General features: G+C 61.5%; 118 protein-coding genes, 1 tRNA gene and 5 pseudogenes (2 of these 124 only partly in view). 61 read left to right on the top strand and 63 right to left on the bottom strand.

What is annotated here, in order from left to right:
- The 4 genes from QM694_RS07325 to QM694_RS07310 form a co-directional block, all read left to right on the top strand.
- Positions 1-772, top strand: partial view of a cytochrome b gene (locus QM694_RS07325; protein ID WP_415006289.1) — the 3' portion only. Its footprint begins 545 nt before the window's first position; 772 of the gene's 1,317 nt are visible here — the last part of the coding sequence; its start codon lies beyond the left edge, outside the window; the stop codon is at positions 770-772.
- A 16-nt stretch (positions 773-788) separates the two neighbouring features.
- Positions 789-1,610 (top strand): cytochrome c1, encoded by an 822-nt coding sequence (locus QM694_RS07320; RefSeq protein WP_415006288.1) that lies wholly within the window; start codon positions 789-791, stop codon positions 1,608-1,610.
- 114 nt (positions 1,611-1,724) lie between these two features.
- On the top strand, positions 1,725-2,123 hold the full coding sequence (locus tag QM694_RS07315) for a lysozyme inhibitor LprI family protein (protein WP_415006287.1): 399 nt from the start codon (positions 1,725-1,727) through the stop codon (positions 2,121-2,123).
- Positions 2,120-2,992, top strand: a complete 873-nt coding sequence (locus QM694_RS07310; RefSeq protein ID WP_415006286.1) for an S-methyl-5'-thioadenosine phosphorylase — start codon at positions 2,120-2,122, stop codon at positions 2,990-2,992. Before QM694_RS07315 ends, QM694_RS07310 begins: the two co-directional genes overlap by 4 nt.
- Here the strand turns inward: QM694_RS07310 and QM694_RS07305 are convergent.
- On the bottom strand, positions 2,989-3,600 hold the full coding sequence (locus QM694_RS07305) for a DUF922 domain-containing protein (protein ID WP_415006285.1): 612 nt from the start codon (positions 3,598-3,600) through the stop codon (positions 2,989-2,991). The two genes, QM694_RS07310 and QM694_RS07305, sit on opposite strands and share 4 nt — an antisense overlap.
- 322 nt (positions 3,601-3,922) lie before the next feature.
- Between QM694_RS07305 and QM694_RS07300 the strand changes: the two genes are divergently transcribed.
- Entirely contained in the window at positions 3,923-4,135 is a 213-nt protein-coding gene (locus QM694_RS07300) for a cold-shock protein (RefSeq protein WP_415006284.1), read from the top strand.
- Between the two features lie 334 nt (positions 4,136-4,469).
- Positions 4,470-5,195, top strand: a complete 726-nt coding sequence (locus tag QM694_RS07295) for a type 1 glutamine amidotransferase (RefSeq protein WP_415006283.1) — start codon at positions 4,470-4,472, stop codon at positions 5,193-5,195.
- Here the strand turns inward: QM694_RS07295 and prmB are convergent.
- From prmB to QM694_RS07280, 3 genes are read right to left on the bottom strand one after another with little or no spacing between them, the layout of a single operon-like run.
- Positions 5,185-6,096, bottom strand: coding sequence for a 50S ribosomal protein L3 N(5)-glutamine methyltransferase (gene prmB / locus QM694_RS07290; protein ID WP_415006282.1), 912 nt, complete (start codon positions 6,094-6,096; stop codon positions 5,185-5,187). The two genes, QM694_RS07295 and prmB, sit on opposite strands and share 11 nt — an antisense overlap.
- Positions 6,097-6,106: 10 nt before the next feature.
- Positions 6,107-7,270: an MFS transporter gene (locus tag QM694_RS07285; RefSeq protein ID WP_415006281.1), complete on the bottom strand. Its 1,164-nt coding sequence runs from the start codon at positions 7,268-7,270 to the stop codon at positions 6,107-6,109.
- Complete coding sequence (locus QM694_RS07280) at positions 7,263-8,423, bottom strand: MFS transporter (protein ID WP_415006280.1); 1,161 nt, start codon at positions 8,421-8,423, stop codon at positions 7,263-7,265. The genes QM694_RS07285 and QM694_RS07280 overlap by 8 nt, the downstream gene beginning before the upstream one ends.
- A gap of 94 nt (positions 8,424-8,517) precedes the next feature.
- On the opposite strand from QM694_RS07280, the pseudogene QM694_RS07275 reads away from it, so the two are divergent.
- Both QM694_RS07275 and QM694_RS07270 read left to right on the top strand, forming a co-directional pair.
- Positions 8,518-9,160, top strand: a pseudogene (locus QM694_RS07275) (MBL fold metallo-hydrolase).
- Positions 9,161-9,171: 11 nt separating this feature from the next.
- Entirely contained in the window at positions 9,172-10,254 is a 1,083-nt protein-coding gene (locus QM694_RS07270) for a hypothetical protein (RefSeq protein WP_415006279.1), read from the top strand.
- Between the two features lie 3 nt (positions 10,255-10,257).
- Here the strand turns inward: QM694_RS07270 and QM694_RS07265 are convergent, their stop codons facing one another.
- The 4 genes and pseudogenes from QM694_RS07265 to QM694_RS07250 form a co-directional block, all read right to left on the bottom strand.
- Complete coding sequence (locus tag QM694_RS07265) at positions 10,258-10,629, bottom strand: hypothetical protein (protein WP_415006278.1); 372 nt, start codon at positions 10,627-10,629, stop codon at positions 10,258-10,260.
- A gap of 81 nt (positions 10,630-10,710) precedes the next feature.
- Positions 10,711-11,412, bottom strand: coding sequence for an HAD family hydrolase (locus QM694_RS07260; RefSeq protein WP_415006277.1), 702 nt, complete (start codon positions 11,410-11,412; stop codon positions 10,711-10,713).
- A 113-nt stretch (positions 11,413-11,525) separates the two neighbouring features.
- Positions 11,526-12,203 (bottom strand): annotated as a pseudogene (locus QM694_RS07255) (L,D-transpeptidase); the annotation flags it as partial.
- Positions 12,204-12,353: 150 nt separating this feature from the next.
- On the bottom strand, positions 12,354-12,761 hold the full coding sequence (locus QM694_RS07250) for a hypothetical protein (protein WP_415006276.1): 408 nt from the start codon (positions 12,759-12,761) through the stop codon (positions 12,354-12,356).
- Positions 12,762-12,895: 134 nt separating this feature from the next.
- On the opposite strand from QM694_RS07250, the gene QM694_RS07245 reads away from it, so the two are divergent.
- Both QM694_RS07245 and QM694_RS07240 read left to right on the top strand, forming a co-directional pair.
- Positions 12,896-13,594 (top strand): DUF2207 domain-containing protein, encoded by a 699-nt coding sequence (locus tag QM694_RS07245; RefSeq protein ID WP_415006275.1) that lies wholly within the window; start codon positions 12,896-12,898, stop codon positions 13,592-13,594.
- Positions 13,500-14,780, top strand: coding sequence for a DUF2207 family protein (locus QM694_RS07240; RefSeq protein ID WP_415006274.1), 1,281 nt, complete (start codon positions 13,500-13,502; stop codon positions 14,778-14,780). The genes QM694_RS07245 and QM694_RS07240 overlap by 95 nt, the downstream gene beginning before the upstream one ends.
- Here the strand turns inward: QM694_RS07240 and QM694_RS07235 are convergent, their stop codons facing one another.
- Both QM694_RS07235 and QM694_RS07230 read right to left on the bottom strand, forming a co-directional pair.
- A complete protein-coding gene (locus QM694_RS07235) occupies positions 14,781-15,710 on the bottom strand; it encodes a lysophospholipid acyltransferase family protein (protein WP_415006273.1) in 930 nt (309 codons plus the stop codon). It abuts the gene before it with no gap.
- A 62-nt stretch (positions 15,711-15,772) separates the two neighbouring features.
- A pseudogene (locus tag QM694_RS07230) lies at positions 15,773-15,940 on the bottom strand (plasmid stabilization protein); the annotation flags it as partial.
- 136 nt (positions 15,941-16,076) lie between these two features.
- On the opposite strand from QM694_RS07230, the gene QM694_RS07225 reads away from it, so the two are divergent.
- Positions 16,077-16,274 (top strand): type II toxin-antitoxin system VapB family antitoxin, encoded by a 198-nt coding sequence (locus QM694_RS07225; protein WP_415006272.1) that lies wholly within the window; start codon positions 16,077-16,079, stop codon positions 16,272-16,274.
- Positions 16,271-16,630, top strand: a complete 360-nt coding sequence (locus QM694_RS07220) for a type II toxin-antitoxin system VapC family toxin (RefSeq protein ID WP_415006271.1) — start codon at positions 16,271-16,273, stop codon at positions 16,628-16,630. The genes QM694_RS07225 and QM694_RS07220 overlap by 4 nt, the downstream gene beginning before the upstream one ends.
- A gap of 14 nt (positions 16,631-16,644) precedes the next feature.
- Here QM694_RS07220 and QM694_RS07215 read toward each other — a convergent pair whose 3' ends face one another.
- Both QM694_RS07215 and uvrB read right to left on the bottom strand, forming a co-directional pair.
- Positions 16,645-17,607, bottom strand: coding sequence for a cobaltochelatase CobT-related protein (locus QM694_RS07215; protein WP_415006270.1), 963 nt, complete (start codon positions 17,605-17,607; stop codon positions 16,645-16,647).
- Between the two features lie 52 nt (positions 17,608-17,659).
- Positions 17,660-19,954 (bottom strand): excinuclease ABC subunit UvrB, encoded by a 2,295-nt coding sequence (gene uvrB / locus QM694_RS07210; RefSeq protein WP_415006269.1) that lies wholly within the window; start codon positions 19,952-19,954, stop codon positions 17,660-17,662.
- A 134-nt stretch (positions 19,955-20,088) separates the two neighbouring features.
- On the opposite strand from uvrB, the gene QM694_RS07205 reads away from it, so the two are divergent.
- Positions 20,089-20,271, top strand: coding sequence for a hypothetical protein (locus QM694_RS07205; protein ID WP_415006268.1), 183 nt, complete (start codon positions 20,089-20,091; stop codon positions 20,269-20,271).
- Between the two features lie 55 nt (positions 20,272-20,326).
- Here QM694_RS07205 and QM694_RS07200 read toward each other — a convergent pair whose 3' ends face one another.
- The 3 genes from QM694_RS07200 to QM694_RS07190 form a co-directional block, all read right to left on the bottom strand.
- Positions 20,327-20,761, bottom strand: a complete 435-nt coding sequence (locus tag QM694_RS07200; protein WP_415006267.1) for a CBS domain-containing protein — start codon at positions 20,759-20,761, stop codon at positions 20,327-20,329.
- Positions 20,762-20,907: 146 nt separating this feature from the next.
- Positions 20,908-21,558, bottom strand: a complete 651-nt coding sequence (locus QM694_RS07195; protein WP_415006266.1) for a VPLPA-CTERM sorting domain-containing protein — start codon at positions 21,556-21,558, stop codon at positions 20,908-20,910.
- A 122-nt stretch (positions 21,559-21,680) separates the two neighbouring features.
- Entirely contained in the window at positions 21,681-22,412 is a 732-nt protein-coding gene (locus tag QM694_RS07190) for a hypothetical protein (protein ID WP_415006265.1), read from the bottom strand.
- Between the two features lie 258 nt (positions 22,413-22,670).
- Here QM694_RS07190 and QM694_RS07185 point away from each other — a divergent pair, with 258 nt between their 5' ends.
- Positions 22,671-23,555 carry a hypothetical protein gene (locus QM694_RS07185; RefSeq protein ID WP_415006264.1) on the top strand — a complete coding sequence of 295 codons (885 nt, stop codon included), beginning with the start codon at positions 22,671-22,673 and terminating at the stop codon, positions 23,553-23,555.
- An 18-nt stretch (positions 23,556-23,573) separates the two neighbouring features.
- Positions 23,574-24,422 carry a 23S rRNA (adenine(2030)-N(6))-methyltransferase RlmJ gene (locus tag QM694_RS07180; RefSeq protein ID WP_415006263.1) on the top strand — a complete coding sequence of 283 codons (849 nt, stop codon included), beginning with the start codon at positions 23,574-23,576 and terminating at the stop codon, positions 24,420-24,422.
- Here the strand turns inward: QM694_RS07180 and QM694_RS07175 are convergent, their stop codons facing one another.
- Positions 24,423-24,974, bottom strand: coding sequence for a tetratricopeptide repeat protein (locus tag QM694_RS07175; RefSeq protein ID WP_415006262.1), 552 nt, complete (start codon positions 24,972-24,974; stop codon positions 24,423-24,425). It lies immediately after the preceding gene.
- Positions 24,975-25,149: 175 nt separating this feature from the next.
- Here QM694_RS07175 and QM694_RS07170 point away from each other — a divergent pair, with 175 nt between their 5' ends.
- Positions 25,150-25,452 carry a hypothetical protein gene (locus QM694_RS07170; RefSeq protein ID WP_415006261.1) on the top strand — a complete coding sequence of 101 codons (303 nt, stop codon included), beginning with the start codon at positions 25,150-25,152 and terminating at the stop codon, positions 25,450-25,452.
- On the opposite strand, the gene QM694_RS07165 is transcribed toward QM694_RS07170, so the two are convergent.
- Entirely contained in the window at positions 25,449-26,621 is a 1,173-nt protein-coding gene (locus QM694_RS07165) for an FAD-dependent monooxygenase (protein ID WP_415006260.1), read from the bottom strand. The two genes, QM694_RS07170 and QM694_RS07165, sit on opposite strands and share 4 nt — an antisense overlap.
- A gap of 114 nt (positions 26,622-26,735) precedes the next feature.
- Here QM694_RS07165 and QM694_RS07160 point away from each other — a divergent pair, with 114 nt between their 5' ends.
- Together QM694_RS07160 and QM694_RS07155 are read left to right on the top strand one after the other, a co-directional pair.
- On the top strand, positions 26,736-27,938 hold the full coding sequence (locus tag QM694_RS07160) for a pyridoxal phosphate-dependent aminotransferase (RefSeq protein WP_415006259.1): 1,203 nt from the start codon (positions 26,736-26,738) through the stop codon (positions 27,936-27,938).
- A gap of 24 nt (positions 27,939-27,962) precedes the next feature.
- On the top strand, positions 27,963-28,457 hold the full coding sequence (locus QM694_RS07155) for a DUF1993 domain-containing protein (RefSeq protein WP_415006258.1): 495 nt from the start codon (positions 27,963-27,965) through the stop codon (positions 28,455-28,457).
- Between the two features lie 2 nt (positions 28,458-28,459).
- Here the strand turns inward: QM694_RS07155 and QM694_RS07150 are convergent, their stop codons facing one another.
- Positions 28,460-29,134: a TerC family protein gene (locus tag QM694_RS07150; RefSeq protein WP_415006257.1), complete on the bottom strand. Its 675-nt coding sequence runs from the start codon at positions 29,132-29,134 to the stop codon at positions 28,460-28,462.
- A gap of 163 nt (positions 29,135-29,297) precedes the next feature.
- Here QM694_RS07150 and QM694_RS07145 point away from each other — a divergent pair, with 163 nt between their 5' ends.
- The 3 genes from QM694_RS07145 (at position 29,298) to QM694_RS07135 (ending at position 33,358) form a co-directional block, all read left to right on the top strand.
- Complete coding sequence (locus tag QM694_RS07145) at positions 29,298-29,768, top strand: DUF992 domain-containing protein (RefSeq protein WP_415006256.1); 471 nt, start codon at positions 29,298-29,300, stop codon at positions 29,766-29,768.
- 175 nt (positions 29,769-29,943) lie between these two features.
- Complete coding sequence (locus tag QM694_RS07140) at positions 29,944-31,998, top strand: elongation factor G (protein ID WP_415006255.1); 2,055 nt, start codon at positions 29,944-29,946, stop codon at positions 31,996-31,998.
- Between the two features lie 370 nt (positions 31,999-32,368).
- Entirely contained in the window at positions 32,369-33,358 is a 990-nt protein-coding gene (locus tag QM694_RS07135) for a hypothetical protein (protein ID WP_415006254.1), read from the top strand.
- On the opposite strand, the gene QM694_RS07130 is transcribed toward QM694_RS07135, so the two are convergent.
- The 3 genes from QM694_RS07130 to trxB all read right to left on the bottom strand — a co-directional run bounded on the left by QM694_RS07130 (position 33,359) and on the right by trxB (position 36,942).
- Entirely contained in the window at positions 33,359-34,738 is a 1,380-nt protein-coding gene (locus tag QM694_RS07130; RefSeq protein ID WP_415006253.1) for an aminopeptidase P family N-terminal domain-containing protein, read from the bottom strand.
- A gap of 349 nt (positions 34,739-35,087) precedes the next feature.
- A complete protein-coding gene (locus QM694_RS07125; protein WP_415006252.1) occupies positions 35,088-35,993 on the bottom strand; it encodes a LysR family transcriptional regulator in 906 nt (301 codons plus the stop codon).
- Positions 35,980-36,942 carry a thioredoxin-disulfide reductase gene (gene trxB, locus QM694_RS07120; protein ID WP_415006251.1) on the bottom strand — a complete coding sequence of 321 codons (963 nt, stop codon included), beginning with the start codon at positions 36,940-36,942 and terminating at the stop codon, positions 35,980-35,982. The genes QM694_RS07125 and trxB overlap by 14 nt, the downstream gene beginning before the upstream one ends.
- A 123-nt stretch (positions 36,943-37,065) precedes the next feature.
- Between trxB and QM694_RS07115 the strand changes: the two genes are divergently transcribed.
- Positions 37,066-37,539, top strand: a complete 474-nt coding sequence (locus QM694_RS07115; protein ID WP_415006250.1) for an Lrp/AsnC family transcriptional regulator — start codon at positions 37,066-37,068, stop codon at positions 37,537-37,539.
- 66 nt (positions 37,540-37,605) lie between these two features.
- Positions 37,606-38,724 carry a benzoate/H(+) symporter BenE family transporter gene (locus tag QM694_RS07110; protein WP_415006249.1) on the top strand — a complete coding sequence of 373 codons (1,119 nt, stop codon included), beginning with the start codon at positions 37,606-37,608 and terminating at the stop codon, positions 38,722-38,724.
- Here QM694_RS07110 and QM694_RS07105 read toward each other — a convergent pair.
- Positions 38,702-38,938 (bottom strand): hypothetical protein, encoded by a 237-nt coding sequence (locus tag QM694_RS07105; protein WP_415006248.1) that lies wholly within the window; start codon positions 38,936-38,938, stop codon positions 38,702-38,704. The two genes, QM694_RS07110 and QM694_RS07105, sit on opposite strands and share 23 nt — an antisense overlap.
- Before the next feature lie 104 nt (positions 38,939-39,042).
- Here QM694_RS07105 and QM694_RS07100 point away from each other — a divergent pair, with 104 nt between their 5' ends.
- From QM694_RS07100 to QM694_RS07080, 5 genes are all read left to right on the top strand, one after another.
- Entirely contained in the window at positions 39,043-39,528 is a 486-nt protein-coding gene (locus QM694_RS07100) for a glutathione peroxidase (RefSeq protein ID WP_415006247.1), read from the top strand.
- On the top strand, positions 39,525-39,959 hold the full coding sequence (locus QM694_RS07095; protein ID WP_415006246.1) for an MgtC/SapB family protein: 435 nt from the start codon (positions 39,525-39,527) through the stop codon (positions 39,957-39,959). The genes QM694_RS07100 and QM694_RS07095 overlap by 4 nt, the downstream gene beginning before the upstream one ends.
- Positions 39,960-40,015: 56 nt before the next feature.
- Positions 40,016-40,258 (top strand): hypothetical protein, encoded by a 243-nt coding sequence (locus tag QM694_RS07090; RefSeq protein WP_415006245.1) that lies wholly within the window; start codon positions 40,016-40,018, stop codon positions 40,256-40,258.
- Between the two features lie 77 nt (positions 40,259-40,335).
- A complete protein-coding gene (locus QM694_RS07085; RefSeq protein WP_415006244.1) occupies positions 40,336-40,950 on the top strand; it encodes a ParB-like protein in 615 nt (204 codons plus the stop codon).
- 41 nt (positions 40,951-40,991) lie between these two features.
- A complete protein-coding gene (locus QM694_RS07080) occupies positions 40,992-41,474 on the top strand; it encodes a pyridoxamine 5'-phosphate oxidase family protein (protein ID WP_415006243.1) in 483 nt (160 codons plus the stop codon).
- An 8-nt stretch (positions 41,475-41,482) separates the two neighbouring features.
- Here the strand turns inward: QM694_RS07080 and greA are convergent, their stop codons facing one another.
- Together greA and QM694_RS07070 are read right to left on the bottom strand one after the other, a co-directional pair.
- Entirely contained in the window at positions 41,483-41,956 is a 474-nt protein-coding gene (gene greA / locus QM694_RS07075) for a transcription elongation factor GreA (protein ID WP_415006242.1), read from the bottom strand.
- Positions 41,957-42,224: 268 nt separating this feature from the next.
- Positions 42,225-43,115: a pirin family protein gene (locus QM694_RS07070; protein WP_415006241.1), complete on the bottom strand. Its 891-nt coding sequence runs from the start codon at positions 43,113-43,115 to the stop codon at positions 42,225-42,227.
- 108 nt (positions 43,116-43,223) lie between these two features.
- On the opposite strand from QM694_RS07070, the gene QM694_RS07065 reads away from it, so the two are divergent.
- Complete coding sequence (locus QM694_RS07065) at positions 43,224-43,568, top strand: winged helix-turn-helix transcriptional regulator (RefSeq protein ID WP_415006240.1); 345 nt, start codon at positions 43,224-43,226, stop codon at positions 43,566-43,568.
- Positions 43,569-43,855: 287 nt separating this feature from the next.
- Here the strand turns inward: QM694_RS07065 and QM694_RS07060 are convergent, their stop codons facing one another.
- From QM694_RS07060 to QM694_RS07045, 4 genes are all read right to left on the bottom strand, one after another.
- Positions 43,856-44,092, bottom strand: a complete 237-nt coding sequence (locus QM694_RS07060) for a hypothetical protein (protein WP_415006239.1) — start codon at positions 44,090-44,092, stop codon at positions 43,856-43,858.
- Between the two features lie 70 nt (positions 44,093-44,162).
- Positions 44,163-47,528, bottom strand: a complete 3,366-nt coding sequence (gene carB, locus QM694_RS07055) for a carbamoyl-phosphate synthase large subunit (protein WP_415006238.1) — start codon at positions 47,526-47,528, stop codon at positions 44,163-44,165.
- A gap of 146 nt (positions 47,529-47,674) precedes the next feature.
- Positions 47,675-47,863 (bottom strand): hypothetical protein, encoded by a 189-nt coding sequence (locus QM694_RS07050; RefSeq protein WP_415006237.1) that lies wholly within the window; start codon positions 47,861-47,863, stop codon positions 47,675-47,677.
- A 588-nt stretch (positions 47,864-48,451) separates the two neighbouring features.
- Positions 48,452-48,643, bottom strand: coding sequence for a hypothetical protein (locus QM694_RS07045; protein WP_415006236.1), 192 nt, complete (start codon positions 48,641-48,643; stop codon positions 48,452-48,454).
- Positions 48,644-48,788: 145 nt separating this feature from the next.
- On the opposite strand from QM694_RS07045, the gene QM694_RS07040 reads away from it, so the two are divergent.
- Both QM694_RS07040 and QM694_RS07035 read left to right on the top strand, forming a co-directional pair.
- Positions 48,789-49,340: a sigma-70 family RNA polymerase sigma factor gene (locus QM694_RS07040; RefSeq protein WP_415006235.1), complete on the top strand. Its 552-nt coding sequence runs from the start codon at positions 48,789-48,791 to the stop codon at positions 49,338-49,340.
- Positions 49,330-50,028 carry an anti-sigma factor domain-containing protein gene (locus QM694_RS07035; RefSeq protein WP_415006234.1) on the top strand — a complete coding sequence of 233 codons (699 nt, stop codon included), beginning with the start codon at positions 49,330-49,332 and terminating at the stop codon, positions 50,026-50,028. The genes QM694_RS07040 and QM694_RS07035 overlap by 11 nt, the downstream gene beginning before the upstream one ends.
- A gap of 2 nt (positions 50,029-50,030) precedes the next feature.
- On the opposite strand, the gene QM694_RS07030 is transcribed toward QM694_RS07035, so the two are convergent.
- The 5 genes from QM694_RS07030 to QM694_RS07010 form a co-directional block, all read right to left on the bottom strand.
- A complete protein-coding gene (locus QM694_RS07030; RefSeq protein ID WP_415006233.1) occupies positions 50,031-51,218 on the bottom strand; it encodes a right-handed parallel beta-helix repeat-containing protein in 1,188 nt (395 codons plus the stop codon).
- Positions 51,219-51,303: 85 nt separating this feature from the next.
- On the bottom strand, positions 51,304-51,561 hold the full coding sequence (rpsU, locus tag QM694_RS07025; protein ID WP_415006232.1) for a 30S ribosomal protein S21: 258 nt from the start codon (positions 51,559-51,561) through the stop codon (positions 51,304-51,306).
- A gap of 78 nt (positions 51,562-51,639) precedes the next feature.
- The gene (locus QM694_RS07020) at positions 51,640-52,725 is read right to left on the bottom strand and encodes a 5-(carboxyamino)imidazole ribonucleotide synthase (RefSeq protein ID WP_415006231.1); all 1,086 of its coding nucleotides are present in this window, start codon (positions 52,723-52,725) and stop codon (positions 51,640-51,642) included.
- The gene (purE, locus tag QM694_RS07015; protein ID WP_415008585.1) at positions 52,725-53,189 is read right to left on the bottom strand and encodes a 5-(carboxyamino)imidazole ribonucleotide mutase; all 465 of its coding nucleotides are present in this window, start codon (positions 53,187-53,189) and stop codon (positions 52,725-52,727) included. The genes QM694_RS07020 and purE overlap by 1 nt, the downstream gene beginning before the upstream one ends.
- Positions 53,190-53,233: 44 nt before the next feature.
- On the bottom strand, positions 53,234-53,449 hold the full coding sequence (locus QM694_RS07010; protein WP_415006230.1) for a YdcH family protein: 216 nt from the start codon (positions 53,447-53,449) through the stop codon (positions 53,234-53,236).
- Between the two features lie 109 nt (positions 53,450-53,558).
- On the opposite strand from QM694_RS07010, the gene QM694_RS07005 reads away from it, so the two are divergent.
- Positions 53,559-53,735, top strand: coding sequence for a YdcH family protein (locus QM694_RS07005; protein ID WP_415006229.1), 177 nt, complete (start codon positions 53,559-53,561; stop codon positions 53,733-53,735).
- Here the strand turns inward: QM694_RS07005 and QM694_RS07000 are convergent.
- A complete protein-coding gene (locus tag QM694_RS07000; RefSeq protein ID WP_415006228.1) occupies positions 53,732-55,138 on the bottom strand; it encodes an amidase in 1,407 nt (468 codons plus the stop codon). The genes QM694_RS07005 and QM694_RS07000 overlap by 4 nt on opposite strands.
- Positions 55,139-55,319: 181 nt before the next feature.
- Between QM694_RS07000 and QM694_RS06995 the strand changes: the two genes are divergently transcribed.
- Positions 55,320-55,727 carry a hypothetical protein gene (locus tag QM694_RS06995; protein WP_415006227.1) on the top strand — a complete coding sequence of 136 codons (408 nt, stop codon included), beginning with the start codon at positions 55,320-55,322 and terminating at the stop codon, positions 55,725-55,727.
- A 25-nt stretch (positions 55,728-55,752) separates the two neighbouring features.
- On the opposite strand, the gene QM694_RS06990 is transcribed toward QM694_RS06995, so the two are convergent.
- Entirely contained in the window at positions 55,753-56,550 is a 798-nt protein-coding gene (locus QM694_RS06990) for an inositol monophosphatase family protein (RefSeq protein WP_415006226.1), read from the bottom strand.
- Positions 56,551-56,690: 140 nt separating this feature from the next.
- Between QM694_RS06990 and QM694_RS06985 the strand changes: the two genes are divergently transcribed.
- Positions 56,691-57,194, top strand: a complete 504-nt coding sequence (locus tag QM694_RS06985) for a hypothetical protein (RefSeq protein ID WP_415006225.1) — start codon at positions 56,691-56,693, stop codon at positions 57,192-57,194.
- Positions 57,195-57,285: 91 nt separating this feature from the next.
- Here QM694_RS06985 and QM694_RS06980 read toward each other — a convergent pair whose 3' ends face one another.
- The 7 genes from QM694_RS06980 to QM694_RS06950 all read right to left on the bottom strand — a co-directional run bounded on the left by QM694_RS06980 (position 57,286) and on the right by QM694_RS06950 (position 63,083).
- Entirely contained in the window at positions 57,286-57,942 is a 657-nt protein-coding gene (locus tag QM694_RS06980) for an outer membrane protein (protein WP_415006224.1), read from the bottom strand.
- Between the two features lie 114 nt (positions 57,943-58,056).
- A complete protein-coding gene (locus QM694_RS06975) occupies positions 58,057-58,605 on the bottom strand; it encodes a DUF6790 family protein (protein WP_415006223.1) in 549 nt (182 codons plus the stop codon).
- A gap of 34 nt (positions 58,606-58,639) precedes the next feature.
- Positions 58,640-59,191, bottom strand: coding sequence for a hypothetical protein (locus QM694_RS06970; RefSeq protein WP_415006222.1), 552 nt, complete (start codon positions 59,189-59,191; stop codon positions 58,640-58,642).
- Between the two features lie 57 nt (positions 59,192-59,248).
- Positions 59,249-59,322 (bottom strand) — tRNA-Gln (locus QM694_RS06965).
- Positions 59,323-59,387: 65 nt separating this feature from the next.
- On the bottom strand, positions 59,388-60,509 hold the full coding sequence (locus QM694_RS06960; protein ID WP_415006221.1) for a glycosyltransferase: 1,122 nt from the start codon (positions 60,507-60,509) through the stop codon (positions 59,388-59,390).
- A 59-nt stretch (positions 60,510-60,568) separates the two neighbouring features.
- Positions 60,569-62,062 (bottom strand): phosphomannomutase/phosphoglucomutase, encoded by a 1,494-nt coding sequence (locus QM694_RS06955; RefSeq protein WP_415006220.1) that lies wholly within the window; start codon positions 62,060-62,062, stop codon positions 60,569-60,571.
- A gap of 34 nt (positions 62,063-62,096) precedes the next feature.
- Positions 62,097-63,083 carry a WecB/TagA/CpsF family glycosyltransferase gene (locus QM694_RS06950; RefSeq protein WP_415006219.1) on the bottom strand — a complete coding sequence of 329 codons (987 nt, stop codon included), beginning with the start codon at positions 63,081-63,083 and terminating at the stop codon, positions 62,097-62,099.
- Between the two features lie 52 nt (positions 63,084-63,135).
- On the opposite strand from QM694_RS06950, the gene QM694_RS06945 reads away from it, so the two are divergent.
- Entirely contained in the window at positions 63,136-64,086 is a 951-nt protein-coding gene (locus QM694_RS06945; RefSeq protein ID WP_415006218.1) for a glycosyltransferase, read from the top strand.
- A gap of 3 nt (positions 64,087-64,089) precedes the next feature.
- Here QM694_RS06945 and QM694_RS06940 read toward each other — a convergent pair whose 3' ends face one another.
- Positions 64,090-65,475, bottom strand: a complete 1,386-nt coding sequence (locus QM694_RS06940; protein ID WP_415006217.1) for an oligosaccharide flippase family protein — start codon at positions 65,473-65,475, stop codon at positions 64,090-64,092.
- Positions 65,476-65,632: 157 nt separating this feature from the next.
- Here QM694_RS06940 and QM694_RS06935 point away from each other — a divergent pair, with 157 nt between their 5' ends.
- The gene (locus QM694_RS06935; RefSeq protein WP_415006216.1) at positions 65,633-67,249 is read left to right on the top strand and encodes an O-antigen ligase family protein; all 1,617 of its coding nucleotides are present in this window, start codon (positions 65,633-65,635) and stop codon (positions 67,247-67,249) included.
- Positions 67,250-67,255: 6 nt separating this feature from the next.
- Here the strand turns inward: QM694_RS06935 and QM694_RS06930 are convergent, their stop codons facing one another.
- Positions 67,256-69,688: a tetratricopeptide repeat protein gene (locus tag QM694_RS06930; RefSeq protein WP_415006215.1), complete on the bottom strand. Its 2,433-nt coding sequence runs from the start codon at positions 69,686-69,688 to the stop codon at positions 67,256-67,258.
- Between the two features lie 54 nt (positions 69,689-69,742).
- Positions 69,743-71,260 (bottom strand): VPLPA-CTERM-specific exosortase XrtD, encoded by a 1,518-nt coding sequence (gene xrtD, locus QM694_RS06925; protein ID WP_415006214.1) that lies wholly within the window; start codon positions 71,258-71,260, stop codon positions 69,743-69,745.
- A gap of 287 nt (positions 71,261-71,547) precedes the next feature.
- Here xrtD and QM694_RS06920 point away from each other — a divergent pair, with 287 nt between their 5' ends.
- Complete coding sequence (locus QM694_RS06920; RefSeq protein WP_415006213.1) at positions 71,548-72,975, top strand: undecaprenyl-phosphate glucose phosphotransferase; 1,428 nt, start codon at positions 71,548-71,550, stop codon at positions 72,973-72,975.
- Between the two features lie 14 nt (positions 72,976-72,989).
- On the opposite strand, the gene QM694_RS06915 is transcribed toward QM694_RS06920, so the two are convergent.
- Positions 72,990-73,856: a CpsD/CapB family tyrosine-protein kinase gene (locus QM694_RS06915; RefSeq protein WP_415006212.1), complete on the bottom strand. Its 867-nt coding sequence runs from the start codon at positions 73,854-73,856 to the stop codon at positions 72,990-72,992.
- 7 nt (positions 73,857-73,863) lie between these two features.
- Entirely contained in the window at positions 73,864-75,480 is a 1,617-nt protein-coding gene (locus tag QM694_RS06910) for a GumC family protein (RefSeq protein WP_415006211.1), read from the bottom strand.
- Between the two features lie 261 nt (positions 75,481-75,741).
- Here QM694_RS06910 and QM694_RS06905 point away from each other — a divergent pair, with 261 nt between their 5' ends.
- The 6 genes from QM694_RS06905 (at position 75,742) to QM694_RS06880 (ending at position 81,612) form a co-directional block, all read left to right on the top strand.
- Positions 75,742-76,602, top strand: a complete 861-nt coding sequence (locus tag QM694_RS06905) for an ExeA family protein (protein ID WP_415006210.1) — start codon at positions 75,742-75,744, stop codon at positions 76,600-76,602.
- 27 nt (positions 76,603-76,629) lie between these two features.
- Positions 76,630-77,853 carry a glycosyltransferase gene (locus QM694_RS06900; RefSeq protein ID WP_415006209.1) on the top strand — a complete coding sequence of 408 codons (1,224 nt, stop codon included), beginning with the start codon at positions 76,630-76,632 and terminating at the stop codon, positions 77,851-77,853.
- Entirely contained in the window at positions 77,850-79,016 is a 1,167-nt protein-coding gene (locus tag QM694_RS06895; protein ID WP_415006208.1) for a glycosyltransferase family 2 protein, read from the top strand. The genes QM694_RS06900 and QM694_RS06895 overlap by 4 nt, the downstream gene beginning before the upstream one ends.
- 114 nt (positions 79,017-79,130) lie before the next feature.
- Positions 79,131-79,733: a polysaccharide biosynthesis/export family protein gene (locus QM694_RS06890; protein WP_415006207.1), complete on the top strand. Its 603-nt coding sequence runs from the start codon at positions 79,131-79,133 to the stop codon at positions 79,731-79,733.
- A complete protein-coding gene (locus QM694_RS06885) occupies positions 79,730-80,914 on the top strand; it encodes a hypothetical protein (protein ID WP_415006206.1) in 1,185 nt (394 codons plus the stop codon). Before QM694_RS06890 ends, QM694_RS06885 begins: the two co-directional genes overlap by 4 nt.
- An 86-nt stretch (positions 80,915-81,000) precedes the next feature.
- On the top strand, positions 81,001-81,612 hold the full coding sequence (locus QM694_RS06880) for a hypothetical protein (RefSeq protein ID WP_415006205.1): 612 nt from the start codon (positions 81,001-81,003) through the stop codon (positions 81,610-81,612).
- A gap of 11 nt (positions 81,613-81,623) precedes the next feature.
- On the opposite strand, the gene QM694_RS06875 is transcribed toward QM694_RS06880, so the two are convergent.
- Together QM694_RS06875 and QM694_RS06870 are read right to left on the bottom strand one after the other, a co-directional pair.
- Positions 81,624-83,573, bottom strand: coding sequence for an ATP-binding protein (locus tag QM694_RS06875; RefSeq protein WP_415006204.1), 1,950 nt, complete (start codon positions 83,571-83,573; stop codon positions 81,624-81,626).
- Positions 83,570-84,424 carry a sensor histidine kinase gene (locus QM694_RS06870; protein ID WP_415006203.1) on the bottom strand — a complete coding sequence of 285 codons (855 nt, stop codon included), beginning with the start codon at positions 84,422-84,424 and terminating at the stop codon, positions 83,570-83,572. The genes QM694_RS06875 and QM694_RS06870 overlap by 4 nt, the downstream gene beginning before the upstream one ends.
- A gap of 209 nt (positions 84,425-84,633) precedes the next feature.
- Here QM694_RS06870 and QM694_RS06865 point away from each other — a divergent pair, with 209 nt between their 5' ends.
- The 8 genes from QM694_RS06865 (at position 84,634) to QM694_RS06830 (ending at position 91,186) form a co-directional block, all read left to right on the top strand.
- Positions 84,634-85,713, top strand: coding sequence for a Ppx/GppA phosphatase family protein (locus QM694_RS06865; protein WP_415006202.1), 1,080 nt, complete (start codon positions 84,634-84,636; stop codon positions 85,711-85,713).
- Positions 85,710-86,420, top strand: coding sequence for an RlmE family RNA methyltransferase (locus QM694_RS06860; protein WP_415006201.1), 711 nt, complete (start codon positions 85,710-85,712; stop codon positions 86,418-86,420). The genes QM694_RS06865 and QM694_RS06860 overlap by 4 nt, the downstream gene beginning before the upstream one ends.
- Before the next feature lie 105 nt (positions 86,421-86,525).
- A complete protein-coding gene (locus QM694_RS06855) occupies positions 86,526-87,155 on the top strand; it encodes a glutathione S-transferase family protein (protein WP_415006200.1) in 630 nt (209 codons plus the stop codon).
- A gap of 4 nt (positions 87,156-87,159) precedes the next feature.
- Positions 87,160-87,579: an EVE domain-containing protein gene (locus tag QM694_RS06850; RefSeq protein ID WP_415006199.1), complete on the top strand. Its 420-nt coding sequence runs from the start codon at positions 87,160-87,162 to the stop codon at positions 87,577-87,579.
- Entirely contained in the window at positions 87,579-87,917 is a 339-nt protein-coding gene (locus QM694_RS06845; RefSeq protein WP_415006198.1) for an MmcQ/YjbR family DNA-binding protein, read from the top strand. Before QM694_RS06850 ends, QM694_RS06845 begins: the two co-directional genes overlap by 1 nt.
- Positions 87,918-88,000: 83 nt before the next feature.
- On the top strand, positions 88,001-89,470 hold the full coding sequence (gene guaB / locus QM694_RS06840; RefSeq protein ID WP_415006197.1) for an IMP dehydrogenase: 1,470 nt from the start codon (positions 88,001-88,003) through the stop codon (positions 89,468-89,470).
- Positions 89,471-89,473: 3 nt separating this feature from the next.
- Positions 89,474-89,899, top strand: a complete 426-nt coding sequence (locus QM694_RS06835; protein ID WP_415006196.1) for an MAPEG family protein — start codon at positions 89,474-89,476, stop codon at positions 89,897-89,899.
- A 3-nt stretch (positions 89,900-89,902) separates the two neighbouring features.
- Entirely contained in the window at positions 89,903-91,186 is a 1,284-nt protein-coding gene (locus tag QM694_RS06830; protein ID WP_415006195.1) for an RsmB/NOP family class I SAM-dependent RNA methyltransferase, read from the top strand.
- A gap of 137 nt (positions 91,187-91,323) precedes the next feature.
- On the opposite strand, the gene der is transcribed toward QM694_RS06830, so the two are convergent.
- The 8 genes from der to QM694_RS06790 form a co-directional block, all read right to left on the bottom strand.
- Entirely contained in the window at positions 91,324-92,673 is a 1,350-nt protein-coding gene (der, locus tag QM694_RS06825) for a ribosome biogenesis GTPase Der (RefSeq protein WP_415006194.1), read from the bottom strand.
- Positions 92,670-92,951: a hypothetical protein gene (locus tag QM694_RS06820; protein WP_415006193.1), complete on the bottom strand. Its 282-nt coding sequence runs from the start codon at positions 92,949-92,951 to the stop codon at positions 92,670-92,672. Before QM694_RS06820 ends, der begins: the two co-directional genes overlap by 4 nt.
- Position 92,952: 1 nt before the next feature.
- Positions 92,953-93,609: a tetratricopeptide repeat protein gene (locus tag QM694_RS06815; protein ID WP_415006192.1), complete on the bottom strand. Its 657-nt coding sequence runs from the start codon at positions 93,607-93,609 to the stop codon at positions 92,953-92,955.
- 51 nt (positions 93,610-93,660) lie between these two features.
- Positions 93,661-93,822 (bottom strand): hypothetical protein, encoded by a 162-nt coding sequence (locus QM694_RS06810; RefSeq protein ID WP_415006191.1) that lies wholly within the window; start codon positions 93,820-93,822, stop codon positions 93,661-93,663.
- 63 nt (positions 93,823-93,885) lie between these two features.
- Positions 93,886-95,247, bottom strand: coding sequence for a multicopper oxidase family protein (locus QM694_RS06805; protein ID WP_415006190.1), 1,362 nt, complete (start codon positions 95,245-95,247; stop codon positions 93,886-93,888).
- Between the two features lie 41 nt (positions 95,248-95,288).
- Complete coding sequence (gene panB / locus QM694_RS06800; protein WP_415006189.1) at positions 95,289-96,107, bottom strand: 3-methyl-2-oxobutanoate hydroxymethyltransferase; 819 nt, start codon at positions 96,105-96,107, stop codon at positions 95,289-95,291.
- 8 nt (positions 96,108-96,115) lie between these two features.
- Positions 96,116-96,673 (bottom strand): NnrU family protein, encoded by a 558-nt coding sequence (locus QM694_RS06795; RefSeq protein ID WP_415006188.1) that lies wholly within the window; start codon positions 96,671-96,673, stop codon positions 96,116-96,118.
- Positions 96,673-97,245, bottom strand: a complete 573-nt coding sequence (locus QM694_RS06790) for an NnrU family protein (RefSeq protein WP_415006187.1) — start codon at positions 97,243-97,245, stop codon at positions 96,673-96,675. Before QM694_RS06790 ends, QM694_RS06795 begins: the two co-directional genes overlap by 1 nt.
- 122 nt (positions 97,246-97,367) lie before the next feature.
- Between QM694_RS06790 and QM694_RS06785 the strand changes: the two genes are divergently transcribed.
- The 3 genes from QM694_RS06785 to cydB all read left to right on the top strand — a co-directional run bounded on the left by QM694_RS06785 (position 97,368) and on the right by cydB (position 100,281).
- The gene (locus QM694_RS06785) at positions 97,368-97,760 is read left to right on the top strand and encodes a hypothetical protein (RefSeq protein WP_415006186.1); all 393 of its coding nucleotides are present in this window, start codon (positions 97,368-97,370) and stop codon (positions 97,758-97,760) included.
- A 101-nt stretch (positions 97,761-97,861) separates the two neighbouring features.
- Positions 97,862-99,286 carry a cytochrome ubiquinol oxidase subunit I gene (locus QM694_RS06780; protein ID WP_415006185.1) on the top strand — a complete coding sequence of 475 codons (1,425 nt, stop codon included), beginning with the start codon at positions 97,862-97,864 and terminating at the stop codon, positions 99,284-99,286.
- Positions 99,283-100,281: a cytochrome d ubiquinol oxidase subunit II gene (gene cydB, locus QM694_RS06775; RefSeq protein ID WP_415006184.1), complete on the top strand. Its 999-nt coding sequence runs from the start codon at positions 99,283-99,285 to the stop codon at positions 100,279-100,281. Before QM694_RS06780 ends, cydB begins: the two co-directional genes overlap by 4 nt.
- Before the next feature lie 87 nt (positions 100,282-100,368).
- Here cydB and QM694_RS06770 read toward each other — a convergent pair whose 3' ends face one another.
- Positions 100,369-101,133, bottom strand: a complete 765-nt coding sequence (locus tag QM694_RS06770) for an SDR family oxidoreductase (protein WP_415006183.1) — start codon at positions 101,131-101,133, stop codon at positions 100,369-100,371.
- A 98-nt stretch (positions 101,134-101,231) separates the two neighbouring features.
- Here QM694_RS06770 and QM694_RS06765 point away from each other — a divergent pair, with 98 nt between their 5' ends.
- The 6 genes and pseudogenes from QM694_RS06765 (at position 101,232) to QM694_RS06740 (ending at position 104,408) form a co-directional block, all read left to right on the top strand.
- Positions 101,232-101,615, top strand: a complete 384-nt coding sequence (locus tag QM694_RS06765; protein WP_415006182.1) for a winged helix-turn-helix transcriptional regulator — start codon at positions 101,232-101,234, stop codon at positions 101,613-101,615.
- A gap of 25 nt (positions 101,616-101,640) precedes the next feature.
- Positions 101,641-101,943: a putative quinol monooxygenase gene (locus QM694_RS06760; protein ID WP_415006181.1), complete on the top strand. Its 303-nt coding sequence runs from the start codon at positions 101,641-101,643 to the stop codon at positions 101,941-101,943.
- Positions 101,944-101,946: 3 nt separating this feature from the next.
- Positions 101,947-102,681 (top strand): NAD-dependent epimerase/dehydratase family protein, encoded by a 735-nt coding sequence (locus tag QM694_RS06755; protein WP_415006180.1) that lies wholly within the window; start codon positions 101,947-101,949, stop codon positions 102,679-102,681.
- Positions 102,681-103,665, top strand: a pseudogene (locus QM694_RS06750) (zinc-dependent alcohol dehydrogenase family protein). Before QM694_RS06755 ends, QM694_RS06750 begins: the two are co-directional and overlap by 1 nt.
- 75 nt (positions 103,666-103,740) lie before the next feature.
- Positions 103,741-103,983: a type II toxin-antitoxin system Phd/YefM family antitoxin gene (locus QM694_RS06745; RefSeq protein ID WP_415006179.1), complete on the top strand. Its 243-nt coding sequence runs from the start codon at positions 103,741-103,743 to the stop codon at positions 103,981-103,983.
- Positions 103,983-104,408 carry a type II toxin-antitoxin system VapC family toxin gene (locus tag QM694_RS06740; RefSeq protein WP_415006178.1) on the top strand — a complete coding sequence of 142 codons (426 nt, stop codon included), beginning with the start codon at positions 103,983-103,985 and terminating at the stop codon, positions 104,406-104,408. The genes QM694_RS06745 and QM694_RS06740 overlap by 1 nt, the downstream gene beginning before the upstream one ends.
- A 12-nt stretch (positions 104,409-104,420) precedes the next feature.
- Here the strand turns inward: QM694_RS06740 and QM694_RS06735 are convergent, their stop codons facing one another.
- The 4 genes and pseudogenes from QM694_RS06735 to guaA form a co-directional block, all read right to left on the bottom strand.
- On the bottom strand, positions 104,421-104,840 hold the full coding sequence (locus QM694_RS06735) for a hypothetical protein (RefSeq protein WP_415006177.1): 420 nt from the start codon (positions 104,838-104,840) through the stop codon (positions 104,421-104,423).
- A 2-nt stretch (positions 104,841-104,842) separates the two neighbouring features.
- Positions 104,843-104,980: pseudogene (locus tag QM694_RS06730) on the bottom strand (hypothetical protein); the annotation flags it as partial.
- Positions 104,981-105,133: 153 nt separating this feature from the next.
- The gene (locus QM694_RS06725) at positions 105,134-106,063 is read right to left on the bottom strand and encodes a DUF4253 domain-containing protein (protein WP_415006176.1); all 930 of its coding nucleotides are present in this window, start codon (positions 106,061-106,063) and stop codon (positions 105,134-105,136) included.
- 15 nt (positions 106,064-106,078) lie between these two features.
- A complete protein-coding gene (gene guaA, locus QM694_RS06720) occupies positions 106,079-107,629 on the bottom strand; it encodes a glutamine-hydrolyzing GMP synthase (protein ID WP_415006175.1) in 1,551 nt (516 codons plus the stop codon).
- A gap of 111 nt (positions 107,630-107,740) precedes the next feature.
- On the opposite strand from guaA, the gene QM694_RS06715 reads away from it, so the two are divergent.
- On the top strand, positions 107,741-108,229 hold the full coding sequence (locus QM694_RS06715; RefSeq protein WP_415006174.1) for an SMI1/KNR4 family protein: 489 nt from the start codon (positions 107,741-107,743) through the stop codon (positions 108,227-108,229).
- Positions 108,230-108,306: 77 nt separating this feature from the next.
- Here the strand turns inward: QM694_RS06715 and QM694_RS06710 are convergent, their stop codons facing one another.
- A protein-coding gene (locus QM694_RS06710; protein ID WP_415006173.1) for an Nramp family divalent metal transporter crosses the window boundary here: on the bottom strand, positions 108,307-109,227 show its 3' portion. 411 nt of this gene lie beyond the right edge of the window; 921 of the gene's 1,332 nt are visible here — the last part of the coding sequence; its start codon lies beyond the right edge, outside the window; it ends in the stop codon at positions 108,307-108,309.

Raw genomic sequence — 109,227 nt, 5'->3', positions numbered from 1 at the left:
CTTCGCGGTGGACAATCCGACGCTCAACCGCTTCTTCTCGCTGCACTACCTGCTGCCCTTCGTGCTGGCGGGCGTGGTGGGCCTGCACATCTGGGCGCTGCATATTCCCGGCAACAACAACCCGACCGGCGTTTCGGTAAAGGGCGCGCAGGATACGGTGCCGTTCCATCCTTATTACACGATGAAGGATGGCTTCGCGATCGTGGTGTTCCTGCTGTTCTATGCGGGCTGGGTGTTCTTCGCGCCCAACTTCCTGGGCCACGCCATCAACTATGCGGAAGCCAACCCGCTTTCGACGCCGGCGCATATCGTGCCGGAATGGTATTACCTGCCATTCTACGCCATCCTGCGCGCCATCACCTTCAACATCGGGCCGCTGGATGCGAAGCTGCTGGGCGTGATCGCCATGTTCGGGTCGATCATCATTCTGTTCTTCCTGCCCTGGCTTGATACGTCGAAGGTGCGGTCCGGCACCTACCGTCCGATCTTCAAGCAGTTTTTCTGGCTGTTCGTGATCAACTGCGTGCTCCTTGGTTTTGCGGGATCGGGCGCGCCCGACAATTACTTCCTCAGCCATGAGGCGGCTGATCCTACAAAATGGGCGTTGACCTACAATGTGGTCGGCAAGATCTGCACTGCCTTTTACTTCCTGTATTTCCTGGTGATCCTGCCGGTGGTGGGCCTTCTGGAAAGCCCGAAGCCGCTGCCGCCATCAATCTCCGATGCCGTGCTTGCCAAAAATAACAAAGCCTCTGCCGTGCCTGCCGAGTGATCTGGGGGAAATGAGAATGAAACTCTTCACAACACTCGGCACGGCGGTACTCGGTCTTGCCATGCTTGCTGGCGGCGCAGCCGCCGAAGGCCAGCGTGACGCCAAGAATATCTCCTTCTCCTTCGAAGGGCCGTTCGGCCATTTCGACAAGGCGCAGCTGCAGCGGGGCTATAAGGTTTACAAGCAGGTCTGTTCCAACTGCCATTCCATGCGCTTCGTCGCCTTCCGTAACCTCGCCGATCCCGGCGGGCCCGGCTTCACGGAAGAGGAAGTGAAGGCGCTGGCCGCCACTTTCCAGGTGCAGGATGGACCGGGCTCGGACGGCCAGATGTTCGAGCGCCCGGGCCTGCCGTCCGACCATTTTCCGTCACCGTTCCCCAATGAAGAGGCGGCCAAGAACGCCAATGGCGGCGCGCTGCCGCCAGACCTCTCGCTCATCACCAAGGCGCGCGCCGGCTGGTATGGCACCATCAACCAGTTCCTGTTCGGCATTGGCGGCCCGCAATATGTCTATTCCGTCCTGACGGGCTATGAGGACAAGCCGGCGGACGTCTCAATCCCCGAAGGCAAATATTACAATCCCTATTTTGCTTCCGGTCCCGCCATCGGCATGCCGCCGCATGGCACGCTGGCGGATGGCGCGGTGGAATTCGACGACGGCTCGCCCAACACCATTAACGATATGGCGCGCGATGTGTCGGCCTTCCTCGCCTGGACGGCCGAACCCAAGATGGAAGAACGCAAGAGCACCGGCTTCGCGGTGATGATCTACCTCGCCATCCTCGCCGGGCTTCTCTATCTGGTGAAGAAGAAGATCTGGTCCGACGTTCCGCATTGAGGAAATCAATCTGATTGAAAAGGCCCGGCAATTTTTCCGGGCCTTTTTGTTTGCGGCAAGTAGTTGGTGCTTTGCTATGTTGCAATCTCTGGACATGGAATGAGAGGATTCCCGATGCAGCGTGCATTGCCGTTCGTCTTGTTTATAACGCTGCTCTTGCCTGCTTCATCCTCCACCGCGAGCTGTCTCGCTACAGCCCAAACACAAGCTGCCATGAATGAATGTGCAAATTCCGATTTCGAGAGCGCCGACAGACAGCTTAATCTCGACTACAAGAAGATTATTGGACGGTTGGATGCTCCGGGCCAGACGTCTTTTCGCAAAGCGCAAGAAGCCTGGATCAAATTTCGCGATAGCGAATGCGAGTTCCGAAGTTCGGGCGTCCAAGGGGGATCGGTTTATCCGATGGTGTACGGCGAATGCCTCGCGGAGCTCACCACAAAGCGCCTTGCCGACTTCAAATATTACCTCACATGCGAGGAAGGCGACTTATCCTGCGTGACACATCCGTGACTCGCTCCGTTCTCGGCATCATCGGCGGCTCGGGCGTTTATGACATTGAGATGGACCATCCCCGGTGGGAGACGGTTGCGTCTCCTTGGGGAGCGCCTTCCGATCAGGTCAGGCGCGGCGAGATCAACGGGCTTCCTGTCGTGTTCCTGCCGCGCCATGGGCGCGGGCATGTGCAATCGCCCACTTCCATCAATTACCGCGCCAATATCGATGTGATGAAGCGGGCCGGGGTGACGGACCTCATCTCGCTTTCCGCTGTCGGCTCATTGAAAGAAGAATTGCCGCCCGGCACCTTCGTGCTGGTGGACCAGTTCATCGACCGCACCTTCGCGCGCGAGAAAAGTTTCTTTGGCGCCGGTTGCGTGGGGCATGTGCCCTTTGCACACCCCGTTTCCCCCGGCCTGCAGGCGATTGCGGCCAAGGCGCTCTCGGACGAACATATCGCCCATGCGGTGGGCGGTACCTATATGGTGATGGAAGGCCCGCAGTTTTCGACGCTGGCGGAATCCCGGCTTTACCGTTCATGGGGTGCATCGGTCATCGGCATGACGAACATGCCCGAGGCCAAGCTGGCGCGCGAGGCGGAGCTTTGTTACTGCACCGTTGCGATGGTGACGGACTATGACTCATGGCACGAAGACCATGGCGAAGTGGATGTTGCCAAGGTGATCGCGGTGATGAAGGCCAACGCAGGCAATGCCAAGCGTCTCGTTCACCGCCTTGCCGCGGATTTTCCGCGCGAGCATCAGCCGTGCCCGGCAGGGTCAGACCGCGCGCTGGAACATGCACTGATGACAGCGCCTGAGAAACGCGATCCGGCCCTGATCGCCAAGCTCGATGCCGTGGCGGGACGCGTGCTCAACCGTTAGGGCACGCGCGCCGCGCTGACCACCCTGGATTTGCGGCTGAAGACATATTGCACGAAAGGATTTTTCAGCAGGCGGCGCGCTTCGGCTGCATCGAAGGCATCATGTTTGGCGGAGCATTGGGCGCGCATCTGGTTCCAGAGCTGCTCCGCCCGCCTGTCGGCTTCGCCACAGGTCTTGGCGTGAATGGCGCGGATCTGCGCTTCCAGCCGGCTGGCGCAGCCCATCCAGATCGATCGATGGGTTTCCTCGTGGCGGCGCACGAAGCCTTCGAACTGCCGCCAGCGCGCCAGATCGGTTTGGGGAATGCCCGCCGTGCTTTGCAGCTTCGGCAGCTTGATGGTGAAATTGATCTTGAGGCGGTAATTCTGGATTTGGCACGATTTGCCCTGGATCAGCCTGCCGTCCTGTGCGGTGGTGGCGGTGGTGGCCGCGTAAGCCTTCTCACCCTTCACATGCGGACCCGAGCGGATCATGGCGCTGTAAATCTCCGCTGCGCTTTTCCCGCGCACCGGGTAATAGACGTATTTCGTGGTGATGATCGGCCGCGCTGCGGCGGAGGTCGCGAGCAGCGCACAACAGAGCAGTCCGAAAACCGGGCGGCGGATCATTCAGCAGGTCCCCTTGTTTGGCTGGTCAACTATTCGCGAGGAGCATGGCACGGTCAAGTTAAAGCGGGGGAAAGAGGCCAAGCACAAGCCGAATCGGGGCCTCTTGATCCCGTTCGCCGACTGGATCATAGTTCATCTTCGTGCAGGGCAGCCATGTCCTGTGCGCAGGCAGAGCTATTCGAACCCGGTCACGACCGGGAATGGCGCCCAGCCGTCCCCGCCGTGCTTTTTCCGCCGTTTTGAAATCCGCTGTGCCGACCCCGCATTTCCGGTGCTGGAACCGCCGGGAAGCGGACAACACACTGGAGGAGGGGCGTTCTCCATGCGCCAGAACGGCACGGTCAAGTTTTTCAATCAGGCGAAGGGCTATGGCTTTGTTTCGCCGGAAGACGGGGGCAAGGATGTGTTCGTGCATGTCACGGCCGTGCAGCGGTCCGGCATTCCCGAACTCAACGAGGGCATGCGCATCAGCTTTGAAGTGCAGCCAGACAAGCGGGGCCGGGGCCCTCAAGCCGTCGAACTGCAATTGCTCTAGCCGTGTCACGGCAGGAATGGCCGTGCATTGGAGGCACGCATGAGGCCAGTGTGGCTTAGAATGAGTGCGGCGGTCTTCTTGGGCTGCACAGTTTTCATCACGACGGGCCGGGCTGATAGCAATTGCTCCTGCCGGGTTGACGGAGCAAAATTTGAAGTCGGCGTTCTTCGCTGCGTGCGTGGCAAGCTGTCCCGCTGCATCATGTTCCTCAACAATCCTTCCTGGAAGGTCATTGACGATCAATGCCCAGAGGCGAGCCTCCCGCCGGAGAAAGCAGGGCTTCCTTTCTGCCGGGCATAGCTCAATCCGCTAAAGCCGTGCTAAGCACAGCGCCATGAAGCGCGCCCTTGTCCTGCAGCATATGGATCATGATTTTCCAGGCCGCTTTCTCGATTTTTTTGCTGAAGACAGCATCATTCCCGAATTCGTGCGTATCTGGGAAGGCGCAGAAATTCCCGCGCTCAAGGATTACGACTTCATGTTCGTGCTGGGCGGCAAGCAGGACACATGGGAAGAGGCTGAATATCCGTGGCTGGTGGGAGAGAAGCAGGCGATCCGCGAGTGGGTGAGTGATCGCGCCAAACCCTATTTCGGCGTGTGCCTGGGGCATCAATTGCTTTGCAGCGCGTTGGGTGGCGAGGTGGCGCCCGCAGAGGCCGGAGAAGTGGGCGTTCATGACGTGACTCTTACGGAGGAGGGGAAGCGCCACCGTCTGTTCAAGGGCCTTCCAGAGAGCAGCAAGGTGATGCAGTGGCACTTCGCCGAGGTGAAGCGGCCCCCGGACGGATCTGCCGTTCTGGCCTCTTCCGGCCGTGCCGCCGTGCAGGCGGTCGCCATTGGCGATCATGCCGTTGGCACGCAGTTCCATTGCGAATTCACCCCGCAATCCATGGCAGCGTGGTCATCGTTGCCCGATTACATTTCGGTTCTTGAGAAAAGCAAGGGAGAGGGAGCTTATCCGCGCCTTCTCGCGGAGGCCTATCCGCTGATGCCGGACATGCATGCGCAGACGCGCATCATCTATGAGAATCTGGCGCGGGCCAACGGCCTCAGGCGATAAGCTGCTCGCGGGTGAGCCAGAACACTTCGCCCTCGCTTTCCTCCGTATCAAGCCAGAAGAAATCGAGCTGCGGATATTGCTCCTCCAGAATATCCCGCCCCGTGCCGATCTCGCAGATGAGCCCGCCGCCGGGATTGAGATAATCGGCGGCCTCCTCGATGATACGCCGGACGATGTCCAGCCCGTCCTCGCCGCCCAGATGCGCCATGATGGGCTCATGGCCATATTCATGCGGAAAGGCGTTGACTTCCGCACCCGCCACATAGGGCGGGTTGGTGATGATCAGATCATAGGTCTGGCCTTCAACCGGATCGAAAAGATCACCGTGCAAGAGGTTGATCCGGTTCTCCAAATCATGTTCCGAGACATTGATCTTCGCAACTTCGAGGGCGGCTTCGGAGAGGTCCACGGCGTCGATGTCGGCATTGGGAAAAATGCCAGCGGCCAGAATGGCGAGGCAGCCCGAGCCGGTGCAGAGATCGAGCACCGTGCCAACGCCTTCGGTGTTTTCGATGAGGTTGAAACCCTCTCCGCCGAACAGGCCGCTGAACATCAGTTCGCCGATGAAGGAGCGCGGCACAATCACCCGCTCATCGACATAGAAGGGCACGCCATGAATGTAGCTGCGCTTCACCAGATAGGCGGCAGGCTTGCGCGTCTCGATCCGTGTACGGATGATGTCCGATACCGCCTTGCGTTCACTGTCGAGAAGGCGCGCGTCGAGCCAGGGATTGATGTCATCCACCGGCAGATGCAGCGTTTCGAGGATCAGGAAGGCCGCTTCATCAAGCGGCGTCGAGGCTCCATGGCCATGGGCGAGCTTGGCGGCGGAGAAGGCGCTTACCGCATGGCGCAGAAAATCGCGGATGGTCAGCAGTTCGGTAGCGGGATCATCGGACATGGCCCAACCATCACCGCTTGGGCGCGGAAAGTCCAGATGGGCGCGCCAGAAGGCCTACGCCCAGCACCATCAGCAGGACCACGGCGAAGATCGCCGCCAGCGTATAGGGCAGGCCATCCGGCCCGAAGGCGCTGATCGACCATCCCGCCGTCAATGCCCCCATCAGGGCCCCAACGCCCCATGTGGTGGAGAAGGAAGCGGTGCCGGTCACCAGTTCGTGGCCGGAAAAGCGGTCCCCCAGTTCCGAAAGCGCGACGGTGTAGATGCCCGCCGAGGCCGCTCCGGCGACGGTGAGCACGGGCCAGAGCCAGACTGTTCCGAAGGTAAGCGGTATCAGCGCGCAGGCGGCCATAGTTGTTACGGCGCAGCCCGCCATCACCAGCCGTTTCGGCATGTGATCGGCCAGCCAGCCAACGGGAAATTGCAGGAACGTGTTGCCGAGCACGAAGGCGGTGAGCGCCAGCGCCGCGCCATCCTGGTCCATGCCTTTCTTCACGGCGTAGACAGGCAGGAAGCCGAGATTGGCGGCATCCATGATGGCGAACAGCCCCACGGCCAGCAGAAGGATGGGAGCCTTGCGGATGAAACCGAGCACCGAGAGCGGGTCTTCGTCTTCGCTATCCACCGCCTCGTCATGCACGAAGAAAATGGGAATGGTGGCGATCAGCAGGATGATGGCGCCGATCACGAAGGGCGCATGGCCCTCAATTCCGGTCAGGGTAATCAGAACGGGCCCTCCGCCGAAACTCGCGGCGAGAATGCTGGCATAGAGCGCCAGAAGCCGCGAACGGTATTGGCCTTCTGCAAAGCGCACGACCCAAGCTTCGCTGATAGCAAAAATGGTTGAAACGAAGAAGCCGTGCAGAATGCGGATGCCGAACCACCACCAGAACACCGGAAAGAACGGATAGGCGACGATGACGGTGGCCGTCGCAAAGGCCGCGCCGATCACCGTGGCCTTGGCGCCCAGGCGGCGCACAACGGGCGGGATGGCGAAGATCGACAGCACGATCCCCAAAGGCTGCATCGCCGCGTTGTAGCCGATCACATCGGCGCTGATGCCCTGCGCTTCCATGATGAGCGACAGCAACGGGAACATCAACCCCAGCGTGAAGCCGAAGACTGTGATGGCCGAAATCGCGGCGAACAGGTTTACGGCGTTGCGCCTATCCATCGCGGCGCACCAGTTTTCCGCCGTTGAGCGCAAGGCCGAGAAGCAGGATCGCGTAAAACACCGCAAGCGTCACCGGCATGGCGTTGATGCCGAACATGTCGATGGCGGTGCCGGCAATGGGCGGCCCGATCAGCCCGCCAATGCCCCACATGGCGGCGAAGGCCGCAGAGGCCGCGATCACATCAGGCCCCTTGAACGTGTCGCCGACAATGGCGAGTGACACGACATAGACACCGAAGGCGCAGGCCGAAAGCAGCAGGGTGATCGGCCAGATTGACCAGTGGGTGATGAGTGGAATCATCAGCAGGCTAAGAACCACGGTGGCGGCGGCGGTGAGGATCACCACGCCATTGCGTGACCAGTGATCGGCCAGCCAGCCGATGGGCACGAACAGGAAGACGTTGCCGATGATCCCTAGCCCCAGAATGCGGCTCGCCACATCAAGTTCAAGGCCGTGGCGCAGTCCGAAAATGGTGAAGAAGGAGATGAACACATTGTCGAACAGTGTCGCGGCACAGACGGCGAACAGCAGCAACGGCGCGCGCTTCATGAAACGGAAGAAACCACGCTTGTCTTCCTGCCTGAAGGCGTCATCGCTCACTTTTACGAAGGCGAGCGGCAGAATGCTGGCGCTGATGCAGGCCATGCAGATCAGCCACGGCGTCCAGCCGTCGATGCCGACAATGGGAATAATGAGTGGGCCAATGGAAAAGGTCACAGCCATTACGCTGGTGTAGAAGCCCATGATGCGCCCGCGGTTCTTCTCGCCGCCGAAGGTCATCACCCAGGCTTCGCTGATGGCAAAGAGGGTGCCGGTGGCGATGCCGAAGATGAAGCGGATGGGAAACCACCACCAGATCGACGGCGACAGCTTGAAGCCGATCAGCCCGGCAATGAGGATCGCCACCACGATCATGACCACGCGGCGCGATCCCAGATGGCCAATCACCCATGGCAGCAGCGGCCCCGCCAGAAGTATGCCGATGGGGCCCATGGCGGCGACTGCCCCCATGATCCGCGCGTGGATATGCTGGCGCTCCATCAACAGGGGCAAGAGCTGCAAGGTCAGCCCCATGGCAATGTCGCAGCAGGCGACGGTCGCAATGGCGGCGACAAGATTCCCATAGCGCGGGCCCTGCGCGCTGTCCGCCATCACGGTTTGCATGGGCGTCCGTGTAGCTGCTGGCTAAATTTTCAGCAAGAGACGCCGGGTTGCGGGCGGGGGCAGGGGCGGCTAATCACCGGTCATGCCGCAGCTCAAAGTCATGATCGTTCCCGTCACGCCGTTCCAGCAGAACTGCTCCATTGTCTATGATGATGAGACAAAGGTGGGAGCGGTGGTCGATCCGGGCGGCGACGTGCCGCGCATCCTGTCGGCAATCAAGCAGAGTGGCGTCAAGGTCGAGAAGATTCTCATCACCCATGGCCATATCGATCATGCCGGGGGTGCGGCAGAGCTTGCCGAGGCGCTGAAGGTGCCCATCGAAGGCCCGAACGCGGAAGACCAGTTCCTGCTCGACAATCTCCCCGCCAGCGGCCTCCGCTTCGGCATCACCGATGCGCGGGTGGTAACGCCCGGGCGCTGGCTGAAAGAGGGCGATGAGGTTCAGGTGGGCGGCCTCACCTTCAAGGTGCTGGAAGCGCCAGGCCATTCACCGGGTTCGGTGGTGCTGTTCAACGATGAAAACCGTTTCGCGCTGATGGGGGATGTCCTGTTCAAGGGCTCGGTTGGCCGCACCGACCTGCCGCGCGCCAGCCATGAAGTCGCTGATTTCGTCGATCCGAAACAAGGTGCTGCCGCTGGGCGACGACGTGATGTTCCTGCCCGGCCATGGCGAGCCCAGTTCCATCGGCCAAGAACGCGAGACCAATCCGTTCCTGAACGAATAGGGAGTTGACCCATGCGCCTTGCCTGTTCCGCCGCTGCCTTGCTGATCATCCTGGGCGCGCAAGCGAGGGCAGATTCGGGTGATGCGTGTTCCTGCAAGAACCTCACGAGCCTTCAGCAGGAAGTGGAGAATGCCGATTATGAAAAGCAGTTCTTCACAACTCTCTCCGAACGGCTGAAGGCCATCGAGGCCAAGCAGGTTGAGGTCAACAAGGATCCAACAAATCCCGACAGCGGGCGTTCGGTTCTCGCGGTGTCGGGCAATGCGCGGAAGGAGATCATGGCGAAGGAATTCCGCCTACCGCATGATCCGCCGGATGGCTATACCGGCCCCAAGAGTGTCGACCTCGATGCGCCGGCTTGCGAACAGGATCCGGAACAGTTGAAGGCCATGCGGAACGGATCGGCCTGCAAGGCCATCGCCGACATCACCCTGTCGCATGAGGCGGCGCATACGGCCAAATGCAAGGCCGATACGCCCGCCGTCTATTGGGACCGCCTGCCCAGCGCGCTCGCGGCAGAAGAAGCCGAACGCTACACCGAACAGGCAAAAGCCATGCGGGCGGAATTGAAGCGCGTGGTGGATGGCAGCACGGTGCGCGTCTCCGCCATCATGGAGCCGCACATGACGGGGCCGCGCTTCGACGTAACCTATTCCTATGTGATGTATCCGTTTGAACTCTCATCGGCTGGAAGCGGGGGCGGCGGCCTTTCCATCTTCAAGGGGGATGGCAAGCAGGCAGGTACCATCAAGCGGGTGAAGCTTGCCGGGATGAGCTGCACGCCAAGCGGCCAGTTGAACGACGATATTTCCATGACGATGGAAACCGACGGCTTCACCATGGGGATGAAACAATCAAGCCATGCGCGGCCCGGCGATGTGCGGCTCAAATGCAAGCATGGCAGCGGCATGTCGCTGCGGCCGCAATCCGATTCCGGCAGCGGGCCGGTGTTTCAGGGCGAGCCGCTGCAACTCAGCAGCACCATCACGCGGAACGTGGCGGATATGTCTTTTGCAAAGCTACTGCGCCAGGGAGGCTTTTCCGTAGATGGAAAGCAAGTGGTGACGGTCGATCTGGTTTGCCCGGGGCAGTAAGCGTCAGGTCTTCATTTCCACGAGGCGGGACTTGGCGGCGAAATAGGCATCGCCTGTGGACTTGAACTCGCCGCAGGTCATCGGCGCGCCGTTGTAGCTTTCGCAGAACTGGTTGCCGGAGGCGGACCACGTGCCCTTGCCCGCACCCTTGGTATCGTCCGTGAAATTGAAGGTGCCGTCGGCATTGTAGGTGATGAAGCCGTTGCCATCGGGACGGGTATACTGGAACGTCTTGCCGACAATGGCCGACTTCATATCGGCATCACCCAGATCATGGATGGCCTGCGGCTGCGGCTTGCTGGAGCCGCTGGTGATGCGGATGCCCTGTGGCCCGTGGCTGCAGGCAGTGAGGGTGAGGAGGGCGGCTGCCGCCATGAGCGCCGCCAAATTCGAGTGCCGGATCAACGTCTTCGTCCTTATTGTCAAACGCGCATGTGCCACAGGTGCCGGGCCGCTTCAAGAGATTTGCCCCAGCAGCCGACTGAGCTCTCCTAGATGGGGAATGCGGCGGAAGCGCGGATTTTCCTCTGGTGCGTCAGCATGTTCCAGCGCCCATGTGAGTTCGTGCGGGATATGCACCGCGAAACTTCCCGCCTTCAGCGCCGGGAGGATGTCGGATTTGAGCGAATTGCCCACCATCAGCGCCTCCGCCGCGTTTCCGGCATGGGCCTTGAAGATGCGGGTATAGGTGGCGGGCGTCTTGTCGCTGACGATCTCGATGCCGTTGAAAAATTCTCCAAGACCGGAAGCGGCAAGTTTCCGCTCCTGATCGAAGAGATCGCCCTTGGTGATGAGGACGAGGCGGTAACGGCCCGCCAGTTCCTCCAGAGTGTCCCGCGCGTGGGGCAGGGTTTCCACGGGGTGCCGCAGCATTTCGCGCCCGAAGTCCAGAATGCGGCTGATCGCGCCTTCGGGGGGCTTGCCGTTCGTCACTTCCACCGCCGTCTCGATCATCGACAGCATGAAACCCTTGATGCCGAAGCCGTAGAAGGAAAGATTTCGGCGCTCCGCTTCGAGCAGGCGGGCGGACACGTGCGCGGCTTCCCCATGGTCGGCCATCAATTCGGCGAAGCGCTGTTCTGTGAATTTGAAATGGGTTTCGTTCTGCCACAGCGTATCGTCGGCATCGAAGCCGATAACTTTCACGGTGGCAGGCATGGCGGCTCTCCGGATTATTGCGGCGTGCCGATGTCTTGCCCCTGACCTGCGGAAGAATCAATCTTGGCTGAGGATGAATCGATCAGCGAGATCGCGCTGCCATCGGATGGACGCACCACCACCTGCGTTCCCTTGGGCACCTGCAGGTAAAGCTCGGCGATGTCCTGGTTCAGCATGCGGATACAGCCTGAGGACATGGATTTGCCGATCGAGTCCGGCGCGTTGGTGCCGTGGATGCGATAGAATGTGTCCTGACCGTTGGCATAAAGATAAAGCGCGCGGGCGCCCAGAGGATTATCCGGGCCGCCGGGCTGGCCGTTGATCCACTTCCGCGCATTGGGGTCGCGCTCCACCATTTCCTTGGGCGGCAGCCAGCGCGGCCAGCGGCGTTTCAGTCCCACCTTGGCAAGGCCAGCCCATGCGAAACCGGCGCGGCCAACACCCACGCCATAGCGGATGGCCTGATGGCCTTCCTGCACGTGATACAAAAAATGGTTTGCCGGATCGACGACGATGGTGCCCGGCCATTCCGGCCCGCTGTAATTGACGAGCTGGCGGTGAAACTGCGCGGGTATCTTGTTGAGGTTTACCTGCGGGATGGGAAAGTCTTCGGGCGACTCCGCAGGCGGCAACTGCGCCGGATCATACCACAGGCCACCCGTGCCATCATTGGTGCCTGAATCCATTGCGCCGCCATAAAGGTCATTGGTCTGCGCAAAGGCACGCGTGGCGGTCAGGGCTGCGGCGGCAGATCCCAAAAGAAAGATGCGGCGTGAAAAGCGGTCAGACATCCCAATCCCCAATTTGTTTTCCGCAGTCTCAGCCCGTGCAGGGGCGAGACTTTGGAAACGCTGTGGCGGGATTGTGGTTGCGTCAGCGCATCGTCACCCCGCGCATGGCGGAGTCTCAAAAACGCATGATTGTCGGGGAAGTTCCGAAGCTCAGGCGGGTGTGAACGTGGCCTTGCCCACCTGATAGCTATTGGGCGCTGTTCCCGGCGCGAAGGGATAGCAGCTCATCGGCACGCCCTGCGGCAGGAAGGGGGCAGGGTCGAAGCTCTCGCAAAGCTGTCCGTCCTGTGTTTGCCAATGGCCGCGCGTCTTGCCCTTGCCATCCACCTCGACGAGTGACGAGCCATCCGCTGCATAAAGCGTGGTGCCGGTGTTGTTCGGCCCCGTGAAACGCCAGCTGCGGCCTGAAAGTATACTTTTGATCTCAGCCGAGGCCATGGGCTTGGGGCCGGTATTGACGTCCACCGGGCCATTGTCCGACGAGGCACAGGCAGCCAGTGCGAGCGCGGTGAACGCGAGTGCGGCGGCCTTGTGGCTGGTTTTCGGACGAATCGGCATGGATCGGCTACTCCCCTGTTGCGCCGGTTTGCTTAGCACAGGCTGATTCGCGGCTAAAGGGCTGAAACATCCGGGGCTTGCGCGGGGAACACAAGCTGGCCAACTTGGCCAATTCAAGGCGGCGGGAGATGGGCATGGTGCGTTGGCTGGCGGCTTTGGCCGCAATGATCGTCCTGGCGCTGCCGGCATGGGCTGCGGAGGAGATCACCCGCTTCGGCAGCGAGATCGCTACCAACCGCGATTCCAGCCTTGATGTCATCGAGCATATCACCGTGAATGTTGAAGGCATGATGATCCAGCGCGGCATCTTCCGCGATTTCCCAACCCGCTACAAAGACCGCATGGGCAATCCCGTGCGCATCAATTTCGATGTGACCTCGGTGAAGCGCGACGGGAAGCCGGAAAACTATGCGCTGGAGAGCATCGCCAACGGCACGCGCATCCGCATCGGCAACCGTGATGTGATGTTGCGGCCCGGAGTCCACGTCTACGACATCGCCTATCATGTGGATCAGGAGCTGGGCTTCTTCGGCCAGTTCGATGAACTCTACTGGAATGTCACCGGCAATAGCTGGAACTCTGCCCATCGCCGCTGCGTCGGTGACCATCAAGCTGCCAGCCGGCGCAACAATTGTTCAGCATGCGGAATATACCGGGCCGCAAGGCGCCCGGGGCAGGGATTTCCGCGTCACCTCCGGCAGCGGGTCTACCTATGCGGCGGAAACCACGCGGCGGCTGATGCCGGGCGAAGGCTTCACCGTGGCGGTGGCCTTTCCCAAAGGGGCCGTCACGCCGCCGCCTCCGCCGCCCGATACGCGGCTCGAAAGTTATGAATGGCTGGGCGGCGGGCTTCTTGCCCTCTTCGCATACTATCTGACGGCGTGGTTCCGCGTGGGCCGCGATCCCAAGCGCGGCGCGATCATTCCGCTTTACGATGCGCCTGCGGGGCTGGGGCCCGCCGGCGTGCGCTTCATCTGGAAGCGGGTGTTCGATGCCAAATCCTTCGCGGCCGGGGTGATCGGGCTTGCCGCCAAGGGCCGTCTCACCATTGCGCAGAAAGATGGTACCTATTCGCTCACCCGCCTCAAGGCCAGCACGCCGCCCCTCACCGTCAGCGAGCAGGCCATGTATGGCGCGCTTCCGGCCGAGGTTGATGTGGAGCGCGGCAATGCCGCGTCGCTCTCTTCCATGCGGCAGAAGCTGGAGAGTTCGCTGGAGCGCGATTATGAAGAGCGCACCTACCGGCGCAATCGCGGCTGGTTCTGGGGCGGGCTGGCGCTTTCGGCCTTCCTTGCCGTGCCGCTGCTGATGTTCGTCGATGCTGATGATTTCGCCACGGCATTGCTACTCACGGTGGTGTGCGGCGGCATCTGGATTGCGGTGCTGCTGCTTGGCCGCCTCAATGCGCGGTTTTTCCTCAAGACGGGGTTTATCGGCAAGCTGGCGTCACTGGCAGGGTTTGCCGCGCTGGCGATATTGGCGCTGTTTGGATTTGCCATCGCGCTGGGTTTCGTGGGCGATGGCGCCGGCGAGGCCGTCTGGTTTTACACGGCCGGACTTGCCGCCTTCGCGCTGCTGCACATCACCTTCTTCCGGCTACTGCCCGCCGAAACGTCACTGGGGCGGAAGCTGATGGATCAGGTGGAAGGCTTGCGGCTCTACATGACCACGGCGGGAGAGAAGCGCCTCGACGCGCTGAACCCGCCGGAAAAGACGCCTGCCCTGTTCGAGAAGCTGCTGCCCTATGCGATCGCACTCGATTGCGAGAATGCGTGGAGCGAAAAATTCGCCGATGTGCTGAAGGCCGCAAGCTATGTGGCGCCTGCCTGGTATGCCGCCAGCATGAGTGATGGCTTCGGAAATTTCACCTCGAACCTCAACCGCAGCAGCTATGCCCCGCCCAGCCCGTCAAATTATTCCACGTCTTCTTCCTCATGGTCGCCGGGATCATTCTCAGGCTCCGGCGGCGGCGGCTCTTCGGGAGGCGGCGGCGGAGGGGGCGGCGGAGGCGGCTGGTGATCAGTCCCAGTTGATGTGGCGCGGCCATGTGAAGGCCTGATCGGGATTGGGCGCAGCCGAACCGCCCAGTGACAATGTGCGCCGCCGCAATTCGCGGAGGAGATCGTCGCGGTTCGCGGCATCGTTCAGATCGTCTGACGTGATCGGACTGCCCACCGACACCTTCATGACCGTTCGCGCGCGCCGTGCCGTTTCGCGGAACAACAGGGCGATCCGAAGCGCGTAATGCGTGTGGCTCATGATCTGAAACAGGCGCGAATTCTGCCCATGAAAATAAACCGGCACGATGGTCACACCCGGTATGCGCGCCAGCTTGGCGACGAAAGGATGCCAGGCGCAATCGAGGGCCGGGCCGGTAAACGGGCTTTGTGCGGTCGAGACGCTGCCTGCCGGAAACACCGCCACGGCATGGCCTGATTTCAGCCAGTCGATGGTGCGGCGGCGCGTGAGGAGGGACGTGGCCTGTGCTTCCGGTGTACCGCCAAAATCAACAGGCAGCAGATAGTCGCGTGCCTCTGGCGGCTGGCACAGCAGGCTGTGAGTCATGATCTTGGTGTCCGGCCTGATGCGCGTGGTGAGGTGGCCCATCATCAGGCCATCGACAACGCCGAAAGGATGATTGGCGATGAACAGCACCGGCCCTTCTGCCGGCACGCGCGCCCATGCGATTTCATCCGTCTCGACTGTGATGCCCAGCAGCCGAAGGCCGGCGGTGAAGATGTTTTCATGCGGACGCGGCGCTGCGGACCACGTACGATAGAGGCGCTCCAGCTTCTTCTGGCCGCTCAGCCGCTCGATCAGGCGGATCACCGCGCGGTTCAGCGCCCTCTGTTCGGGCCTTGAATAGCTGAAGCGGATATCCTCCGTTTCAGTCTGCTGGCCCTCGCCATGAAGGCGTTCGGCGATATCAATCATACAAAGACCCGTCATGTTTCATCACGTGACGGGTGTGTGGGAGTTCTGTGACGCGCTGATGAAGGGCGCTATGCCTTGCGGCCGCTGCCGGATTTCTTGCCGCCGCCGTCCTGCTTGTTCACGGTGGCCCACGCCCGCGCCTCGGCTTCCTTCTGCGGCACGCCACGCTCCTCGTAGCTGTCCTCGATGTGCTTCGCTTCCCGCTTCTGCTTGTCCGTATAGGCCGATTTATCTCCGCGCGGCATGATGGGCCTCTTTTGATGCCTGTTCAGGCCAATCAACGCCGAAGAAGATGCGCGGTTCCGATGCTCGATGCTGCCGGGGAAGGCATTGAAGTTGGCATCATTCGATGCTAAGCTTATGCCGAGAACAGGAATTGCCATGCGCACAACCCTTGCCCTTGACGATGATCTTCTGGCCGAAGCCCAGAAACTGACCGGCGTTCGGGAGCGCGCGCCGCTGATCCGCGAGGCGCTCAAGGCGCTGATCGCGCGGGAGAGCGCAAGGCGGCTCGCCCGCCTCGGCGGTAGCGAAGCTGGCGCCAAGGCACCCCCTCGGCGGCGGCCGCGCGTGGCATGATTCTCGCCGACACGTCGGTCTGGATCGATCATTTCCGGAAAGGCGACGCACGGCTCGCAAGCCTGCTATTGGCGTCCGAGGTTCTCGTCCATCCCCTTATCATTGGCGAAATCGCACTTGGACAACTCAAAGCGAGAACCACCATCCTTGCCAGCTTGGGAAACCTGCAAAGCGCCACCGTGGCGACGGACCGGGAAGTACTGGACTTTATCTCCAGCGCCAGTCTCGGCGGCTCAGGCATCGGCTATCTCGATGCCCATCTTCTAGCTTCAGTCGTTCTCACTTCCGGCGCAAAATTCTGGACCCGTGACCGAAAGTTGGCCAGCGCGGCGGCAAGGCTGGGGTTGGCGGCGTAAACGTGCGTTTCCTTTCAAGAAGGCTTCGCAGAGGTTTGTGACAAACATTTATTTATTACTTTGGCGATTTCTACAGGAAAATCGGCGAATTGTTCCGCAAGGCCGTGAATTTTGTAGAATCGGTCAATGCCGTGAAGAAGGCCTACGCCCCCAATCACTGTGCCACTTTCCGACTCCAGTGACGCAACAACGTCTACGAGATGCGCCGTCAAGATCGAGTCTTCCCCTGCCGTGGGATTCGCCTGCAATGTTGAATCATCAACGGGTGCTCCATCACTTACGACCACACACACCCAGTTCTCATACTTGCGGGCCCGTGCCTGTGCCCAGAGAACTGCCTCGCCATCGACATTTTCCTTGAGGATCGCATTTGCGGTCATCAGGGGGAGTGTAACCTTTAATTCCGAGGTGGGCTCATCGAAGGACTTGTAGACAATATGGCGGAGATCGCACAGCCTTCCCGGAGCGTTCGGGCGTCCCTGCTTGATCCAGTCTTGCCGGGATCGCCCTCCTTTCCAGCTTACCGTTGTAAAGCCCAGCATCTCGTACCTTATGCGCGCAGCTTCCAGTTTGCTGCCCACAATCAGAAGCGCTGAAGCCAATTCCTTCGCGGCGCCATTGTCACGCAACGATCCGGACTGATCCACAAGAAGCGTCAAATACGGATCGCTTGCTGCATGAATTTGAAGATCATCCAGACGGTCGGCATTGGAGCGACGCCATTGTTCCGCATGCTCGAAAACGATAGTTTGGCTTTTTATCGGTGATGCTTCGTAATGTGCGACAAGGTCCCGTGCGTGAACTTCTTCGTCATGTCTTGTGGTGAAAACCCGATAGGGCCGCGGCGGTGCGGGTGCGGGCTTTTTTATAGTAACCGGATTGGGTATCGAGCGGTATGCAACATAAACTGCTATTGCAATGAAGGCCGCCCAAATCGCCACAACAATGATCGCCCAGAAGTGTTGTCCGCCCGTCATCGCGGAAGGATGACCAATTTTGTAACTCCATTCAAGTACGCTGGAAGTGCTTCTACCCCTTCCTCCCCCTATACGTCCTCGTCCCCGGCTTGCCACCTTTTGAACCGGCGCGGCGATTGGGTTTGGGATTTGGCCAACTGGCGGTGGCGTCCTCGATGGCGCTCTGGCGCGCCGTTGGGTCTTCCATGACGGCGAGTTCGACGCTTTTGAGGCGCTTCACCTCGTCGCGCAACCGCGCGGCTTCCTCGAACTCGAGATTGGCGGCGGCTTCGCGCATGCGTTTCTCCATGTCGGCCAGAACCTTTTCGAGGTTGTGGCCCACCAGCGGCGCATCCTCGCCGAAGCCCGCATCCGCCGTCACATGGTCCTGCTCATAGACGCTCTTCAGAATGTCGTTGATGTTCTTCTTCACGCTCTGCGGCGTGATGCCGTTGGCCTCGTTCCACGCCACCTGCTTTTCGCGGCGGCGGTTGGTTTCTGCGATGGCGCGCTCCATCGAGCCGGTCATGTGATCCGCATACAGAATAACCTTGCCGTCGACATTGCGGGCGGCGCGGCCGATGGTCTGGATCAGCGAGGTTTCGGAGCGCAGGAACCCCTCCTTGTCGGCATCGAGAATGGCGACCAGCGCGCATTCGGGAATGTCCAGCCCCTCGCGCAGCAGGTTGATGCCGATCAGCACGTCGAAGGCGCCGAGCCGCAAATCGCGGATGATCTCGATCCTCTCCAGCGTGTCGATGTCGGAATGCATGTAGCGCACGCGGATGCCCTGTTCGTGCATGTATTCCGTCAGGTCTTCCGCCATGCGCTTGGTGAGCACGGTGACGAGCGTGCGGTACCCGGCCTTGGCTACCTCGCGGCATTCGGCGATCAGATCATCAACTTGAGTTCTAACCGGGCGGATGATCACCGGCGGATCAATGAGGCCCGTGGGGCGGATCACCTGTTCGGCGAACACGCCGCCGGTCTGGTTCATCTCCCATGAGCCGGGGGTGGCGGAGACGCACACCGTCTGCGGCCGCATCGCGTTCCATTCCTCGAAGCGCAACGGCCTGTTGTCGATGGCCGAGGGCAGACGGAAGCCATATTCGGCCAGCGTCGCCTTGCGGTTGAAGTCGCCGCGGAACATGCCGCCGATCTGCGGAATGGTGACGTGGCTTTCGTCGATGAACACCAGCGCATTGTCGGGCAGATATTCAAAAAGCGTCGGCGGCGGCTCGCCGGGTTTGCGGCCGGTGAGATAGCGCGAATAGTTCTCGATGCCGGCGCAGCTTCCCGTCGCCATCATCATCTCGATGTCGAACAGCGTGCGCTGCTCCAGCCGCTGCGCCTCCAAAAGGCGGCCCGCCGCATTGAATTCTGCGAGGCGGATGCGCAGATCGTTCTTGATGCGGCTCACCGCCTGTTCCAGCGTCGGCTTGGGCGTCACATAGTGCGAGTTGGAATAGACCTTCACCTGGTCCAACTCGGCCATCTTCTGCCCGGTGAGCGGATCGAATTCAGCGATGCTTTCGATTTCGTCGCCGAACAGCGAGATACGCCAGGCGCGATCCTCGAAATGCGAGGGGAAAAGTTCGATCACGTCGCCGCGCACGCGGAAGGAGCCGCGGGTGAAGTTCTGGTCGTTGCGGCGGTAATGCAGCGCCACCAGATCGGCGATAAGCTGGCGCTGCGGCACGCGCGTGCCGCGCTTTATGGCAAAGGCCATGGCGGAATAGGTCTCGACGTCGCCAATGCCATAGATGCAGGAGACCGAGGCGACGACGACCACATCATCGCGCTCCAGCAGCGCCCGCGTGGCCGAGTGGCGCATGCGATCGATCTGCTCGTTGATGGCGCTTTCTTTCTCGATATAGGTGTCGCTGCGCGGCACATAGGCTTCCGGCGTGTAGTAGTCGTAATAGGAGACGAAATATTCCACGGCGTTTTCGGGGAAGAAGCTCTGAAACTCGCCATAGAGCTGCGCGGCCAGCGTCTTGTTGGGCGCGAGGATCAGGGCAGGGCGCTGGGTCCGTTCGATCACCTGCGCCATGGTGAAGGTCTTGCCGGAGCCGGTGACGCCGAGCAGCACCTGGTCACGCTCATGCTGGTTCACGCCTGCGACGAGTTCGGCGATCGCCGTCGGCTGGTCGCCGCGCGGTTCAAACGGCGACGAGATGGTGAGGCGTTTGCCGCCTTCGGACTTTTCCTGCTTGATGGTTTTGATTGGCGTAAAAGATTGCAGCGGAACGAATTCCGGCCGCAGCGTTTCCAGCCCGGCGCGCGGCGCCACGGGAATCTCCGGATAGCCCTCCAGCTTGGTGAGCGGCGCTTCGGCGAATCCGCCTTCCTGACGTGAATGTCCCATGTCCCCAATATAGGGCGCGCTGCTGCTGAGGCAAAGCGGGGCTGCTGCCATCTCCTGTCAGCAGGCAAAATTCATGGAACCTCACTCCCGCTCTCCCGTTTTCCCACCGACGGCCATCAACGAAGGAGACAGTGATGTCGAATATTCGTGACACCGAAAAGAGCGGCAACCAGCAGAAGCCGAACCAGCCGCAGCACGGCGGCGATCATCGCAATCAGGGCCAGCAGGGCCAGGATCTTGGCAAGCGCGGCCAGGAGCAACAGGGCGGCCAGCGCGATACGCGCGAAGATACACGGCGGGACGGCGGCCAGCGTTAAGCCGCACATCGTCTCGCGCGGCGGGAGGCACCATGTGCCTTCCGCCGCTTTTATTTCAAGCCCGGGCTACGATCACGTCGTGCAGCACATTAGCTTCCAGTTCCATATCCTGAAGCCGGTTCTGCACTACGTCGCCAATCGACACGATTCCCAGCATGACGCTGTTTTCGGCCACCGGAAGATGGCGGATGCGGTGCGATGTCATCAGCCGCATCACCTCACGCATTTCGGTGTCGGGGCGGCAGGTATAGACCTTGTGCGACATGAGCGCCGAAACCGGCATCTCGGTCACGGCGCTGCCGTGTTCGGTCAAGCCATGAACAATGTCGCGCTCGGACAGAATGCCCTCGATCTGCTTGCCGTCACTTGAGACGACAACGGCACCGATGCGCTCCAGCCGCAGCCGCTGCGCGGCCATGCCGATGGTGGTGGATGGCGTCACCGTCACCACCTTGCCGCCCTTGCCCTTAAGGATGCTGCGAATGCTCATGCGGAAAACCTCCTGCGATGTTCGATGCACAGGAGAAGGCTAGGCCCTTACCACTGGCAGGATCATGGCCAGTTCATTAAAATTTGTTTATGCGCAAACGAAAAGGGCGGCCCTGAAGCCGCCCTTGATGCCGGTCCGTCAGGCGATCACACTGTTTTCTTGCGCAGGCGCGACAGGCCGCCGACGCCCACGAGGGCTGCGCCCAGCAGCGGCAAAGACGCGGGAAGCGGAACGGGAGACACCTCGCCCGTCACGCTGACATTGTCGAGCCCCCAGGCTTCGTCGTCATAGGACTGAAGGTTGGAATAGCTGAAGGTTATCGTGTTGGAACCCAACAGGATTGCGAAGGGGATCGTAATGGTGCGGGTGCCGCCATCACGGCCAATATCGGTGCTGCCCGTGCCGCCGGTTACCGTCGTGCCCACAGGGCCGGAATAGCTGTCGCTGCCGCCGCCGCCGAGATTGAAGGTGCCGGTGAAGATGTCCACGCCGTTGATGGAAACCGTGAATGTGTCGGTATAGCCGTTGGCGGCACCGTCGAGGGTACGGAAGCCAAGAAGGTCAAAGCTCAGCGTGCCTGTTCCGGCGCCGGGCGAAACGCCGGCTACCGTGGCGCTGGTCCCGTCGCCGTAGAGCTGGCCCAAAATGCCGGTGTCGCCCGTGTTTCCGCCCGTCGTCGACCATTCCGAGCCAATCGTATCAAAATTGGTCGAGTAGGTGAGCGTCAGCGCGTGAGCGGGAGAGATTGTGGCAAAAGCTGCAACCAATGCGGCAAGTGCGGAGAGTTTCTTGGTCATATTTCTACCCTGCATTGTAGTTGTTAACACACTATCAAGGTTAACGCTGCGTCGCAACAAATTTGCGACACCGCAACAAAAGAGAATGTTTCGTAGAGCGGTCTTGTCTTTGGCGCTGCGAATCAGGCCCGTTGCCTGTTCCGCATCCTTGAAAGCCCGCCAATTCCCAGCAGCGCGCCGCCCAGCAGGGGAAGCGATGCAGGCAGGGGAACGGCGGTTATGGACAAGTTGTCCAGGCCCCACTGTTCATTGCTGAAGCTTTCAAGATTGGCATACACGAATTTGAGCGTGTTCGTGCCGGCGACGAGGTTGATGAACATTGTGATGGTGCGGGTGCCTGATCCTGATGAATCATGCGTGCCGGTCAGAGCGCTAACAATGGCGCCTGATGTGTTGAGCGTGATGTTGTCCGTTCCTGCCCAGCCCGTGTCGAGCGCGCCCTGAAAAATCGTCGTTCCTGCGCTCGATACAGAGAAAATATCAGTATAGGCCGACCGGGATGCGGAGTCGGTGAAATAGCCGTCAAGCGTTCCAAAACCAATGAGGTCAAACTTCAGAACAGCCACCGTTGCGGTGGCGGAATTGAATGTCAGTGTCGCGCTGCTGGTGCCGCCCGATGTGTTGTTGATGCCGCCGAGAACGCCCGTCTGGTTGGTGCTTGACCCGCTCACCGTCCACCCCGTGTAAGGCGTGGTGCTGAAGTCCGTGGAGTAGACCGGCACTGCATGCGCGGGGGCCTGCGCCAGCACAAATGCTGCGACGGAAAGCGCGATCAGTCTGATTTTCTTCATTTTATGCAACCAGTTTCGACTTGATTTTTGCCTGTTAACAATAACAGCCGTGCGCCGCAACATCGGGCTGGAATGACGCTGAAGACGGGGTGTACCGCGAGGCCGTTCCGTCTGGCTTGAAGGCCTTTTCCGTTAACCATGCTCGCCCCTCGTTTCCTCAGGGCGCGTGCCCGGGTACCGCTTATGGGAGCCAATGCTGCGCCGCAACCAAAATGGAGAATGGTATGGAATTTGTCATGAAATTCAATTTTTGATTGTATGCAAATACAATTTATCGGAGCTGCGATAGCCAAGCCGCCGCGACTCTGGCAAGAAGACGGGATGAAAACCGCCCTGTCAGTGATGCTTCTCTTCGCCGCCACGCCTGCTTTTGCGGATGATGTGAAACTCATCCCGTTTGACGATGCTGGCGTTTATTTTCCTGCCGCCCTCGGCAAGCAGTTGAACATTCGGCTTTCGGCGGATTTCGCGAAAGCCAATAGCCTCGCGGGGGATATCGATGGCGTCATCCTCAGCGAGTTACAGGCGCAAAAGGCATGTTTTTTCGGCAAGGACAAGGGGTTGGACCCTGACGATCCCAAGCTGAAAGCGATTGCCCGCCCCGACATGGGAGACGTGTGCATCCCCTTGGCCGATGTGTCGGTGCGTTATGTGCCGGTGGCGCAGCCCGACGCGCCGCCGTCACCCTTTTATGCGACAGATCAGAAGGCCTGTTCGTGGGTATGGAAAAAGGGCACGGGCATTGCGCTCTGGGCCGAGGATTGCGCCTTCGACACCGGCAAGTGGGCCATTACCTATGATGCGGGGACAGACACTTTTACCCTCAATACGGATGGCGGCGATCCCTACACGGTGGTGCGCCAGTTCCGCAAAAAGCCGGATGAAAAACTGGATGCGCTGCTGCCTTCCCTGCGCAAATCAGGGTTAATTCCGGACGATAATGAATGCCAATTCGCCGCCGACACCGATATCAAGGCGCCGCCGGGGTGGACCCTGTGGCAGGTCGTGCCGACGGGCGAGCGCAAAAAGGCCTTTGATGCCGAGCCGCAGGACGAAGTGCCGGATCCGCCCTGCGGAGAGGTTGGTTACGCTGTCGATTCTGTCGGCTTTTTCATGGTTCCCGACGCCCATCCCGACCGGGTGATCCATGTCGATCTGGGGCAAGATGGCACGATGTTCGATCCGTTCACAATCACCCTGTTCTGACATCTTGCTGCGGCCGTCATGAACTACCGCCACGCCTATCACGCGGGGAACCATGCCGATGTGCTGAAGCATGTGGTTCTGGCGCGGGTCATCGAACATCTCAAAATCAAGGACAAGCCGTTCCGGGTGATTGATGCGCATGCCGGGATCGGCATTTATGATCTTGCGGGACTTGAGGCAGGAAAAACCGGGGAATGGGAAGGCGGCATTGGCCGCATGGGCGCAGTCTTTCCTCCGCATGTTGAGGAATTGCTGAAGCCTTATCGCCGGGTGCTCGCAGAGCTAAATGGAGATGGCCCGGTGATCCGCTATCCGGGGTCGCCCTGGCTGGCGGCCGCGTTGATGCGCCTGCAAGACCGGCTCATTGCCAATGAACTTCATCCAGCGGACAGGACCTTGCTGGCAGACTGTTTCCGTCCCGACGGGCGGGTGATGGTCCAGGGGCTGGATGCCGCGGCCTGCGTCAAAGCCAGCCTGCCGCCGCCAGAGCGCCGGGGCCTCATCCTGATCGACCCGCCTTATGAGGTGAAGGACGAAGCCGAGCGTGCGATCCAGATGCTGGCTGATGGGGTCAGGCGCTTTGCGACAGGGTGTTTTCTGCTGTGGTATCCCGTCAAGGCAGATGGCCTGGAAGGCCAAATCTCTGATGCCGCAGCGGCGATGGAAATTCCCGGCACGCTGCGGATCGAACTCAGGGTTCGCGAAAGTTTCAAGGGGGGCGGACTGGCAGGATCAGGCCTCATCATCATCAACCCGCCATGGCGGATTGATGAAGAGCTGGGTGTCCTTGTCCCGGCTCTGGCGGGCCGCCTTGGCAAGGGCGATTGGGGGCAGGGAACCATAAGCTGGCTCCTGCCGCCCCGCTGATCATTCCGCTTTGCCGGCAATCGCCAGTGACAGGTCGCGGTATTCTTCACAGGTCACGCCACAGCGCTGGGCAATTTCCGCCAGCTCTGCTTTCGCGAGATCGTTGCGGCCCGCGGCAACGTAGCCTTCGCCCAGGTATTCGCGGGCGAGCACGAAGTTTGGGTTGATGGCGAGCGCCTTGCGGTAATAGGAAATGCCAACCTCGAGCCTGCCCGCCTTGCGATTGCTGTAGCCCATGTAGTTCAGCACACGCGGATCATTCTGGTTCTGAACCAGGGCCAGCACCTCAAGGGCCCAGTCATACTGGCCTTCCTTGGCCAGCGCGCGGCCTTGCTGGTAGAGATCCTCATCCGGCAACACGCCGGATTGCTGCTTCATGCACTTCTTGGTCTTCTTGTTCCAGACCTCGCCTTTCTTGCAATCATGATCCTGCGGGGAGCCGCCGCCGCCCGAAGAACTGCTGCCGCCTCCTGAACCTCCGCCGCCTGCGGCCAGAGCGGTTGCTGATGCAAGACAGAAAGCTGCAAGACTGAATGTCACAAGCTTGTGCATGGCGAGGCTCCTTGAGTAAGTGATGCGTGAGTTACGCATTCAGCATGGTCTTTATTCCACAATGCCGCCAACATGAACGGCAGTTAAACACGGCATTCAAGCTGGGCTCATCCACTGTGCGCCATAGTTGCGCCATCGATCAACACCGATCGCAACACAATTGGAGGATAACACAATGACCAATATCCGCTTTGCCGCATTCACCGGCTCAACCGTCTTCGCTCTCGGCATGCTGGCGCTGAGCCAGGGCGCTGGCGCATCCATCACATCGAAACTGAACAAGTGCGTTGCCGACAACGCCGGCGCGGTCGTCTCCTGTTGCGAGACCGTAACCGCTGACCGCCGCCCAGTCTGGATGGTTCAGGCCAATGCGAATTGCGGCGACATTGTTGTTTGCAAAGAACGCCGCTGCTACGTGCGCCAGCTCGTCACGGTGAATGACAAGAAGACCCACGACAACGGTGGCCGCAAGCGCTAGGCGACGGTTTGCGGCGAGCGCCAGCTGTAAATCCAGTCGTTGCGCCGCAGCGCATAGTTTTTGCCCATCAACTTCAGGGCCATGGCGCGTGCTTTGGCCCTGAAGCCTGTTGCATGGTAAATGCCGCCAAGCTTTCGTGATTCAAGCATGATTTTTGATGTCCTTGCCCGCCGTTCAGCCGCATAGGCGATGAAGGCCTCGGCAGAGTTTTCGTAGCGCATCAGACTCGACCCCAGCACGCAGGCATCTTCAAGAGACATGGCGGCACCTTGGGCCAGATAGGGCAGGGTGGCGTGGGCTGCATCGCCGATCAGGGTGAAATTCCCTTGCGACCATTCCGGCAATGGATCGATGTCGGCGCCCGTCCAGATACGCCATGCCGAGGGGGCGGAGAGGATCGATTGCAACGGGCCTGCAGCGTTTGCAAAGGCCTTGCGGATATCATTGCTTTCGCCGCGCGTGCGATAGCCTTGCGCAAAGCCGGGCGTTTCAATGGTGGCAACGATATTGAAGCGCTTCCAGTTGCTCACCGCATAGTGGACGACATGCGCACCAGGATAGAGCCACAGCGTCACGCATTCCGGTTCGACACCGAACGGGACCCGGGAAAAGGGAATAAGTGTCCGGTACAGCATGTGGCCGCGTGGCTTTGGCTCGCTGCCGGGATAGTGCTGTTGGCGGAGTGCCGAATGAACCCCATCCGCGGCGATGATGCCGGTTCCTGACGCCGATGTCCCGTCCGCGAAAACAAGTCCGTTGCCTTCGGTGGAGATGGCGCGATGGCGGGTTTCCAGCGTGATGCCGGGGGCCTGCTTCACCGCGCCCAGCAGAGCCGCCAGCAGATCGGCGCGGTGAGCCACGCGATAGGGCGCGCGATATCGGGACTCGAAGCGTTTCCCAAGCTTGATGCGCTGCATGATTTTGCCGGTCAATCCGTCCCTCACGTGGATTTCCACGGGGATGACGCAGGTCCGCTCCAACTCTTCCCATGCGCCAAGCCAGCGGAGTGCTGCCACGGCATTGGGGGAAATCTGCAGGCCGGCGCCAACTTCGCTGAAACTGTCGTGCTGTTCAAAAATACGTGCAGGCTTACCGGCGCGCGCCAGTGCCAGCCCCGAAGCGAGACCGGCGATGCCGCCGCCAGCGATCAGATAATGTCCATCAGTCATGGGAGAAAAGGCGAGGCGCGCAGGGCTGCCAAGACAAGATGATTGAGTCTTGCAAGCAGGCCTGCCTTGGCTCTAGGAGTGCGCCACCCCGGCATGCAAGAAGGTTTTCCACCAATGGGTTTCATCTCTGATTCACTTAACCGCATCCAGCCCTCGGCGACCATAGCCATCTCGAATAAAGCAATGGTTATGAAGGCGGAAGGCAAGGACGTGATTGGCCTTGCCGCTGGGGAGCCTGATTTCGATACGCCGGACAATATCAAGGAGGCGGCGATTGCCGCCATCCGGGCTGGCAAGACGAAATATACCGCCGTCGACGGCATTCCCGAGTTGAAGAAGGCGATCTGCGCCAAGTTCAAGCGCGAGAACGGGCTGGACTATAAGCCGTCCCAGGTGTCGGTCGGCACAGGCGGCAAGCAGGTGCTGTTCAACGCACTGATGGCGACCGTCAATCCCGGTGACGAGGTGATTGTGCCCGCGCCATATTGGGTCAGCTATCCTGACATTGTAATGCTGGCGGGCGGCACGCCGGTGTTCGTCGACTGCACAGTAGAGCACGGCTTCAAGCTGCAGGCGGCTGATCTTGAGAAGGCCATCACGCCCAAAACCAAATGGCTTATCCTGAACTCGCCGTCGAACCCGAGCGGTGCTGCCTATGCGCGAGCCGAGTTGAAGGCCATCACCGATGTGCTGGTGAAGCACCCGCACGTCTGGCTGCTGACCGACGATATGTATGAGCATCTCGTCTATGACGATTTTGAATTCACCACCGCGGCCCAGGTGGAGCCGAAGCTCTATGACCGCACCCTGACGATGAACGGCGTGTCGAAATCCTATTGCATGACAGGCTGGCGCATCGGCTATGGCGCAGGGCCGGAAATGCTGATCAAGGCGATGTCGAAGCTGCAATCGCAATCGACCTCCAACCCGTCATCGATCGCCCAATGGGCGGCTGTCGAGGCGCTAAATGGCCCGCAGGATTTCATCCCCGCCAACAACACGGTGTTCAAGAAGCGGCGCGATCTCGTCGTGTCGATGCTGAACCAGGCGAAGGGCATTTCCTGCCCGGTGCCGGAGGGCGCGTTTTATGTCTATCCCTCCTGTGCGGGCACCATCGGCAAGACCGCGCCCTCGGGCAATGCGATCAGGAGCGATGAGGATTTCGTCACCGAGCTTCTGGCGGCGGAAGGCGTTGCGGCGGTGCATGGCGCGGCCTTCGGCATGTCGCCCTTCTTCCGCATTTCCTATGCAACTGGGACCGATGTTCTTGAAGATGCATGCAAGCGCATCCAGCGGTTCTGCGGCAATCTCAGGTAAGGACAGGTAAGGAAACGCTGAATCATGTTCGAGACTTCCGTTCCCGTTCTCATTCATCACATGAAGGCGCTGACTGCCATTCTGGAAAAGGCCGAGGCGCATTGCGAGGCGAAGAAGATCGATCCTTCCGCGCTTCTCAATTTCCGCCTGTTTCCGGATATGTACCCGCTCATCCGGCAGGTGACGCTGGTGAGCGATTTTGCCAAGGGCGCAGGCGCGCGTCTCGCCGGCATCGCGGTACCAAGCTATGCCGATGAGGAAAAGAGCTTCGCCGACCTCAAGGCGCGGCTGGCGAAGACCATTGATTTTCTCGGTACGCTGAAACCGGATCAACTCGCGGATGCCGCAACCCGTCAGGTCGTGCTGAAGGTGGGCGACGGGGAGATGACATTCAGCGGCGCGTCCTATTTCTCCTACTTTGCGCTGCCCAATTTCTATTTCCATGCCGCCACGGCCTACGGCATTCTGCGCCACAATGGCGTGGAACTGGGCAAACGCGATTTCATGGGCCGCGCCTGAATTCAGGCGTGCGCATCCGGCTTGCGGATCGCCCATGAGATTGCCAGCACCAGCGCCGCACCGGCTATGGCTGCAGCGTAACCCATGGCCGTTGTCGGCGTGATGCCGAGCGCCTTGATGAGCGCCGAGTCTTCATAGAGCATCCGGCCCGCCACCCAGCCCAGCAATCCCGCCCCCGCCCACACGAGCAGCGGCACTCTTTCAAGCAGCGCGGCGATGAAGTTGGCTCCCACGACGATCAGCGGAATCGACAGGATGAGCCCGATGATGAACAGCTTGTAGTCGCCATCGGCGATGGCGGCGATGGCGACGACATTGTCGAGGCTCATGGCGGCATCGGCGATGGCGATGGTGGCGACCGCGCCCCAAAGCCCGTTTGAGGCCTTCACGTCGTGATCACCAGAGCCGTTACGCGTCAGGCTGACGGCGATCCAGATCAGCAGCAGGGCGCCAGCCGCCTGCAAGTACGGGATGTCCAGCAGGCGTGTGACGAGGAAGGCAAACACGATGCGCAGTGCGATCGCCGCGCCAGAGCCTATCAGGATGCCGAGGCTGCGCCGGTTCGCAGGGAGGCTGCGGCAGGCCATTGCAATGACGACCGCATTGTCCCCCGACAGCAGGACATTGATCCAGGCGATTTCGAGAATGCTCAGAAAATAGTCAGTTGTAAAAGGCATCAATATCCGTAGCCGTTAACCGTGGCGTGTATCCGTTCTGGAACAATCGCGGCACCTTGTAATTATAAAAGTGCACGGATGTCCACATGGGCATGCGGTAAGCCGCAATCTCGCCTTAATCGGGGTCAACACAGCCCGCCGACGGCTATCAAAGGATTCACAAATGAAGAAAATTCTCGCAGTTTCTCTGTCGCTTCTGGCACTTGGCCTTGGTGTGACGCAGGCGGAAGCCAAGGGCGGCGTCAAGGTCGGTGTTCTGAACTGCACCATCGACGGTGGCGTTGGCTACATCATTGGTTCGTCGAAGGGCGTCAAGTGCACCTACAAGTCGAACAGCGGCCGTGTTGAGGCTTATAAGGGTTCGATCGGCAAACTCGGCGTGGATATCGGCGTAACGGGCAAGGCCAAGGTGGCATGGCTTGTGTTTGCGCCGGGCAAGATCAATTCCGGCGCTTTGGCCGGCACCTATACCGGTGCATCTGCGCAGGCCACCGTGATTGCAGGCCTCGGCGCCAATGTTCTGGTTGGCGGATTTAAGAAAACGATCAACCTGCAGCCGATCAGCATTCAGGGCCAGACGGGCCTGAATGTGGCTGCTGGCGTTGCCAGCCTGCATCTCAAGGCTGTCAAGTAATCACGCGTCTTTTCGATGCTACGGCCCGGCCTCGCGCCGGGCCGTTTTTGTTGTGCGAATTTTTCTTGCTGAGGCTCTGAAAGAGAGTCAAGCTTGATCCGTCGGAACCGCCCCCGGTGGTTTCAGAAGAAGGGCGGTCCTTCGATGTGCACATGCAGTCAAAGGAGGATTGGCCATGGATTCGAACACCGGTAGACGAGCCCAGGGCTCGCGGTGCATTGCGCTTGTGGGCCCCTATCTCGGCGGTAAGACCACGCTTCTTGAAGCAATATTGTTCCGGACCGGCGCCATCGCGCGGCAGGGCAAGGTTTCCGAAAAATCAACGGTTGGCGACGGCGCGCCGGAAGCGCGCGCCCATGGCATGAGCGTCGAACTCAATGCCGCCACCACGCAATTCATGGGCGACAGCTACACGTTTCTTGATTGCCCAGGCTCCATTGAATTTTCACAGGAACAGCGCGCGGCGCTGGCGGGATGCGACGCGGCAATCGTCGTGTGTGAGGCGGATGACAAGAAAGCCGCGGCGCTGCAGCTCATTCTCAAGCAACTCGATGAACTGGATGTTCCGAGGCTGCTGTTCATCAACAAGATCGACAAATCCACCGTCAGCCCGCGTGACGTATTGGAATGGCTGCAACCTGCAAGTTCGAAGCCCCTGATCCTCCGGCAATTGCCGATCTGGACGAACGGCGTTGTCACCGGCTTTGTCGATCTCGCGCTGGAGCGGGCCTTCGTTTACCGCGAACACGCCGAGAGCACGGTCGTTGACATGCCTGTCGATGTCGCGGCACTCGAAAAGAGCGAGCGGTTCGCCATGCTGGAACGGCTGGCTGATCATGACGATGAGTTGATGGAGCAATTGCTGTCTGATCTTGAGCCACCGCGCGACCGGGTGTTTGCCGACCTATCGCGCGAATTGGCGGACGGGCTGATCACGCCGGTGCTTTTCGGCTCAGCCGAACACGGAAACGGAGTGGGGCGCCTTTTGAAGGCGCTGCGCCATGAAGCGCCGGGTGTGGCCGATACCGCGAAGCGCCTTGGCCTCAAGGCCAATAGCGGTGCGGTGGCGCAGGTGCTGAAGACATTTCACACCGCGCATGGCGGCAAGCTGTCGCTTGCCCGCCTGCTGCAGGGCGAGATTGCCGATGGAGCAGTGTTCTACGGCGGGCAAGGGCAGGATGCGCGCGCCGCCGGACTGTTCACGCTGATGGGGCAAACTCCGAATAAAACGGCCAGGGCGCAGGCTGGCGACACGGTGGCGATTGGCCGCCTGGAAGGTATCGCAACCGGCGAGACCATTTCGACAGTCAAAGGCTCCACGCTGCAGCTCATGGATATTTCGCGTGCGCCTGCTGTTTATGGCCTGGCGCTTTCGGTGGCTGACCGCAAGGATGAGGTGAAGCTCACCAGTGCCATCGCCAAGCTGATCGAGGAAGATCCTTCTCTCTGGCTGGAAAACAATATCGATACGCATGAGATGGTGCTGTGGGGGCAGGGTGAAATGCACCTGCGCGTGGCGCTTGAACGGCTGGAAGGAAAGTTCGGTGTAAAGGCGCAGGCGAGGCCGCGGCGCATCGCCTACAAGGAGACGATCCGCAAATCCACCCAGGTGCGCGGGCGGCACAAGAAGCAGTCCGGCGGCCATGGCCAGTTCGGCGACATCGTGGTGGAAATCAAACCGTTGCCACGTGGCGAAGGATTTGTGTTCAGCGACACGATCACCGGTGGCGTGGTGCCGAAGCAATACATTCCGGCAGTCGAATCCGGCATCCGCGAATGGATACCGCATGGGCCGCTGGGTTTCAGCGTGGTCGATTTCGCGGTGAACCTGTCAGACGGGTCGTATCACGACGTCGATTCATCCGAGATGGCCTTCAAGACGGCGGCACGCATTGCCATGAGCGAAGGCATGCCCGCCTGTTCGCCCGTGCTGCTGGAGCCGATCGTGGCCGCTGACATTCACGTGCCGAGCGAGGCGACATCGCGCGTCAACCAGATCGTTACCGGGCACCGGGGGCAGCTTTTGGGCTTCGACGGCCGCGATGGCTGGCCCGGCTGGGATACGGTGAAGGCCCACATGCCGGAATCGGAGATGGAATCGCTGATCGTGGAATTGCGCTCCGCCACATCCGGCGTCGGCACCTTTACCTATGTGCACGACCATATGGCTGAGTTGACGGGGCGCGCCGCCGATCAGGTGGTGCAAGCGCGGAAGTCCGAAGCGGCATAAGGCAAAAACAAAGGGCCGCTTTGCGGCCCTTTTCATCTTACAGTGAAAAAGCGATTCCTACGGGATCAGCGGTCCATTGCCGGGTACTACAGGACCGATGGTTGGTGGAACAACCGGCCCAATTCCGGGCGGCGGCACAACCGGACCGTCGAACTCCGGCAAAATCCAGTCGAATGGCACAGGCACAACAGGTCCAATGTTCATCGCATATTTCCCTGATTTTATAATTATGGAGGAAGACTAACATTCCCGGTTTCGCAATCAAGGGGGTCGCGGGTAGAAACAGTGCGGTTTCGCGCTACCGTTGCATTGCTGCCACGGTCAGCGGTAATCAGAAGCTGATTGATGAAGTGAGCGGCAGATTTTCAGCGTGAGTCCAGCGTCCGGACATGAAGGCAAGCGGTTGCTCGTTCTCGTGCAGGCGGCCGGGCGGCAGTCCTTCGAGGATTTCCTTGAAATTGCACGGGAAATTGTAAAACTCGACCCCGGCATCCTGGTTCACATCGTGACGCCGCAGGATACGGCGGATATTGTCCCGGCCTATAAGTGGCGTCTTCCCAGCCTGACGGTGAGTTTTTCCGATACCAAACGGTTCGTGCCTCCGCGCGGCCCACTGCTGGCCAATCGCCCGATCAAAAAACAGGATCAGCATGCCCGCTTTGCTGCGCTGGGCATCGCCACCCCATTCACGGAACGATTTTCGTTCGGAACGGCCTATCGCGAGGATTGTTTTGGCCCGCTGGCGGTGTTGAAGACGCTGCCGCTTGGCAAATCCTCCTTTGCCAACTCGCTGCAACTTTTCCGCACCCGGAAGCTGGCTGAGTTGCGGCCGCCAGATTTTCCGGAAACCCACTTCCTGCGGCAGGCTCCCGCGCTGGTGCAGCAGTTTATCGATACCGGCCCCAACCCCGCCTATTACCGCGTGCTGGCTTTGTTTGGCGAACCGCTGCTGTGGATGAAGGTGTTCAGCCCCATCCCGCGCGTGAGTCTGGAAGCGTCCGATGAGGATATTGAGCGCATCGCCGTCGATCCCCGCATGGGGGCGGTGGCGCGGGCCTTCGATGCGGCGGACGGCATTTCTTATGATGTGCCGGATGATGTGATTGCGTTTGCGCGGCGCATGACGACCGCCTTTCCGTCCATCCCGCTTCAGGCCTGCGATATCCTGACAGAGCACGGAACCGGCAAGCATTACGCCATCGAGATCAATGCCGGCGGCAACACATGGGATTTCTCATCCCAGCGCGTGGCGGCGGGAATCGGAATTTTTGGCGGGCGAGAAGGGTTAATCGCGCGATATGATCCATGGCCCAGGGCTGCGCGGGCGCTCGTGACGCAGGTGCGCGAGCGCGCGTTCTGATCACCGCATCGCCATCGTCATGCCGGGGTTCAGCCAGAAGGGTGGCAGCCAGCCCGCGATATTGCTGAAGGGAAGCACTTCCGGTTTCAGCCTGATGCCCAGCGTCTCGATCATGAAGGCGCGGCGGCCTTCGATTCTGCGCCAGGCTTCCGGGTAACGCACCGCAAAGTCCCGCCGCCCTGCATCATCCAGAAGCGCAATGCCATCCTCGATGTTGCTGGTGAAGTAGTCTGTGCCGGTGGCGGGAATGATGTCGCACTGGATCGCCATGCCGGAGGCAAGCTTGCGGGTGCTGCCTTTGCGGATGGGGGAATGCATCCATTCATCGAGATGGATGAGATGGCCGGGATTGAGGCCGATGCCAAAGAACGGATCGCCTAGGCGCGACATGACGGCATCATGGATCGCGCCGCCTGTGACGCCGATGCCCACCGTTTCATACCACGCCACGGCGGCCTCGAAGTATGGCGCAACCAGTTTCTTCACATAGTCATGGATGGCTGGCGGCAACTCACTTTCGTCACGCACCATGAAGCCTGCCCGGCAGTTCAACGCGCCCATCAGCCCGAAGCCGACGACGATCGGGTCGCCCGGTTCGATCACCCGCATGGAGGGGCTGGGCAGGCCATATCTGGCGCGCGGCCCTGCGCACATGTTGATGTGCGTGGAGTGCGGAAAGCCGTTGAGCTTCATGAGACTCACGCTCTCGTATTCTGTCATCCCCGGCCTGGTGCCGTTGATCACGCGGGAGATCGCAGAGGAGGTGAGGGTGGCCGCATGTTCAAAGCAGGCGAGCTGATCCACCTCATTGATGGCGCGCAGGCCCGTGGACGGATCCATGAATAGAAGCGCCGCATTGGAGACAGGCCCAAAGGCACGCAGCGCCTCCACGAGATAAGCCGGTGTTTCAAACCACTGCGGATCGAACACCCCATCCTCGCTCTCAAAACCCTTCCACCCGGCAAGGCCGATGCGCTGGCCCTTCTTCACTCCTGCTTCCGCCAGAAGATCGCTCAGTACACGGAATTTATCGCGCGGCTGGCTCATCAGGCTGAGAGGCTGCCACAACACGCGCTCAAAGACGCCATTGGCGCATTCGGCGTAAGGGTAACCCTCGTTGCCGGCGAACAGCGTGGGCTTCCGCCCCGGCACGATAACGCAGATCGCTTCTTCAAAGCGGGGATCATAGCCGGTGGACCATGCAATATTGGCCACATGCTCGCGGTCGCCATAGATCACAAGCGCGTCATAACCTGCGGCTGCCATAGCCTTTTCAAGACGTTCGAGCCGCGCGGCGTAAATCTCGCGCGAAAGTGCCGGCTCTGTTTTGGGGTTGCCGAAATCGGGAAGATGGATCGCGGTCAATGCGGCGTGGCGCATGGTGGTCTCCTGCCTGCTTTTGACGCGAGCATAGCGAAGCGGGAAACAGCGTCAAAGCTGCGCGGGCAAAGAAAAAGGCCGGAGAGTTTCCGGCCTTGAGTTACGTGGCCCCATCGGGGGCACCTCGGCGCGGACAAGCGCTTCGGCTGATGCGGAGGTACAAGGGGAGAGAGTAGCTGCCGCACCATCGCGTTCGAAAAAAACGCTTGGCGACAATGCGTGGTCTGCCCGAGTCCGGCAACCGGCCCCGCCTCATGGGAGCCATGAGAGGCGGGCATGACGCGCGATGATTTGCCAAGCGTGCGGGCAATTCTTCGATTTTATTTAGGTGCGCCGCAACAATCGCAGTCTAGAAACTCCATTCCTTCGCCTTGGAGACGATGAAGTCGCGGAATACGGTCACACGCTTGGTTTCCTTCAGCTCCTCGGGATAAACAAAGTAAGTATCCCATTCCGGCGTCTCGAGCGGCAGGTCGATCTGCACCAGCCCCATATCGGGCGCCACCAGATAGTCGGCCAGCGAGGCAATGCCGACGCCAGCCTGCACGGCGCGGCGGAGCCCATAGGCATTGTTCACGCGCAGCGCCACCGGGCGGGGTTCGCCTTCGGGCCTGCCGGCGTTCTCAAGCCAGTTGATCGGCTCGAGATAGGTGGGCGACTGGCCGAAGGTCACGATCTTGTGACGGTCCAAATCCTCAAGCGATTTGGGAATGCCATGCGTTTTCACATATTCGACCGAGGCGTAGATGTGGTGGTGCACGGTGAAGAGCTTGCGCTGGATGAGGTCAGGCTGGGTCGGCCGCCGCAGCCGGATCGCCACATCGGCCTCGCGCATGGCGAGGTCGAGTTCGCGGTCGTCCAGCATCAGCGTCACGTTGATCTGCGGGTAGAGTTCGGTGAATTCCTTGAGGCGCGGCGTAAGCCACACGGATCCCAGGCCCACCGTGGTGGTGATGCGGAGTTCGCCCGATGGCTTTTCCTTGGAATCCATCAGCCGCGTCTGCGCGGCGGTGAGCTTGGTGAACACTTCATGCGCGGTGCGGTAGAGCACCTCGCCCTGTTCGGTGAGGATCAGGCCGCGCGCATGGCGATGGAAGAGGGGGACGTTCAGCCCATCCTCCAGCGCGCTGATCTGGCGGCTCACGGCGGATTGCGAGAGGCCGAGCTCGTGGCCCGCATGGGTGAAACTTCCGGCATCCGCCACGGCGTGGAAGATGCGCAGCTTGTCCCAGTCCATGATGTTACTGAGCGGCATGGCGCACCTCCTCAGCGGAATGCAGCCATCTCTCGGTTTCAAGCCCCGCCATGCAGCCCATGCCAGCCGCCGTGACGGCCTGGCGATAGACGTCATCCGTCACATCGCCTGCCGCGAACACGCCTTCAATGGCGGTGGCGGTGGAGCGTGGCTCGGTGATGAGATAGCCGCCCTGCTTGAACGGAAGCTGGCCTTCAAACAGTTCGGTCGCCGGCTTGTGGCCGATGGCGACGAAGATGCCGTCGGCGGTGACATCCTGCACGGCGCCGGTCTTCACATTGCGCAGCCGCGCGCCGGTTACGCCCTTGGGCTCATGGGTGCCCAGCACATCGTCAACCGCCGTGTCCCACATGATCTTGATCTTGGGATGATCGAACAGCCGTTGCTGCAGGATGCGTTCGGCGCGAAGCTCGTTGCGGCGGTGAACCAACACGACCTCGCTGGCGAAATTGGTGAGGAACAGCGCTTCCTCCACAGCGGTATTGCCGCCGCCGATCACCAGCACCTTCTTGCCGCGATAGAAGAAGCCATCGCAGGTGGCGCAGGCGGAGACGCCAAAGCCCTTGAATTGATGCTCGGAGGGCAGGTCCAGCCACTTGGCCTGCGCACCGGTGCAGATGATCAGCGCATCGCAGGTGTATTCCTGCCCGGAGTCGCCCTTCAGCCAGATCGGCTTGTTATGCAGCTTCACTTCTGTGATGGTGTCGGACACGATTTCGGTGCCCATGTGTTCGGCCTGCGCCTTCATTTCCTCCATCAGCCACGGCCCCTGGATAGCCTTGGCGAAACCGGGGTAGTTTTCCACATCCGTCGTGATGGTCAGCTGGCCGCCCGGCTGAACGCCTTGAATCAGCACCGGCTTCAGCATGGCGCGGGCAGCGTAGATGGCGGCAGTGTATCCCGCTGGGCCTGACCCGAGGATCAGGACGCGGTTATGACGGGGCGGCATGGAAGACTCCTGAGCGGTATGAGAAAATAACATAGCTCATTTCCGAAGCATCACAAGGCCAGAGCACCTGATTGTGAACAGTCCGCTTGGGGTTTGCGCAATAATATTGCTAGGATCAACTCCATGGATTCGCGCAGCCACTTGGACCAGACTGACTGGAAAATCCTGCGGGAATTGCAGCAGAACGGCAGGCTCACCAATGTGGAACTGGCCTCACGCGTAGGGCTTTCGCCGCCGCCCTGCTTGAGGCGGGTGCAGGCGCTGGAGCGGAGCGGCATCATTTCCGGCTATCGCGCCAGCCTCAATGCGGCGGCGCTGGGGTTCAATGTCAGCGTCATCGCCTTCGTGGGCTTGAAGAGCCAGGCCGAGAATGAACTCCGCGCCTTTGAGACCCGTGTGGTGGGATGGCCCCTGGTGCGCGAGGCTTATGCGGTGTCGGGCGAGGCGGATTTCCTGCTGAAACTGGTGGCGCGCGATCTGCCGGAATTGCAGAATTTCATCATCCGCGACCTGACGGGTGCTCCCAATGTGGACAGCGTCAAGACCACGCTCGTCCTGCGCGTTTCCAAATATGATCCCGGAGTGCCTTTGCCATGAGTGATGCCGCCATCAAGCGGGACGGGGGATGGTTCAGCATCATCTCCGCCACCACCACGGCTGTCGTTGTGCGGATTCGCCTCCACCATCCTTGTCATCATGGAGGCGGCGCGCGCCGTGGGCGCCTCGCCCTCGCAGCAGGCGTCATGGGCGGCGGCGCTGTGCTTCGGCATGGCGATCACGTCGTTCATTCTCTCGGTGCGTTACCGCATGCCGATCATTACGGCCTGGTCCACGCCGGGTGCGGCGCTCATCGCCACCAGCACCAGCGGCGCCAGCTACGCCAACGCGCTCGGCGCGTTCGTGGTGGCGGGGGTGCTGATGGCGATCTGCGAACTCATCAAGCCGTTTGAAAAGGCGATCGAGAAAATCCCCGCCTCGATTGCGGCGGCCATGCTGGCGGGCGTGCTGTTTCACTATTGCCTTGGCGTGCCGGGCGCGGCGCTTGCCATGCCGCAGTTCGTGCTGCCGCTGATCGTGGTGTTTTTCGCGCTCAGGCTGCTGATCCCGCTTTACGCCGTGCCGGTGATTGTTGTCCTCGGCGTGGCGCTGGCGGCCTTCTCCGGCTCCTTCGCCGGGAATTGCTGCAGCCTTGGCCTGACAGCGATGGAATGGACGACGCCCACATTTGACGAGCGCACCATCATCGGCATCGGCGTGCCGCTGTTTCTCGTCACCATGGCCTCGCAAAATCTTCCCGGTTTCGCGGTGCTCAGGGCTTCCGGCTATCAGCCGCCCGTGGCACCCTGCCTGCTGGTGACGGGGATTGGCTCCGTGCTTCTGGCGCCTTTCGGCAGCCACGCGGTGAACATGGCGGCGATCACGGCATCCATCGTGACGGGGCCTGACTGCCATCCCGATCCCAAGAAGCGCTGGCTGGTGGCTTGGCCCTATCTGATCCTCTATGGACTGATCGGCCTTGCCGCTGCGAGCTTCGTGCAAATTCTGGGCGCGCTGCCTTCGCCGCTCATCACCGCGATTGCCGGGCTGGCGCTGTTTTCACCGCTGATGGGCGGACTTTCGGCGATGATGAAGGAACCGCGCGACATCGAGACGGCGCTGGTCACCTTCCTCGTCACGGCATCCGGAATCTCGATTGCCGGGATTGGCGCGGCCTTCTGGGGGCTGATGGCGGGAATCGTATTGTTCGCCGCCCGCCATGTCAGGGATGTGCGGCGGGCTTAGCGTCTTTCTGCGGCCAGTACATGGGGATCATGGCCAGAAACATGAGCAGGATGCCGATTTCTGCTTCGGCGGTGGGCATGTATTCGGCGATCCAGTGAGGGGTATAGGCCGCCCAATTGATGAAGGCGGGGTGGCCGCCGACAAAATAGCCATAGGCCCAAAGGGCTATGCCGATCAATGTAATCACCCAGCCCCAGATCATCCCCCGCGTCATGCCGCCTCCCTGTGGTTGTAGTTTTTACTTTCATGACACGGCATGTTGAACGGGTCAAATTCCTGCTATCTCTTGTCAACTTCTTTGCGATCCGGACATGCATCATGACAACCGCCTATGATTTCTCCTTCACCGCCATCGATGGCGCGCCGCTGCCGCTGTCCAGCTTCAGGGGCAAGGTGCTTCTGGTGGTGAACACCGCTTCGGAATGCGGGTTCACGCCGCAATATGAAGGGCTTGAACAGCTCTGGCAGGCGCGCAAGGGGCAGGGCCTCGTGGTGCTGGGCGTGCCCTGCAATGATTTCGGCGCGCAGGAGCCCGGCACATCCGGCGAAATCGCCCAGTTCTGCAAGGTGAATTACGGTGTCACCTTTCCGCTCACCACGCGCAGCGTGGTGAAAGGCGCGGAGGCTCATCCCTTCTACAAATGGGCGGGCGAACAGGCCGGGCTGATCGGCAGGCCGAAATGGAATTTCCACAAATATCTGATTGGGCGGCAGGGTGAATTCATCACCTGGTTTTCTTCCGTCGCAAAGCCCACAGGCCCCAAGATCGGGAAAGCGCTGGATCAGGCGCTCGCCACATCATGATGGATTATTCCGATGTCGGGCGGCTGGCGCTGGCGCTGCTTCTGGGCGGTGCCATCGGGTTTGAGCGGCGCTGGCACGGCCATGCGGCGGGGCCGCACACCAATGCGCTGGTGGCGTTCGGCGCCGCACTTTTCGTTTTGATGGGGCATGATCTGGGCGGCGACGCCACGGCGAGAATTGCCGCGCAAGTGGCCACGGGCATCGGCTTCCTGGCAGCGGGCGTCATTATGCGGGATGGCTTCCGCGTGCGCGGCCTCAACACCGCCGCCACCATCTGGTGCGTTGCTGCAATGGGTTGCTTCGTGGGCTTGCGCTATATCTGGCTGCCGCTCGCCGCGACCATTCTGATCCTCGCGGCCAATACAGTATTCCACATCATCGAGCACCGGATACCGCAACTTGCCGATGTGGAGGAGGGCGGCGAACACTGATCGCGGAACATTGCGGTCCTCCCGGCGTTTAATCTGCCACACAAGGAGGACAACCCATGGCAACCGCGAAACGTCAGCAGCCTGAATCTCTTTCTTCGTTTGCAGAAGCGGCTCGGGAAGAAAAAGTATCGGAGCGCAAGCCGGGGCTTACCGCCGACAGCGAAACTAAGCCCATTCCCACCGATCCGAAATTGAAGCACGATGCCGCGACGAAGGTCCTTCGCGAAGGCGTGCTGCACAAGGATCAGGGCGCTGATGAAGCAATTGACAAACTGCCGGACCGTATCATGCGGGAATAAGTCTTATTTTCCTGTAATGTCCGTTCTGCCGGGAGGATCCGTGATAGGATTTCCCGGCAGAACTACAGGAAAACAAGATGGCGATTCAGGTTGTGGAGATTGCCGATCTCCGGCCTACGCAAATGAGCGTGGGATATGCGCTTGTGAAGTTCAAGCGCGCCGGTCTTGAAAGTTTGCGCGGCCGGCCATCGGAACTTGTGAATTTCATTCTCGAGCATCCCATCCGTGCCGTGCTGGGCCCAAAGAAGCGCGTCTATGTGATTGACCACCACCATCTCGGACTCGCTCTTGAACGCGAGAAGTTTCTCTCGGCTCCCGTCGATGTGTCGGATGATTTTTCTGCGCATTCTATGGCCGACTTCTGGGGCATCATGGCCAAGCGTGGTTTCATGATGCTGACCGATGCGGAGGGCCAGCGCCATCCCGTGTCATCGTTGCCAAAGAGGCTTGGTGATCTTGCCGATGATCCTTATCGCAGCCTGGCCGGTTTCGTGCGGCTGAAGGGCGGGTTTCTCAAGACGCAGCAGCCCTATATGGAATTTCAGTGGGCTGATTATTTCCGCCCGCTCATTCTGGAAAAAGACATCAGCCGGAATATGGACGCTGCAATAAAGAAAGCGATGGCACTGGTGCATCTTCCCGCCGCCGCCCATCTTCCCGGCTATATCCCGCCACCAGCCGGAACCCGCTGAACCCGTCTGCGTTTGCCCTCCTGAAACTGGAGGACACGCGCATGAGCAAGGAAGCCGATCTGAAGCACAAGCTCTGGAAAGAGCTTAAGAGCGAGATGACCATCATGGTGGGGCTGGTGAGCGAGCATGGCCGTTCGCGCCCGCTCACGGCGCAGATCGAGGAAGAGGGAGGCCCTATCTGGTTCTTCACCGCCAAGGATACCGAGCTTGTGAAGAAAATGGGCCGCTCCGCACCCGCTGCTGCGCATTTTGTGTCGAAAGGGCATGACCTCTTCGCCTGCATCGACGGCACCATGACGCTCGACAATGACAAGGCCGTCATCGACAGGCTGTGGAACAAATTCATCGCCGCCTGGTATCCCGGCGGCAAGACCGATCCCAATCTCGCATTGGTGCGTTTCGATGCCGCTAATGCCGAAATCTGGCTGAATGACTCAAGCCTGCTCGCCGGCATCAAGATGCTGCTCGGGAGTGATCCCAAGGAAGACTACAAGGACAAGGTGGCGGTGGTGAACCTGCGCTGAGGCGCAGGTTACTTCCACTTCACTTTCAGGATTTCGTAGCTCTTGCCGCCGCCCGGCGTGTTGACCTCGACACTGTCGCCGGTCTTTTTGCCAATGATGGCGCGGGCGATGGGGGAGGTGACGGAGATCTTGCCCTTCTTCACATCCGCCTCGAACTCGCCGACGATCTGGTAAGAGGCCTCGTCGTCGGTTTCTTCGTCAACGAGCGTGACCTTGGCGCCGAATTTCACGGTGTCGCCCGAGAGTTTGGAAATGTCGATGACGTCGGCGCGGCTGATCTTGTCCTCAAGCTCTGCCACGCGCGCTTCCGTCCAGCCCTGCTGCTCCTTCGCGGCATGGTATTCGGCATTCTCTGAAAGGTCGCCGTGCGAGCGCGCCTCTTCGATGGCCTTGATGATGCGCGGGCGCTCCACCGATTTCAGATGCTTGATCTCATCCATCATCGCGGTGTGGCCTTCGGCCGTCATTGGCACTTTTTCCATCGGTCTCGTCCAGAATATGTCAGTTCGTCTCAGCCCGCCCGGAACACCCGCGCGGCGCGGTTTGAAGCCATCATCAGAAAAAACGGCACCCGGCCTACGCGTGAACGTAGCAGCCGGGCGAGGGCAGAAGATGGCCTAAATCGGCGTGGATTTCAAGGGGATCGGTTTCCCGTGGGTAAACCCTGCTTTGTCCCGGCATTTTTGGCGCAGAGAGACGGGCTGGCAAAAAATGCCCGGCCTCACGGTTTGACATGAGGCCGGGCGCTGGTCATGCGGCGCCTGTCGGCTCATCCACGGTGTTTGCCGGTGTGAGGAAACGCCCGGCGTTCACGTCTTCAATCGCCTGGCGGATTTCCGCATCGGTGTTCATGACGAAAGGCCCATAGCCCACCACCGGCTCACCCAGGGGCTTGCCTGTGAGAATCAGCAGTTTGGCGTCACCGTCAGCCATCACCGTGAAGCTGTCACCCTCCCGGCTGAGACGCAGAACCTCCGCCTCGGTTGCGGCCTGGCCGTCGATGGTCACGCGGCCGCCGAGCACCACAACCATCGCCGTGTGCCCTTCGGGCACCGTGAAGGTGGCGGCATGGCCCGCCTTCATCTGCGCATCCCACACATTGAGAGGCGAGAAGGTTCGCGCGGCACCCCTGGTCCCGCCGAAGTCACCGGCGATCACCCGCAGGCTGCCGGCCCCATCGGGCAACTCAGCCACCGGGATCGACGCCGAACCGATGGCCTGATAGCCGGGTTTGGACATCTTGTGTTTGGCAGGCAGGTTCACCCACAATTGCACCATGCGGAACGGCCCGCCGGATTTGGTGAACCCGTCGGAATGATATTCCTCATGGAAGATGCCGCTGGCCGCCGTCATCCACTGCACGTCGCCCGGGCCGATGGTGCCACCCTTGCCGGTGGAATCGCTGTGCGAGACCTCGCCGTCATAGACGATCGTCACCGTCTCGAAGCCGCGATGGGGATGGGCGCCCACGCCGCGCCGGTGCATGGAGGGGCCGAACATGAAGGGCCCCGCATAATCGAGGAGGAGGAAGGGGCTCACCGCGTCGCCCTCGCCGTATGAGAACAACGAGCGGACGGGAAAGCCATCGCCCACCCAGTGCTGGCCCTGCGCATGAGACACGTCAACAACTTGCTTTTTCATGATTTTCTCCGATTGCCGAAGGGAATTTTCAACTTCGGGCTGGCATTTGGGTGGGTATGTACCTATCTGCAAGTACGGTCATTGAAGATACCGCTGGAGGCTGCGTCCATGAAAATCGTGAGTTGCCCGACAGAGCGTACGCTGGGCCTCATTGCCGGGCGCTGGAAGGTGATGGTGATTTACTGGCTCCTGCAAGGCGAGCGCCGCTTCAATCAATTGCAGCGCGATCTGGGCGGCATCACCCACCGCTCGCTCACCCGCCAGCTCCGTGAGCTGGAGCAGGACGGGCTGATCGAGCGTCACGACTTCCGCGAAATCCCGCCCCGAGTCGAATACCGCCTCACCCCGCGCGGACGGTCGCTGGAACCGGTTCTGCTGGCGATGGATGAATGGTCACAGCGGAATTTATTGCCTGTGCCGGATTTGCAGGGCGCTTTACTGTCGTCTGAGTGATTGTTAGACAAAACACGGTTCGGCGGCCTGTCATTTCAATTCGGCCTCAGCAGAAGCAATTTATCTTTGGCGTCCCCGATCACAATGAAATGGGGACAGGAGTCGCGCTGATAGGCATAGCCCTCGATCAATGGAATAATGGACGCTTTGGAGTCGAACTGAAGAAAATAGGGGATTACGCGCTTTTCGACGTCGGAAATGATCTTGTCGACAACACCGGGCACGTCGGCGGGGTGCCGCACATACAAGTATGGCGATTGCCAGTCTTCTAGGATTCCGGGAAATTGTTACAGAAAAAACTGCGCAAACCGCTCGCTTATCCTGGTGCCGGGGATATTTGAAAGAAGCTCGCGAAGCGACGTGCTCATCATTGCGATGAAAGGATCGGCCGTCAGAATCCCATCGCGCGTTCTGATCTCGGGGAACAGGTAGAGCTCCGCCTCGGCATTGATGCGAATGGCAAGTGCGCCCGGAAATCCCCGTGCCGGCCCAAAGCCCGCCGCGCGGAGCCGCTCTTTCATCATCTTCCGGAGTTCTTTGGTGGCCGCGGATGTGGCCATGAGGATTGATCTACCGTTGGTGCCGGAGGCCTTCCTAAAAATAATCCTGCAGCGGCCGCACGTTCAGCGTGTCGGCGCGCTGGGCGGCGATGGCTTTGGTGACGGCGAGGATGCCGGGCAGGGTGGTGTAATAGGGCACCTTCTGCATCAGCGCCGTCTGGCGGATGGGCTTCGAGTTGGATTGCGAGGAGCGGGTTTCCGTGGTGTTCAGCACCAGCTGGATTTCGCCGTTCTTGATCGCATCCACCACATGCGGGCGGCCTTCCAGCACCTTGTTGATCTTGGTGGAGGGAACGCCTTTCTCCTCGAAGAAGCGCTGGGTGCCGCCGGTGGCCACGAGGTTGAAGCCCATCTCCACAAGCTGGCGCATGGCGGGGAGGATTTTCGTTTTGTCGGCATCCTTCACCGAAATGAACACCGTGCCGGCTTGCGGCATCCGCATGCCAGCGCCAAGCTGGCTCTTGGCGAAGGCCATGTCATAGCTCTTGTCGAGGCCCATGACTTCGCCCGTCGAGCGCATCTCGGGGCCGAGCAGCACGTCCACGCCGGGGAAACGGTTGAAGGGGAAAACCGCTTCCTTTACAGCCACATGATTCAGTTTCTTCGATTTGAGCTTGAAGCTTTCGAGCTTTTCGCCCGCCATCACCCGGGCGGCGATCTTGGCGACGGGAATGCCCACCACCTTAGCCACGAAGGGCACGGTGCGCGAGGCGCGGGGGTTCACTTCAAGCACGTAGATTTTTTCGTCCTTGATGGCGAACTGCACATTCATCAGCCCCACCACCTTGAGGGCCAGCGCCATTTCTTTCGCCTGCCGCTCCAGCTCGGCGATGACGGGCGCTTTCAACGAATAGGGGGGCAGCGAGCAGGCGGAGTCACCGGAATGGATGCCCGCTTCCTCGATATGCTCCATGACGCCCGCCACGAACACATCCTTGCCGTCGGCGATGCAGTCCACGTCCACCTCGGTGGCGTTGGAGAGATAGCTGTCGATCAGCACCGGCGAGTCGCCCGAAACCACCACGGCTTCGGTGATGTAACGATCCAGCTGCGCGTTATCCCGGACGATCTCCATGGCGCGCCCGCCCAGCACATAAGAGGGGCGGATCACCACCGGGAAGCCGATGCGTTTGGCGATCTTCTTCGCCTCCGCGCCCGAATGGGCGATGCCGTTTTCGGGCTGCCGCAGCTTCAGCTTCTTCAAGAGCTTCGAGAAGCGGTCGCGGTCTTCGGCAAGGTCGATGGCGTCGGGCGTGGTGCCGAGGATCGGCACGCCGGCGGCCTCAAGCGCTGCCGCGAGTTTCAGCGGCGTCTGGCCGCCGAACTGCACGATCACGCCCTTCAGCGTGCCCTTCGATTGTTCGGTGTGGATGATCTCAAGAACGTCTTCCGCCGTCAGCGGCTCGAAATAGAGCCGGTCGGACGTGTCATAGTCGGTCGAGACGGTCTCGGGGTTGCAGTTGACCATGATCGATTTATAGCCCGCGTCATGCAGCGCGAAGCAGGCATGGCAGCAGCAATAGTCGAACTCGATGCCCTGGCCGATGCGGTTCGGCCCGCCGCCGAGGATGATGATTTTCTGCCGGTCGGAGGGTTCGGCCTCATCGCCCTGTTCGTAGGTCGAATACATGTAGGCGGTGGGCGAGGCGAATTCGGCGGCGCAGGTGTCGATGCGCTTGAACACCGGCCGCACCCCCAGCTTGTGGCGGTGGTTCCTCACCTTGTCTTCGGAGGTCTTCACCAGTTCGCCCAGCCGCTTGTCGGAGAAGCCCATTGATTTGAGGCGGCGCAGGTTCACCGCGTCTTTCGGCAGGCCCCTGGCACGGATGGTCTCCTCCGTCCTCACGATCTCCTCGATCTGGCGCAGGAACCACGGCTCATATTTGCAGGACTGGAACACCTGGTCAACCGTGGCCCCCATGCGGAAGGCCTGGGCGATCTTGAGGATGCGGTCGGGCGTAGGGGTACCCAAGGCGGCGCGGATGGCGTTCTTGTCATCGTCTTCGCCAGAGCCTTCAATCTCGATTTCATTGAAGCCGGTTAGCCCCGTCTCGAGGCCCCGCAATGCCTTCTGCATCGATTCCTGGAAGGTGCGGCCAATGGCCATGACTTCGCCCACCGATTTCATGGCTGTCGTGAGGGTAGGAGAAGCGCCGGGGAATTTCTCGAAGGCGAAACGCGGGATCTTGGTGACGACGTAATCGATCGTCGGCTCGAAGGCGGCAGGCGTTGCGCCGCCGGTGATGTCGTTCGCCAGTTCGTCCAGCGTGTAGCCAACCGCGAGGCGTGCCGCCACCTTGGCGATGGGGAAGCCCGTGGCCTTGGAGGCGAGCGCCGAAGAGCGCGAGACGCGCGGATTCATTTCGATCACCACAAGGCGGCCGTCCGCCGGGTTCACGCCGAACTGCACGTTGGAGCCGCCGGTTTCGATGCCGATCTCGCGCAGCACCGCAATCGAGGCGTTGCGCATGATCTGGTATTCCTTGTCGGTCAGCGTCAGCGCCGGGGCGACGGTGATCGAATCGCCGGTATGAACGCCCATCGGATCGACGTTCTCGATCGAGCAGATGATGATGCAGTTGTCGTCCTTGTCGCGGACGACCTCCATCTCATACTCTTTCCAGCCCAGCACCGACTCTTCGATCAGCACTTCGGCGGTGGGCGAGGCGTCGAGGCCCTTTTCCACGATGTCGAAGAATTCCTCGCGATTATAGGCAATGCCGCCGCCGGTGCCGCCCAGCGTGAAGGAGGGGCGGATGATACAGGGAAGCCCCACTTCCAGCATGGCCTCGAAGGCCTCGACCATGGCGCGGTTGCGGTATTTCTTGAAGCGCTCAGGCTCCTGCGCGGCCCATTTCTTCTCGAAGCCCGCCACGTCGCCGTCTTCCGATCTCAGGCGCGCCACTTCGGCGGCATAGAAATCGCGGTCCAGCTCCTTGGCGGCGGAGGCATTGGCCAGCATGGATTTGGGCGTTTCGAGGCCGATCTTCTTCATGGCCTCGCGGAACAGCTCGCGGTCCTCGGCCTTGTCGATGGCTTCGGCCTTGGCGCCGATCAGCTCGACATTGAACTTCTCCAGCACGCCCATGCGGTTGAGGGAGAGGGCGGTGTTCAGCGCCGTCTGCCCGCCCATGGTGGGGAGGATGGCGTCAGGCCGTTCCTTTTCGATGATCTTCGCCACCACTTCGGGGGTGATTGGCTCGATATATGTGGCGTCCGCCAGATCGGGATCGGTCATGATCGTGGCGGGGTTGGAATTGACGAGGATGATCCGATAGCCCTCGGCCTTAAGCGCCTTGCAGGCTTGCGTGCCGGAATAGTCGAATTCGCAGGCCTGACCGATGATGATCGGTCCCGCCCCGATGATGAGGATGGATTTGATGTCTGTCCGTTTTGGCATTTCTGGGGAACCCGAATTTGGGGTTCCCTACACGCTGCCGCCTGCGATTCCAAGGCGAATCGGCTGATCGTCGGGAGATGGCTGGGGATGGACAAGGGCGGCGGATGGCAGCGCCCGAAGCCGCCTGAAAATCAGGCGGGAGAATTTTACACGCCCTTGTCGGCGGCCACGATGTCGGCGGCGGAAAGCGTCTGGTTCTTTTCGATTACGGTGATGTTGGCGTTGATGCCGTTGACGCCCGCCACGGAATGCGACCGGTTGTTGTTCGCGAATGCGCCGGCCGAGAGAAGCACGGCGGCGAGGGCGAGGCTGGCGATGGTCGTTCTGGCTTTCATGTTCATCTCCTCCCAGGAGGGTCCCTGATCGTGAGCGCAGTTCTGCGCTTCCGGGCTGGAACCTGCCCTGAATGGTCCGTTCATCTGCGGTTTAGAAATTGTCTTCCTATAAAAAGGAAAAGGCCCCGGATTTGTTCCGGGGCCTCAAGTTTAGGCGGCGTTTTGCAGGGGATGGGGGAAGTGCCGCCTTTGGGAGAATTGGTTTCGCCGAGTAAACAGGCAAGCCAGCTAAAAAGTTCCTTACTGTATTTGACGACCTTGAGTTGTGCTTTTCAGCCGGTTTCCGCGATCTGCACGTTTGTTGATGTCCTGTTAATCCATATGTGCGGACGCCGCTGTAATGCAAATCACAGTGCGGGACAGGTTTGTAACGATTTTTACAAAATCCCGTGATCATGGAAAAAAGGCCCCGGGCTGAGCCGGGGCCTTCCAGGTGCAGGCAGCGTTTGCAGGGGATGGGGGGAAGTACTGCCTGGGGAAACTTAAAGATCGGAACCGGAACGCGAAGTTTCAAGTTTCACGAGAGGGGGCGTTGATGAAAATCGTCACCCCACGTTCCGGATTGTCAGGCGTCGCCGCCCGGCAAACTCAGGATTGAACGTCGGAACAGTCCTCCACGGCGCAGGGTTGCCAGACATTCACTTCCGGAAATGAAGCGGATGCATTCTTGTAAATCACCGTGACATTGCCGGTTTTGGCGGCCGGAGGGGCGCTGTGGGCGGCAATCGCCGTGGCGGCGGTAGCCAGCACGCCAAGGATGATGATGGTGTTGCGGATCATGGTGTTTCGTCCCTCTCGCCAATCTCAGTGTTGAACGGAACCTAGCGGGGGCTTGCGGAACCCGGCCTGAATGCGCCGTTCATCTGGCGTTTATTTAGGTGCCGATTGGTGCAACCTTTGGGCAGGTCTGTTACGTAATCGTGTCATGACAGCCGTTTCACCCGCGCCTGCCACATTGGCGCCACTTCTTGTTCTGGTTTCCAAGGGCGACCGCGAAGCCTTTGGCAGGCTTTATGACCTGACGGCCAGCCGGCTGTTTGCCGTGGTACGGAGTGTGCTGCCGCGTAGCGACCTTGCCGAGGAAGCATTGCAGGAAGCCTTTGTGCGGATCTGGCAGAAGGCGGGGCTTTACGATCAGGCGCAGGCGCAGCCCATGGCATGGCTGGCGGCCATCGCCCGCAACCAGGCAATCGATCTGCGCCGGAGGGCGTCGGAGCGGCCCACCGCCGATCTGGACGATGCAGCCGAAGCACAGGCTCCTGTCATGCCGGAAGCCGAATTTGCGCTGGAGTTGAAGCACCTGCGCGAGTGTCTGTCCGGCCTGCCGGAAGACCGGCAGGACATGGTGCTGCTGGCCTATTATCGCGGCTGGTCGCGCGAGGAACTGGCGGCACAATACCGGCGGCCGGTCACCACCATCAAGACGCTGCTCCGGCGCAGCCTGATTGCCCTCCGGGAGTGTCTCGATGGCCGTTGATGACGAAATCGAAGGCCTCGCCGCCGAATATGCGCTGGGCACGCTGGACGCCGCCGAACGGTCTGCAGTTGATCAGGAAATGACCGGCAATCCTGCGCTTGCTTCTGCCGTGGCACAGTGGGAGCGGCGGCTGTTTCCGCTCTCCGAGGCATTGCTCTCCGTTCCGGTGCCCGCGCATCTGAAAGCCCGCGTCATGGCGGCCATCGGCTGTGGTGACACATCGGCAACCGTCATCGACCTCACGCGCCGCGTGAACTGCTGGCGCAGCATTGCCGTGGGCGCAATGGCGCTGGCGGCGGCGCTTACCGGTTTGATGATCCTGAAGCCCCAGCCGGAGCCACAGGGGCAGCGCTTCGTCGCGGTGCTGCAGGCCGATGGGCCGGGACCAGCGTTTCTCGCGTCCGTCGATACGGCGCGTGGCACCATCACGGTCAGGCCCGTCACGGCGCAATTGCCGGAGGGCAAATCCTATGAGCTCTGGGCGCTGGGGGCAGGGCGCGAGAAGCCGCAATCGCTTGGCGTTCTCAACGCCGATTTCCGCATTCCCTCATCGCAACTCGGAAAGGCCGACAGCGCGGCGCTAGGCGCCACCGTGTTTGCCGTCAGCCTGGAGCCGGAAGGGGGATCTCCCACCGGCCAGCCCACGGGGCCTGTTGTGTTCACCGGCAAGCTGGTGGCGGCGGAGTAAGCCTATTCAGCCCGGCAATTCGCCACGGACGGGTTGAGCCATGTGGCGCGGATGCGGGCGTGCAGCACGATATTGGCGCGGAAGCAATTGCCGGCGCCGCTCCGGCCCACGGCGCGCAGGCCGATGGCTCCGGTGTTCCTGAGATCGATCAGATTGCCGATGATCCGGTTGTTGCGTGAGCCAAAAGCCGCGCCGGGTGCCGACATCAGCCCGATGCCGAAGGCCGGGTGGCCTGCCCAGGCATGGTCGGGATCGATGCCTGAAATTACATTGCCGGTGATGACATTGCCCAGCGTATCCTGCGGGCTCTTTGCCGAAACCGCGAGCACGATGCCGCCCAGCCCGGCGCCACTGATCTGGTTGCCGCGCACGAAATTGAAGCGCGCGCCGTGGATCAGCTTGATGCAGAAATTATAACAGCGCGAGAGGCGGTTGCCAGTGATGCTACTGCTGTTGCCGAAATGATCGATGGCCTCGCCCACATGGTTGATGCGGTTGTTTACGATCACCAGATGCGATGTGCCCTGCCGCACGGTGTTTATGCCGTCGGTCTGGTATCCAAACATCTTGAGGAATTGCGGCCCCACCGTGAGATCGTGAATGTCATTGCCCTCGACGCGAATTTGCGAAGAAGGTTTGTCGTCATTGTCGAACTCGATGCCGGTGATCTGGCCGAAGGTAAAAGAATTGGTGGTGCTGTCGCGGATGGTATTGAAGCTCACGCTGCCGCCGGTGCTGCCGCCGATGTAGAGAATTCCCCAGGACTTGGTGAAATTCCACGCCTCGTTGTGGTCGAGAACGATATTGGTGCAATCGCGGAAGGCGATGGCCTTCACATAGCGGTCATCGATGCCGCCCGCATAGGTAATCCGCACCCCCTGCACGATGGGCCGGTCGATTCCGCGCGCGATGATGCCCACGGCGTTCGGCCCATAGCGGTCGCGCGCGGAAGCCGAGGCGTTGTCGAAGGCCCCGGCGTCCGAATCCATCACAAGCGTTGCGGTGCCATCACCAATGATGCCCGTTCCGGCGTGGCGGATCGCCAGGCTGCGGCGGATGTGATAGGTGCGGTCGGGCTCCAGCGTGACGGTTTTTCCGGCGTCGAGCGTGGCCTGAAGCGCGGCCGTGTCATCAGCCCGCGCGGGAAGGGCGAAGAGAATCAGCAGCAACAGGAGCAGGGCGCGCGGCATGGCCCGACCATGTACCTGCCTTATGAAACAATTGGGGCCGCGCCTTTCATCAAGGGCGGCCCCGGAAACCTGAATGGCCGAATGCTTATTGCGGGCCGCGGGGGCCACGGGCGGGCATTTCTACCTTCTTCGGCATGGGCAGCAGGCCTTCGCGCTGCAGCTTCTTGCGCTGCAGCTTGCGGGCGCGGCGCACGGCTTCCGCCTTTTCGCGGGCCTTCTTCTCGGAGGGCTTCTCGTAATGGCCGCGCAGCTTCATCTCGCGGAAAATGCCCTCGCGCTGCATCTTTTTCTTGAGCGCCTTGAGGGCCTGATCGACATTGTTGTCACGGACGACGACTTGCAAGCGATAACCTCGAATTTCGTGTTGAACGGGCAAAAGGGCCCTCTAGGGGCCCCGGAAGTGGCGGCGGCATAGCATAGGCTATCTGCCCTGTCGAGGGGTCAGGCGGTTGACATGACCCATTTTCCGGCCGGGCCGCGCCTCGGCCTTTCCATAGAGGTGAAGGGCCAAGTTTGGCTCGGCGGCAAGGGCCTGCCACTGGTGCGCGTCATCGCCCAGAAGATTGGTCATCACCACGTTGGAATGGCGGGCGGGATTGCCCAGCGGCCAGCCGCAGATGGCGCGCACATGCTGCTCAAATTGCGAGACCATGCAGGCATCCATGGTCCAGTGGCCTGAGTTGTGAACGCGCGGCGCAATCTCATTCACCGTCAGGCCGCCTTCGCCCGCAAACAGCTCGATGCCGATGACACCCACATAATCCAGCGCCGCGATGATGCGGCCACCGATCTCCCGCGCCTCATCGGCAAGGGCAGGCGGAATCGCGGCGGGAACAGTCGAGGTGTGGAGAATGGCATTGCGGTGCACGTTCTCGGGCACGTCATAGACCGCAATCCCGCCGTCCCAGCCGCGGGCGGCGATCACCGAGATTTCGCGGTCAAAGGAAATGAAGCCCTCGAGAATTGCCGGCTGCCGCCCGATGGCGTCAAAAGCTTCGAGAATGCCGTCGCCCTCGCGGATCACCACCTGCCCCTTGCCGTCATAGCCGAAGCGGCGGGTTTTCAGGATCGACGGCCGTCCGGTGCGGGCAATGGCGGCACCCAGCGAGGTTTCATCATCGACGGCGGCGAAGGGCGCCACGGGAATGCCGAGGGAGGCGATGAAGGTCTTTTCATCCACCCGGTCCTGCGCCGTCTTGAGCGCGAGAGAGCCGGGGGCCAAGGGCTTGCGGTCTTCGAGAAACGCCGCCGTCTCGCCCGGCACGTTCTCGAATTCATAGGTGATGACATCGACAGCGCGGGCAAAGGCATCCAGCGCATCCAGATCTTCATAAGGCGCGATGGTGCGGGCATCCGAAACCTGAAACGCCGGGCTGTCAGCTTCGGGGGCGTAAATATGCGTCTTGAGGCCAAGCGGGGCTGCGGCCAGGGCGATCATCCGCCCAAGCTGGCCGCCGCCCAGAATGCCGATGGTGGAGCCGGGCGGAAGAGGCGTCTCCAGCCGCATCAGGAGGCGTCCACCGGCGCATGGGCCACGGCGGCAGTCTGCTTGGCGCGCCAGGCTTCGAGCCGCGCCGCCAGCCTGTCATCCGAAAGCGCCAGCACGGCTGCCGCGAGGAGGGCGGCATTCACCGCGCCAGATTTGCCGATGGCCAGCGTTCCAACCGGAATCCCCGCCGGCATCTGTACGATTGAAAGAAGCGAATCCTTGCCCGACAGCGCCTTCGATTCAATGGGCACGCCGAACACCGGCAGCGGCGTCATGGAGGCGGTCATGCCGGGCAGATGCGCCGCGCCGCCAGCACCCGCAATGATCACCTTGAAGCCCGCCGCCTTGGCGGATTTCGCGAACTCCACCATGCGGTCGGGCGTGCGGTGGGCCGAGACGATGCGCGTGTCATGGGCTACGCCCAACTCGCTCAGTGTGTCGGCGGCGTGCTTCATGGTCGGCCAGTCGGACTGGCTGCCCATGATGATGGCGACGTCAGAAACGGGTTTTGCCACGCGAAATCCTGTCAGGCGATGATATCGGGAATGAGCATGTTTTCAATGACTTGAATCTTGTCCTTCAACTCAAGCTTCATCTTCTTGAGGCGGCGGAGCTGCAGCTGGTCGCCGGTGCCGGTCTGCTCCAGCGAGAAGATGGCGGTGTCGAGATCGCGGTGCTGCTGCAGCAGGACCTGCAGCTTCGCCCGCATCGCAACTTCCTGCAACGTGTCGAGTTTTACCACGATTTCCCCGCCCTGTTCGGGATCATGAACTATGCCCTTGTCAAGGGTTCGACAAGCCCCCACGTCTGTGTCATCATCCTGTTGTCGAAGCATGAGTGGAGGAAGATCTATGAGCCTTCAATCCCACCTCGGTGAACTCGCCGCCAAGCACAAGGCCCTTGAGGCCCAACTTGCAGACGCGATCACCCACCCGGCCTCTTCGGATGAAGAAATCGCCGAACTCAAGCGGCGCAAGCTCAAGATCAAAGACGAAATCACCCGCCTCGAACAGAATCAGGCCGCTTAAGACACAAGCGCCGGTTTCTTCTTCAGCCAGTCCGTCGCCACCTGATAGGCGTGTGACGCGCGCAGCACCGTCATATCGTCGAACATGCGTCCGACGAGGTGCAGGCCTGCGGGGAGCCCGGCTTTTGTGAAGCCGCAGGGCACGCTTGAGGCTGGCTGCTGGGTGAGGTTGAAGGGATAGGAGAAGGGGGTCCAGTTCACCCACTTCGACGTATTGTCCTTCTGTGGCGCGAGCAAGCCGGCCTCGAAAGCTGGAATCGGCAGGGTGGGAGTCACCAAAAGGTCGTAGCGTTCCATGAACTGGCGCATTTGGCTGCCCAATTCGCCGCGCGCCTTCAAAGCGTCCTGGTAATCGTCGAGCGAGATCGCCATGGATTGCTCCACCACACTGGCGAGATCAGGATCGAGCAGCGCCTTTTTCTCCGGCGGCAACCTGCCAAGCAGGGCGCGGGCGCCCGACCACCAGAGTGTGCGGAAGCAGGCCGCCGGATCGGCGAAGCCCGGATCGGTTTCCTCCACCTCCGCGCCAAGCTCTTCCAGAACCGTCACGGCCTTTTTCACCAGCGCGGCAATTTCGGGATCGACCTCGGCATGGCCCAGCGCGGGGCTGTAGGCGATGCGCAGGCCCTTGATGCCCTTGCCCAGCTTGGCGAGATAGTCGCGGCCATCATAGGGAAGCGATGTCCAGTCGCGCGCATCGGGCTGGGCGATGACATTCATCATCAGCGCCGAATCCTCCACCGTGCGGGTCATCGGCCCCACATGGGCGACGGTGCCGAATGGCGAGAGCGGGAAGGCCGGCACGCGGCCAAAGGAGGGCTTGTGCCCGAAGATTCCGGCAAAGCCGGCGGGAATGCGGATCGAGCCGCCGCCATCGGTGCCGAGCGTCAACGGCGCATAGCCTGCCGCTGCCGCAGTCGAGGCGCCGCCGGAGGAGCCCCCTGAGGTTTTGCTCACATCCCAGGGATTGCGCGTAATGCCGGTCAAGGGGGAATCGGTGACACCTTTCCACCCGAATTCCGGTGTGGTGGTCTGGCCGATCAGGATGGCGCCCGATTCGCGCAGCCTTGCCACACAAGGGGCATCGGCATCCCATGCCTGGTTGGGATCGACGGTGCGCGAGCCGCGCAGCGTCTTCCAGCCGCGCACCAGCAGCAGGTCCTTCACCAGCGTGGGTACGCCATCGACGGGGCCGATGGGCTCTCCTTTCAGCCAGCGCGACTCGCTGGCCTTCGCCGCCGCCAGCGCCTCATCGGCATGGATGCCGCACATGGCGTTGAGTGCCGGTTCATGCCGCTCGATCTGGGCGAGAGACGCCTTGACCACCTCGACGGGCGAAAACTTCTTTTTCCGGTAGCCCCGCACCAGCGACGTGGCGCTCTTCCAGTTCAGCTCTTTAGACATGATGCTCCAATTTCTCCATCACCAGCTTTGGAGAGAAGGGGGAAGCGTGCGCCATGTCAAGGCGGCGGGTGTGTAAAACGTGGCAATTCTCGCGGTATCTCACAAGGCCCGCGTTTACTTCATCCGATTGGGCTATGCTGGATTTACGGGCCCGCCTGCGCCCTTCATTGGAAAGTGATCAATGCGGATATCCGGCTGGAACATTCTGTTTTTTGTAGTCTCAAGCGCGATGGCGCTCGTCTCTTGGAGCCTTTATTCAATTTGCAACGACCCTGACAATGAACTCGCAAACTACCATGAATGGTCTGTTCTTCAGTCAACCGGTTCAAGGTACCAAGGCCAGCTCGTTGAGCCGATTGTTCTCGTCAAGGCGGCCGATGACGAGGGTTATGATTTGGTTGGCGTGCTGTCCAGCGGCGGAAAATCCCGCGTATGGATTATGGCGAATCCACGCATCAGGCCGTTTGTAAAAACGATGCCGCCAGACGGCAAAGTCAGAATCACGCACCAGGACTTTGATGCCATTCGCTCGGCGACGAAACTCAACAAAGAAACAGAACAGTTTCTCGCCAATTCCATTCAGGACTGATGAGCGGCCACTCTGAACGACTGGATTAAAACTTCGATGACTCCGCCAGCGCCGCCTTCATCTGCGGCAGCAGTTCGGCATTGGCGGCGAGGATGTGGCCGGACTCCATGGGGTTCGCCTCAGTCGAGGGATCGGCCACGAAGCCGCCCGCTTCGCGCACCAGGAGAATGCCGGGCGCCATGTCCCACGGGTTGATGTTGCGGCACACGAAGGCATCGAAACGGCCGGCCGCCACATAGGCCAGCGCCAGCGCGGCGGAGCCGATGGAGCGGATGCCCACCACTTTCGCCTGCAATGCGCCCGCTTCGGCGCGCGACAGCGGCAGATCCTTGCCGCCGCGGTGCGGCATCTCATAGGAGACCACGGCCTCGTGAATGTCCTTCCGCGCCGAGACGCGCAGGCGCTTGTTGTTGAGGAAGCAGCCTTGGCCCTTTTCGGCGTGGTATAATTCATCCGTGACCGGATTATAGGTGACGGCGGCAATCAGCTCGCCCTTGCGTTCCAGCGCCACGTTGATGGCGAACATGGGGATGGCGTGCATGAAGTTCGAGGTACCGTCGATCGGGTCGATGATGAAGCGGTGTTCGGGATCGCTGCCCGCCACGACGCCGGTTTCCTCGGTGAGGAAGGAATAGTTGGGCCTTGCCTTCGCCAGTTCCTCGCGCAGCGTCTTGTCGGCGCGCTTGTCGGCGGCGGTCACGAAATCGCCCGGGCCTTTCACCGACACCTGCAGATTGGCCAGTTCGCCATAATCGCGCTGGACGCCGCGCGCCGCCTTGCGGACGGCGGCGATCATGACGGTGAGAGCGGGAGACGTGGACACGGGGCAAAATCCTCACTGCGTTGAGGGCGCGGGGGATAGCAGGTCCGGCAGGCCAAGGGAAGCGATAGACCGGCGACGCCTGCGCACGGTATATTCCGGCGGGAATAACGCAAGGCGGAGGTTTCGGCATGGCGGGGCGAATGATGCAGGCTTTCCTGGCGGGTGTGTTCTTGCTGGCGCTGGGCAGCAGGGCCCTGGCGGCGGGCGAGGGCTGCGCCGCCTTCAAATGGCCGCTGGCGCAGGAAAGCCAGTGGTTCACGGCGGCGAATATTCCGGCGGTGGAGACGGGCGCATCGTTCACGGAATTGCCAGCCTCGGCACTCGCGGTCACGCTGGTGGACGGCGCCAAGGCCGGTTTCGTGCTGCCGCCTGAACGGAAGCCCAAGGACGTCGCGCCCAACGGCGCGGTGCTGCAATTCAATCTGCCGGAAGCCGCGGCCTATCAGATCACGCTCTCGGAAGAGGCGTGGCTCGACGTGGTGCAGAACGGGGCGTTCAAGCCGTCCGCCGATTTCAGCGGCGCCAAAGGCTGCCCCAACCTGCGCAAGAGCGTCCGCTTCGCGCTTGATGCAGGGCCGGCCACCGTGCAGATCAGCGGCGCGTCGGCGACGCATGTGCTGGTGGCGGTGCGGAAGGCGGAGTGACACGCCGTTCGTGCTTCAGTGCTCACCACTCAAGAAAAAGCCGGGACATGCGCAATGCCCCGGCCATCAAAATTAAACCGCCTTCGGGAATTCAGAAGCGGAATGAGAGAGTTCCTTGCGCAACAACCATATCAAGCTTGTCCTTGAATGGGTCATTGCTACCGTCGAACTTCAGGTCTGATTTCTTGTTTCCAAGATCGACATACAGAAGCTGGGCGCCCACGCTTACATTATCGGTGATCATGTATTCGGCGCCGCCGCCGATCGTCCAGCCAAGCGAGGTCTGTGAGCCCTTGTAGGTGTTGCTGGCGCTCGGCGCTTTTGAGTGAACATCCCCAATCGCAAGACCGCCCGTTGCGTAAATGAGCAGGCCGTCGGCCGGCGTCACGCCGATCCGGGCACGGATCGTGCTGAGGAAATCGACCGAGGTCTTGCAGGTATAGTCTTCATTGGGGCAAGTCGAAGACCCGTTCACATCGCCAAAGTTCACGTCGCCGACGAGGCCCATGACAATCGAGTCATGCTGGAAGTCATATCCGAGATGAGCGCCACCCACGAAGCCGTCTATATCGTGCTTCGTCGCTGTGCCCCCGTCCAGAAAGCTCCAGTCAGACTTCCCCCAGCCATATCCGGCTTGAATGCCAACATAGGGGCCTGTCCAATCACGGACCGGCATCGTCACATCAGCAGCCATCGCCGATGAAGACACCAGCAGCGCCGCAAGAAAACCCACACCCAAACGCACCATGATGCTCACTCTCACAACCAATGGCTTTATTCTTATTCAAAATTTCAGGGGCTGGCTGTAACCCCGGCGCAACAGTGGCGGGGGATTTTAGAGCTAACAAAGTGCTGATAAGGGCTATTTGCCAGTAAAGATCGGCCGCGACATCACCTCCGCGATGTTGCGGCTTTGCAGCCAGAGCAGCACGAAGCCGAACAGCGGAATGAGAATGTCCATATAGAACACCACGCCCGCATTTCCGGGCGCGAAATTGTTTTCCGTCACCATCTGGTAGATATGGCCTGCGGCCGCGCCCAGCGTGAAGATGGCGGGGCCGATGATCGCCGCGAGCCTCAGGTCAAAGCTGCGGAAGGCGGCGAGAAAGCCAACGACAGAAAAGCCCAGGCTGGCGGTGGCCACTTCCAGCTGGAACGGGCTGTCGGCCCAGCCGATGAAGGCGGCGGATATTTTGCCGAAATAGCTGTGCATCACGAAATTGTAGAGAAAGCACACGCCGATGGCCCAGAAGATGTGCCACGAGATCAGCTTTTCCACCACGAGCGCCCGCGGCACCGGCTTCGCCGCGCGCGCGATGGCCGCCAGCGAGAACAGCAGGCCGATCACCACGAAGGTGAGAGAATAGTTCGAGAGGACGAAGGTGATCAGGCTTTTGATGAGATCGGCCATTATGGTCTCCGTCAATTGCCTAATGAGTTCACGCTTAGCCTGGCGAACCGGACGCGGCCCGGGCCGGATACCACTTGGTGAACTTCACCGCCGCAACGAGCGCCGCGATGGTGATGAGAATGCCGACTTTGGGTGGCCATTGCGGCACATAGAGAAGGATCAGGTCGGCGAACACCATGGCGGCGAAAGCCAGCGCCCACACAGCGGTGATGACGTCGTTTGTCCGCAAGAATTCCGGCCTGTCCCAAAATTCCTTTGGCACTCCTTCGCGGGCATATTGCAGCGTGAAGGGTTGGCGCAGCACCAGTGTTGCCAGCACGATCAGCAGCAGGCCCCCGTCGACGAGCAGCCTCACTTTGAAGATCGACCATTGGGGATTGCCGAGCAGGGCATAAAGCGCCAATCCGGCAAACAGAATGAAAGTGCCGATTTCGAGAATCTTGGGGGTCTGGTTCTTCGCGAACCAGTCGCGCAGTAAAAACACGGCGGAAACCAGCGCCCCTGCGAGCAAGCCTTCCACCGAGCCAAACAGGCGATCAATCACCGCAAAAGCAAGAAACGGCGCGAATGCGAGAATAATGCCCATGAAGCTTGCCCCGGAAATTTGAAGGAGTGGATCTGCAACTGGTTCGGCGAAAACCGTTGGCTGGGGGACTAGGATTCGAACCTAGACTGGCGGAGTCAGAGTCCGCTGTCCTACCGTTAGACGATCCCCCAAGCTGAACGGGCTCGCCGGTGGGCGTCCTTCTAGCGGCGGGCTTTCCGCTCCGCAAGAGGGGTTTTCAGGGCGATTCCGGGGCGGGGCTGGCGCGGCTGGCGCTCATCCGGTGGCCCTGCCATTCAAAGCCGTTGCCGGTGAATCCGGCGATCCACACCATGGGGATCATCACGTCGCGCACGGCGATGGCAAGCGCCATGCGGAAGCCTCCGGGCCAGTTCAGCGTGCGGGCGAGCGCCAGCTCGGTGACGATCCAGATGGAGACGAAGGCCAGCGCGGCGAGCCACGGGCTGCTGCCGAGGAGGGCGGCACCTGCCGCGAAGGCCAGGACGGGCAAGGCACCGCCCGCCAATATTTCCGGAAGATAGAGTGCGGGGAACGTGGCGCGCCTGAGCTTGGCCCAACGCACCTGGCGGCTCCAGAATTGCCGTGACGATCGTTTCCCCAGCGGCTGCGGAAACGGCACGGGGGCGAGGCGGATGTGATAGCCGGCATTGCGCAACGCCCGCGTGGCGGCGGCGTCCTCTGCCGGTTCGCGCGCCAAGGCCTCGATGCCGCCCAGCGGATCGAGGATCGATTTCCGGAACATCAGGTTCTTGCCCTGCGCGAAGCCCATTCCGATCTCATCGGCAAACATCTGCCAGCGCGCCTGATGGGTGTTGAGAAAGGCGCATTCGACCGTGGCCCAGAAGTTTTCCGGACGCTCGCCCGCGGGCGGCGAGGTGACCATGCCGCAGCCATCGTCCCATGCGCCCAGCATGCGGGAGAGATAATCCTCCGGCAGCATCACGTTGGAATCGACGAACACCACCACATCATGTTTCGCCGCATGCCAGCCTTTGACGCAATTGTTGAGCTTGGGGTTCTGGCTGATGGGCGCATCGCCGGTCAGCAGCCGTGCCTGCGGGTGATGGGCGATGAGGGCGCGCGCCACCGTCACAGCCGGATCGCTCTCGCGTGCCGCGCAGAAGATGATTTCGGTGTCGCCGCGCACGGCGAAGCTGCTGGCCAGCGTCTGGAGCAGATAGGGATCGGCCTGCGAAATGGGCCGCACGATGGTAACTGGCGGCAGATCATCCGTTGGCAGATCGGCTTTCAACGCCCGCCGCCCCACCATCAGGCATGACACGAGATGAGCCGCGAAGGCGATGATGGCATAGGCGAGAAACAGAAACGCGAGAGTCATGTCAGGCTGGCTTTCACGCCATCTTCCGTGACTGCGCCGCGTGACGGCTGTGTGACGGTTCAGATTTTCTGGTTGTAGGCGCCCACTTCCGGATAGGCGGAGAGTTCCCCATCCAGCGCCTTGAACACGGCGCGCATGCGGGCTTCGGAAACGGGGCTTTCGCACACGACAACCAGTTCCGGCTTGTTCGATGAGGCGCGCACCAGCCCCCATGATCCGGACTCGAGCGTCACCCGCACGCCGTTGATGATGGAAACGCCGGCGATCGATTCTCCCGCCAGTGTGCCGCCGGCGCGGTGAAGCTGCTCCATATGCGCGGTCAGCCTTGCGATGACGCCATATTTCGCGTCATCGGCGCAATGCGGCGACATGGTGGGCGTGCTCCACGTCTTGGGAAGCCCGCGGTGAAGATCGGCAATGGATTTGCCGGGATTGCGGTCAAGCATGCGGCAGATGGCGATGGCCGAGAGAAGCCCGTCGTCATAGCCGCGCCCCAGCGGCGCGCGCAGGAAATAGTGCCCAGATTTCTCGAAGCCCGCCAGCGCGCCCATCTCATGCGTGCGTCGCTTCATGTGGGAATGACCGGTTTTCCAGTATTCTGTTGTGGCGCCCAGGCTCTTCAAAACCGGATCGGTGGTGAACAGCCCGGTTGATTTCACATCCACGACGAAGCGCGCGTTGGGATGTTCCGCCGCCATATCCCGGGCCAGAAGCACGCCCAACTTGTCGGCGAAGATCTCATGGCCCTCATTGTCGACGACGCCGCAGCGGTCGCCATCGCCGTCAAAGCCCAGCGCCAGATCGGCGCCGCGCTCGCGCACCGCTTGCGCCATGGCATGCAGCATGGCGAGATCTTCGGGGTTGGGATTGTAGCGCGGGAAGGTCCAGTCGGGCGTGCAGTCGAGCGGGATCACGTCGCAGCCAAGCCGGGCCAGCACCTCCAGCGCGAAAGGCCCCGCCGTGCCATTGCCGCAGGCCACGACCGTGCGGAGATGGCGCTTGAGCTTGGGCCCGCTGCACAGGTCATCCATGTAGCGCGCCTGCAGGCCTTCCACGTCGATCAGCGCGCCGCCGCTCCGGCGCTCCACATCGCCTGCCGCCACCATGGCTTTGAGCATTGCCATGTCTTCCGGGCCGAAGGTGAGCGGGCGGTCCAGCCCCATCTTTACGCCGGTCCAGCCGTTTTCATTGTGCGAGGCCGTGACCATGGCGACGGCGGGCACATCGAGATCGAATTGCGCGAAATAGGCCATGGGCGTGATGCAGAGGCCAATGTCATGCACCTCGCAGCCCGAGGCCAGAAGCCCCACGATCAGCGCATCCTTCACGCTTGCGGAATAGCTCCGGTAATCATGGCCCGTCACGATGCGCGGCTCGATGCCCCGGCGGTTGAGCAGCGTGCCCAGCGCCAGCCCCAGCAGCCGCACGCCGAGCAGGTTGAGATCAGATCCGAACAGCCAGCGCGCGTCATATTCCCGAAAGCCCGATGGGGCGATCACGGGGTGGCGCTCATAGGCCACGCTATTGGGTTTGAGGCCGCTTTTGGGAATCATGGCTGGTCCGGCATAGGGTGGCGCGCGCGGTGCATCAAGGCCACAGGCCGTTGATGGTCAAGCAATGCTCAAGAGCGGGCGCGACGTTTTGCATAAGCAGGGATGGCCCCATGCGCCGTTTCAGTTCGGCGATCTGGCCAAGGTCACCGGTGGAAAGCCTCCCGAGCCCTGTGCAATCCAGCATGCCGCTCGTCAGCGCGGCACGGATCCGGTCTGGCAATGCATCATTGTCGCGGGGGCGGGAAAGAAATCCCGGCAGGCTGCGGGTGGTGAACAGGCGGGCGAGGGTCAAGGCATCGTCGCGATAGCGGGCGGCAAGACGCGGTTCTTGTCTGATGCGCCACAGCCATTCCAGCGCCAGCTTGCGGTAAAGCGCCGGCGCCCGCGCCACGGTGCCTGCCTCGAAATTGACGACGGCGCCCAGATGGGTGCGGACCGGAACGGTAAGGCGCCCGGCATTGTGCATCAGCCACGCCTGCCCCTTCTGCGCACCGAGGGCGATGACCAGCATATCGGCGCCCGAGGCGTTGATCTTTGAGAGGATCGCATCCGTGCTCATCTCGGCAATGGTGCCGAAGCCAGGCGAAGCCCAGCCCACGCAGATGACACCCTTGGCCGATGCATTCAGCGCCGCTGCCGCCTTCTCCGCAGCACCTTGCGGTCCGCCGAAGAGATAAACCTTGATGGGTGCCGCCGTGCGCCTGTCCCGCAGGGCTTCAAACAGGTCAGAGCCTGCCACGCGGCCGGGCAGCGGCACACCCGCCAGCCGCGCCAGCGCCACCACCGGCGCGCCATCGGCCAGGCAAAGCCCGCTGGCGAACAGCGATTGCCGGAAGGCCGCGTCATGCTGTGCCAGCGTGTAAAAGTTCATGTTCGGGGTGGAGAGCAGCAGGGGCTTCCGCGCGGCGATGGCGCGGTCGATCACCGCCATCGCGCCTTCAAGGCCCACGCTATCCAGCGGAATGCCGTGCACGACGTGGAGCGGGCGGTCAAAGGCCTTCTGGTCCATCACTCTTTTCACGGATCATTTGCGGAATGGCTGTATACAGCGGGCGGGATTCCAATGGGTAAAGATGCAGACGGGACTTGTGGTCATCGGCCGGAACGAGGGGCAGCGGCTGGTGGCCTGCCTCGGATCTGCCGTGGGGCAGGGCCGGCCGGCGGTCTATGTCGATTCAGGCTCGAGCGACGGCAGCGTTGAGGCGGCGCTCAGGCTGGGCGCGGAGGTGGTGGCGCTCGACATGGCCCGTCCCTTCACCGCCGCACGGGCGCGCAATGAAGGTTTCGCAAGGCTGAACCAGCATCATCCCGGTCTTGATGCCGTGCAATTCATCGACGGCGACTGCGTGATGGATCAGGGCTGGCTGCCCGCCGCCGAGCGTTTTCTGGCGGAGCATCCTGACGTGGCAGCCGTGGCAGGCCGCTTGCGGGAGCGCCATCCCGAAGCGTCGGTCTACAACGCCATGGCCGATCTCGAATGGAACATTCCCGAAGGCGAGACGCAGGCGGTGGGCGGCATCGCGCTGATGCGGGTTAAGGCTTTCACGGCCTGCGGCGGCTTTGACGAGGCGCTGATCGCCGGCGAGGAGCCGGAGCTTTGCGTCAGGCTGCGCGCCCATGGCTGGCGCATCTGGCGGCTGGCAGAGAGCATGGCGATGCATGACATGGCGATGACGCGCTTTTCGCAATGGATGCGCCGCTCGCGGCGGGCGGGCTTCGCCTTTGCATCGGTGGCCGCGAAGCACTGGTCCTCGCCACAGGCCATCTGGAAGCGCGAGGTGCTGCGGGCTTTGTTCTGGGGGCTGGCGCTGCCGGTGACGATCATTGTTCTGGGCTACATCTGGCCTGAGCTGTTCGCCTTGCTTCTGATCTACCCTTTGCAAATGACCCGGCTGGCGTTGCGCCGTGGCTGGTCCTACGGGTTTCTGATCACCACAGCCAAATTTGCCGAAGCGGCGGGCGTTCTCTCCTATGCCGTGGAGCACATCGGCGGGCGCAAACGGGAGATCATCGAGCATAAGTGATGTTCAGTGGCGGAACAGCGCCTTGACGAGCGGCAGCACCCAAGCGGCGGCGTAACCTGCGGCAAGGCCCGGAATATAAGCGGGCAGAAACCGCAATTCGTGGCGATAGGCCGCCCAGCCCTTGGCGCGGGCGCGCATGATGAGTTGAACGGCGGGCAGGAAGCCCTGCAGCGCGATGCCCCAGATCATGCCTTTCCACCCGTTCAGCCAGTAGCCCAACCCCATGCACACCAGCAGCGACAGGGACTGCATGATCGAAAGGATGCCATAGCCGCGCCAGTTCTGGTTGGCGATATAGGCTTGGTTCACCATCATGAACGGGATGGGAATGAGAGACAGGCTCAGCACCTGCAACACCCACCCCGCATCCGCATAGCGCTGGTCATAGAGAAACGCCACGATGGCGCTGCCTGCGGCAAGAAAGAAACCGGCTGAGAAGAAGGTAAGCAGATCGATGGGAATGCGATAGCGATAATAGATCGAGCGCGCATCGGCGGCTTCCCGCGTCCGGTAGGCCTCCGACAGAACGGGCAAGGTCACCTGGAAATGCAACTTTTGCACCAGCGCCTTCACAACGTCGGCCAGCGTCGCGGCAATCGAATAGATGCCCATCTGGTGCGCCGAGAGGATGAGCGACAGGAACAGCTTGTCTCCCTGAAGCGCTATGATGCCGGATGTCGACGACACGAAGATCCACTTCGCATTGTGCAGCAGGGTGCGGGCATGGCGCGCATTCCAGCGGAAGGCCATGCGGGGGCCCGGCAGCATGTGCGTGTAGACCAGCATGAAAATCTGCGGCACCACGATGCCGGCAATCAGCGCCCAGACGGTTGGCGAGATCAGCGCCCATGTCAGCGTCACGGTGAAGCCGATGATCTTGACGATCAGGTCCGACCACACGAGACGCTTGAGCTGGATGCCGCGCTCAAGAACGAACAGATTGACCGAATTGAACCCTGGGATCAGCACGCTGAAGGCGTACACAGCCATCAGCGGCGGCATCAGGGGATCGCGCAAGAGGCTATTCGCCGGGAAGATATCCGGGAACGCCGTGAACCGCAGCAGCGCCGCGAAGCCCTCGATCAGCAGGAAGAACAGGATATGGCGCAGCACATAAATGGTCCACGCGGTGCGCAGGAATGTTTCGTCATCGGTGCTGGGGCTGGCGATGATCGTGTCGCGCACGCCGATGTCCGACAGCAAAGCCATGGTGGCGGCAATCGCGATGATCGTGGCGACGAGGCCAAACGCATCGGGTGCGAGAAGGCGCGACAGCAGGATGGTGCTGACAAGGCGGATCGCCAGCGTTCCGCCATGGCTCACAAGCGTCAGCCATCCCGCCTGGATAACCCGCCGTTTAAGGCCTGATGCCTGTGCCGTGCCGCTCATGCCGCTCCCAAGTGCCACTGGCAGATCAGCAGGTAAACAGGAAAAACCTTAAGAAAAACCGGCGATGCGGGTGGCAGGCGGATGGTCTGCTTTTTTTCCTGACAACACGCGGCCAATCTGCCAATGCTGCTTGCGGCGATCACATTCAAGATTCTCCATGCCTGAACATCTTCGCTCCCTCGTTGTCATTACGGTTCTCGGCGGCGGCGTCCTGTACATGCTGTTCAGGACGGGTTCGAAACAACTCGTCACGCCAGAGCTTTTCAAGTCATGGGCGCAGCAATGGGCGGGAATCACGCTCGGCGCGTTCCTGTCTTTCAATGCCATCATCTATTTCATTTTTCTGGCGCTCATCGGGCTTCTGTGGGTCGTGCGCGCCGTCAATCCCATCGCGTCCTGGCTGCTGGTGGTCTTTGCCATTCCCTGGGGCGGCCTGACGATTTCGGGCGGCGGCATCCTCAACCAGCTGATGACGGTCGATCCGCAGCGCGTTCTTGCACTGACGGTACTGCTGCCGCTGCTGCTCGGCCTTGGCAGACAGATCATCGGCCGGCCGGGTGACAGAGCCGCTGGCCGCACGGCCGATGTTCTGTTTCTTCTGTACGTCATCATCGTTGTGTTCGGGCTGATCCGCGATACGACGCCCACCAACGCGCTTCGCAATTCCGTCTATCTGGTTCTGGAGGCAATTCTTCCGTATTTCGTCCTCAGCCGCCGGGTGACGACGCCGCTGCAATTCCGCCAGTGTGTCTATGCTTTCGTCGTGGGCTGTTCCATACAAGGGCTGATCGGGCTGTTCGAAATGGGCAAGGGGTGGCTTCTCTACAGCGCGCTTATGCAGCAACTGGGCCTTGACTGGCCATGGAACTATCTCGGACGGGCGGGCGCGCTACGTGCCACGGCGACGTTCGGACAGCCCATTGCGCTGGGATTTGTGATGGCTGTGGCGGCCGGGTTGATCTTTGCGATCCGTGAGCAGCTTCCACGCAATACATTCCTCGTTCTGTTTGGCCTGGTGCTGGCAGGTTCCCTGGCCTCACTGTCGCGCGGGCCGTGGATCGGCCTCGCGGCGCTGTTCATCGTATATTCGCTGTTGTCCGCCAAAGCGATGCAGCGGCTGCTCATGGGTACGATTGCCGCGGCAGTCGTGTTTTCATCCGCCGCGGTGCTGCCGGGAGGCGAACGCATCATCAACCTGCTGCCTTATGTGGGCAACACGGAGCAGGATAACGTGGATTACCGCACGCGGCTCTTCAACAACTCGATCATCGTGATCAGCCGCCACCCGTGGTTCGGATCCGAAAACTTCCTGGACGAGCCTGAGATGCAGGAGATGAGGCAGGGGCAGGGCATCATTGATCTCGTCAACACCTACCTTGGCATCGCCCTGTCTCGTGGACTCGTCGGGCTTTCCGTCTATTGCCTGTTCTGGGTCGCTATTTTGTTCGGCCTGTTTGCACGCTATTGGTCGGCGCGGCAGAGGCGGCAACCCGATGTCGTCATATACCGCGCATTTTTCGCAGCGATTTCCGCCGCGCTGATCATCATTGCCACGGTCAGCAGTATTACAGCCATCCCGCTTGTGCTCTGGATGCTCGCGGGCCTTTCCGTCGCGTCATTCCGCATCGCGTGGAATGAAGACGCGCGGGAGAAAACACCGGATCGCATGGCGGCTTCAAAATTCCGCTTCAAGGAAAGCGTAAAGCAGCGCAACGCCGCCCGCGCCGGAAAACCGGTGCCGGAAAACGCCAGCATGGCCGTGAAACCGCGTTAAAGTACGCTACTGCGCCTGAACGCCCGCCTGGGTCATCGCCGTCTTGATCAATTCCGTCAGGGCCGGGGTCTTGCTCAGCGACAGCGCCTTCTGCAGATATTTGGCGGCATCGTCCTTGCGCCCCGCCGCCGCATAGGTGGCGCCGAGGTGATAGTTGACCTCGGGAACGCCGTCGAGCTTGGCGATCGCCTGTTCAAGCAGCGGGATCGCGCCCTGAACGTCGCCGGAGCGGAACAGCGCCCAGCCCAGCGTATCCTGGAACTGCGGAACAGGAGAACTGCGGAGAATCTGCGCCGCATCCACCGCGCGGTCGAGGCTTGCCTTGTCGGAGCGGTGATCGGTGAGCAGGCTTGCGAGGTTGTTGGCGATCATCATGGAATCGGGACGCAGCTTGTAGAGCGAGTCGAATTCCGCGATCGCGCCGTCAATGTCGCCATTCCTTTCCATCCAGCTCGCATAGTCAACGCGGGTTTCGATGTCGTTGGGAAATTTGGCGCTGGCATCCTTGAGAATGGCCACAGCGTCGGCAAGGCGGCCCTGGGCGCCAACCATGTCGGCCAGTGAACGATGTGCCAGAGGGTTGTCGGGAGCCGCCGCGACGCCGTCCTTAAGGACGGCCTCTGCATCGGCGGGCTTCTTCTGCGTCATGAGTACGGAGGCCAGAATGATGCGGGCGGGGATATTGGCCGCATTCGCCGTGATGGCCGAGCGCGCCAGTGCTTCAGCCTCGTCGGTCTTGCCCGCCGCCACCAATGTGCGCGCCAGCATATAAAGCGGCTGCGCCTCGGTTGGCGCCTGGCTTTGCGCATTGCGCAGCAGTTCCACGCTGTCGCTCAACTGGTTCTGGCCAGCCTTCGAGGCACCCAGGATCTGATCGGTCACGGTCGCCTTTTCGCCCAGTTGCGCCAGTTGCGCGGCGATTTTCTCGGCACCGGCCCAATCCTGCTTTTGCAGCTTGAAGCTGGCCAGCGCTTTCAGGATGTCGATATTCTGAGGGTTGGCCGCGCTGGCCGTGGTCAGCACGTCTTCGGCCTTGTCGGGCTTGCCGTGGCGGCCCAGGAAAGCCACGTATTCCATGACGGCGTCAGGCCGGTAGGACAGGATTTTGAGCGCCGAGGTATATTCCTGATCGGCAAGTTCGATGGCGCCGGTGCGTTCGTAAAGGGCGGCAAGCTGGCGCTTCAGGCCGGCGTCCTGCGAGGCGTTGTTCAGCGCCTCGCGCAGGTCGAGGATAGCGCCCTCGGCATCGCCGCGCTGCGCCTTGATCATCGAGCGCAGCTGAAGCCCGCCGGTGTTGTGGCTGTCGTTGTCGAGGATTTCCTTCGTCAGCGCGTCGGCCTCATCGAGCCGCTTCAGCGTGAACAGCTTGCCCGCCAAATTCACGCGCGCCATCAGCCCGTCGGGGGTCACGCCCTTGTCGGCGATGACCTGCTTCAGAAGGTCGATCGACTGGTCCTTCTGGCCCATCTGGAACTGCAGTTCGGCCATACTGATGCGGAAAATCGCATTCTTCGGATCGGCGGCGATCAGCTTGGTCAGTTCCGCGATGCCGGCTTCGGCGCCCTTGCTGTTCACCAGGAAGCTGACAACGTCGAGCTTGGCCTGCACGTCGTCAGGCTTGATCGCCGAGATGCCGCGCAGCGCCGCTTCGGCATCGTCGGGGCGCTTGGCGTTCATGTAAAACGCCACCAGCCCCTTGCGGTAGATCGGCTCGTTGGGATAGGCGGCGATCAGCTCGTTGATGGCCTTTTCCTCGCCCGCCGAGTCCTTCATGGTTTCCAGAAGCTCGATGCGGAAGAGGCTGAGGCCTACCGACTTCGGATTGGCCTTCAACCCGTCGGTGACGATGGCCAGCGCGCCCGGAATGTCCTGCACTTCACGGCGCGCCGCCGCGAGGATCAGGAGCGCCTCTTCCGAGCCCGGCTTTTTCGCCTGCAGGATCTTGGCGGTCGCGACGGCGCCGTCGCGGTCGCCCATTTTCAGGAGCGACGTCGCCTTGAGCGCCAGCACATCGGGATCGTCCGGCGCCTGCGCGGTGGCCAGATTGATCTGGTCCATGGCATCCTTGTAGTTGCCGGCCACCAGCAGCACCTTGGACAAGGCGATGCGGGCCTGCAGATGCTTGGGATCGAGGTCCAGCGTCTTGCGAAGGTCGCCGACCACGCGGGGCCAGTTCTTGCTGGCCTCTTCCACCTGCGCCATGCCGTACCAGGCATCGGCATAGTTCTCGTCGAGCTTCAGCGCCGAACGGAATTCGATGGCCGCTTTCTGCACCTCGTTCTTGGCCAGATACTCGTTGCCGCTCTTGTAATAGGCTTCCGCACGTTGCCGCGGATCGGAACAGGCGGAAACGGCGACCATGAGCGCCAAGGCAGCGGCTGAGGAGAAGGCCGCGCGGCGAAGGGCGTTTTTCCGGATAGTGATGAAGGTCTTTGGCATGTTGGAATCCTCAAGAGGCGGATGTTGTCGGCGCAGGCGTGGAACGCTGTTGCATCACGGAGGCACGAAACGCGGAATCACCGGCAATGTGCCGGAAATGAATGTGCGGATGCGCGCGTCGGCGGCATCAAGGCCGTCGGGGCCAACTGTCGTGACGTAGCGGATCAGCGCGCCGTCAGAACGCCCGCGCATCAGCGAGTCATAGATAAGATAGGCTTTCGACTCATATTCCCCTGCCACTTTGCGGCCCTGCTGTTCGAACCAGTAGTAAACGAGCTGCTTGTTGAAGCCCTTTTGCACGATGGCGCGGTTGATGTGCAGCATGCCGTCGGGCGCGCCTTCGATCGGAATATCCTCAGGCCCCCATTTCACGATCTCCCAGCCAGAGCCTGGAATGCAGACTTCCGGAGAATGCGCGCTTTTGCCGGCGTTCTGCGATGCGTAGTAGGCGACGAGAAAGTTCACCGACTGACTCTTGTCCGGCCCATCGACATAATCCGCGAGAACGTAATCGCGGGCGTTCAGGACGTTTTCGATCGAAGGATCAAGCCGCGTCTCGGTGCCGCTCCACGGCCCGATCTGCATGGGAAATGTTGTAAGAGGCTCGCGCGAGACGACCACCTCGGCGCGCTGGAATGCAAAATGCCAGAGACCGGCGGCCAGGGCGATGACGATCGCCGCAGGCATCATGGCGCGCGACACGGGCGCGGAGGCGAGGCTGCGGGCGCCGGATACAAAGCCGCGCGTGTCGATGTCGAGCATTTCGAGAACCGGACGCGGCTTGGCACTGAAGCGCTGCAGCACCCACGCCAGCAGATAGAGCAGGGCGATGCAGACGATGAAGATCACCCAGCCTTCAAAGAAATGCAGGAAACCTTCGGCCTGTCCGATGCCGTAGCGGTCCACCAGAAATCCGATGATCGAGATGCGGAAACTGTTCATCGCGATGGTGATCGGGATGGTGCTGAAAAAAATCAGCAGCCGGTGCCACCATGGGCCCTGGTAGAGCGCCGCGAACAGGAAGCCGAAGCTCATCAGCGGAAAGAGATAGCGCAGGCCGCTGCAGGCTTCCGCCACCTGCAACTGATAGGTGCCCAGATCGATGATGTTGCCGTCAAGGAAAACCGGAATGGACATGGCCCGGATGCCCATGACCCCGATCTGCGAAGACAGGAATTGCAGCTTCAGGGATAGCGGCCAGTACAATGCATTCGGCAGCGGCAGGAGAAAGAGCAGGAAGGCCCAGGCGGGCCAGTAGCGCAGGCCGCGCCGCCAACCTGCGGCGGTGAGGATCAATCCGCCCACCGCGAGAACGAAACCATAAAGCGAGAGATAGGGGATCAGGGCAAGATTGCCGAGCATCAGCACGGCCGTGCCAAGCGCCAGCACAATCAGGCCGGGCCAAGCCGAAGAGGGCTGTTGCGCCGGCGGCAAAGAATGGTGGATGCGGAGGAACAGGAAAGCGGAAATGGGCAGGATCAGCCAGCCGTGGCTGTATTCTGGCCGCGACCATGCCTCGTAAAGGGCGGGAAAGCTTCCGAGATTCAGGGCTGCGAGAGCTGCCAGGGCCACGAGAACCCAGAGAAATCCCGAATTTTGCCGCCCGTCAGTCCGGGGGGCCGTAGACGTAACTGTCGCGTCAGTCAAATATCCGCTCCGTCGCCCGGCGCTGTTTCCGGTCTGCAAAACCGCGCCGCTGTGTCCACCAACATACTGGCAAATTTGCCCAAATTTGGGTCATTTATGCTGCGATAACAGATTGGCAGTATATCTCAAGCAAGAGCTTGCGGGATGGTTCTTTTTGCATTGCAACGTAATGCGGCCAAAGAGCCATATGATGTGGCTCGCAGCGGCGGGGAATGATGTTCGATAAAGACAGCAGGGAACAGGCCAAAAGCTTCGGATTTGTGACCAGGCTGGTCCCCGGCCTTGCCATGATTACCGACAGCGTCGTGCTCATCCTCGCAGGCGCTCTCACCTATTATTTTCTCGTGGGCTATTCGGAGGCGACCTACGGCCTCTACTGGACTGCTATTGTCTTCAACTGGCTGGTGACCATCGCGCTGCTCTATTTCGGCGGTCTTTACCGCCTTGATCCGCTCTGCCAGCCGATTTCCGTCATCGACCGGCTTATCCTGGCGCCGGTAACCACATTCCTGCTGCTGCTGGCTGCTGCGTTTTCCATCAAGCAGTCCGAGCCGCTGTCGCGCATCTGGGGCGCATCGCTCTTGCCCACCACGCTTCTTCTGCTGTTCCTGTCGCGCAGCCTGCTGTCGCTGGCGCTCCGCCGGGTGGCGAATGCGCGAACCTTCATGCGCTCCATGGTGATCGTGGGCGAGGGCGAACAGCTCTCGGCTCTCTTGCATTATTTCGCCGAAACGCGCCCGCGCTTCGTCAAAATTTCCGGGCTGTTCCTGACCGGCGGTGACAAGCCTGAAACCGATATTGCCGTGCTTGGCCGTGGCGAAGACGTGGTGGGCTTCCTGCGCCGGCAACTCGTTGACGATGTTGTGATCGCCATGCCGTGGTCGGAGGACAAGCGCATCAAGGTGCTAGTCGACAAGCTGCGCGAATTGCCGGTCAGCGTCTATCTCGGCGCCGATATTATCGGCTTCAGCGTCAGCCTTCGGCCGCCGCCCAATTTTTACGAATCGATGCCGATGTCACAGGTCACCGGCGATCCGCTGGGCGGCTGGGATATCGTGATCAAGACGGTGGAAGACTATGTTCTCGGCGTGGCGGCGATTGTCCTGCTGTCGCCCGTCATGCTCGCGGCGGCCATCGCGGTCCGCCTCAGCGGGCCGGGGCCGATCCTGTTCCGGCAGGAAAGGCTCGGCTTCAACAACAAGCGGTTCTTCGTCTACAAATTCCGCAGCATGACGCATCGCCCCCGTGAGACGGGCCCAACGGTGCAGGCACAGGCGGGCGATGCCCGGGTCACGCCGGTCGGGCGGTTCCTCCGGCGCACCAGCATCGATGAGCTGCCGCAGTTGCTCAACGTCATGAACGGCACCATGTCGCTGGTCGGGCCGCGCCCGCATGCCGTCGATCACAACGAGGAATATGGCGAGAAAATCCGCGGCTATTTCGCCCGCCACCGGGTGAAGCCCGGCATCACCGGGCTGGCGCAGGTCAAGGGTTACAGGGGGCCAACCGATACCGTCGACAAGATGGCGATGCGGGTGAAGTACGATATCGAATACACTGACAACTGGTCGCCGACGCTGGATCTGAAGATCCTCATCCGCACCGCCTATGCCTGCATCCGCGGCGAGAACGCGGTTTAGCCGCCGGGCGCCGGTCAATAATAGTAATAATAGTCGCCGCCTGCCTCATCCGATTTGGTGAGGACCATGCCGAGGAACTTGTCTTCCGGCAGGTTGCGCTGGCAACTTTCGATTTCATGCGCCTTGGTCTGCCCGGCCGCGACGATCATGATCATCGCATCGACGAACGGCAGGAAGGCCAGCACGTCGTCGGCCACCATCATGGGCGGCATGTCGAAAATCACCGTGGCGTTGCTGCCATCGGATTTCAGGCGCTCCACCAGTTCCTGCACCAGCGGCGAGGACAGCACCTCGGAGGGATGCGCAATGGGGGCGCGGCAGGGCATCACCGCCATGCGCGGGCCCGCGAGGTCGGTGGTCAGCATCGCTTCCTCGATGGAGACGTTTCCGGCCACCACGTCGTTCACGCCAATAGCCGGCTTGATGCCGAGGTCTGCGGCAATCTGCGGCCGGCGAAAATCGAAATCGATCAGGATCGAACGGTTGTCCTGCTGGCGCGCCATGCTCATCGCGAGGTTGATGGAGGTCACGGTCTTGCCGCAGCCGGCGGTCGGCGAGGTCACCAGTACGGTGCGCATGTTGTTGTCGCGCATGTCCTGCTGCACCTTGGTGCGCAGCATGTCGAAGCCGACCGACATCGGGTTGCCGCCCTGATAGGCAATGATCCGCTGCGATTCCAGATAGGCCTCATCGAGCCGGAAATACTGAAAGCGGCTCTCGTCAAGCTGCGTGGCGGAAGCCAGGGGCTGCTGGACGGCGGTGGGGCGGGCTGAGCGGGCAGCCGCCAGCGGAAGCGGCGCCGCCCCCTCGGAGGAACCGCGAAGGCCGGTTGTCTCGCGGATATCCCTAGCCCTTGCGATGGCTTTCTTGATCTGTTCCATTCGGCTCTCAATGCCCCAAGCGGGTCAGAATTTTGTACCAGACGACATCCAGCGGCAGGTAGAGGAAGTGAATGGCCGCCAGCGCCGCGCCAATCGCCAACAGTATCGCCAGAATGATAAGCAAAACCTTGCGGCGCCGGGAGCGGCCTTCGCGCTCCGTCCTGATATAGGGAATGACGACGAAGGGACGGAGGCCGAAGCGGCTTTCCAGATCGGCGGCCGTGCGGATGGTGGTGTCCAGCGTTTCAGCCGCGAACGCAAGGCCTGCGCCTGCCGCCATGGCGGTGCCGAGCGCCAGCACGATGAGCTTGGCGCGGGCAGGGCGGGATGGGATCTGCGGCACCACGGGCTGTTCGATCACCTCGAAGCGTTCGGCCTGCTGGTCTTCTTCCAGCCGCTCACCCAGCTTGGCCTGGGAATATTTCGTGTTGATGTCGTCCAGGGTCTTCTGCGTGGCGTCGCGCTTGCGCTCCAGCGTGCCGAGGCCGGAGCCGACCTCCGGCGTCTTGACGATGATGGCCCGCAGGTCTTCCGCCGCCTTCACCCGGGCATCGCGTTCCTTTTGCAGAAACGCCATGCGGTCCTTGAGCGTCTTGATCTTTTCCATGTTGACGCGCGCTTCGAGGCTCAGCGGCGCATCGCCCTGGTCTGTTCCGTCGCCGTCCTTGTCGCCATTGGCGGCGTCGAGATTGGTGTCCTTGTAGTTCGCAAGCTGGACTTCCAGCGCCTTCAATTGGCCGCGAAGGGTCCGCATCTCGGGATGGCTGTCGGCCATGGTCGCCGACTTGGTGGCGATGTCCGACTTCATGGCGTCGACCTGCTTCTGCAGCAGGGCGCGGCCGCTCAGCGACACGTCGCCGCCCGTGGTGGCGTCACGCACCTTGGCTTCGAAGGTCATCAGGCGGATGTCTTCCGACAGCCCGGCGATGTCGCGGTCACTGTCGCTCACATCTTTTTCGGCCTTGTCGAGAAGCTGCATGTTGAATTGCAGCTTTTCGGGCAGGGCGTCGGAGTTCGCGAGCTTGAACTTGGCCACCTCCGCCTCATTCGCCGCCAGTTCATCGTTGAGACGCTCGGCCTCCTTTTCGAGGAAGCGGCTGGTTTCACTGGCGCGGCTGGTGCGGTTGCGCACGTCTTCATTGAGAACCGAGGTCACCAGTTCGTTGGCAACTTTAGCTGCCTGCTCGGGGCTTTCGTCCTCGTATGAAACCGTGAAGGAAATGGCGAACTTGTCATTGCCCGAGCTGTGGTTGATCTTGACGTCACCCTGCTCGATGTCGATCCGCTGCTTCATCGTGTCGGCGATGTCGGATTTGGACATCGTCGGGCGGTCCTGGAAAAGATGGAACTTGTCGGCAATGGCGAGGAGATTGTCTCGCGTGGTCACGCGCTGTTCAATGACCTGGATGCGTTCGCTGGCCACGCTGGTAACGGTCGATTTGACGAGATCTTCCGGAATTTTCTGAGATTCCACCAGAATGGTCGCCTGAGACTGGTAGATCGACGGCAGCGACATGATCACCGCAATGCCGGCTCCGGCGATCAGCACGAAGGGGATGATCACATAGAGCGCGCGGCGGCGGGCGATTGCCAGATATTGGCCGAATTCTCGGAAACTGTTCATTCTCGCTGTCTTCTGGCCTCTCTCATGCCCCCGGAACGCGGTCTTGCCTATACATTTGGATGGATTTGCGCCGCAACCCCGGCATTCCCATGACTAAATCGGAGCATGACTATTTGACTTGGCATAATATGGTGAATATTCTCTGTACGCACAGGGTTTGATTTGCGGTGCAAGCGCTACGAACCCTTCCCCAAGCTCTTCGCGCCGGGGTGTCACATCCGCCGGGGGATGGCAGAAAGAGCCACATGAGTTCCAGCCGCCATGTATGAAGCGCATTTTCGCCTGCGTGAGAAGCCGTTTTCCATGCTTCCCGATCCTTCCTTCATTTTCTGGGGGGAGCGCTATTCGCTGGCCTATACGATGCTGGAATATGGCGTCATGCATCAGGCCGGATTCACTGTCATCACCGGCGAAGTGGGATGCGGCAAGACCACGCTGATCCGCCACCTTCTCGCGCAAGTCAGCGACAGGCTCACCATCGGGCTGTTGTCGAACACCCAGTTTCCGCCCGGCGAACTGATGCGCTGGGTGCTGATGGCGTTTGACCAGAATTTCGACCAGTCCAGCAATATCGGCGTCTTCCGGGATTTCCAGAATTTCCTCATCGCCCAATATGCCAAGGGCAAGCAGACGGTGCTGATCGTCGACGAGGCGCAGAACCTCTCGCCGCAGGCGCTGGAAGAACTGCGCATGCTCTCGAATATCAATGCCGACAAGGACAGCCTGCTGCAGATCGTACTGGCCGGGCAGCCCGAGTTGCGCGCCACGCTTCAAAAGCCGGAGCTCCGCCAGTTCGTGCAGCGCGTGGCGTCGGAGTTCCATGTCGATCCGCTCGATCCCGCCGACGTCCATCACTATATCAGCCACCGGCTGCAGGTGGCCGGGTGCCCCATCGCGCTCTTTTCGCGCAAGGCCAGCGCGTTGGTCGCCGAGGCGACGGGCGGCGTGCCGCGCCGCATCAATCTCCTGTGCGATACCGCGCTGGTCTATGGCTTTGCGAAGGGTGCCCAATATATTTCCAGCAAGCTTCTCGAGAGCGTTCTCGCTGACAAGCAGAAGTTCGGCGTCTTCAGGCAGGGAGAAGACAAGATTGCCGCCGGTGCCGGCGTGGCCGGTTCGTGATGCGGAACGCGCGGGCCCTGTCTGGCGATGTCTGATGCAGCCGGGGGCCGCGCGATCAGGCTTGCCTATCTCGTCAATCAGTATCCCAAAACCAGCCACAGCTTCATCCGGCGCGAAATCGTAGCACTTGAGGCACTCGGCGCGGACGTCACGCGCTACACCGTCAGGGCTACATCCGAGCCCTTGCCCGAACCGGCCGACGAGGCGGAGAAGGGCAAGACAACCGCCATTCTAGGCGGCGGCCTGATCTCGCGTGCGGGTGATGCGCTGGCCACTTTCCTCGCGCATCCCGGCCGCAGTTTCAAAGCCCTCTGTGCCGCCCTCAAACTGGCGCGCCATGGTGACCGCCCGTGGCTGGCCCACATCGCCTATTGGGTCGAAGCCGCCATTCTGGCGCGCTGGCTGGTGCGGGATAAAGCCCGGCATCTGCATGTGCATTTCGGCACCAATTCCGCCGCCGTGGGATTGCTGGCGCATGTGATGTCGGGCATTCCGTGGAGCTTCACCGTGCATGGGCCCGAGGAGTTCGACCGCTCCGCCGGGATCGGGCTTCCGGCCAAGATTGCAAGCGCCTCCTTCACCGCAGCCATTTCCTCCTTCGGGCGCTCGCAGCTCTGGCGCTGGGCCGCCTATGAGGATTGGCCCAAAATCAACATCGTGCATTGCGGGCTGGACCGGGATTTTCTCGGGGCGCCCTCAACGCCGGTGCCACCGGATGGGCAGCTTGTCTGCATTGGGCGCTTGAGCGAACAGAAAGGCCAGCTCGTGCTGCTCGAGGCGGCGGCGCTCCTGAAGGCCAAGGGGCTTTCGTTCCGCATTGTGCTGGCGGGTGACGGTCCGATGCGCGGCGAGATCGAAAAGAAGATTGGCCAACTCGGACTTCAAAATCACGTCTCGATCACCGGCTGGCTGTCCAATACCGAAGTGAGAACACAGTTGCAGGCCGCGCGCGCCATGGTGCTGCCGAGCTTCGCCGAAGGCCTGCCGGTGGTCATCATGGAGGCGATGGCGCTCAGCCGCCCAGTGGTCTCCACGTATGTGGCGGGCATTCCCGAACTCGTCGTGCCGGGCGAAACCGGCTGGCTGGTGCCGGCGGGTGACGCGACCGCATTGGCGGATGCGTTGCAGGATGTCTTGAAAAGCGATCAGGCGCATCTTGAAAGATTGGGAACGGTGGCACGGCAGCGCGTGGCGGCGCGCCATGATGTAGCGATCGAAGCGCAAAAACTGATGCACCTGTTTCAGTCATGAACACGCTGCTCGCGATCCTCTTCGCCATATTGTGCCTTCCCGCGATGCTTGTGATTGGCGAAGTGCTGCTGGGACTGTTTCACCGTCCCCGTGCCGAAATCCCGCCGCCGCCGGATGAGCGGTTTTCCTATGTGCTTCTGGTGCCCGCCCACAACGAGGTGGCGGGCATTGCGGATTCGGTGCGCGCCTTCGTTGCCCAATGCGGACCAAGGGGCCGCGTGGTGGTGGTGGCCGACAATTGCAGCGACGATACGGCGGAGCTTGCCGCGAAGGCTGGCGCCACCGTTGTTGTGCGTCATGATACAAACCGGCGCGGCAAGGGCTATGCGCTGGCGTTTGGCCGCGCCAGCCTTGCCGCTGATCCGCCTGACGTGGTGGTGATCGCCGATGCCGATTGCCGCTTCGCACCCGGAGCGTTGCGTGCTCTGGCCTGGCGAAGCGGCCACGAAAGCCGGCCTATCCAGATCGGCAATCATCTGGAGCTTCCCGATCATCCCGATCCCAAGCGCTGCGTGGCGGCCTTTGCATGGATGGTCAAGACGCGGCTGCGCCCGCTCGGCCTCGCATCGCTGGGCTTGCCCTGCCAGATCATGGGTACCGGTTTTGCCGTGCCGTGGCGGGCCTATGCCGCCGTGCCGCTGGCGTCAGGAAATATTGTTGAGGATGTGCAACTCGGACTTGACCTTGCGGCCCAAGGAGCCTTCGCGCGCTTTGCCCCGGACCTGCGAATCACCAGCCCGTTCCCCACCACCGACCGGGGCTTTGCCAGCCAGCGCCAGCGCTGGGAGGAGGGGGCCTTGCGGACAGCATTCTCGTCCGCGCCCCAAGCTCTGATGCGGAGTTTCGCGGGAGGAGACTGGTGCATGGCGGCGCTGGCAGCCGACCTGATGGTTCCGCCGCTGATGATGCTGCTGCTCTCCATGTGCGCCGCCATGGTGCTTTTGGCATTGCTTGGGGCATGTTCGGCGCTGCTGATTGTTGTGATTGTTTTTGCTGGGCTTTTTCTGGTTCTTCTGCTCGCGTGGGCCAGGGAAGGACGCGATGTGCTGCCACCGGGCATGCTGGCGCGGGTGCCGGGCGTCATCGTCAGAAAGGTTTTGTCCTATTGGACGATGTGGCGATCCCGGGGGGCTGGGTGGGTGCGCACGGACCGCGATGGCTGACTTTGTGACTCAACTGCAACGCCGCGCCGCATTCTAGCTGGATTACAGAGATTGAACAGTGACTTCGCCAATATTTCACTGTAACCATTGGAAAACACAAATCGGGGGATAATCATGTGGCGAGTGGTGTCGGTTTTGCTGGCGCTTGTCTGGGCTGTGGGCTTGGCGCAGGCCGCTCCATACCGGTTGAAGCCGGGCGACGTTATTGAAGTGAACGTCTGGCAGGAGCCGAAGCTCAACAAGCAGGTTGTCGTCGGCCCCGATGGCCGCATCGCCTTCCCGCTGGTCGGTCATTTGACGGCCGGTGGCATGACGGTGGAAGGCGTTGAAGCGGCGATCAAGGCCGGGCTCGCCAAGCAATATACCACCGATATCGACGTCAACGTGGCGCTCATCGGCGTGAAGGAAAAGCCCAAGTCGGCCGATGATGCCAAGGCAAAGGAATATCCGTTCATCTATGTCACCGGCGAGGTGAACAAGCCTGGCATGTTCGAAATCCGCAGGGCCACCGACATCGTTCAGGCCATCTCGATGTCCGGCGGGCTGGCGCCGTTTGCCGCGGGACGCCGCATCAAGGTGAAGCGTGACATCGACGGTCACGCCCAGTTCCACGATTTCGACTATGATGCCTTCGTCAGCGGGAAGGACGTTTCCAGCAATATCCGCCTGCGCGGCGGCGACGTCATTATTGTTCCGGAGCGCGGACTGTTCGAATGAACCTGGGCCGCCGAGGCCAGGGCGCGCGCGGGATCCTGTGCGCGTTGATTGTGTTGGCGGCCGCGGGGCCGGCAAGCGCAGCCGATTGGTCGATCAAGGGAAGCCTGAGCCAGCGGGTGTCGGGAGACGACAACCCGAACCTTGATCTGCATTCCCCGGGTTTTGTGTTCGGCTCGCTGACCGACGTCTCCGTCGATATCCAGGCGCTCACCCGCACCTCGCGCCTCAATCTCACGGGCGATCTGGGCTATCGCTACTATACGGGGAAGGGCTCGGACGAGCTCACCAACCGCTTCGTGCCGAACGCAGGCATCCGGTACGAAAAAGACTGGAAGCGGGATGTTTTGACCGCGGAAGTCAATTACGCCTTGGAAGACGCTTCAGATCTCAATTTCACCGAGATCGGACCCAACCTCGACAAGGGCGACCGGCAGACGATTTCCGGCAATGTATCTGTGCTTCACAAGGTGAATGCGCGCAATGATCTCACATTTGCGGTAGGCGCCAGTGACGTGACCTATAAGGGCGTCGACGACGCCGATCCCTACCGGCTGCTGTCCCCCTCGATTTCATGGCTGAACCGGCAGACGCGTCTGACCGATTTCCGCACCACGCTGGGCGTCGACATCTATGACTATGATGATCCGCCCGATACGCTGAACTACATGTATTATCTCCGCGAGGATGTGAACACGCGGCTCAGCAAGCGGCTGAGGGTGAATGCCGGCGCGGGCGTACGCCTGCTCGACACCTATGCCGATAACCTGCTGCTGCCCGGCACGCCGCGCGATCACAGTACCTCGATCGGCGGCCTTGCGAATGCGGGGTTCGAATACGCGCTCAAGGAAACCAATTTTTCCGGCGGCGTTGATTATGGCCTTAATCCGTCCACGGATGGAAAACTGGTCAACCAGCTGAATTTCTCGCTTGGCGTTCAGCACCGCATCAATGATTATTCCACCATCGGCCTGTCGACGTCCTACACGCTCAGCGGCGACCCGGACGGCCACGGCTTCAACGAGAAGACGCTGTCGATTTCACCGACCTATACTTATCGCTTTACCGAATACTGGCGCATGGTGGCGGGGTATCAATTCATCCTGCAGCGCGAGGATGGCCAGACCGCCAAGCGCAACTATGGCTATGTCACCATCGCGCGCGATTTCGTTCTGCTGCCATAAGTTCTGACGTCTGATCGATCCGGTTTAATGACTTGCGGGCGTGAGGCCTGCAAGTCCGTTTGACACATTCTCGACGGGGGAATGACATGCGGACGCTCTTGCCTTTGACCTGGCTGGCACTCAGCCTTGTTCTTGCGTGGCCCGCCGCCGCTTCAGCGCAACCCATTCCCGATCCGCCACTTTGCCCCGAGGTGGTTGATGAATGGCTGGCGCATGCCCAGGAGATCCAGAAATTGGGCGGCTGCGGTCTCGAGCCCGGCAACTCCTATCTTTCCACGGATCGCGCGCTTCTGAACGGGATTTGCCTGAATGGCGGCGATGACGCCACCGCATCGCGCACCGGCGCCATTCGCGATCTGGTAGAGCGCTGCACGGCCTGCACCGCTTATGCGAATGCGGCGACGATTGCCGCTGTGGACAATGTTCTCTATAATTGTGGAAACAGCGGCGACAGGTGGACTACCAACAATACCGCGCACTTTTCATGGTGCATGAATGTGAGGGACTGCAAGCCAATCTGCATCCTGTTCGTGTTCTGCCACGATGCGTGTCTCGATTGGCCATCGCTGCTGGAAACGAAGATTGCACCTGAAACGGCCGCCCGCACGCAGGCCATCGCGGAATGTAAAATCCGGAATCCGGAGCCGCATTCCTGCTCGCAATGCCACGCCGCGCAGCGTGGCCGTGAAAAACTCTGAGGTTCCGCGAGTTAGTTCCTGAACTGGCGGATCAGGCTGGCAAGGCTTTGCTGGTTGCTCGTTGTGCCCGACGCGGCGGGCGGTTGCTGCACGGGCGCGGGTTGGGGCGATTGACCAAAGCCGCTATTGCCCTGCGGGATTGTCCGCCGGAGAGAGGGCTGCGGCTGCGGCGCGGGAGCAGCGGTATAAATGGGCTGCGGCTGAGGCGGCATGGATTGTGGCGCGGGGGCGGGCGCCGCTTCAACGGCATAGCCAAGCCCGTCGGGATTGTGGCTCTGGGCGCGCCAGCGGCCCACCACCTCGTGCAGGAAACTGTCGTCGGGCAGATCCATCGCCCAGTTCTTGGTGAACGAGGCGGTGTTGCTGCGCGGCAGGCTGTCGGCCGGCAGCATGTCGAACTTGATGCGGGTAGGCAGCGCCACGCCTTCGCCGAAAGTCACCGCTTCGCCGGTGCCCATGGTGGGCATGAATGTCATGAGGCTCGCCGCCGCATCGGAAATGCCGGCGCGCAAAATGTCCTGGTCGCGCTCGTTAGTGAGGCGCATCGAGAAAATGGTGTTGCACTGGGAGAGGATCGTTGGGTCAAGTTCGGCCGGGCGCTGGGTGACCATGCAGAGCGACACGCCGTATTTGCGCCCTTCCTTGGCGATGCGGCTGATAGCGCGCTTGGTTGGCTCGAAGCCCAATGTCCTGTCGATGGGCACGTAGCGGTGGGCTTCCTCGCAGACGAAGGTGATGGGAATGCGCCCGCCGCCCCATACGGCGAAGTCGAAGGCGAGACGCGCCAGCACCGACACCACCACGTTGATGATTTCGCCCGGCAGGCCACCCAGTTCCAGAATGGCGATTGGCTTGCCATTGACGGGCACGCGGAACAGGCGGGCCAGAACCTGCGCCATGGTGTCCTGCACCGTCAGGCTGCCGAACATGAAGGCGTAGCGGGGATCGCGCGAGATGGTTTCAAGCCTGGCCTTCAGGCGCTTGTAGGGGGCGAGTTCGCCGCGCAGTTCCAGCTTGCCGATATATTCGTCGAGCACGCCCGTCAGGTCGGAGACGCGATAGGGAACAGGCGTATCCACGCCCACGGGAATGTTTTCGATCATGCCGCCAACGCGCTGCTGGCCGCGGTCGCGGCGCGCATTGTTCATATAGCGCTGCTTGGCCATCGGGATCAGTTCGCGCAGAACTTCCACATCGGTTTCGCGGTTGGGCTGCTGGCCGATCAGGATTTCAACGGCCTCGTCGAAATTCAGCAGCCAGAACGGCAGGTTCATGTTGTCTGGCGAGATGACCTCGGCCAGCTCCTTGAAGGACTGCGCATATTCGCGGTGCACGTCGAGAAGCAGGATGTGGGCCTGCGGGTTTTTCTCCAGGATGCGCCTGAGGATCAGCGCCACCGTGCAGCTTTTGCCGGTACCGGTGGTGCCCAATACGGCGAAATGCTTGCCCAGCATTTCGTCAATCTTGATCATGGCGGGAATGGAGGAATCCTGGGTGATGTGGCCGACGCGGATGGCGGTTTCGGTATCGGCGGCATAGGCCATGCCCAGTTCGGTCTTGTTGGCGCGGTAGACCGTGTCTCCAAGAGAGGGATAGCAGGAAATGCCGCGCCGGAATCCTGCGGGAATGCCGCGCTGGTCTTTCGGCAGTTCGCCCATGAATTCCACTTCCACGATGCGCAGCTCGCGCTCATCCGGGCTGTGGCTGGGCATCGGCGAACTCAAGGCCGACACCATGGCGAGCGAAACGGATTTCGCCGTATCGACTTTCAGCAGCGTGCCGATTTCGGGGCTCTTTTCGCGCTCGCCGGAAAGCTGCTTGGTTTCAGGATCGATCAGGATCACCGCATGGGCGCCTGTCACCGCGACGATCCGGCCCACGCGCTGGGGCTGTTCCTGCAACGCCACGGGCGCCACGGTAGTGGGGGTAGGGCGAAGCATCGGGCCGGGCTGGGTGCTCATGGGGTTTGCGCCGTTGGAGAAGTGTTGTCTTCGGTTGTGGGAAGAATGACGGTGACGCGGGTGCCCGCGCCTTTCTGGGATTCGATGCGCAGATCGCCGCCGTGCAAGCGCGCCAGCGCATGGGCGATGGGGAGGCCAAGGCCCGTTCCCTCATGTCGGCGGTTGAAGGCCGTGTCCACCTGGCCGAAGGGCCGCATGGCGGTATCCATTTCGCTGGGCGTCATGCCTGGGCCCGTGTCGGTTACGGCGACCGCCGCGAAACCCGGCTGGATCTGCATCGCCTCGACGCGGATGCGCCCCAGTTCGGGCGTGAACTTCACCGCGTTGCCGAGAAGGTTGATGAGAATCTGTTTTAGCCGCAGCGGGTCGGCCATCAGCGTGGGCAAATTCGAATCGATGGAGACTTCCATGTTGATCCGCTTTTCGCGCGCCTTGGTCTCGATGATGAGCAGGCAGGAATTCAGAACCGGCTTCAGTTCCATCGGCTCGCGGTCCACCGCCAGCTTGCCGGCCTGAATCTTGGAGACGTCGAGAATGCCGTTGATCAGTGACAGCAGGTGTTCCGCCGCCTGCTTGATGTAGCCTGAATATTGCTGAACCTTTTCGGGTGCCGGCACGTTCTGGTAGGTCAGCATGTCGGAAAAGCCGATGATGGCGTTGAGCGGCGTGCGCAGCTCGTGGCTCATGTTGGCGATGAAATCGGATTTGGCCTTGGACGCCAGCTCTGCATCCACCTTGGCGGCGGTGAGCGCTACCGCCTGCTTGCGCTGGGTAATGGCCACGCCAAGATGATCGGCGAATTCGCCAATCAGCGAATCCTTCTTGAACCAGCTTGAACCGTAGGTGCGCATCCGTCTCCCGCTCCAAAGCAAGTGTTAGGGTGGAACGTCTCAATGGCGGGTTAACGTAAGAGCACCATACGGAATGATCGGCGGCTGCCGGGGCTTTGAGATCAGCGCGTTAACTGTTACATTGGCGCCAACGCAAATGTTTTGGATGGCTGGCCCGCTCCGTTAACCCTCGAGGTTCGTCGAGCGCCGGCTGTCACTGGAAGGTTAATTTGGACGCGACCATTGAAGCGGGGCAATCCCGCTTCCGGCGCAGACCGAACGTAACGGGCGGCCATGGCCGCCCGCAGGACCAGCGGGGCGGGCAAAAGACCTTCCGTCCCGAGGATCTGTATGGCGCGCTCGATCTGGGCACCAACAATTGCCGGCTTCTGATCGCCACACCGGGCGAGAATGGCTTCACGGTCGTCGATGCGTTTTCGCGCATAGTGCGGCTGGGCGAACGGCTGACCCAGACGGGGCGGCTCCATGACCACGCCATGGCGCGCACCGTCGATGCGCTCCGGGTGTGCGCCAACAAGCTGAAATGGCGGAATGTCACCAAGGCCCGCCTCGTGGCCACCGAAGCCTGCCGCATGGCGGAGAACGGGGCGGAATTCATCGCCCGCGTTACCTCTGAAACGGGATTGAAGCTCGAAATCATCGACCGCGAGACGGAAGCTGGCCTCGCCGCCACGGGGGCCGAGCCGCTGATTGACCCCCAGGCCGAAACGGCGCTGGTGTTTGACATCGGCGGCGGCTCCACGGAAGTCATGTGGATGCAGAAGAGAGACCAGCGCTTCGAGATCGCCGCGTGGACATCGCTGGCGGCGGGCGTGGTCACCATTTCCGAGCGCTTCGGCGGCGGTGTCGATGTGACGGACCAGTCTTTTGCCGCCATGCGCGCCTATCTCCGGCCCATGGTCGCGGATTTCGCGGCGCGGGTGAAAACTGTCGCGGGCACGAACGAGCCGTCGCACCTTCTGGGCACCTCTGGCACCGTCACCACCATTGCGGGCGTGCAACTGGGGTTGCAGCGCTACGACCGCTCGCGCGTCGATGGCTGCTGGCTGGACAGCGGCGGCATCGGCGCGGTCACCGCCGATCTGCTGTCGATGGGCTATGACCAGCGCGCCGCCAATCCGTGCATCGGGCGCGAACGCGCCGATCTCGTGCTGGCGGGCTGCGCCATTCTGGAAGAAATCCGCGAGGCCTTTCCCGCCAAGCGTATCCGCGTGGCCGATCGCGGCCTGCGCGAAGGCATTCTCACCCAGCTCATGAAGCAGGACGGCGCTTACGGGAGGCGGGCATGAGCCGTCCCGGCAGCGGCAAGGGCAAGCCCACCTCAGGGCGCAGCCTCAAGGTGCGCGTCAAGACCGGCAAGGGCCGCACCGTCTCGCAGAAGATCTGGCTGGAGCGCCAGCTCAACGATCCTTATGTGCGCGAGGCGCGGAAGCTCGGCTACCGTTCGCGCGCCGCCTTCAAGCTGATCGAGATCGACGACAAATATAAATTCCTGAAACCCGGCGGGCGCATCGTGGACTTGGGCGCGGCCCCCGGCGGGTGGAGCCAGGTGGCGGCGCAGCGCGTGAAAGCGGAGGAGGGCCGGGGCAAGGTCGTCGCTATCGACATGCACGGCATGGACCCCATTCCGGCGGTGACGATCTTCCACAAGGATTTCTATGACGAGGACGCACCGAAACTGCTAATCGAGGCGCTGGGCGGCGAGAAGGCGGATTGCGTGCTCTCAGATATGGCCGCGCATGCGACAGGCCACCGCCAGACCGACCATATCCAGATCATGGGGCTTGCCGAAGCGGGGCTCGATTTCGCGCGGCAGGTGCTGAAACCCGGCGGCACCTATCTGGCCAAGGTTTTGCGCGGCGGCACGGAAGGCGACATCCTCAAGACCATGAAGACCGATTTTGCCACGGTGCGCCATGTGAAGCCGATGGCCAGCCGCGATGACTCAGCCGAGCTCTTCGTGCTGGCGATGGGATTCCGGGGGCAGCCTGGATAGGAACCTTCCACGCCGCTTAAGGGTTTTCCCCTTGATGCGATGCTGCTGACAGCTCCTGACATTTTAATCAGTTAGGCATTGCCCAATGTGAAAGGGAGAGATGCCATGACGAAGCCAATCATCTTCTACACCAACCCTATGTCGCGCGGCCGCACGGTCCGCTGGATGCTGGAGGAAATCGGCGTTCCCTACCGAACCGAGATCGTCCAATACGGCGCGGAGATGAAAGGCGCTGCTTATACGGCCATCAACCCGATGGGCAAGGTGCCTGCGATCCGCCACGGAGACGTGGTTGTCACTGAGCAGGCGGCAATCGTTGCCTATCTTGCGGATGCGTTTGCGGACAAGGGGCTCGTGCCGCCTTCGGGCAATCCCGCGCGCGGAGCTTATTACCGCTGGCTTTTCTTCACGGCAGCTCCGGCGGAATATGCTGCCGTCGACCGCTCGCTCGGCTTTATACCCGAAACGCAACAAGACCGCAGCCGGGTCGGATATGGCAGTTATGAAGATGTGCTGAACACGCTTGAACAGGCGCTTGCAGGTACCGTTTTTCTGGCTGGAAACAGCTTCAGCGCCGCTGATCTTTACATGACTGCCTTTCTCAATTTCGCGATGATGACGGGGGCAATCGAGAAGCGGCCGGCATTCGAGGCTTATACAGCGCGCCATATTGCCAGGCCCGCCTTCCAGCGCGCGCAGCAGATCGACAATGACTTGATGCCGAAGAAGGATTGAAGCCGTGAAATACTGGATCGGTGTCGCCGCCGCGAACCATGTGGCAATTGGCCGTGCGCAGGGCTTCATGCAGGTGAACCACGGCAAGGCCGCACCATTGAAGCGCATCTCGCGTGGAGACGTGATCGCCTATTACTCGCCCACTGAAACCTATGGCGGAAAGGACAGGCTGCAGGCCTTCACCGCCATTGGCCGGGTCAAGGCGGGAGAACCCTATCAGGGCGTGATGGCGGGAGATTTCAAACCGTTCCGCCGTGATGTGGCGTGGCTTAACGCAACGCCCGCGCCCATCCAGCCGCTGCTGCCGCATCTCTCCTTCGCAGGCGATAATCCGAACTGGGGCTACAAGCTGCGCTTCGGCCTGTTCGAGGTGGAGGAGGGCGACATGGCGCTGATCGCCAGGGCGATGGGGGTGAGGCTCTGATGGCAAAAGCTGCCGATCTCCAGCGCATTGCCCTGTCGCTTGAAGGCACGGAGGAACATCCGCATTTTGACCGTGCGGCCTACAAGGCGCGGATCATCTATGTGACCCTCGCGCCGGACGGAAAATCCGCCAATTTCCGTTTTACGCCGGAAGATCAAGCGCTCAAATGCACGGTCGCGCCGGAAGCGTTTTCGCCTGTCCCCGGCGGCTGGGGCCGCATGGGTTATACCACCGGCCTTTTGGCCAAGCTCACGCTTGCGGAACTCGAGGCTGCCCTCCGCCTTGCGTGGGAAGGGGCTCGCCAGAAGCCTGCAAAGCGGCGCGGCAAGAGTGCATAAGCCCCCACTTGCTCCCGCCGTCACCGGGGTGTTAAGGACAGCCGCCAACCAAGCGAGTCCCAAACATTTTCCGAGGTTGGCATATGGCCCCCCGTCACATCCCCGAATATCTCACCTTTGACGACGTGCTGATGAAGCCCGGCGCATCCTCCGTGCTGCCGGCACAGGTTTCCACCGCCACGCGCCTCACGCGCAGCATCCATCTGTCGATCCCCGTCATATCGGCCGCCATGGATACGGTCACCGAAGCGCGGCTCGCCATCGCCATGGCGCAGGCGGGCGGCCTCGGCGTCATCCACAAGAACCTCGACGCGGATATTCAGGCCGAGCATGTGCGGCAGGTGAAGCGGTTTGAAAGCGGCATGGTGGTGAATCCCATCACCATCGCCCCCGACGCCACGCTGGGCGATGTGCTGAAGCTCAAGGAGCGGCACAAAATCTCCGGCATTCCGGTGGTCGATCACAAGGGTACGCTGGTGGGCATCATCACCAACCGCGACGTGCGCTTCGCGACCGATCCCAATGCCAAGGTCGCCTCGCTGATGACCAACAAGAATCTCGTCACCGTGAAGGCGGGCGTGGACCGCGCCGAGGCACGGCGGCTTCTGCACCAGTACCGGATCGAGAAGCTGATCGTGGTGGACGATGAGTTCAAATGCGTGGGCCTCATCACCGTCAACGACATGGAGAAGGCGGCGGACCATCCCAATGCGGCGAAGGACGAGCATGAGCGCCTGCGCGTCGCCGCCGCCACCGGCACGGGGGATGCCGGATTCGCGCGCGCCGAAATGCTTGTTGATGCCGGGGCCGATGCCATCGTGGTCGATACCGCGCATGGCCATTCCATCCACGTCATCAACCAGGTGACGCGCATCAAGAAGCTCTCCAACAAGGTGCAGATCATTGCCGGAAACGTGGCCACAGCCGAAGCCGTCAAGGCGCTGGTGGGGGCGGGGGCGGACGCGGTGAAGATCGGCATTGGCCCCGGCTCCATCTGCACCACGCGCGTCGTTGCGGGCGTCGGCGTGCCGCAGCTTTCCGCCGTTCTCGAAAGTGCCGAAGAAGCCATGAAGAGCGATGTGCCGGTGATCGCCGATGGCGGCATCAAGCTGTCGGGCGATCTCGCCAAGGCGATCGCGGCGGGCGCTAGCGTGGTGATGATCGGATCGCTGCTGGCGGGCACGGACGAAAGCCCGGGCGAGGTCTATCTCTACAATGGCCGGAGCTACAAGGCCTATCGCGGCATGGGCTCGGTGGGGGCGATGGCGCGCGGCTCCGCCGACCGCTATTTCCAGCAGGAGGTGAAGGACAATCTCAAGCTGGTGCCGGAGGGCATCGAAGGCCAGGTCGCTTACAAGGGCCCGGTGGGCGCGGTGCTGCATCAGCTCGTTGGCGGCCTCCGTGCTGCCATGGGTTATGTGGGGGCGGCGTCGATCCCTGAATTGCAGCAGAAGGCGCAGTTCATCCGCATCACCAGTGCGGGCATGCGCGAAAGCCATGTGCATGACGTGATGATCACTCGCGAGGCGCCGAACTATCAGCGGCAGAACTAGGCGATGACGCCGGTTCAGCTTCTGATGGCGCCTATCTTCGTCCATGTGGCGCTGACAGCCTGGGTCGGCGCGAGAACCATCCGCGCACGGATTGCCGCCGTCCGCGCGGGCGAGGCGCGGATGAAGGAAATCGCCGTTGATACCAAAGCGTGGCCGGTTCCGGTGCGGCTGCTCGGCAATAATTTCGACAACCAGTTCGACGTGCCGATGATGTGGTACGGCTGCTGCGCGATGATCGTGGCCACGCGCTTGGCCGACTGGGCGCTCGGCATTCTTTCCTGCCTGTTTGTGCTGACGCGCATCGTTCACGCCGCCATCCACACCGGCAGCAATGACATTCCGATGCGCATGAGGTCTTTTCTCGCAGGTTTCGCCGTGCTGGCGGTGATGTGGGTGTGGTTTGGCATCCGGCTTTTTATGATTGGGTAGAACATGCGCCTTCCCGGCCGCGCGCAGGCGGCAATCGACATTCTCACCGATATTTTCGAGCGCCACCGCCCGGCCTCCGAGGCTTTGAAGGACTGGGGCAAGGCGCATCGCATCGCAGGCTCCACTGACCGGCACGCCATCGGCACGCTGGTGTTCGATTGCCTGCGCCATCGCAACATGCTCTCCGCCCGCATGGGCGACGGCAGGCCGCGGGCGCTGGTGCTGGCCGCCTTGCGCGACCAGTGGGGCATGGCGGTTGAAGACATCGCGGCGCTGGGCGGCGAGGCGCACGGCCCGACGGCGTTGAGCGACGCGGAAATAACGGCACTCACCCGCTCGCTTCGGGCTGATCTTCCGGACCATGTGAAAGGCGATCTGCCGGAATGGGTGATGCCGCTGTTCACGCAGGCTTTTGGAGAACGCGCGGCGGAGGAGGGGGCGGCGCTGGCGGGCCGCGCGCCCATCGATCTCCGCACCAATACACTCAAGGCCTCGCGAGAAGAGGTGCTGGCGGCGCTGGAAAAATTCGGCGCGGTGGCGGGGCCTCTGTCGCCCCTCTGCGTGCGGATCGCCCCGCCCGGGCACGACACGCGCAATGCCAATGTCGAGGCTGAGCCCGCCCACGGCCGCGGCTGGTATGAGGTGCAGGATGCTGCTTCGCAGGTCGCTGCACTTCTTTCGGGCGTGAAGCCGGGAGAGCAAGTGGCCGATATCTGCGCGGGTGCTGGCGGCAAGACGATGGCGCTGGCGGCGATGATGCAGAACGAAGGCCGCCTCGTCGCCCACGACACGGATCGCCACCGCCTGCGGCCGATCTTCGAACGCATCACCCGCTCCGGCGCCACCAACATCGAGGTCGTGGCGGCGGATGAGGGCGCGAAACTTGAGCCTCAGAGTTTCGATTGCGTGCTGATCGATGCGCCCTGTTCAGGCTCGGGCGCGTGGCGGCGGAAGCCCGACGCCAAATGGCGGCTCACCCGAAAGCAGCTCGACCAAAGGCTGAAGGACCAGCGGCAAGTGCTTGAAAAGGGACTCAAACTGGTGAAGCGCGGCGGGCGTCTCGTCTATATCACCTGCTCGGTTCTGCCGGAGGAAAATGGGGCGCAAGTGAAGGCGTTCCTCGCCGCGCACCCGGATGTGCAGCTCATTCCGTATGCGGAGCAATGGCGGCAGGCCATCGGAACCGAACCGCCGCAATCCGCCGATGGTTCACTGAACACGCTGCTGATGACCCCGGCCCGGCATGACACGGATGGATTCTTCGTCAGCGTGATGCGGAGGGGGTGATTTCCTTCCCCCCCTCGCGGGGGAAGGTGGATCGCGCGTCAGCGCGAGACGGATGAGGGGGTGGGCGGCAGATGTCAGTGCGACCCCTCATCCCCGGCTTCGCCGGACCTTCTCCCGCAAGGGGAGAAGGAAAGCGCCTACTTCTCCCTGTCGAACGGGTTTTTTCCGCCGCGCAGGCTGAAGCGGATGGGGATGCCCTTGAGGTCGAAGGTCTCGCGCAGGCCGTTCATGAGATATCGCTGGTAGCTCATCGGCATCTTGGACAGCTGATTGCCGAAGATCGCGAAGGTGGGTGGCCTGGCGTTGGGCTGCGTCATGTAGCGGATCTTGATGCGGCGGCCGCCGGGGGCGGGGGGCGGATTTCGCTCCAGCGTGCCTTCCAGCCAGCGGTTCAGCTGCGATGTGGGGATGCGGCTGTTCCAGCGCGCCACGGCGGCGAAGACGGCATTCATCATCTTGTCGATGCCGCGCTCCTGCTTGGCGGAGAGCGTCACCACGGGCACGCCGCGGATTTCCGGCAGTACGTCCTCGAGATCGCTTTCCACCTGCTTCAGCGTCTTCTGCTTGTCCTCGACGATGTCCCACTTGCTCAAGGCCAGCACGATGGCGCGGCCTTCCTGAGCCACGAGGTTGCACAGGGTGAGGTCCTGGCTTTCAATCGGCATCGAGGCGTCGATCAGCACCACGATGCAATCCGCGAAGCGGATGGCGCGCAGCGCATCGGAGACGGCGAGCTTCTCGATCTTGCCGGTCACCTTGGCCTTGCGGCGGATGCCCGCCGTGTCCCATAGTTTGATCTTCTCGCCCTGCCATTCAAAGTCGGAGGAGATAGCGTCGCGGGTGATCCCGGCTTCGGGGCCGGTCAGCATGCGCTCCTCGCCCAGCATGGCGTTGACGAGGGTGGATTTTCCGGCATTGGGCTGGCCGATGATGGCGAGGCGGAGCGGCCCCACGGCCCGCTCAGCGTCGGTCTCCTCATCGTCTTTGGATTGCGCTTCGGCATAGGGCAGCAGCGCATCATAAAGCTGGTCCAGCCCTTCGCCATGTTCGGCGGAGATGGCGATGGGGTCGCCGAAGCCCAGCGAGAAGGCCTCCATCACGCCCGCATCGGCGGCGCTCGCCTCCGCCTTGTTGGCGATGAGGAGCACGGGCTTGCCACGCTTCCTGATGCGCTCGGCGAATTCGCGGTCGATGGGCGTGACACCGGCGCGGGCGTCGATCACGAAGAGCACCACATCGGCATCGTTGACGGCGGTTTCAGCCTGGGCGCTCATCCGGGCCTCCAGCGTGTCACGCCTTGCCTCATCAAGGCCTGCCGTATCGAACAGCGTGAACTTCAAATCGCCGATCTTGGCATCACCCTCGCGGCGGTCGCGCGTGACGCCCGGCTGGTCATCGACAAGCGCGATCTTGCGGCCGACGAGCCGGTTGAACAGCGTGGACTTGCCGACATTGGGGCGCCCGAGAATGGCGGCGGTGAAACTCATTGCTGCGGGCTGGAGTCGCCGCCACCCGTGCCGTTCTTGCAGGCCGTGTCGTCGTCGGCGCAGCCGATGTTCTGGTTGGCGGTCACCGTGCCGCCGCCGGGCTGGTCGATCTGGCGTGCCTCACCCGGCGCGGGGAAGACGGGCTTGCCCGGAATGGCATCCTCGCGCTGGCCGGGAAGGATGGTGTCGTCGGTCTGGCCGGTGAGCTTGTTGATGCTGGAGCATCCCGCGATAGAAAGCGATGCGGCGATCAGGGTGAAGAGGACAATCTTGCGCATGTTATTTCGCCGCCAGCAGGGGAACGAGCAGATCGTGCAGCGCCGTCATGCGCTGACGCAGCGCGCCCGGCGTTTCCGGATCGGCGAGAATGGCCTCGACCTCAGTCGAAGCGAGCTTGTAGTCCGAGGTGCGCCAGGCGGCGATCGCCATAATTTCGCGCGCCGCATGCCGCCAGGGATTGCCCGCTGCATCAAAGCTGGCGACGCGGGATTTCAATTCATCGGGCTTGGCCGTGTCGGCCAGCACATAGGCGGCGCGCAAGCGGGCGGAATCGCGGAGCGACGCATCGACATTGGCATCGGCGGCCACTGCGTCATAGGCCGTTACCGCATCGGCGGCCTTGCCGCTGGCGGCGAGATTTGCCGCCTCGCGCATGCGGGCCAGCGGCGCATAGCCCGTCTGGGTGATGGTCTTGAACTCGGCGGCGGCATCGGCAGCCTTGCCGCCCTCCGCCAGCTTGGCGGCTGAAAAGAAGCTTTCGGCCACAGTTTCGGACTGCTTCACCTGCCAGTATTGCCAGCCCTTGAAGGCGGCGACGAGCCCCACGAGCACCACGCAGGCGGCGATGATGGCGTTGCCATAACGGTCCCACAGCTTCTTGTATTGATCCTGGCGGACTTCCTCATCCACCTCGCGAAACAGGGAATCGTCGCTCAAATTGAAGGCTCCTCAGCGGGCGCAGCGCCCGTCACGAAGAGGGGGCGTAAATCAGTGGCTAGGCCAAATCAAGGCATTTCCCGGCCGGCGCCTGGCGGGCTTCGCACCATAGACCTGGCCAATGGCGCGCCAGCGTTCGAGGCTGAGGAAGGCGGCGGCACCTCCCAGCACAACGGCAACTCCGGCAATGAAACCGACGATCTCGATCAGCATGATGGCCTCGCGCGTATCGGGCCATCAGGGCACCAAGAGGTTAAACTTTCGCTAAAGTTGTATTCAGCCGACGGTAAAACCTGTCAGGAGCCCGCCATCGGCGCGCTCGGCGATCAGGCTCTGAATGGCCCAGGTGCCGGGATTGTCGGCCAAGAAGGCCAAGGAGAGGGAGGATTGGGCGGGAATCACAGCCGTGTCGCGCCAGGGCGCTTCGCCGTCCTCGCGCACCAGCCGCCAGACGTGACCGTGAATATGAATGGGCTGCTCGAAGGTGGTGCGGTTCTCGACGTCGAGCACGATGGTTTCGCCGGTCTTCGCCGCCACGACGGCGGGGCCACCGGGGCCTGCCATGCCATTGAAGGCCCAGCCCATGCCGTTTTCCAGAAGGCCGCGCAGGTCCAGCGTCTGACCTTTGAACTCCGCTGATTTGAGCCCGCCCTTGATGCCGCCCTCGATCACCAGCGGCGCATGGCGGGCAGCGGCCATGTCGAGCTTCACCGAAATCGGGTTGGCGGGCAGGGCAAAGTTTTCGGCCAGGTCGACATGCGGCCCTTCTTTCACCGCATCGAGATAGGCGATCTCAGCCACGTCTTCGAACAGGTCGAGCGCCAGCGTCATGCTTTGCGATGGGCTCACCAGAAGGTCGGCCCGCTGGCCGGGCGCCAGCTTGAAGGCGCCTTCCGGAAGCTGGGCGGGCTTCACCGGCTGGCCGTCCAGCGCGATCAGCAGCGGATCGCCGCCTTTGAACAGAAGCCCCATGGTGCGCACATTGGCGGCGTTCAGAATGCGGAGGCGGCTGTATTTCCCGGGCTCGAGTGCAATATGCGGGCGGAAACGGCCATTGACGGTGAACCAGTTGCCCAGCCGCCCTTCGCCCACCATGGTTTCAACGTCACCGAAATTGGCCGAGATTACGCCGTCATCGCCGAGACGCCAGTCGTCCAGCACCAGCGGCACATCGGACAATTCCTTTGGCGCGTCGCGCTCGGCGACAATTACCATGGCATAAAGCCCCATGTCGCGGAGGCGCGACACATCCTGCAATGGCCCCAGCCAGAAGGTTCCCGCATCGGGCGGCGTGAACACGGCGTCATAGCCCGAGCCGCCCGCCGGCACGTTGAAGCTCATCTTGTCGAACGGGCCCCGGATGCCGAACCAGTGCAACCACATCTCGAAATCGAGCGTATTGTCGAAATGAAGTTTCAGCTCTTCCCCTTGCGTGGCGCGGATGATGCGCGGTGTCATGCCCTCGGCAAAGCTCCAGATCGCCGACTTTGGGCTGTCATTCGCCAGAAGCTGCGCATCGGTGCGCTGGGCGGTGATGGTGACGGGATCATCCGCTGCCAGCGCCAGCCGCGCCCATGGCAAAGCCGCCGCGCACAGCAAGGCGCGCCGCGTTAGCCGAGGGAGGGGGAGGTGATCCATGCCGCCATTCTCACCATCAGTTGTGGCGAATGCGTGATGGGCTAATCCTTCACGTCATAGGTATTGGCGGGCTCTGGGAAGCTCCGTGAACGGACATCCGCCGCATAGCTGCTGATGGCGCGTTCGATGGCCTTGCCCACTTCGCCGAATTCCTTGACGAATTTCGGCACGCGCGGCGATAGGCCCAGCATGTCTTCCATCACCAGGATCTGCCCGTCGCAGGCGGCGGATGCGCCGATGCCGATGGTGGGGATGGGAATGGTCTTGGTGATCTTGGCGGCCAAAGGCTCGGCCAAGGCCTCCAGCACCACCGAAAAGGCACCGGCCTCCGCCACCACGCGCGCGTCTTCCTCGATCGCCGCCCATTCGGCATGGGTGCGGCCTTGTGTCCTGAAGCCGCCCAGCGTGTTGATGGATTGCGGCGTCAGCCCGATATGCGCCATCACCGGAATGCCGCGCTCGGTGAGAAAGCGGATGGTTTCGCCCATGCGCCTTCCGCCTTCGAGCTTGATTGCCCCGCATTGCGTGTCCTTGATGACCTTCGCGGCGTTGTGAAAGGCCTGCGCGGGGCTTTCCTCGTAAGAGCCGAAGGGCATGTCGACAACCACAAGCGCATGTTTGGCGCCGCGCATCACGGCGCGGCCATGCATGATCATCAGGTCGAGCGGCACCGGCAGCGTCGTCTCGAAGCCGTGCATCACCATGCCGAGCGAGTCGCCCACCAGCAGGAAGTCTACATATTTGTCGGCGATGGCGGCGGTATGCGCGTGGTAGGCAGTGAGCGAGACGATCGGGTCGCCGCCTTTCCGTGCCGCGATGTCCGTAGCCGTGAGGCGCTTGGTTGACGCATGAACCGACATGGAAACTCCTAGAGCTTGAGAATGGGAACGCCCACCACGAAGGCGTGAAGCTGGGTGAGAATGCCGAACAGCGCCACGCCGATGACGATGGACAGAAGATCATGGCCGCTCCGCACCTCGGGCGAGGGTCGCACGCCATGTTTCGCTGCCATCATCATCTGCGCGATGGCGAGCGCACCCAATCCCCCGAACAGCAGCAGGCTGCGCGTATCGCCATTGGCAAGCAGATGGCCAAGAGCCCACAGCACCACGCCGATCCCCAGCGGAAAGCGCAGGCGCTGTCTCAGGCTGCCGCGGAAGATGAAGATGCTCACGCAGATCACGCCCAGCAGGCTCAGCGCGAAATTGGCGTAGCGCCCCCAATCACCCGGCACATAAGCAAAATCCGACGGTGCATTGCGCCACGCGGCAACGAGCAGGGCTAGACAGAAAAGCCCGGTCACACTCATCAGCGCGCCAAATGCCTTGCGGCCAAAGCGTGCAATTAGGCCATCCTTGATGCCGGGAAACACCGGCACGAGATGCACGGCGGCGAACACCACAAGCGCCAGAAACAGAAGGATCATCACACCACCGGAAGCCCGAGCACATAAGGATGGAAGCCGAACAGGAAGACGGCATAGAGCACCACGCCCGCCGCCACGGCGATGATATCGGAACGGAGGCGCGGCTCGTAGGAAGGCCGCTTGCCGCGCAGCATCGACACGATGATGTCAACCAAAGCGATCACCAGGATCGTGCCGAACACCGCCACGTCCCATGTCTTGCCGTTGGCCAGCAGATGGCCAACCGCCCACAGTACGAAGCCCACCGACATCGGGTTCTGCACCCACAGCCTGATATAGCCCTTGCCGTGCCCCGATCCCCACAGGATGAAGGCCAGTAGCGCCAGCGTCATGGTGATGTGCTTGGCGCCCGCGCCCGGGATATAGGCCATGGTGGTTTCGATATCGCCGTTGCGCAGGCGGATATAGCTCCAGATGATCAGCGCCAGCCCCGCCAGAGAGACGAGCGAGAAGAGGCCCTTCCACGGCCCTTCGCCCAGCCGCGCTTTCAATGCGGTGCGCGCGGCGGGGAAGAGCGCGATGAACAAATGTATTCCGCCAAACAGCAGAAGTCCGATCCAGAGCATGGCCATCAGGGGTACCCTTTCTTGCGGGCCTCTTATGCCGGAAATCGGGGACAGAACCAACAGCGGCGCTTTGAAGCGCGGCGGGAGGTGCTATATTTGCAGTGAGTGATTGGCCGAGGAGTTTTCCGATGAACCGTTTTGCCGCCGCAGTATTCACTGCATTGTTCCTGTTGTCCGCTGCGCCGCTCGCGGGCGTGGCTTCTGCTGATCCCGTTGGCGCCGAAAGCGCCATCATGAGCGCGGGAAGCGTTGCGGCTAAGGTGCGAAGCCTTCATCCTGTCAGGGGTATTGCGGTCAACAATCTTGTGCTTGAGCTTGGCCCCCGCATTCCCGGCAATGATCGTGCCTATGATGTGCGTATCATGGCGGATCGCAATGCCGGCGGCATCGCCAAGTTGCGTTCGGCTCTCAATGCGAATCCCGAGGCACGGCAAATTCTTGCGAAGAAGGGCATTCCGCTCAGCCGCATCGTGGGTGCGCGGCTGTTCAGTAATGGCTGGATCAGGATCTATATTCTCTAATCCCTCTGCGCCGGATTGGCGCAGGCCGGTGCTGTGTGGTGGACGCTGGCGGCGCGACAGCCTAAATAGTCTTTAATGTCACACGGCGCGGATGGTCTCTCATGGCAATGCCTGATGTGCTAACGCTGGCGCGATTGCAGTTCGCCTTCACGGTGAGCGCGCATATCATCTTTCCCGCCTTCACCATCGGCCTCGCCAGCTATCTCATGGTGCTGAACGGCCTGTTCCTGCGAACGAAGCGCCGGGTCTTTCTTGATCTCTTCAATTACTGGGTGAAGATCTTCGCCATCGTGTTCGGCATGGGCGTCGTGTCGGGCATCGTGATGAGCTACCAGTTCGGCACCAACTGGAGCGTCTTTTCCGACAAGGCAGGCCCGGTCATCGGGCCGCTGATGGGCTATGAGGTGCTCACCGCCTTCTTTCTCGAAGCGGGCTTTCTGGGCGTCATGCTGTTTGGCCGCGAGCGGGTGGGCCCCAAGCTGCATTTCCTTGCCACCGCATTTGTGGCATTCGGCACGTTCCTGTCGGCTTTCTGGATCCTGGCCGTGAACAGCTGGATGCAGACGCCAGCCGGTTACACCACCAACGCAGCGGGGCAATATATTCCGGCAGACTGGTGGGCGGTGATCTTCAATCCCTCGCTGCCTTATCGCCTCGTTCACATGGTGCTGGCGGCCTATCTCACGACGGCACTTGTGGTGGGCGCGGTCGCAGCGTGGCATTTCCTGCTGGGGCATCGCACGGAAGCAAGCCGCGTCATGTTCTCGATGGCCATGTGGATGCTGGTGTGCGTGGCGCCCATCCAGATTCTCGCCGGCGACCAGCATGGCCTCAACACGCTGGAGCATCAGTTGCCCAAGGTTCTCGCAATGGAGGGTGATTATGACAGCCACCCGGAAGGCGCGCCGCTGATCCTGTTCGGCATTCCCAATGCGGCCGAGAAGCGCATTGACTATGCGGTGGAGATTCCGCATCTGGGATCGCTCATCCTGAAGCACGGACTCTATGAGCCCTTGCCCGGCCTCGACACCATCCCCGATGATCAGGAGCCGCCGGTCGGCATCATCTTCTGGAGCTTCCGTGTGATGGTGGGGCTGGGCTTCGCCATGCTGGGCCTTGGCCTGTGGAGCCTTTGGGCGCGCTGGAGGGGCGAACTTTTCATGTCGCGCTGGCTGCACCGCGCGGCCCTCGTGATGGGGCCTGCCGGATTTGCTGCCGTGCTGGCGGGGTGGATCACCACGGAGGTGGGCCGCCAGCCCTATACGATCTATGGGCTTTTGCGCACCACTGACTCGCTGTCGCCTGTTGATGCGGCAGCGGTCGGCACGTCGCTGATCGTGTTCGTCATCGTTTATTTCGCGCTGTTCGGCTCCGGCACGTTTTACATCCTGCGCCTCATGGCGAAGCCGCCGCATGTGGATGAGGAAGAGCTGCAGGCCGATGCGCCATCGCACGCCCACGGCCTTTCGCCTGCGCCGGTCATGGAGCAGACCGGCGATCTGCCGTCTCAGGGAGGAACGCCATGATCGATCTTCCGCTGATCTGGGCGGCGATCATCGCCATCGCGGTTCTGGCCTATGTCATTCTCGATGGCTTCGATCTCGGCGTCGGCATCCTGTTCCCGTTCAACAAAACCGAAGCCGACCGAAATGACATGATGAACTCCGTCGCCCCCGTATGGGATGGCAACGAGACTTGGCTGGTTTTGGGTGGCGGCGGCTTGCTGGCGGTGTTTCCACTTGCCTATTCCATCATCATGCCCGCCCTTTATGCGCCGATCATCGCCATGCTCATCGCGCTGGCCTTTCGCGGTGTCGCCTTCGAGTTCCGGTGGAAGACCAGGCGCGGCAAGTTCCTGTGGGACTGGGCGTTTGCGTGGGGCTCGATCATCGCCAGCTTTGCGCAGGGCATCGCATTGGGGGCGCTGGTGCAGGGCATTCCGGTTGAAAACCGCGCCTATGCGGGCGGCTGGTGGAACTGGCTCACGCCTTTCAGCCTGCTCACCGGCGTGGCGCTGGTCGTCGGCTATGCGCTGCTGGGCGCCACGTGGCTCAACTACAAGACGGAAGGCGATCTGCAAAAGCGAATGCGCAATTCGGCGCTCATCCTTGCCCCCGCCACGCTGGCGCTGATCGGCCTTGTGAGTCTGTGGACGCCGTTCCTCAATGACATCTACCGCATGCACTGGTTCTCATGGCCCGCCATTCCTTTTGCGCTGCCCATTCCGCTGCTCACGCTTGGCCTTGCGCTATTGCTGATGCGCGGCCTCACGCAGGAGAAGGAGCTCACGCCCTTCCTCTGCGCGCTCGGCATTTTCGTGCTGTGCTTCATCGGGTTGGGGGTGAGCTTCTATCCCCATATCGTGCCCAACAGCGTCACCATTTGGGAGGCGGCGGGGCCAGACGTGAGCCTGGGCTTCCTGCTGGTCGGCGCTGTCGTGCTTGTACCGATCATTCTCATCTACACCGCCTATTCCTACTGGGTGTTCCGCGGCAAGGTGGGCCGCGGCGGCTATCACTGATGGCGGGCAGGCTCCTGTGGTTTGCCGGATTGTGGGTAGCGGGCGTCATCGCCACCGGCGCGGCGGCCATGCTCATCCATATGCTGATCAACTCTTGACGACACGTGCGTGATAGGCGGCGAAGAATTCGTCATATTTGCCGCTCGCTTCCGCGAAACGCTGCGGATAGACGCGCTGCACGAGAATTTCGCCATTGGCGGGCGGCTGTTCCAGCAGCGTCATCACTTCCGTGATGAAGGCGCCCAGCGGCATGGCGCGCTCATCCGTCAATTGATGCGCGCCGGTCAGTTCCGTCTGCACATAGGGCGGTGCCAGCTCCAGCACCCTCACGGACGTGTTGCGCAGTTGAAAGCGCAGCGACTGGCTCCAGGAATGGATCGCCGCTTTCGTCGCGCAATAGGCGGGATAATCGGCGCGCGGCACAAAGGCGAGGCCCGAACTCACGGTGATGATGGTGGCCTGCGGCTGCGCTTTCAGATGCGGCAGCAGCGCCGCGCTGAGGCGCATCGGCCCCAGCAAATTGGTGGCGACGGTCGCCTCCGCGATGCTCACGTCAACCTGATCGCTGGTGAGCAATTCATGCCGCATGATGCCGGCATTGTTGATGAGCACATTGAGCTTGGGGAATCTCGCCGTCACCTCGCGCGCGAAGGCGGCAATGGCTTTGGGATCCTCGACATCGAGTTCCATCGCCGTGATGCCGGGATGGGCGGCGGAGACCTCATTCAGCAGCGCCTTCCGCCTGCCGGTGATGATCACCTGATTGCCGTGCGCATGAAAGGCTTCCGCCAGCGCGCGGCCGATGCCGCTGGAGCCGCCGGTGATCAGGATTGTGTTGCCGGTCATCTGCATTTTTCTGTTCCTCTGTTGCTGAGCCTCAGCTAATACAGCCGCTATCGAATGGAAAGTAGGCACCCGGAAGTTCTATAGTATCCCGGAAGAGAGCGTATATGGATCAAAGGGTTGAATATCAAATCGGCGGTGATCCCGCACTTGATGCCCTGGTGCGTGAGATCATCGGCCGGGTGGCCGACAAATGGACCATGCTGGCGCTCGAATGCCTCGAAGAGCACGGCCGCCTGCGCTTCACGCAGCTTGCCGTGCTGATTGGCGGCGTGAGCCAGAAGATGCTCACCAAGACGTTGCGCCAGATGGAGGCCGATGGCCTTGTCGTCCGCACTGTCCATCCCGTCGTTCCGCCGCATGTCGACTATGAACTGACGCCGATGGGGGCCAGCCTCAGCGAGGCGTTTTGCGGCGTATGGCAATGGGCCGAGGCGCATCGCGCCGCCATTGTTGAATCCCGCGCGCGGTTCGCACGCCCGAAAACCTGATTCAATTTTCACAGAGGGGAATACCATGCCGCAGCCGATCAGCGTGATCGCCGTCATCACCGCGAAAGACGGGCAGGAGGCCGCCTTGCGCGCCAGGCAAGATGTGCTTGTCGCCGCGACGCTCAAGGAGGAGGGCTGCCTCCGCTACGAACTCAACCAGTCGCTCGATGATCCGCGTATCCTGATCTTCACCGAACTGTGGGCCAGCGAACCGGCATGGCGCGCCCATATGGAAGGCGCTGCGATCAAGGCCTTCCAGTCCTCCGGCGCCCGCGACCTGATCGCCGAGGCAAAAGTCCACCGCATGCAGGTGGTGGCGGGGAAGTAGCCCGTGCGTATCTTTCTCGCAGGGGCCACGGGGGTGATTGGCCGGTCGCTCATTCCGCTCTTGAAGGCGGATGGGCATGAGGTGGTCGGAACGACGCGCAATAGCGCCGGAGCGGAGCTTCTGGCAACACTGGGCGTTGCGCCCGCTGTTGTCGATGTCTTCGATGCGGAGGCCCTGCTGGGCATCGTCAAGCGGGCCGCGCCGGAGATTGTCATTCATCAGCTCACGGATCTTTCGGCGGGGCTTGATCCGGCCTCGCGGGAGAAGGTGCTGGCGGGCAACGCCAGGCTCAGGCGCGAAGGCACGGCCAATCTCGTGCGCGCGGCGCTGGCAGCAGGAGCAAGGCGGCTTATCGCGCAAAGCATCGCTTGGGCCTATGCGCCGAAACAGCCGCCCTACAGCGAAGCCGATCCGCTCGATTCCGCGGCCACCGGCCTTCGCGCCATCACGATTGCAGGCGGCGTCATTCCACTGGAAGAGGCGGTGCTGGGCCAGCCCGGTCTTGAAGGCATTGTCCTCCGTTATGGCGAACTTTATGGGCCGGGCACCTGGCGGATGAATCCCGAAGGCCTGTCGCCCGTGCATGTGGATGCGGCGGCGCTCGCGGCGTCCCTCGCCGTCACGCGTGGCAGCCCCGGCATGTATAATATCGCTGAGCCGGGCGGCTCCGCCGCCGTTGCCAAAGCAATGAGCGAACTGGGATGGAACCCGGCCTTCCGGCGCGCAGGGAGGCTTTGATGCATGCCATGGTCCTGAACGCAATCGGTGCGCCGCTGGTGTGGACCGAGCGCCCTGATCCCCAGCCGGGCGTGGGCGAAATCCGCGTCAGGGTGCTGGCCTGCGGCGTGTGCCGCACCGATCTTCATGTGGTGGATGGCGAGTTGCCGCAGCCGCATCTGCCCATCGTTCCCGGCCATGAGATCGTTGGCCGCATCGATGCGCTGGGGGCGGGCGTTGAACATCTGGCCATCGGCCAGCGCGTCGGCATTCCGTGGCTTGGCCACACCTGCGGCCACTGCCCCTATTGCGCCACCCAGCGCGAGAACCTGTGCGATGCGCCGCTGTTCACCGGCTTCAGCCGCGATGGCGGCTATGCCACGGCAGCCATCGCCGATGCGCGCTTTGCCTTTCCGCTGGGCGAGGAGGGGGATCACGTCTCGCTCGCCCCCTTGCTGTGCGCGGGGCTGATCGGCTGGCGGGCGCTCAGGATGGCGGGCGATGGCAAGCGCCTTGGCCTTTATGGCTTCGGCGCCGCCGCGCACATCATCGCGCAGGTGGCGCCGTGGCAGGGGCGCTCGGTCTATGCCTTCACGCAGAAGGGCGATCAGGCCACGCAAGTCTTCGCGCGCCAGCTTGGCGCTGCATGGGCGGGAGGCTCCGATGAAATGCCGCCAGATGCGCTTGATGCCGCCATCATTTTTGCGCCGGTGGGGGCGCTGGTTCCTGCCGCCTTGCGGGCCGTTCACAAGGGCGGCCGCGTGGTGTGCGCTGGGATACACATGAGCGACATTCCGGCTTTTCCCTATGCGATCCTGTGGGAGGAGCGGCAGAATTCTCTCCGTCGCCAATCTCACGCGGCAGGACGGGCTCGAGTTCCTCTCCCTCGCGCCGAAAATCGGCATCCGCACGCAGACGACGGTTTACCCCCTGCAACAGGCCAACGAGGCCCTGGCAGACCTCCGCGCCGGGCGTTTCGAGGGCGCTGCCGTGCTGGTGCCGTGAGGGGGCTTTTTCGATTGTTATGGCATTATAGACATTTCGTTGCTATATGACCATTTATATGGTCATGAGGATATCGTGGACAAGATCACACTGGCGGACGCAAAAACGCGTTTGAGCGAGCTTGTGGACCGCGTTGAAGCAGGGGATTCGATCGACATTACCCGGCGTGGAAAGCGCGTGGCACGGTTGGCTGCGGTCGCGCAAGCCCGCAAGCCTGTTGATGCTATCGCTTTGAGAGCCCTGACGGATGCCCAGCCGAAGCACGAGCAAGGTGCCGCGGAACTTGTCCGGGACATGCGTGACGGTGACCGTTACTGATGCTCTATCTCGACACGTCGCTCATTGTTACGGCCCTTTCGAACGAAGCAACGACAGCGCGCGTCCAAGCGTGGCTTGCCGGACAGGATCCGAACCAGCTTGCGATCAGCGGCTGGACGTTTACCGAAGTATCTTCAGCCTTTGCAATCAAGCTGCGTACGGGCCAAATCAGCCTTGAACACCGCGCTGCATCACTCGCAGCTTTCAGCAAGATGGCCGCCGAGAGCTTCACGACGCTGGATGTGAAGGGGTCGCATTTCCGCCTCGCCGCAAAATTCGCCGATCAATATGCGCTTGGCTTGCGTGGCGGTGATGCGCTTCATCTCGCGATTGCCTCGGACCATGGTGCTGTTATTCATACGCTTGACCAGCGGATCGCAGGAGCAGCACCTCAGCTCGGCATTCCGGTGAAACTACTGGCTTGATCAAAACCCGCGTTATGCGGACGGATAAACGTCGAAGGACAAATCAATCTGCAGGTCGCCCGCCAGAGCAAGGCATGCGTAGGGCAGGACGCCGCCGCTCTGCCTCTCGAAGAACCAGCCGATGAACAGTTCAATCTTGCCACCTTCAGCCCTGATCCGATGCAGGAAAGCGCGGTGACGAACGAGGTCTTGCAATACCTCCAGAAGCGCCGCGCCAAGTTCGGTCCCATGTTGCGTGCCGATCCTGGCCGACCAGTAGCTTTCAGCATAGAGTCCCGGCAGCTCCCCGCCCGGGGGCGAGCGGCGTGGTGTTCCGGCTTTCCAGAAATGATTGGGCAGCCGCCCGATTGCTATACTAATTTCTTCCGGCGCGATGCCCGGATGCCAGATACGAAGGCTGATGGCGAAGTGATAGGGCGATGACGGCTCCACCCTCACTCCCACTCGATCGTGCCCGGCGGCTTGCTGGTCACGTCATACACCACGCGGCTCACGTCTTTCACCTCGTTGATGATCCCGGTGGCGACGCGGGTGAGGAAGGCGTGGTCGAAGGGATAGCTTTCCGCCGCCATGGACGCCGGCCCTCGCTGGCGTGCGCACATAGAAAACTCCCTGAAGCGGATGCCCTTCACGATGAAAATCCTGAACAGCCTTTAGAGCGGCGTGCGTTTTGATGAAATCAAAACATCCGCTCTACCTTGTTGATGGCGAGACACTTATCCGACTCAATCCCACCAGAAGTACCACCAGTCGTTCGCGATCAAGTCGGCAGCGAGCGCGCTATAAGTTTCAGATCCCTGATCGATGATATCCGAACAATAGATGTATTGTTCGCGCGCGAGCGCGAGCGCTTCCTCACGGGTCTTGGGCTTGATTGCCACCCGCAAATTCATCGTATCGAAGCTCAAGCCGATGAGTTCGGCGCCATAGTTGTCACGCCACTTCCGCAACGCAGCGACATGATATTCGGCGGCAGGGCACGCATTCCAGCCGCCCCAGCGGAGAATCGCCGGAATGGTTGTCCAGTCGTCAGTTGGCGCAACACCGATATAGACTTTCGGGAAGGGCTTGCCTGAGAGAAGTTCGGAAGCAACTGTAAGCCCCATCGATGCATTTGGCGTGTCGGGCCAGTTGCCGAGCGGCGGCTCCTGATGCTCCTGCAGCATGGCGGCGATCGTTTCATCACGGCTCAGAGTTCGCGTTGCCACGCCATCCGACCGGGTAATGATCGGAAGTTTGGCCTTGGGATTGCCCGCAAGCTCGGCCTTCAGTATTGCGATGGACTCTTCTTCCTGAGCCCGTTGTTCCTTCAAGAGATCATCTGGAAACTTCATGCTGGCGGCCGCGCGAAGGATGTCGTCGACTGGCTGTGGCGGCTCCGGCGCGTCAGAGCCGAAGGGATCGAGAAGATTGCCCAGGCTCTCGCCCAAAACAACCGGAGACACTCCTCCAGCCGACTTCAGCTCCTGCCATCTTGCCAACGCAGCATCGCCCGTGGCCTCGACGATTTTCAGGGGAAAATGCTCGAGGGCCTTCCGCTGATATTCCTGCGCTCTCTCTGCAATCTCTTCTGAAGTCATCGCTCTTGCCTCACGTGCGATTGTCACACAAGCAGCGCTGGCAATAGCCGACTGCAAAAAGGCTCGACGCCGCATTGCCTCTTGCTCTCCTCACTCCCACTCGATCGTGCCCGGTGGCTTGCTGGTCACGTCATACACCACGCGGGAAACGCCTTTCACCTCGTTGATGATGCGGGTGGCCACGCGGGTGAGGAAGGCGTGGTCGAAGGGATAGCTTTCCGCAGTCATGCCGTCGGTCGAGGTCACGGCGCGGAGGCCCAGCACGCGGTCATAGGTGCGGCCATCACCCATCACGCCCACGGTGCGCACCGGCAGCAGCACGGCGAAGGCCTGCCAGATCGCGTCATACAATCCGGCTTTCCTGATCTCGTCGAGATAGACGGCATCGGCCTTGCGCAGGATGTCGAGCTTCTCCACCGTAATGTCGTCGCCGGGAATGCGGATGGCGAGGCCGGGGCCGGGGAAGGGGTGGCGGCCCACGAAATGCTCGGGCAGGCCGAGTTCGCGGCCCAGCAGGCGCACCTCGTCCTTGAAGAGTTCGCGCAGCGGCTCCACCAGCTTCATGTTCATGCGCTCAGGCAGCCCACCCACATTGTGGTGCGACTTGATGGTGACCGAAGGCCCGCCGGTGAAGGAGACGCTTTCGATCACATCGGGATAAAGCGTGCCCTGCGCCAGGAAGGCGGCGCCGCCCACCTTCTTCGCTTCCGCCTCGAACACGTCGATGAACAGCTTGCCGATGGTCTTGCGCTTCACCTCCGGGTCGGTCACGCCCGCCAGCGCGCCCAGGAAGGTCTTGGACGCATCCACATGGACGAGCGGGATGTTGTAGGATTCGCGGAACAGCCGCACCACCTCATCCGCCTCGTTCAGCCGCATCAGGCCGTGGTCGACGAAGATGCAGGTCAGCTGGTCGCCGATCGCCTCATGGATCAGCACCGCCGTCACGGCGGAATCAACACCGCCCGAAAGGCCGCAGATCACCCGCTCGAAGCCCACCTGCTTTTTGATCTTGGCGATCATCTCGGCCTTGAACGAGGCCATGGACCAGGAGCCCTTGCAGCCGCAGATCTCGCGCACGAAATTGGTGAGCAGTTTCGCGCCATCGGGCGTGTGCACCACTTCGGGGTGGAACTGCATGGCGTAGAATTGCCGCGTCTCATCGGCGATGGCGGCGAAGGGTGCCCCCTCGCTCACGGCGATCGCCTTGAAGCCTTTGGGCAGCGCCGTCACCCGGTCGCCATGGCTCATCCACACCTGGTGCCGCTCGCCCTCGCGCCACACGCCATCGAACAGCGCGTTGGGGGATTTCACCTCCACGAAGGCCTTGCCGAATTCGCGGTGGTCTGAGCCTTCCACCTTGCCGCCCAGCTGCGCGCACATGGTCTGCTCGCCATAGCAGATGCCGAGAACGGGAAGGCCGTGGGTGAAGACGCCCTCGGGCGCCCTCGGGCTTCCGCCCTCATGCACGGAGGCGGGGCCTCCTGAGAGGATGATGCCCTTGAGGCCCGGCCAGTCCAGCGCCTTGTGGGCGGACTGGAAGGGCACGATTTCCGAGTAAACCCCAGCTTCCCGCACCCGGCGGGCGATGAGCTGGGTGACCTGCGATCCGAAGTCGATGATGAGAATACGGTCCTGCATGGCGGGCGTTTAAGGGAGTTGGGGGCGGAGGGCAAGATGGGGCCGGAAAGAGGGTCAAACTGGTATGGATGAGGATTGCTGGGAATCCGCTTTTGGCTGAAGGTGTAATCCATGTTCAGTGCAACCGTCGCATACCGGGAATTCATGAGGCGATGGAGCGTGCCCGGTTGTCCGCTTGAGAAGGTCAAGGAACCCGATCTCAAATCTGTGGAGCGCGATTTTAACTGCTGGCTTCCGGCTGATTATCGTGAAGCCGTGTTGGAGTTTGGTGTGGGAAAGCTGAGTGCGGCGTTTCCCGCTGCTGTGCAATCGTTCAATGTAAATCTCGATTTGATCGCGGCGTTCCTTGACCCTTCGGAGATGCTTCAATTTTGTAAGCAGTATGCTTCCATCAATGATGTGTCGGGCTTCATTCCTATCGCAGCGGGAACTGGTGGAGAATTCTGGGGTTTCGCGCGAGATGATCTCGCACAGCCCAAAAGACCGGAGTCGGGCATGATCTGGTACAGCAATTTTGAAACGGGCGATTCCAAGTTTTGCGCCGGTGATTTCGAAAGCTGGATTATGCAGTACGACGGCGTACCATTGAACGGTGAATGACCAACCTCCGTCACCCTGGGGCAAGCCAAGGTCCCGCTTTCAACTTTTTGCGGTATGCGAGAAAGCAGCAGAAAGCCTCACCCCCTAAGCACATCCCACAGCAGCTTCACATTGAGGGCGATGATGAGGGCGGCGATGAGGGAGGCGATAAGGCTCAGCCACAGGGGTGAGACGAGTGCGCCCAGTTTGCGGCGGCTCATGGTGAACATCACCAGGGGCACGATGGCGAAGGGAAGCTGGAAGGCGAGGATCACCTGGCTGAAGATCAGCAGGAAGCCGGTGCCCTTGGCGCCATAAATGATGGTCACGGTGGCGGCGGGCACGATGGCGATGAGGCGCGTCACCAGCCGCCTCGCCCATGCGGCAAGTTTGATATCGAGAAAGCCCTCCATCACGATCTGCCCCGCCATGGTGGCCGTCACGGTGGAGTTGAGACCGCAGCAGAGCAGCGCAATGGCGAAGAGTTTGGGCGCGAGGAGGGAGCCGACCAGCGGCGCCAGCATGGCGTGGGCATCGCCGATTTCCGCCACGCTCGTTTCTCCGGCGGCGTGAAAGGTGGCGGCGGCGAGGATCAGGATCGCCGCGTTGATCAAGAGCGCGAACATCAGCGCCACGGTTGAATCCCAGGTGGCGAAACGCAGCGCCTCGCGCTTTTCGGGCAGGGTCGTGCCATAGGCGCGCGTCTGCACGATGCCGGAGTGAAAGTAGAGATTATGCGGCATCACCGTGGCGCCGATGATGCCCAGCGCCAGATAGAGCATGGCCGGGTTTTTCACGATCTCGACGGTGGGCGCGAAGCCCAGGATCACGCCGCGCCAATCGGGATGGGCCAGCGCGATCTGCACGATGAAGCAGGCGAAGATCAGCGCCAGAAGGGCAATCACGAAGGCCTCGATCCAGCGGAAGCCCAAGCGCTGCAGGGCGAGGATCAGGAACACGTCGAGGGCGGTGATGAGGACGCCCAGTTCCAGCGGAATGCCGAACAGCAGGTTGAGGCC

The organism is Aestuariivirga sp. (genome assembly GCF_047602625.1).
GTDB lineage: Bacteria > Pseudomonadota > Alphaproteobacteria > Rhizobiales > Aestuariivirgaceae > Aestuariivirga.
The sequence above is the reverse complement of the archived record's forward strand: the minus strand, read 5'-3'. Positions and strand labels throughout refer to the sequence as shown.

Excerpts from the sequence above, each read along its gene's own strand:
- QM694_RS06845 (WP_415006198.1), top strand. The coding sequence starts at position 87,579 with ATGGCAAAAGCTGCCGATCTCCAGCGCATTGCCCTGTCGCTTGAAGGC.
- cydB (WP_415006184.1), top strand. The coding sequence starts at position 99,283 with ATGATCGATCTTCCGCTGATCTGGGCGGCGATCATCGCCATCGCGGTT.
- QM694_RS06905 (WP_415006210.1), top strand. The coding sequence starts at position 75,742 with ATGTATGAAGCGCATTTTCGCCTGCGTGAGAAGCCGTTTTCCATGCTT.
- QM694_RS07165 (WP_415006260.1), bottom strand. The coding sequence starts at position 26,621 with ATGACTGATGGACATTATCTGATCGCTGGCGGCGGCATCGCCGGTCTC.
- QM694_RS07130 (WP_415006253.1), bottom strand. The coding sequence starts at position 34,738 with ATGCGCCACGCCGCATTGACCGCGATCCATCTTCCCGATTTCGGCAAC.
- QM694_RS06860 (WP_415006201.1), top strand. The coding sequence starts at position 85,710 with ATGAGCCGTCCCGGCAGCGGCAAGGGCAAGCCCACCTCAGGGCGCAGC.
- QM694_RS07170 (WP_415006261.1), top strand. The coding sequence starts at position 25,150 with ATGACCAATATCCGCTTTGCCGCATTCACCGGCTCAACCGTCTTCGCT.
- QM694_RS07305 (WP_415006285.1), bottom strand. The coding sequence starts at position 3,600 with ATGATCCGCCGCCCGGTTTTCGGACTGCTCTGTTGTGCGCTGCTCGCG.
- QM694_RS07060 (WP_415006239.1), bottom strand. The coding sequence starts at position 44,092 with ATGATGAAAGAGCGGCTCCGCGCGGCGGGCTTTGGGCCGGCACGGGGA.
- greA (WP_415006242.1), bottom strand. The coding sequence starts at position 41,956 with ATGGAAAAAGTGCCAATGACGGCCGAAGGCCACACCGCGATGATGGAT.
- QM694_RS07240 (WP_415006274.1), top strand. The coding sequence starts at position 13,500 with ATGCCGGGCGAAGGCTTCACCGTGGCGGTGGCCTTTCCCAAAGGGGCC.
- QM694_RS07020 (WP_415006231.1), bottom strand. The coding sequence starts at position 52,725 with ATGCGGCTGGAGACGCCTCTTCCGCCCGGCTCCACCATCGGCATTCTG.
- QM694_RS07100 (WP_415006247.1), top strand. The coding sequence starts at position 39,043 with ATGACAACCGCCTATGATTTCTCCTTCACCGCCATCGATGGCGCGCCG.
- QM694_RS07270 (WP_415006279.1), top strand. The coding sequence starts at position 9,172 with ATGCGCCTTGCCTGTTCCGCCGCTGCCTTGCTGATCATCCTGGGCGCG.
- QM694_RS06895 (WP_415006208.1), top strand. The coding sequence starts at position 77,850 with ATGAACACGCTGCTCGCGATCCTCTTCGCCATATTGTGCCTTCCCGCG.
- QM694_RS07295 (WP_415006283.1), top strand. The coding sequence starts at position 4,470 with ATGAAGCGCGCCCTTGTCCTGCAGCATATGGATCATGATTTTCCAGGC.
- QM694_RS06715 (WP_415006174.1), top strand. The coding sequence starts at position 107,741 with ATGTTCAGTGCAACCGTCGCATACCGGGAATTCATGAGGCGATGGAGC.
- QM694_RS07145 (WP_415006256.1), top strand. The coding sequence starts at position 29,298 with ATGAAGAAAATTCTCGCAGTTTCTCTGTCGCTTCTGGCACTTGGCCTT.
- QM694_RS07220 (WP_415006271.1), top strand. The coding sequence starts at position 16,271 with ATGATTCTCGCCGACACGTCGGTCTGGATCGATCATTTCCGGAAAGGC.
- QM694_RS07080 (WP_415006243.1), top strand. The coding sequence starts at position 40,992 with ATGAGCAAGGAAGCCGATCTGAAGCACAAGCTCTGGAAAGAGCTTAAG.
- QM694_RS07000 (WP_415006228.1), bottom strand. The coding sequence starts at position 55,138 with ATGTCTAAAGAGCTGAACTGGAAGAGCGCCACGTCGCTGGTGCGGGGC.
- QM694_RS06940 (WP_415006217.1), bottom strand. The coding sequence starts at position 65,475 with ATGAGCGGCACGGCACAGGCATCAGGCCTTAAACGGCGGGTTATCCAG.
- QM694_RS07140 (WP_415006255.1), top strand. The coding sequence starts at position 29,944 with ATGGATTCGAACACCGGTAGACGAGCCCAGGGCTCGCGGTGCATTGCG.
- QM694_RS07280 (WP_415006280.1), bottom strand. The coding sequence starts at position 8,423 with ATGGCGGACAGCGCGCAGGGCCCGCGCTATGGGAATCTTGTCGCCGCC.
- QM694_RS06830 (WP_415006195.1), top strand. The coding sequence starts at position 89,903 with ATGCGCCTTCCCGGCCGCGCGCAGGCGGCAATCGACATTCTCACCGAT.
- QM694_RS06725 (WP_415006176.1), bottom strand. The coding sequence starts at position 106,063 with ATGCGGCGTCGAGCCTTTTTGCAGTCGGCTATTGCCAGCGCTGCTTGT.
- QM694_RS06985 (WP_415006225.1), top strand. The coding sequence starts at position 56,691 with ATGATGCAGGCTTTCCTGGCGGGTGTGTTCTTGCTGGCGCTGGGCAGC.
- QM694_RS06875 (WP_415006204.1), bottom strand. The coding sequence starts at position 83,573 with ATGAGCACCCAGCCCGGCCCGATGCTTCGCCCTACCCCCACTACCGTG.
- QM694_RS06795 (WP_415006188.1), bottom strand. The coding sequence starts at position 96,673 with ATGATCCTTCTGTTTCTGGCGCTTGTGGTGTTCGCCGCCGTGCATCTC.
- QM694_RS06770 (WP_415006183.1), bottom strand. The coding sequence starts at position 101,133 with ATGCAGATGACCGGCAACACAATCCTGATCACCGGCGGCTCCAGCGGC.
- QM694_RS06960 (WP_415006221.1), bottom strand. The coding sequence starts at position 60,509 with ATGACTCTCGCGTTTCTGTTTCTCGCCTATGCCATCATCGCCTTCGCG.
- QM694_RS06910 (WP_415006211.1), bottom strand. The coding sequence starts at position 75,480 with ATGAACAGTTTCCGAGAATTCGGCCAATATCTGGCAATCGCCCGCCGC.
- prmB (WP_415006282.1), bottom strand. The coding sequence starts at position 6,096 with ATGTCCGATGATCCCGCTACCGAACTGCTGACCATCCGCGATTTTCTG.
- carB (WP_415006238.1), bottom strand. The coding sequence starts at position 47,528 with ATGCCAAAACGGACAGACATCAAATCCATCCTCATCATCGGGGCGGGA.
- QM694_RS07185 (WP_415006264.1), top strand. The coding sequence starts at position 22,671 with ATGAAAACCGCCCTGTCAGTGATGCTTCTCTTCGCCGCCACGCCTGCT.
- QM694_RS07040 (WP_415006235.1), top strand. The coding sequence starts at position 48,789 with ATGACAGCCGTTTCACCCGCGCCTGCCACATTGGCGCCACTTCTTGTT.
- QM694_RS07050 (WP_415006237.1), bottom strand. The coding sequence starts at position 47,863 with ATGAAAGCCAGAACGACCATCGCCAGCCTCGCCCTCGCCGCCGTGCTT.
- QM694_RS07095 (WP_415006246.1), top strand. The coding sequence starts at position 39,525 with ATGATGGATTATTCCGATGTCGGGCGGCTGGCGCTGGCGCTGCTTCTG.
- QM694_RS06785 (WP_415006186.1), top strand. The coding sequence starts at position 97,368 with ATGAACCGTTTTGCCGCCGCAGTATTCACTGCATTGTTCCTGTTGTCC.
- QM694_RS07285 (WP_415006281.1), bottom strand. The coding sequence starts at position 7,270 with ATGGATAGGCGCAACGCCGTAAACCTGTTCGCCGCGATTTCGGCCATC.
- uvrB (WP_415006269.1), bottom strand. The coding sequence starts at position 19,954 with ATGGGACATTCACGTCAGGAAGGCGGATTCGCCGAAGCGCCGCTCACC.
- QM694_RS06810 (WP_415006191.1), bottom strand. The coding sequence starts at position 93,822 with ATGCTGATCGAGATCGTCGGTTTCATTGCCGGAGTTGCCGTTGTGCTG.
- QM694_RS06805 (WP_415006190.1), bottom strand. The coding sequence starts at position 95,247 with ATGGATCACCTCCCCCTCCCTCGGCTAACGCGGCGCGCCTTGCTGTGC.
- QM694_RS06780 (WP_415006185.1), top strand. The coding sequence starts at position 97,862 with ATGGCAATGCCTGATGTGCTAACGCTGGCGCGATTGCAGTTCGCCTTC.
- QM694_RS06920 (WP_415006213.1), top strand. The coding sequence starts at position 71,548 with ATGATGTTCGATAAAGACAGCAGGGAACAGGCCAAAAGCTTCGGATTT.
- QM694_RS06975 (WP_415006223.1), bottom strand. The coding sequence starts at position 58,605 with ATGGCCGATCTCATCAAAAGCCTGATCACCTTCGTCCTCTCGAACTAT.
- QM694_RS07300 (WP_415006284.1), top strand. The coding sequence starts at position 3,923 with ATGCGCCAGAACGGCACGGTCAAGTTTTTCAATCAGGCGAAGGGCTAT.
- QM694_RS06740 (WP_415006178.1), top strand. The coding sequence starts at position 103,983 with ATGCTCTATCTCGACACGTCGCTCATTGTTACGGCCCTTTCGAACGAA.
- QM694_RS07045 (WP_415006236.1), bottom strand. The coding sequence starts at position 48,643 with ATGATCCGCAACACCATCATCATCCTTGGCGTGCTGGCTACCGCCGCC.
- QM694_RS06970 (WP_415006222.1), bottom strand. The coding sequence starts at position 59,191 with ATGGGCATTATTCTCGCATTCGCGCCGTTTCTTGCTTTTGCGGTGATT.
- QM694_RS06820 (WP_415006193.1), bottom strand. The coding sequence starts at position 92,951 with ATGCGCAAGATTGTCCTCTTCACCCTGATCGCCGCATCGCTTTCTATC.
- QM694_RS06930 (WP_415006215.1), bottom strand. The coding sequence starts at position 69,688 with ATGCCAAAGACCTTCATCACTATCCGGAAAAACGCCCTTCGCCGCGCG.
- QM694_RS06980 (WP_415006224.1), bottom strand. The coding sequence starts at position 57,942 with ATGGTGCGTTTGGGTGTGGGTTTTCTTGCGGCGCTGCTGGTGTCTTCA.
- QM694_RS07160 (WP_415006259.1), top strand. The coding sequence starts at position 26,736 with ATGGGTTTCATCTCTGATTCACTTAACCGCATCCAGCCCTCGGCGACC.
- QM694_RS07190 (WP_415006265.1), bottom strand. The coding sequence starts at position 22,412 with ATGTTGCGGCGCACGGCTGTTATTGTTAACAGGCAAAAATCAAGTCGA.
- QM694_RS07035 (WP_415006234.1), top strand. The coding sequence starts at position 49,330 with ATGGCCGTTGATGACGAAATCGAAGGCCTCGCCGCCGAATATGCGCTG.
- QM694_RS06935 (WP_415006216.1), top strand. The coding sequence starts at position 65,633 with ATGCCTGAACATCTTCGCTCCCTCGTTGTCATTACGGTTCTCGGCGGC.
- QM694_RS07245 (WP_415006275.1), top strand. The coding sequence starts at position 12,896 with ATGGTGCGTTGGCTGGCGGCTTTGGCCGCAATGATCGTCCTGGCGCTG.
- QM694_RS07235 (WP_415006273.1), bottom strand. The coding sequence starts at position 15,710 with ATGACGGGTCTTTGTATGATTGATATCGCCGAACGCCTTCATGGCGAG.
- QM694_RS07195 (WP_415006266.1), bottom strand. The coding sequence starts at position 21,558 with ATGACCAAGAAACTCTCCGCACTTGCCGCATTGGTTGCAGCTTTTGCC.
- QM694_RS06870 (WP_415006203.1), bottom strand. The coding sequence starts at position 84,424 with ATGCGCACCTACGGTTCAAGCTGGTTCAAGAAGGATTCGCTGATTGGC.
- QM694_RS07265 (WP_415006278.1), bottom strand. The coding sequence starts at position 10,629 with ATGGCGGCAGCCGCCCTCCTCACCCTCACTGCCTGCAGCCACGGGCCA.
- QM694_RS07005 (WP_415006229.1), top strand. The coding sequence starts at position 53,559 with ATGAGCCTTCAATCCCACCTCGGTGAACTCGCCGCCAAGCACAAGGCC.
- QM694_RS06760 (WP_415006181.1), top strand. The coding sequence starts at position 101,641 with ATGCCGCAGCCGATCAGCGTGATCGCCGTCATCACCGCGAAAGACGGG.
- QM694_RS06790 (WP_415006187.1), bottom strand. The coding sequence starts at position 97,245 with ATGGCCATGCTCTGGATCGGACTTCTGCTGTTTGGCGGAATACATTTG.
- QM694_RS06955 (WP_415006220.1), bottom strand. The coding sequence starts at position 62,062 with ATGATTCCCAAAAGCGGCCTCAAACCCAATAGCGTGGCCTATGAGCGC.
- purE (WP_415008585.1), bottom strand. The coding sequence starts at position 53,189 with ATGGGCAGCCAGTCCGACTGGCCGACCATGAAGCACGCCGCCGACACA.
- QM694_RS07085 (WP_415006244.1), top strand. The coding sequence starts at position 40,336 with ATGGCGATTCAGGTTGTGGAGATTGCCGATCTCCGGCCTACGCAAATG.
- QM694_RS07175 (WP_415006262.1), bottom strand. The coding sequence starts at position 24,974 with ATGCACAAGCTTGTGACATTCAGTCTTGCAGCTTTCTGTCTTGCATCA.
- QM694_RS07090 (WP_415006245.1), top strand. The coding sequence starts at position 40,016 with ATGGCAACCGCGAAACGTCAGCAGCCTGAATCTCTTTCTTCGTTTGCA.
- QM694_RS07315 (WP_415006287.1), top strand. The coding sequence starts at position 1,725 with ATGCAGCGTGCATTGCCGTTCGTCTTGTTTATAACGCTGCTCTTGCCT.
- QM694_RS07115 (WP_415006250.1), top strand. The coding sequence starts at position 37,066 with ATGGATTCGCGCAGCCACTTGGACCAGACTGACTGGAAAATCCTGCGG.
- QM694_RS06995 (WP_415006227.1), top strand. The coding sequence starts at position 55,320 with ATGCGGATATCCGGCTGGAACATTCTGTTTTTTGTAGTCTCAAGCGCG.
- QM694_RS07070 (WP_415006241.1), bottom strand. The coding sequence starts at position 43,115 with ATGAAAAAGCAAGTTGTTGACGTGTCTCATGCGCAGGGCCAGCACTGG.
- trxB (WP_415006251.1), bottom strand. The coding sequence starts at position 36,942 with ATGCCGCCCCGTCATAACCGCGTCCTGATCCTCGGGTCAGGCCCAGCG.
- QM694_RS07205 (WP_415006268.1), top strand. The coding sequence starts at position 20,089 with ATGTCGAATATTCGTGACACCGAAAAGAGCGGCAACCAGCAGAAGCCG.
- QM694_RS07150 (WP_415006257.1), bottom strand. The coding sequence starts at position 29,134 with ATGCCTTTTACAACTGACTATTTTCTGAGCATTCTCGAAATCGCCTGG.
- QM694_RS07030 (WP_415006233.1), bottom strand. The coding sequence starts at position 51,218 with ATGCCGCGCGCCCTGCTCCTGTTGCTGCTGATTCTCTTCGCCCTTCCC.
- QM694_RS07155 (WP_415006258.1), top strand. The coding sequence starts at position 27,963 with ATGTTCGAGACTTCCGTTCCCGTTCTCATTCATCACATGAAGGCGCTG.
- QM694_RS07215 (WP_415006270.1), bottom strand. The coding sequence starts at position 17,607 with ATGACGGGCGGACAACACTTCTGGGCGATCATTGTTGTGGCGATTTGG.
- QM694_RS06915 (WP_415006212.1), bottom strand. The coding sequence starts at position 73,856 with ATGGAACAGATCAAGAAAGCCATCGCAAGGGCTAGGGATATCCGCGAG.
- guaA (WP_415006175.1), bottom strand. The coding sequence starts at position 107,629 with ATGCAGGACCGTATTCTCATCATCGACTTCGGATCGCAGGTCACCCAG.
- guaB (WP_415006197.1), top strand. The coding sequence starts at position 88,001 with ATGGCCCCCCGTCACATCCCCGAATATCTCACCTTTGACGACGTGCTG.
- QM694_RS06855 (WP_415006200.1), top strand. The coding sequence starts at position 86,526 with ATGACGAAGCCAATCATCTTCTACACCAACCCTATGTCGCGCGGCCGC.
- QM694_RS06900 (WP_415006209.1), top strand. The coding sequence starts at position 76,630 with ATGTCTGATGCAGCCGGGGGCCGCGCGATCAGGCTTGCCTATCTCGTC.
- QM694_RS07125 (WP_415006252.1), bottom strand. The coding sequence starts at position 35,993 with ATGCCGCTCAGTAACATCATGGACTGGGACAAGCTGCGCATCTTCCAC.
- QM694_RS06885 (WP_415006206.1), top strand. The coding sequence starts at position 79,730 with ATGAACCTGGGCCGCCGAGGCCAGGGCGCGCGCGGGATCCTGTGCGCG.
- der (WP_415006194.1), bottom strand. The coding sequence starts at position 92,673 with ATGAGTTTCACCGCCGCCATTCTCGGGCGCCCCAATGTCGGCAAGTCC.
- panB (WP_415006189.1), bottom strand. The coding sequence starts at position 96,107 with ATGTCGGTTCATGCGTCAACCAAGCGCCTCACGGCTACGGACATCGCG.
- QM694_RS07180 (WP_415006263.1), top strand. The coding sequence starts at position 23,574 with ATGAACTACCGCCACGCCTATCACGCGGGGAACCATGCCGATGTGCTG.
- QM694_RS06835 (WP_415006196.1), top strand. The coding sequence starts at position 89,474 with ATGACGCCGGTTCAGCTTCTGATGGCGCCTATCTTCGTCCATGTGGCG.
- QM694_RS07260 (WP_415006277.1), bottom strand. The coding sequence starts at position 11,412 with ATGCCTGCCACCGTGAAAGTTATCGGCTTCGATGCCGACGATACGCTG.
- QM694_RS06765 (WP_415006182.1), top strand. The coding sequence starts at position 101,232 with ATGGATCAAAGGGTTGAATATCAAATCGGCGGTGATCCCGCACTTGAT.
- QM694_RS07225 (WP_415006272.1), top strand. The coding sequence starts at position 16,077 with ATGCGCACAACCCTTGCCCTTGACGATGATCTTCTGGCCGAAGCCCAG.
- QM694_RS07105 (WP_415006248.1), bottom strand. The coding sequence starts at position 38,938 with ATGACGCGGGGGATGATCTGGGGCTGGGTGATTACATTGATCGGCATA.
- QM694_RS07065 (WP_415006240.1), top strand. The coding sequence starts at position 43,224 with ATGAAAATCGTGAGTTGCCCGACAGAGCGTACGCTGGGCCTCATTGCC.
- QM694_RS07320 (WP_415006288.1), top strand. The coding sequence starts at position 789 with ATGAAACTCTTCACAACACTCGGCACGGCGGTACTCGGTCTTGCCATG.
- QM694_RS06890 (WP_415006207.1), top strand. The coding sequence starts at position 79,131 with ATGTGGCGAGTGGTGTCGGTTTTGCTGGCGCTTGTCTGGGCTGTGGGC.
- QM694_RS07200 (WP_415006267.1), bottom strand. The coding sequence starts at position 20,761 with ATGAGCATTCGCAGCATCCTTAAGGGCAAGGGCGGCAAGGTGGTGACG.
- QM694_RS06945 (WP_415006218.1), top strand. The coding sequence starts at position 63,136 with ATGCAGACGGGACTTGTGGTCATCGGCCGGAACGAGGGGCAGCGGCTG.
- QM694_RS07250 (WP_415006276.1), bottom strand. The coding sequence starts at position 12,761 with ATGCCGATTCGTCCGAAAACCAGCCACAAGGCCGCCGCACTCGCGTTC.
- QM694_RS06880 (WP_415006205.1), top strand. The coding sequence starts at position 81,001 with ATGCGGACGCTCTTGCCTTTGACCTGGCTGGCACTCAGCCTTGTTCTT.